The following is a 113,186-nucleotide window of genomic DNA, read 5'->3' as shown; positions in this document are numbered from 1 at the left end:
TCTTGCCTATGAGGGAGAAGGGGTCTGGACGGTGCAGGACGTGCCGGAACGCATGCGCCGTGGACGCTGGTCCCAGACCGTGTGGCAGGTCGACGATTCCCCGCGCTATGGCGGCTGGGGCGAGTGGACCGAGGAAGGCGGGATTCCGCGCTGGCGCTCCAACTGGACCCTGCGGCCGCTGGCCCGGCGCGATGCGGTGCGCGAACCCGTTTATGACCGCTATCTCTCGATAAATCGTCACTCGCCGACGCCGGGCGGCTGGATCCACTGGCAGGACAATATCAAACAGGGCCTTGTCGACGGCGAAACTGTACCCTTCGTCCAGGAATATGTGCTCAACACCTATAGCCGGACCGAGAATTACGATCCCGCGCCGGGTGACAGCTATTGGGCAAATACAGCGCGTTACTGGGCGGCGGTGCGCGCGGCCTGGGCGGAGGTGATCGCAGCGAATGGCGGTATCACGCTGACCGAGGAACCCAATATGGGCAACACGATAGCCAGCACCATCTATACGCTGGCCCAGGATATCGATGCGGGAACCCGCGACGAGGCCGCTGCCATAGCCGAAGCCGAGGCAGCCATCCGCGCCAGCCACGGCGGCACTGAATAGGATTTTCCACGGATTGCGCCGCCCCATGCGACCGGCGGCGCAAGGCTGGCTTCCCCTTCCCAGCTCTCCCAAAGAGCGTGCCCGGGAAACTCGGCCAGCCAACTGGGGCGCTTCGCGGTCGTGGTCCTGCGGAGCGTCCCTTTTTCGTTCGGCGCGCGGCACTGGTCATGCTGCGCGATATCTGCCAGCTTTCGGGAATGGGAAAGACGGCCCTTCTCTACGCGCTGCTTCTGGCCGGCGCCGCCACGCTGCTCGGATGGATCGAATACCATCATCTGGTGCGGACCATCTCGACCGAATTCTATATCCTCGTGATTGCCATGGGATTTGCCGGGCTTGGGCTATGGGTCGGGCACCGGCTGACCGCCCGGTCGCGCGGTCCGTTCGAGATCAACCATGCGGCGATCACTGCGCTTGGTCTAACGGCGCGCGAATGCGAAGTGCTGGAACAGCTTGCCGGTGGGCATTCCAACAAGGAGATCGCCCGCGCCCTCGATATCTCGCCCAATACGGTGAAAACCCATGTCGCGCGGCTTTATGACAAGCTCGAAGTGCAGCGGCGGACCCAGGCTATCGATAAAGCCCGCCGCCTTTCGCTGATCCGCTAGAAAGCGTCATAAAGACGGGCGATTTGGCGAAAATCACCCTTTCGGGCGATAGGATGGAGCGTGCTTGCGGCGTAGATCCGGTGCATCGCGACACAGGAAAGAGGATATCATGACAAAATTTGCTCTGATCTACGGAACATTGTCCGGGCTGGTCGTCATCAGTTCGATGCTGCTGGGCATCGTCTTCGGGGACACGCTCGGCTTTCTCACAAATCAATGGGTCGGGTATCTCATCATGCTCGTCGCCTTCACGCTCATCTTCATGGGCATCAAGCGCTATCGCGATGTCGAGCGGGGCGGCGTGATCGGCTTTGGCCGCGCCTTCCTGCTGGGTCTTTGCATCTCGGTGGTTGCCGGCATCGCCTATGTCCTTGTCTGGGAAGCCTATCTGGCCAGCAGTGGTGACGCCTTCATCAACGGCTATATCGCCTCTTCGATAGACGCGTATCGCGAATCCGGGATGAGCGGCGCGGCTCTGGAGCGCGAGATCGCCACGCTGGAAGACCTGCGGGAAAGCTACGGCAATCCCCTGTTCCGCATGCCGATGACCTTTCTCGAGATATTCCCGGTTGGCCTGATCGTATCGCTGATTTCGGCGGCTATCCTGCGGAAATCGGAAGTGCTTCCGGCTCAGGCCTAGTGGATCAGGGCGTGGCGGCCCGCTCGGCCCGCTGCGCCTCGACCATCGCGGCGACGCTTTCAAGGAGCGCCGGCGCGTCATAGACAATGCCGTCCTTGATCGTCCAACGGACGCCGCCGATGCGTTCCAGCTGGTTGGTTTCGCGATTTAGGCGCAGATGGCCGGTGCCGTACAGTATCTTCAGATTCTCCAGCGGATTTGCCGGCACGATGACGAGATCGGCGAGCATGCCGGGGCGGACGATACCGAAGGGCGGCTCCTCGCCCCGCGGCGCATAGATTTCACGCGCGCCGTTGATGGTCGCCGCCTGGATCACCTCGAGCGGGGTCAGCCCCGCCTCCTGCAGCATCTCCAGCTCGCCGATATAGGCGAAGCCCCAAGTCTGATAGATATAGCCGGGATCCGAGCCCGCCGTCACACGTCCGCCGCGGTCCAGATAATCGCGGGTCAGCCGCATCCACAGATGGTAGAAATTGCGCCAGGCCACTTCATCGCCGGTCGACCAGTCATGATAATAGGAGCCGTGATTGGTCAGGCTCGGCTGGTAGAAATCCCACAGGGAAGGCAGGGTATAGCGATCATGCCATTCGGCTGTCCGCGCGCGCATCACATCGCGTGAGGCGGAATAGATGTTGAAGGTCGGGCTCATCGTGACATCATTTTCAAGCAGCGTATCGAGATAGGCGTCCCATGCCTCGCTGCCCGGCTCAACGCTTTGTTCGGCAAGCCGCGCAATCTCGGAGAAGCGCGATTGCTCGTCGAGATAATTATAGTCGCTGGGATAGCGGACAACCGCGCCCTCGCGCAGCAGCGATTCGAAATGGCCGTAAAAATGCGTGAGCCCCGCAAGCCCCAGTTCCACCGCGCGCCGCGCATTCACCTCGGCCACGCCGCGCTGCCCGAGATGGGCGACCGTGCCCAGACCCTGCGCTTCGGCTTCGTCGAGCGCGGCCTCGAGCACAGCGGGCGGCACCTGGTTAAAGAATTTGACGCCGTCATAGCCTCGGCCCGCAGCCCAGCGGACCCAGGCGCGCGCCTGGGTGGGGTTGTCGACCGCACCGCCAGACCATTCGTCGCCGAACACCGCATAGGCGAAGATGCGCGGGGCGACGATTCCGTTCGCCCGGCTGCGCGCACGGTCGCTGATCGCCATATTGTTGGGGCCCGAATAGATCGGCACGCCGCGCACCGTGGTTACGCCATGGGCGAGCCATAACCGGTAACCATAGGAGGCGTTGGGCGCCTTGCGGGGATCGCCATTATGACCATGCACATCGACAAAGCCGGGCATCACATACATGCCGTCCGCTTCGATCACATGGTCGACCGACCGGGGCGAGCGCGCCCGGGCATCGCCGCGATAGATCGCTTCGATCCGGTTGCCCGCGACGAGGATATCCACCGGCCCTTCGGGCGGCGCGCCGCTGCCGTCGATCAGGGTTGCGCCGCGGATCAGCATGCGGCCGAACGGGCCGATACCTTCGCTGGCCGTCCGGTCCGGCACGCGTTCCATGCGCGGCGCGTCCTGTGCCTGGCTGCCCGCGGGCAGGGCAAGGGCCGCCAGCGCCAGCGCCGCGATGCCGCAAATCGATGAAATCAGCCGTGCCATGAAGCGCCCCCTTTTTGTGTCATCATGCCTTAGCGCGCACCGGGCCGCCTTTCCAAGCGGTGCGGGGGCGATGCGACTGTGTGCGGCATTGTTGCAACAGCTGTTCCTGAACACCGGTGTGCAGCAATATTCACCAGTTGTTCAACGCTGTCATTCTATGCCACCGAATATGGCAATGGGTATCCGTCTTGTTTTTGCGCTCGGAGTCGCGGCAATGTTGGCCGCGCCGGTGTCTGCGCCCGCGCAGCAGCGCAGCGAGCAGGATATGGTCTTCGAGAACCGCCAGCAGGGCCGGGTGATGCCGCTCCGGTCCATCGAACGGCGCGTCGTCACGCAGATGCGCGGCTATGACTATCTGGGCAACCCTATTTATTTTGAGAGCAGTAACACCTATCGCATGACGTTCATGCGGGACGGGCAGGTCATTCGCGTCGAAGTGGATGCCAGGTCGGGCCGCATTAGGAACCGTAGCGACAGGTAAAAACCCTATGCGTGTACTGATTGTCGAAGACGAACCGACGCTGGGCAGGCAGCTCCGCGCGACGCTGGAAGGCGCCGGCTATGCCGTCGATCTGGCCACCGATGGCGAGGACGGGCATTTCCTGGGCTCCACGGAAAGCTACGATGTGATCGTGCTCGATCTCGGTCTGCCCGAGATTGATGGCCTCACCGTGCTGGATCGCTGGCGCAAGGAAGACATCACGATCCCGGTGCTTGTGCTGACGGCGCGGGACAGCTGGTCCGACAAGGTGGCCGGGCTCGATGCCGGGGCCGACGATTATCTCGCCAAGCCGTTCCAGACGGAAGAGCTTATCGCACGCCTGCGCGCCCTGATCCGCCGCGCCTCGGGTAATGCCTCGAGCGAACTTATCGCCGGCGATGTCCGCCTCGACACGCGCTCGGGCAAGGTCACGCTGGATGGCGAACCGGTGAAGCTCACCGCGCAGGAATATAAGCTGCTCAGCTATCTCATGCATCACAAGGGCAAGGTGGTGAGCCGGACTGAGCTGATCGAGCATATTTACGACCAGGATTTCGATCGGGATTCGAACACGATCGAAGTCTTCGTTACGCGGATTCGCAAAAAGCTCGGCGCAGAAGTCATCACGACGATCCGCGGGCTGGGTTACAGCCTCGAAGATCCGAGCGAACGGCGCACGGAGTAAGGAGTATTCGTCAGACTCAACCTGGCGGTTGAGCGCCGCACCAGCCCTCTCCCCCACCCGACCTCCCACTCAGTATATTCTATGGGAGGTCGGGTGGGGGAGAGGGCTGGTGCGGCGACATTGCGCAAGCAGTGTTCTGACGATCGAATTTCCGGGCCGCGATTTGGAGGACTGAAGAGCCTTTGGACCAACCGACCGAACCCCTGACGGAGCCCGAATCCGGCCTGGCCGCCGCGCGCCGCGGCGGATCGCTGACCCGGCGCATGATCGGGGTCGCTTCGATCTGGATCGTCGTGCTGCTCGCGGTTGGCGGGTTCGCGCTTGACCGGGTCCTGACCCAGGCCTTTACCCGCAATTTCGACGAGCGACTGGAATATGTGCTCTCCGCGATGATCGTTTCGGCCGAACTCGATCAGGACGGTGAGATCCGCTTTGTCCGCCAGCCCGCCGACCAGCGTTTCCTGGAGCCTTATTCGGGCTTTTACTGGCAGGTGTCGGGCGGCGGCCGCGAGGCGTTCCGCTCGCGTTCGCTCTGGGACCGGGCCCTGCCGATGGGGGCTGCGCATCAGGACACCGATATTCACAGCTATAATGACGAGAGCTTCCCCGATGAGCCGCTGCGGATTCTGGAACGCGATGCGATGCTGCCCGAGGCCGATGTACCGTTCCGCTTTCAGGTGGCCTCGTCGCGTGCGGTGCTCGACGAACAGATTGCCGAGCTCAGGCGGACGCTGGTCCGCTCCTTCGCGCTGCTCGGGCTTGGCCTGATTGCGCTGGCCGCCCTGCAGGCAACCTTCGGGCTCCGGCCGCTCCGCCGCGTGCGCGAGGCGATCACCGATGTCCGCACCGGCCGCCAGGCCCGGGTCGACGAAACCCTGCCGCGCGAGATCGAACCGCTGGTCGCCGAACTCAACAACCTGCTCGATCACAATGAACGCCAGGCTGAGGAGGCCCGCCGCCATGCCGGCAATCTCGCCCATGCGCTCAAGACGCCGCTCACCGTGATCCAGAATGAGGCGGAAGTGGGCAGCCCCGATCTGCCCGCAACGGTGATCGACCAGGCCCGGATCATGCGGCGCCAGGTCGACCACCACCTTGCCCGCGCCCGCGCCGTGGGGCGGCGCGGCGCGGGACAATCGCGCACCTATGTGTGGTCTGCGCTGCAGTCAGTCGAGCGCGCGGTGCGCCACCTGCATGGCAGCGTGACAATCGATATTGCCGGGACGCAGGACGCCGTGGTCGGCGTCGAACGGCAGGATCTCGACGAGCTGCTCGGCAATCTGATCGAGAATGCGGCCAAATATGGCGGCGGGCGGGTGTTCGTCACGGTCGAGAAGCGTGAACCGGGATCGGGAGAGGGGCCGGACTTTGTCGATATCCTGATCGAGGATGACGGGCCGGGCATTCCCGAAGCCGAACGTGCGGACATATTCGGCCGCGGTGCGCGGCTCGATACCAACAAGCCTGGCACCGGCCTTGGCCTGGCGATTGTCCGCGATGTCGCCGAAATTTACGGCGGCGCGGTCAGGCTGGAAGAAAGCGAAGATCTGGGCGGACTGCTCGTCCGGCTGAGCCTGCCCGCGGCGGCCTCTTCAGACCTGGCCTGAACCGGACCGCCGGTTTCGCTCAGGGCAGCGGCCGGGGCTCGCCCGCCAGAACCACGCCCCAGATGCCGATTTCACCCCAGTTTTCGCCCGGCGTTTCGAGCGGATTGGCATTGAGGACCGTGAAATCGGCGCGCTTGCCGATCGTGATCGAGCCGATTTCCCCCTCCAACCCCAGCGCATAGGCTGCGTCGATGGTGATCGCCTCCAGCGCCTCGACAGCCGAAAGCCGTTCGTCAGGCGTCAGCGCGCCGCCTTCCCGCGTCGCGCGCGTCATGTGGATGCTCGCCGCGCGCAGGGGCAGCGGCGGGGCGAGCGGCGCATCCGAATGCAGCGTCACCGGAACGCCGGCGTCGGATAGCGAGTTCAGGGGCAGGATCCAGTCTCCCCGCGGATCGCCGAGCGGCGCCTGATACGCTTCGCCGAGATAGTAAACATAATGGCTGGCCGCCGAAATCGCCGCATTGAGCGTTGCGGCGCGCGCTGCCTGTTCCGGCGAGAACAGCCCGGCATGTTCGAACACGAAGCGGCGGTCTGTATCATCGGCGCGCAGCGCGGCGAGGGCATCGAGTGTTGCTTCCTGCGCAGCATCGCCATTGGAATGGATGCGTACGCCGAAACCGGCATCCCAATAGGGGCGGATCGTGTCGACCAGCGCATCCGGCTCAATCACCCACAATCCCTGGCTGCCCTCCGACTGACCGGCCAGATAGCCGGGTTCGGAAATGCGCATGGTCTGCGAATAGAAAGCCGCATCGGTGAAGAATTTGACCTGGGGCAGCACCGGAGCGGGGGTAGGCAAAACGCCCGACACCATGTCGCGCACGGCCTGCACCCGGTTTTCGCCGAAGCGGCGTTCGAGCGCGCGATATTCGGGAACCAGATAGACGCGATAGCCCGAATGCTCGGGCGATACCCAGTTGCTGGCGATATTGGCATCTTCCAGCGGATAGCTGAAAATTCCGTATCCGAGGTCGGCGACGGTGGTGACGCCGCCCTGTCGCAGCAGGCCGGAGAAATTCTCCAGGCCGCTCTCCAGAACGTCGGGCGCCATGATCAGCGGCGCAACGCTCTGCAGGAGCACGGCCAGCGCATCCTCGAACACCCGGCCCATCGGCAGGCCGTCTTCGCCCAGCGGTACGCCCTCGAACCGGTCGTGCAGCGAGGCATCGATACCGGCCCAGTCCAGGGCCGGCGTATTGAGATAGAAATCATGGCTTGAATAATGCCAGACAAGCAGCGGCCTGTCGGTCGTCACGGCGTCGAGATCGTGCCGGTCCAGATCGCCATGAACCAGATCGTGAAAGCCATAGACTATCAGCGGCTCGCCCGGCGGCGCATCGGCCTCGATCGCGCGGAGTCGCTCGAAAAAGGCTTCGCGGGTGGCGAGGCCCTCGATCATTCCGTCTGGGCCGGCCATGGCCCAGGGCGGCGTCAGCGGCATCGCATATTGGATGGAAGAGAGCGCCATATGGATATGCGGATCGATAAAGCCGGGAGCGATCACCCGGTCGGCAAAGCGGCTGTCCACCGTTGCAGCGGGCAACGCGCCGATGAGCTCGTCCAGCGCGCCCACTGCGCTGATCATGCCCTGATGCACGGCAACCGCACCGGCGGTTGGCCGGCTCTCGTCCATGGTGACGACGGTTGCCGGATAGATGATCGTGTCCGCGCCGGTAGCAACCTGCCGGTCCTGGGCGGCCGCGAGGGATGGCCAGCCGGCTAGGGCCAGGGCGATCAGCAGGGAAAGGAACCGGTTCATGACAGTCTCCTTCAGGCAGCTAAAGCGGTGAAGGCGCTTCGAAATCCTCATCGCGGATTGCGCGGTGATGGGAAACGACCTCGTCGATGATGATACGCAGGAACCGCTCCAGAAAGTCCGCACTGAGGCCGGTTTCCGAGGCCAGCGCATGCAGCCGCTCCACCTGCCGGCGTTCGCGGTCCGGGTCGACGGGCGCGACGGCATTCTGCGCCTTCCAGCGGCCGACATCGGTTGTAATCTTGAATCGCTTGGCGAGCAGCGCCACCATCTGTCCGTCGATTTCGTCTATCTGGTCGCGCCAATGCGCAAGGGGGTCGTCGGTCATGCCATGGCTCCTGCTCAGGCGAGCCTTGTCGCGAGGCCGGCCGCAGGATGCAACCCGAAAGGCCGGGCGGCGATAGGATCGGCTCATCCGCCATACAGGCTGTGGGACTTATGTTCCTCATTTGTTCTAAATGAGACTGCAATGATAGATGACCGGACACTGCAACGGGCGCTGGCCGCCAGGGGCCATTATGCCGGGCTGATAGACGGACGCTATGGCGACCTTTCTCGCCGCGCTACGCGCCTTGCCCTGATCGGGGACGGTCTCGCCATCGCCGACTGGATCGACCCCCGGTGCAGGATTGCCCTTGAACAGAGCCTTATGGCCGAGGCCGGTATCGAAACCGGAGCGATAGATGGCCTGACGGGTCCGCAAACCCGGATCGCGCTCGAACAATGGCAGAACCGGTTACGCGGCCTGACCCCTCGCGCCGCCGAGGTCGCGCACCAGCCCGCCATCTTCCCCCGGCAACGGGACGCAGGCGCCTTTTACGGTGAGCCCGGGCAAAGCCAAACCATGCTCGAACTGCCCTTCCCGATGCGGCTGGCCTGGGACAGGGATGCGGTTATCCGGCGTTTTTCGATCCATGAGAAAGCGCATGACAGCGCCGCACGCGCCTTTGCGCAAATCCGGGATTTTTACGGGGAAGCCGCGCTTCGAAATCTTGGCCTCGATCTGTTCGGTGGCAGTCTGAATGTTCGGAACATGCGCGGCGGCAAGGCGCTCTCTATGCACAGCTGGGGCATCGCGATTGACTTCGACCCCGCACACAATGCTCTGCGCTGGGGGCGGGACCGGGCGCGGATGGCCGGGCCGGATTATGCGGCCTTTCTCGATATCTGGGAAGCGCAAGGCTGGATCAGTCTTGGTCGTGAGCGCAATTATGACTGGATGCATGTGCAGGCAGCCCGGCTGTAAACGTGCCCTTGCCCTAAACGTAAACCAGTGTAGCAAGGGGGTATGTCTCACGAACCCAACACCAGTCCCGCCATCCCCGCCGCCACGCTCGTGCTGGTGCGCGACCAGCCAGCCGGAGCGCCGGAGCTGCTGATGGTCGAGCGGGCGGCGAAGATGGCCTTTGCCGGCGGGGCGATGGTGTTCCCCGGCGGGCGGATCGATCCGGGCGACCATGCACTGGCGGAAAATGATGCGATTGTGCGCGCCCGCCCGGACGACGCCCTGCAGACCGCGGCGCGCATCGCCGCGATTCGCGAGACGCTGGAAGAAACCGGCGTGGCCGTAGCCTTCGATCCACTGCCCGATCATGGCGCAACCATGCAGCTGCGCGAGGCCCTGCACGAGGAAGCCGATTTCGGCGCGATGCTGGCGAGCGGCGGCTGGCAGCTTGACCTTGACCTGCTGACCCCCTGGGCGCGCTGGAAACCGAATTTCAAAACGGAACGCACCTTCGACACCTGGTTCTTTGTCGCCCGGGCGCCGGAGCTCGCCAGGGATGTGCCCGATGGCGGTGAAAGCGTGTCGAGCCGCTGGGCAAGCGCTCAGCGCGTGATCGACGATGCCGAGGCGGGGAACTGCTCGATCATCTTCCCGACCCATCGCAATCTGGAGCGGCTGGCGATCTTCGAAAGCTATGAAGAAACGCGCATCCATGCCGAAGCGCATGAGGTGAAGCTGATTACGCCCTGGGTCGAGGAGCGCGATGGCGAACCCTGGCTGCGCATTCCCGACGATGCCGGCTATCCGGTTACAGGTGAGAAACTGTCGCAGATGACCCGCGGCTGATCCTGCCGCGCCTTCAGCGGATATTCAGCGGCGGACTGACAAGCGCGATCGTCAAAGCCGTTAAAAATGGGCTGCGCTGACTGTGTGCCGCCGACTCCGGAGAAAACCGATATGCCCAAGCCCAGCCTTTTCCTACCCCTCGCCCTGGCGGCGATGGCCGCCCCGGCCGCGGCGCAGGAACCGATGGACCTGCCGACGCCCCGCGGCACCTATCTCGTCTTTGCCGACGAAGCCGGGTCGGCCTTCGTATCCCATGAGCAATCGCTGGCCGAGAGGGGCAGCTGGCCGCTCAGCTTTTTCTATTTTCGGGATGGCGCGATGGTCGGCACGGCGCGGATCGCCGGCACCGCCGATTGTGCGCAGGGCGTCGTCCGGGGTCGGCTGACCCATGCGACAGGGCCGGACGGCAGCCTGATGGATATCCCCCAGACCGAAGACACGCCCCTGTTCGCCTTCGATCGCGCCGGCGGCGACGGCGACGAAGCACTAGTCGGCTTTGTTTGCGGTACGGGCCAGGAAAGGCTCATGCAGGCCGAAACGCCGATCCATGCCGATCCCGAAACCACGGCCCGCATCTATGCCGGGCTGCGCGGGTTGGGGATCGAGAACCGGCTCGCCCGGAGCCTGGCGATCCGCGATGCGCGCACGGCGGAGCCGCTGGTCGGAACGGCCGTGCCCGAAGCGCTGCGCGCGCAGGTGCGGAGTTTGCTGGACGGCGGGATCTAGGCGCCGGGCCTAAGCGGCCTTGAGCAGCGCCGGGGCGACCTTGCCGCCGGGATAGGCGACCAACAGCGCCCCGGAATAGGCGATCGTCGCCGCGTCGGACGCATACCAGACGCCGCCCGGGGCGGCGTCCTGGCCATCGATGGTGCCGCTGCCTTCCAGGGGAATCAGCCAACAGGGCCCGCTATCGGCATGGCCCAGTCGGCCCGCATGGTCGCCGCTCCACTGTTCGAGAACGAATTTGCGGCCCGCGGCCAGGATAGTCCGGCCGGGCGCAACCTCGCCGGGGGCATCGGGCGCATGCCAGGGCGTGCGCACCGCCACATCCGCGGCATCGTCGAGATGCAGGGTGCGCGGCCGGCCATAATCGTAGAGCCGGTAGGTAAGATCGATATTCTGCTGGACCTCGAGCAGCGTGACGCCCGCGCCGATCGCGTGGATCGTCCCGGCGGTCAGATAGAAGAAATCGCCCGGCGCGACCGGCTTCCAGTCGAGCAGCCGCTCTATCGATCCGTCGAGCGCCGCTGCGCGCAGCGCTGTGCTGTCAATCGTTTCGGTCAGGCCGATGCCGATCGTCGCCTCCGGTTCGGCGTCGAGGATCAGCCAGCATTCCTCCTTGCCGCGCGCATGGCCGCGGGCCCGGGCCTGGTCGTCGTCCGGATGGACCTGCACGGACAGCCTGGCGCTGGTGAACAGATATTTGACGAGCAGTTCGGGAGCGGCGCCATCGGGCGCTTCGAACCAGATCTCGCCGACCGGTTCGGCGCCTGCGGGAACATCGTCAAAGCCGAGGCCAAGCCGGTGCCGGCCCCAGACTTTCTCGATCGTGCGGGTGGTCAGCCTGACCGCGGTCATCCGCTCAGCTGCCGACGGCGCCTTCTTCGATTACCGTCAACTCGCCGCCGCTTCTGCTGAAAGTGTTATATTCGATCACATCGTTCAGCCGGTCGTCGCTGCGCGAAAGCGCCTCGGCCCGGTCGTTGCCGAAGCCGATGCCGATCAGGTGGCGCAGGCGTCCGTTCAGTTCGAGGCCGCCGGCGACGATAACATAATGGCCTGGGCCGTTATGGGTGTGGCAGACGATCCGGCCGTCGGCGTTGTTGCGGCTTCGCAATTCATTGCGCGCGGCTTCGCGGAGCGGTCCGGTATCGGCCATGCTGGCTTCAGACCGGGCGACCGCATAGTCGGTGAAACTGCGCACGCCGTCACGATCTTCAACCTCGGTGATGCAGGCTGCGATGGTACCGGCATAGGCTGGCATGGCTGTAACGAGGAGCAGGGCTGCTGCGCCGCGTGTTATTATGGATTTCATGGCTATACTCCCAATTGGCCGTCTGACCGATGGAGCCGGTATAGTCGAAAAAATACGAAACCGGAAGCGTGTGCTGGGGCCTAATTCGGCAGGGCGTTTTCGGGGACTTTTTCCACCCAGTCGGGGAAGAAGGCCGGAGCTCGGTTTGACCATCCTGCCGCCGTCGCCGCCGCCTCGCTGATCGATTGCAACAAGGTTCGCCGCCGTTCGGGGTGGATATGCGGGAGCGCGGCTGCGGCACAGAAGGAGCCGGGGAGCCAGGGCCGGACATAGGGCCCGAGCAGCCTTTCATAGAGGAAACGATAGGCCGCGAAGCTTGGCAGGCGGTCCTGTCCGAGATCGAAAGCAGAGACGGTAATCAGCGGCCCCATAAAGGGTTCGACGCTGTCGAGGCCGCTATCGTCGGGAATAATATCGCGAATGTCGTCGAGCCGGCGATAGACGCCGCGCTGGGCCTTGATGCTGGCGGCCTCGACCATATCACGCGACCAGCGCCGGATCGCGTCCCGCCGGTCCAGCCCGACATCGAGTGAACGGCGAACATAACGCTGGGTTGCGGCTTCGAAAGTGGCAAATTCCTGCATCTCGGCCAGCGCGACGGAGCCGGTATGGGGTGAATTTGCCTTGGTCATCGAACCCTCCGGTTCGTCATTGATCCATAGGGCCATTATGGGACGCGACAGGTTGACGAAGCGTTAACCACAAGGCGCTCTTGCACCTTTGAATCAGTATTATTGCCACTCGACAAGGTTTTTGCGCAATTTTATGTGGATTGACGCAATATTGTTGCACGAAAACATCGAGCGGGAGTGTCGGGGGAGAGACCGCCCGGTGCTGCCGTCAGCCCTTCTTTCTCCCCTCGTCTTTCTCGTCATAGCCTGACGAGGGCATGGGTTGCGCATGCCCCGGCTGGGTGTTGGCGGGCGGGTCGGAAGCCGGGAAGCTTTCCTTCAGCCCCTCTTCCAGTTCCTCCTCCTCGCGGTCTTTGCCGGGGGTGTCTGATAGTGCGGTCATGGGAACTCCTTTCTACCCTATGCAATGCGGGAACCCCCTGTTTCGTTCCCATCCAGCCGGGGAATGGGCTTTCGACGAACGTATCGACCAAGCGCAATGGCTGTTCGACTGGGAACGCCCAGCCGCGAGACGGATCGGAATCGACGCGTTACAAGGCCCCCATGGACGCCAAACCATTCGAATCAACACGCAGTACCCTGATCGGGCACCGGCTCGGCCTGGTGTCGATTACCGGTCTGTGGGGGTTTTACTTCGCGGTCGTAACGATCCGCGCGGCGATTCTCGGCTATCCGGGCCAGTCCGATATGCTGATCTACCGGGTTGTCGTTACCGCGCTCGCGATCGGTCTGACCTTCCTGCTCTATCTCTTCCTCGAGCGCTTCGCCGACCGGCCCCTGCGCTGGCGCATTCCGATTGCCTTTGCCGCCGCCCTGCCGATCGCCGCGGCCATCGGCGCCTTCAATCTCTATATTTTCGAGATTTCCGACCCGCTCCAGCTGTTTGCCGGAGAGGAATGGAAAGAGGAGCGGGAGCTGTTCGCGGAATTCCGTGCGCTCGATCCCTATGCCATGTGGCGCGGCTTTGCCGAGCAGGTCATGTCGCGCTATTTCGTCGTGATCGCCTGGACGCTGCTTTACATGGCGCTCGGCTATGCGCAGATCGTGCGCCAGGCGGAGCGCCGCGCCGCGATCTTCGCGCAGGAAGCCCAGACGGCCCAGCTCCGGGCGCTGCGTTACCAGGTCAATCCGCATTTCCTGTTCAACACGCTCAATGTTCTCTCGTCGCTCGTCATGCGAGACCGGCGCGACGAGGCCGAACAGATGATTCTCAACCTTTCCACTTTCTACCGCACCAGCCTGACCGCCGAACCGGCGGACGATGTTTCGCTCGAAGAGGAAATCCGGCTCCAGCGGCTCTATCTCGATATCGAGGCGGTGCGTTTCCCCGAACGGCTGATCGTCGATATCGAAGTGCCCAAGTCGCTCAACGGCTGCTGCGTGCCGGCGCTGATTCTCCAGCCGGTTGTCGAGAATGCGATCAAATATGGTGTGTCGCGGGTCCGCCGCCCGGTGAAGGTGGCGATCCATGCGCGCGAAGAGAATGGCAAGCTGATCATCACGGTCGCCGACGATGGCGATCCGCTGCCGGACGATGCACCGCACGGCACCGGCGTTGGCCTCAACAATGTCTATGAACGGCTCGATGCGCGCTATGGCGAAGACAGCAATGTCACCTGGGGCCCCAGCCCGGGCGGCGGCTTTCTCGTCACTCTTGAATTGCCGATAAACCGCGAAAGCTGTTAAAGCCGAGACGGGGGACTTCCAGACCATGACCGAACCAAAACCGCTCCGTACACTGCTTGTCGATGATGAGCCGCTCGCGATCGAGCGCATGCAGATATTGTGCGCACGCACCGAGGGCATCGATCTGATCGGCACCGCGCAGGACGGGGAGGCCGCCCTGCGGATGGTGGAAGCGTTGCAGCCGGAGTTGCTGCTCCTCGATATCGCCATGCCCGGCATGGACGGGATGGAGGTTGCCCGTGCACTCGACGGGGTCGATCTTGCGCCGGCTATCATCTTCGTCACCGCGTTCGACAAGTTCGCGGTCGAGGCGTTCGACGTCGCGGCCGTCGATTATCTGCTGAAGCCGGTTGCGCCGGAGCGCCTGGAAAAGGCGCTGGTCCGCGTGACCGAGCAGCTGCGCGATGCTCCCGAGACCGAGGCCGAGCCTTCCCCCTGGACCGAAGAATTCTGGGTGCCGCACCGCTCCGAAGTCATCCGCCTCGCCGCCGACGATATCGACCGGGTCGAGGCCGAGCGCGATTATATGCGGCTCCATATCGGTGAGCGCAGCTATCTGCTGCACCAGACGATCAGCCATCTCGAAGAGCGGCTCGACCCCGAACGCTTCATCCGCGTCCACCGCTCCTCGATCCTGAACCGCGACCGGATCGCCAAGCTCCGTCACGATGGATCGGGCGGCTGGTATGCCGAAATGACCGATGGCGCCGAAGTGCGGATCGGCCGGACATACCTCAAAAAGGTCAAGCAGATCGCCGGGAAGTAGTGGGATTTTTCAGGCACGACCTGTCGGTTAAACGCCGCACCGGGTTTAGTGTGTCAGAACGTTGCTAGCGCAACGTCGCCGCACCAGCCCGCTCCCCCACCGGGCCTGCCATAGAATATACTGAGTGGGGAGCGGGCCGGCGCCGCGCCTGAGGTGAAGCCGAAGGTCTGACAAGAATATCACGGCGCTCGACGGACCGGTTGAGTCCGACAGGAAAACAATTCCCCAACCCAAAAACCAAAACACCCCCGGGAGAGGGGATCCCGGGGGTGTTCTGTTCAGGCCCTGAAGGGGCTGGTCAGGGCCGTATCGGTTAGCGCGAGGCGCCAACCGTAACCGATGGCGGGCGGGCTACGCCGTTCAGCTGGGCCAGGGCGTCGGCGGTGGCCCCCGCCTGGCAGCTGCGCACCTCATAGGCACCGGCAATGTCGCGCACGTCGACTGTGCCGCAGACCTGTTTCGCCGCCCGGTCGATCCGGTCGGTCATCAGGCCATATCCCGCTACCGTACGCAGATTATAGGCTGCGGTGTCGATGGTGACGGTTTCCGCTGTTGCCATACCGGCAAGGGCAGGGGAGGTGGTGACATGGGTCATCGTACCCGCCATGGCGACCGCTGCGACTGCAAAAGCTACTTTCTTCATAACGAAAACTCCTGAACCTCGGCCCTCCGGGACAATCCCGGCGGGTCCGGTCGACGGTCGGTTGCCGGGTGGTCCCGATCTCGCCGTCGATCATGGATATAGGGGAGCCGGGCCGCGGGGTCGCGCGCGGATCGACGATCAGGCATGGCTTTGCGTCAAATCGACAAACGTCGGAATTGTGTCGATCAAGGATTCCGCTCGCCGCAGGGTTGGCTCGGTTCGGAGGTGTACGAGGCGTTTGGTGGCGGCTGGCATTCTGTTCGTCAGAATTTTCTTCGCAGGAAATCGCCGCACCGGATTTTCTTGTCAGAACGTTGCTAGCGCAACGTCGCGGCACCGGCCCTCTCCCCCACCCGGCCTCCCATAGAATACACTGAGTGGGAGGCCGGGTGGGGGAGAGGGCCGGTGCCGCGCTCGGCCGCCAGGCCGGGTCTGACAGACAAAGCGCCAAACCAAACCCCAATCAGTCAGTCTTGCGCACTCACCTCCCGCGCAAAAGCCTCGATATCGTTCAGCGATGCCACCGAGCTGCGGGTCCAGCGGGACAGCGCCGTCATGATCCGGATATGGCCGATCCCGTCATAGACGACATGGCGAACCTCGACCCCGGCGGCTTCGAGCCGATCAGTCAGCCGCGTACTCTGCCGGGGTTTGACGGTCGTGTCTTCGCTGCCATGGAGGAGCAGGGCGGGCGGATCGTCGGCGCTTGCGAAGTTGATCGGCTGGGTCGTGTCGAGATCGACCGTATTGCCGAACGCCCCGCGCGTGGCCGGCGTGTCGAGCGGCAGGAAATCATAAGGCCCGGCCATGCCGACCCAGCCGGCAACCGCCGCCCGGTCTGCGCCGAGCCAGCGTTCGTCCATTGCGAGCAGCGCCGCGATGTGTGCGCCCGCGCTATGGCCGACCAGGATGATGCGGTCGGGATCGCCGCCGCGTTCCGCGATATGCGTGCGAACCCAGCCCAGCGCCGCCGCGCCGTCGGAGACGAAGTCCGGGAAATGGACGGTCGGGGAAAGCCGGTAATTGGGGACGACGGTGACAAAGCCTCGCGCGGAAAAGGCGCGTCCGGCAAACTCGTAGCCTGCCTTGTCGCCCGCGCGCCAGCCGCCGCCATGGATGAAAACGATCACCGGCAGCGCCGCGTCGCTGCTCAGGCCGGTCGGCGCATAGATATCGAGCCGCTGGCGATAGGCGTTGCCGAAGGCGATATCCCGCCCGATCCGTTCGGAGCCGGCATCCTTGGGCACGAGGCGGTTGAACAGGAACAGCTTGTCGGCGGAATAGACATATATGCCGAGCCCGATGATCGTCAGCACAAGGGCGATAAGGATATAGCGGATCATGATCCCGGAACTACGGATGGCGGCCCGAAAAGTCGATATCGAAAGGCCGGGCAGGCCGGGAGCGGGAGCGGGCGGGTGCGGCGACGTTGCGTAAGCAATGTTCTGACAAATTAATCCAACCGCTCCACGGTTACCGCCTGTTCGCGCAGAACGCCGCGGCCGAAGATCGTCATGAAGGCGATATCGGTGGCGTCGCGCCCGGCGATGATCGGCACCAGGCCTTCCACCGGCGCCATGCGCGTCGCATCGATCATGTGCCAGCCGCCATCGAGCCAGACTTCGGTCACGGCATGGAAATCCTGTGGCTCCAGCGCCCAGGCATAGGCGGAAACCATGCGCGCCGGGATGCCGGCCGCGCGCGCGAAGCTGATCAGGAGATGCGCATAGTCGCGACAGATCCCCTTGCGGGAAAGGAAGGTGTCGGCCGCGCTGGTGCCCGCATCGCTCGATCCGGGCACATAGGAGAGCTGCGTATGGATCCAGTCCGCCATGGCAAGGATCCTGGCGCCGTCCGTCAGTGCGCTGAATGTATCGGCAACGAAGCGCGTAAACTGGTCCGACTGGCAATAGCGGCTCGGCCACAGGAAAGGCACGGCATCGCCGGGCAGCGCATGATGCGGTGTGGCGGGGAGCCCGGCAATATCCACCGATGGGCGTTCGACCTCCACGGTTGCGCGATACTCGGCCCGGAAGGGGCCGGTCGCGCGCGCCCAGCTGCGCTGTCCGATTCCGGCCGCGACAGGCGCCGGGCGCAGTGTGGTGGAGGCGGTTATGCCGCCATCGATCACGTGCTGCGAGGCCGCGTCGGCGGCCGCCTCGATCTGCAGCAGGATATCGGCTTCGTCTTCTATAAGATAATCGAGCAGGGCGTGGATCGAGAGACGCATGGACGGGAACCAACTCAGCCGGAGGGAATCGCATACGGCGCGGCGCAGGCGCTGCATACCGCGCAACAGGTGGAGGCGACATATATCATGTGCAAGTTGTTTGCGACTGCCGGCCGGCATATTTCCCGCCGATCCGCCCGATCCGCCGCTGTTTCCGCGACAGGCTGTGCGCGCGGCATGGCAGGCTGACAGATACGCATTGAACTGAAGCACCATGTGAGTTATTGGTATAATACAGTGAGTCAGTGAGAGGCGGGCGCGACGTGCCGGGAAATATTGGAACAGAGACGCGTAACAGACTGTCACAAACCTGCTGTTTGTCTGTCCTGAAGCAATATTCGCCGAACGACAGATGTCGTTTGTCTAATAGGTTGCTGCCCCTGATGGGGGACCGAGTACAGAGCACGGCAACGTATGATCACGATGCGGGATCAGGGAGTAGGTCCGAGTGGCTTTTTTGGAAGTAGCGCGAACCGGCGGCATAACCGCCTGGAAGGCCAGCAACAGCTATGCTGAAGCGGAACGTGCTGTCGCGCGCTATCTCGCCGCCCTCTCGCTGTCCGAAAAACCCGTGCTCGATCGTATGCGCGATCCCTCATGGAGCCGCCGCAAGCTCAATGGCGGTGGCGACAAGCTCCATTTCGCGGGAAATGCGGTTTCCATCGAAAGCGCGGCGGAGCCGCTCGATTGGGCTGGCGGCGTCTGGCTGACCAGCCTGCAGATTTTCCGCGACGGGCTGGCCGTGGCCCGGCTTGACGACTGGGCGAAGGAGAAGGCCGCGCTCCTGCTGCTGTTCTTCGTCGATGGCCAATGGCGCATCGCCAGCGAGATATCGGTGACCGCCGAACATGGCGACAATGAAGCGGCAATGCAGTTCAAGACCGCGGAGCCCGACGTCCTCGCGACCCTGGAGCGTTTTTACGATGCGGTCGAGCGGTGCGAACGGCAAGAGCTACACGCGATTGCGGACGAGAACTGGTCGGCAAAGCGGCACGGCTGCGAACGGGGGCTGGTCGCGGAAGACATGGCCAGCTTCATCGCGCGTATCGATACCGCGCCGCCGCATCTGCATCGCGAGAACTGCCATGTCGCGGATGTCCAGATCCTGCACAACCGTCTCGCCTGCGTCCGTATCGATACGCCGCGGCTCGCCCAGACTGCGGTTTTTCTCCTGTGTCGCCGCGGGCAGGACTGGGTCATCGCCGAAAAGGTATCGGCATCGGGCGCGGCAGTTGAGTCGGTGCCGCACCGCCTGGCGATGTGAAGCGGCGGGCGGCTAGCCGGCTAGCCGGTGATGCTGTCGGGCGCTTTTCACGCGATACATGGCCCCGTCGGCACGGGCGACGGCCGCGTCCATATCCTCGTCCAGTCGCCAATGGGAAAGACCGAAGGATGCGGATACGGCAATGCCCTCGATCCCCAGCCGCCAGCTGACGGCCCTGATCCCGGCGGTCAGCGACTGGATGACACTTTCCGCGCTCGCCCGGTCGGGGGCGGCCATGGCGATCAGAAATTCCTCGCCGCCCCAGCGCGCGCAGACGGCGTCCGGACCGCAGGTGTCCATCATCACTTCCGAGGTAAGTTCCAGCACGACATCGCCGATCGCATGGCCGAAATTGTCGTTGATTGCCTTGAACCGGTCGAGATCCGCCAGCAGCAGATAGACGTTGCGATCCTGACCGGTCGCGAGAAGCAGGTCTCCGGCATATTTTTCGAAGGCGCGGCGATTGAGCAGGCCGGTCAGGCTGTCCTCTTCGGCCATCCGCTCGGCCGTCGAAAGCGCTTCGGAAAGCCGGGCATTGGTTTCTCCCAGCGTTTCGGCCAGCTGCTGGTTCTCGATCCTGACGCGCAGCCAGCCGCGCACCAGTTCGCCATGGCGGGCGCCATAAACGGCAATGGCCAGGACGAACCCGATGCTGCCGATGAGCGGTAACAGGCCGAGCGACTGGATAGCCAGGATCATCGGCGCCAGGGCGGAAACGGCAAAACCCCCGATAGCGCAGAGCATGCTCCGCCGTTCGATGGCGATCGCCAGCACCAGAAGCGACATGGAGACGAGCGCTGTAAGGATGATGATAAGAGTGGGCATGCCGGTGAAAAAGGCGCCGCCGATCGGCCAGAGCACGAGGCCCCAGCTCAGGCCGTTGATGATCATGGCGCGCTCGAACCGTTTCAGCGCAGCGCCATGGGGCTTGTCCGCTTCGATCAGCGCGAGGATGTCGACGCAGATGGTATAGGTATGAGCCATGCAGAGAAGCCGCAGGGCGAGCACCGGCCCGAGCCAGGCTCCATGATCGCGAAACAGGGCGGCCAGCGCAATTGCAACGACCCCGAAAAGTCCGGCGCCCAGCGCCGATTTTTCCTGCTCGGCCATATGCCGCACAGCGGAGATGCGCAGCGCGTCGTCCAGTGTCGTCCGGCTTGAAATTCCGGCCGCCATAAGGCGCTCAATGGCATTGGTCCCTGTATTCATTCTGCGATCGGCCTGTTCTGGTCGCCGCCCCGGGCCAAATGATAGCTGCCGAGGGTTAACAGCGGGATAAGGCGGGCCGCGCCGCCGCCCGGGTTCCTGAACCGAGGGCCGCAGCTGACGATTTTTAGCTCGCCCGATCCTTGGGCAATGGCCCGCGTATCGCTATGTCGGGGCGCAGGTGAGAGCGATTCTTGCTCTCAAAGAACAAATGTGGAACATAGCCTCCATGAGTCTGACGAAAAATGCAAAGCATCGGTTTTCCGGATGCTGACCAAAATAAGCGTCCGAGGGGCGCGCGAGCATAATCTCAAGGGCGTGGATATCGATCTGCCGCGCGACAGGCTGATCGTGATCACCGGCCTGTCGGGCAGCGGCAAATCGAGCCTCGCTTTCGATACCATCTATGCGGAAGGCCAGCGGCGCTATGTGGAGTCGCTTTCTGCCTATGCACGGCAGTTTCTCGAGATGATGCAGAAGCCCGATGTCGAGCATATCGAAGGGCTCTCGCCGGCCATCTCGATCGAGCAGAAGACGACGTCGCGCAACCCGCGCTCCACCGTCGCGACCGTCACCGAGATCTACGATTATATGCGGCTATTATGGGCGCGGGCAGGCATTCCCTACAGCCCGGCGACCGGGGAGCCGATTGCCGCGCAGACGGTCAGCCAGATGGTCGACCGGGTGATGCTGCTTCCGGAGGGCACGCGCTTCTATCTGCTCGCGCCCGTCGTGCGCGGCCGGAAGGGCGAATATCGCAAGGAGCTGGCCGAGTGGCAGAAGGCCGGTTTTACGCGGGTCCGTGTTGATGGCGAATTTTACGATATCGAGGACGCCCCGGCGCTCGACAAGAAGTTCAAGCATGACATCGAAGTGGTCGTCGACCGGCTGGTCGTCCGCGCGGACATGGAAACGCGGCTGGCCGACAGTTTCGAGACCGCGATCCGGCTGGCCGACGGGCTGGCCTATGTGGACATGGCGGACGGCGTGGTGCCGGGGCGTGAGGATGACGAGGATGGCGGCGGCAAGCTGAAGGGCGCTGGCCTGCCCGACAACCGCATCGTGTTCAGCGAGAAATTCGCCTGCCCGGTTTCCGGCTTCACGATCGAGGAAATCGCGCCCCGGCTCTTCTCCTTCAACGCGCCGCAAGGGGCGTGCCCGGCCTGCGACGGGCTCGGCGAAAAGCTGGAGTTCGATCTCGAGCTGGTCGTCCCCAATGAGGCGCTGTCCCTGAAGAAGGGCGCGGTCGTGCCCTGGGCCAAGTCCAACCCGCCTTCGCCCTATTATCTGCAGGTGCTGGCCAGCGTCGCCCGGCATTTCGAGTTCGATCTCGATACGCCGTGGAACGAACTGAGCGAGCATCACCGGGACGTGGTCCTCAACGGTACACAGGGCCTGCCGATCACGCTCTCCTTCAAGGATGGCCGCAAATCCTATGATGTGAAAAAGCCGTTCGAGGGCGTTATCGGCAATCTCAACCGCCGCATGATGCAGACCGAAAGCGCGTGGATGCGCGAAGAGCTCGGCAAGTTCCAGACGGCGGCTCCGTGCGAAGTGTGCGGCGGTGCGCGGCTCAAGCCTGAGGCGCTGGCGGTGAAGATCGGCGGCGAGGATATCTCCATGTCCGCCCGCCGCCCCGTCGGGCAAGCGCTCGCCTGGTTCGAGGCGCTGCCCGCAAAGCTCAATGCCCAGCAGTCCCAGATCGCCACACCGATCCTCAAGGAGATTGTCGAGCGGCTGGGGTTCCTCAACAATGTCGGCCTCGACTACCTCAATCTTGATCGCTCATCCGGCACCCTCTCGGGCGGCGAGAGCCAGCGCATCCGGCTCGCCAGCCAGATCGGTTCCGGCCTGTCCGGCGTGCTCTACGTCCTGGACGAGCCCAGCATCGGTCTGCACCAGCGCGATAATGACCGGCTCCTCGCCACGCTCAAGCGCCTCCGCGATCTCGGCAACACCGTTATCGTGGTCGAGCATGATGAGGATGCGATCCGCCATGCCGACCATGTGGTGGATATGGGCCCCGGCGCGGGCGTCCATGGCGGCGAGGTCGTGGCGCAGGGCACGCTCAAGCAGATCCTGAAAGCCAAGAAATCGCTGACCGCAGACTATCTGAACGGCAAGCGCGAAATCGCCGTCCCCGAAACCCGCCGCAAAGGCACGGGCAAAAAGCTGACGGTGAAAGGCGCCATCGCCAACAATCTGCAGAATATCTCCGCCTCGATTCCGCTCGGCACCTTCACCTGCGTCACGGGGCTGTCGGGGTCGGGCAAATCCACCTTCACGATAGACACGCTCTATGCCTCCGCCGCGCGCTCGCTCAACGGCGCGCGCATGGTCGCGGGCAAGCATGATAAGATCGTGGGCCTCGAATATCTCGACAAGGTGATCGACATCGATCAGTCGCCCATCGGCCGCACGCCCCGCTCCAACCCCGCAACGTACACGGGCGCGTTCACCGCGATCCGCGATTGGTTCGCCGGCCTCCCCGAAGCCCAGGCGCGCGGCTACAAACCCGGGCGTTTCAGTTTCAACGTCAAAGGCGGGCGGTGCGAAGCGTGTCAGGGAGACGGCGTGCTCAAGATCGAGATGCACTTCCTCCCCGATGTATATGTCACCTGCGATGTCTGCCACGGCGCGCGCTATAACCGCGAAACGCTGGAGGTGAAGTTCAAGGGCAAGAGCATCGCCGATGTCCTCGATATGACGGTCGAGGACGCGCATGTCTTCTTCAAGGCCGTCCCGCCGATCCGGGACCGTATGGCGATGCTGGAACGCGTCGGCCTTGGCTATGTCAAAGTCGGCCAGCAGGCGACGACCCTGTCCGGCGGCGAGGCCCAGCGCGTCAAACTCTCCAAGGAACTGTCCAAACGCGCCACCGGGAACACCTTGTATATCCTCGACGAGCCGACCACCGGGCTGCATTTCGAGGATGTCCGCAAACTGCTCGAAGTGCTCCACGCGCTGGTCGAGCAGGGCAATACCGTGGTTGTGATCGAGCATAATCTGGATGTGATCAAAACGGCCGACTGGATCCTGGACCTCGGCCCCGAAGGCGGCGACAAGGGCGGCGAGATTGTTGCGCAGGGCACGCCGGAAGATGTGGCCAAGACCAAGGGCAGTTTTACCGGCGAATATCTCAAAGCGATGCTGTCGGGCTGACGTGCTGGACAGGCAAATCCGCATATTTCAGAATATTATTCGCTATCAGCGAATTTTCCTTGACTTTTAGCGAATCGACTGCCATATAGGTTGCGACGCTGGAAGAACGCAACATGCCGCTCAACCTCGGGGGGAGAAATCCCCTGTGGGATCCTCGTGATCCTCATACTTATCGGCAGAAGTAGGGGCTCCCTTCTCGGGAACGTCCCGCGACACCGATAAGGGCGCCCGGTGCGGCCGGGCGCGAAGGTTCTGGGGGGATGTTTCCTTCTTTGTTGTGCTCCTAACCGTTTGTGCGGCGCTGCAGCAATCCTGCTGTAGTGAACACAAGGAGCATTTTTATGTTTCACGACACTTCTAGCGTTAAGAAGGAACGAGCCTTAGGGCCGCCATCCAAAAAGCCTCTTCGGAGGCTGCTGTTTGGTCCAAGGGTGCTTAAAGCCGTATTCTGGTTGGTAGCCATAGGTTATCGGCTGTATCGGCTGGGCGCGAAGCTCTTGGAAATCCTGGGCTAATCCCCCTTTTATCTTTCCTAAGAGGAAGGAGATTGCGAATGTATGGAAGAGCTTTGAAACTGATTAGGCAATATCATCGCCTTAGCCAGATCGAGCTGGCGGACCAGCTTGATGTCTCTCCATCTTATTTGAATGAAATTGAAAGGGAGAAGAAAGAGCCGAGTCTAGACGTGCTTAAGCGATATGCGCGTCGATTTGACATTCCTCTTTCGTCTCTAGTGTTATTTGCGGAACGCTCCGATCAAAGCGCCAAGGAAGGTGCTCGGTCATTTATTGCGGACAAAGCGTTGCGAATGCTTGAATGGATTGCAGAGGAGCCAGGAAGTGAAAACGGCGAAAAAACACAGACCGCTTATACCTCTTGACCGATGCCATCTTTACCGGATTGGCTCTCCAAAAGTATTAGCCAAACGGATCGGATGGAAATTAGACACACTCGAAGACCTATCAATGAATGCCAAATATCGAGTGTTCCGGTTAAAACGATCAGGGAGACAGGTCGAAGAACCGCCGCCCCCGCTTCAAAGCCTACATCGTCAGATTCACGGATACTTATCGCGGATAGAAACCCCGAACTATCTGCATTCAAATAGGAAGGGGCGGTCGTACATTTCAAATGCGAAGCCACATGTCGGCGCGCTGGCGATGATCAAGATCGACGTGAAAAAGTTTTTTCCGTCGGTTGAACAGCATAAAGTCATGCACTTTTTCAGGGACGACTTGAAATGCGCCGCGGATGTTGCAGGTTTACTCGCGGCATTGCTCTGCAAAGATGGGAAACTACCAACTGGAAGCTCGTCCAGCCCAATCATATCTTACTATGCGTACAAAGCGATGTTTGACGATATTCAATCGTTTGCAGCGAAAAATCACCTAGTCATGACATGCTATGTCGATGATATCACCCTGTCCGGTGCGAACGCTACGCTGCGTCAATTGCATGAGGTCCGAAAGATCATCATGAGGCATGGACTACGTGCTCACAAGGCCAAGTGGTTTATGGGTCTAGGAGCTAAGCCCGTAACAGGTGTTATGGTGACCAAAAATGGTATTGAGCTTCCTCATTCGCGTTGGAAAGCAATCAAGGCAGATTTGAAGGCAATCAAGCAGTGCGCGAACCGCGAAGAGAAGTTAGAGATATATCCGAAGCTCGTCTCGAGACTCTATGAAGCGTCGCAAATCGATCCGGGTTGTAGAAAGTTGGCTGATATCCATCATCGTCTCTGGAAAGAGGCCTTGGCTGGCGATGTGCAACTTGCTGCCTAGACAAGAAAAACAGCTGGCCGCATTCCGTAAGGGTCGTAATCCCCAAATCCTATTTCCTTGAAATGTAGGAGATCATCTGACTTATCCTGTTAGATGACCCATTCAGAAAACCCGCAAAGCCCTGAAACCTCTCCCAACCGCGCTCACCCTGAGCTTGTCGAGCCGCAGGCGGCCGAAGGTCAACGGTTTGGTACTTCGCCTCCACCCACATTTCGACAGGCTCAATGTGAGCGCGGGGATGGGCCTGTGCACCCCCAATCCCTCCCCGCGCCCGCTGCCACCGATCTTCAGCGCTGGACGCCGCCCCGGATGCGGCTCGCCCTATAAGTCATGCCCCCGGCATGACGCATAACGCGCGCTTCCTCTCGCGGCTTGCGGACACCGGCAATGTGCTGGGCGTGTGCCGGGAGATGGGGCTGTCGCGGCAGTCGGTCTATGCCTTGCGCGCGCGCAATGCGGCTTTTGCGCGGGCGTGGCAGGGGGCGATGCTGCAGCACCGGGATGCGCCAAAGAAAGGTGGGGGTCGATCTGTGCCTGGAGCGGGCGACGCCAATGAACTTTAGGCGGCGTGACCGAGGAGATTGTCGTCGATGGCCAGCTGGCCGAGCGGATCAAGCCTGACGGGGTGATGCTGCGCCATATGCTCGCCCGGGCGGACCGGCGCTGCGACGATGATCGGCTCGCCGCCCGGCCTGTTCAGCAATCCGAACGGCATTTCGAGGCGCTGCTCGATTGCATTGGTCCTGATGCGGAGTGCGCGGAGGCGGAGGCGCCCGGCCGCGCCGGCCTCACCGAGCAGCTGTTCGAGGATGATGACGAGGGCGGTGAGGCGGATGGCGGGGACAAGGATCGGGAAGGGAAGGGGGAAGAGGACCCCTGACCCCCTCCCGTCAGATAGTGTCAACCAGCGTCAACTTGATGCGTTTGGTGCCGCGCCTGCCGTCTTCGTCTCGACCGATTCAGTCCACCATCGGGTGAACAGGACGCGGACCAGCCAGAAGAGCATCATCGCCGCGACGATCATCTCCGGCGCAGAAAGCCAGGCCGAGCCCTGGAGGGATTCGGGAAAGGCGGATGCGCCCGGGCCGGTGAACAGGGATCCGACGGCGAAATAGAGCGCGAGACACATGCGCCACAAATGGCGCGCGATGCGCTGCGCCCCGGAAATGCCGCGGCGGACGATCAGCAGGGCGTCCCCGGCAGCGGCGAGCAGGGCCAGCCCGCCGAAGAAGAAGTAAGGCCCGGCGGAAAAGCCGTCGACAAGGCCGGTCTCGCTGTTCGTGGCCTCGAAGCCGTAGAAGAAGCCGCCTGCGCCGATCGCGAGCGCGACGAGGAAAGCGGCGATATCGAAGGGGCCGGACACGCCTTCCGGACGCCGGACGGTCATCCAGCTCGTCGCCACCAGATATCCGGTGAAGAGACCGGCCAGCACCGTGATCATCATCGGTGCGACCCAGGCGAGATATGTGCCCGCCGCCGCCATGGCGAGCATCGATCCGAAGAAAAGATTGCCTGCGCCCCGGTGCACGGTCGAACCCTTGGCGGAGAAGAGCGCCACCGCGCCCGCCGCCACTGCGACCCCGCCGCTCGCGATATGGAGGAGGAGGATCAGGGATTGCATCATGGGTTCTTGCTGTTTTCCGCTGTCGGGGACTGGATCGTGGGCGAGCATAGCGAGCTTTATCGAGTGTGTCACTATAGTAATACAGTATGTCTGGCGTGGTGATCGCATGCCGCATCGGGGAAGCGCCGCCCCGGGCCTGCCATTAACCCTCTCATTCACAAGCATTGCACTTATCCACAGGCGCTCGTATATAGGCGGCACTGCCGATGTCGCACGTAGCGACGGACTAAGGCGTCCAGCGCCCTCTTTTCCCTCAATACTCAAGCAAGCAGACGCAGGCTGCACCCGGTGTTCGGGCGTGGCTCACTCCCCCGGTTTTTCGGGGACCCAGATAAGGGAATAAGATTATGCCTATTGGCAAAGTAAAATTTTTCAACGAGCAAAAAGGCTATGGCTTCATCGAGCCGGAAGAAGGCGGCAATGACGCTTTCGTGCACATGACCGCTGTCCAGGCTGCCGGCATGTCGACGCTGAAGGAAAACCAGCGCGTATCCTATGAGCTCGAAGAGAGCCGCAACGGCAAGATGGCCGCAACGAATCTCGAAGAAGCCTAAGCTTCTCGCGACACATGTTGGAAAGGGCGGTGGAGCTTCGGTTCCGCCGCCCTTTTTTGTGGATTTGGTCTGTCAGACTCAACCTGGCGGTGCAGCGCCTGAGGCAAAGCCGAAGGTCTGACAAACAAACTCCCGCGCCGCTCAACCCGCCGCTCCAGTCTGACAAAAGACTCCCCAACAGCCCCCAAAACCCCTCCCGCACGATTTCCCTTTCCCCGACTCCGCGCTCGGCGCTATAATCGCGGCTGATATCCGGGCGGCGGCACGGGGCGGTCGCCCTTATAGTCTGGGAGAGTGTCATGAAAATCACGCCATCGATCCTGCTGGGCGCAATCGCCGCAGCCGGGCTCAGCGCGCCTGCACTGGCGCAGGAATCCTATTCCGCCGACCTGACGGGCGCCGCCGAAGTGCCCGGGCCGGGAGATCCGGACGGGGCGGGCATCGCCACGCTGGACTGGGACAGCGAAGACGAGCAGCTCTGTTATGCGCTTTCCATCGACGATATCGATCCGGCCACGGCCGCCCATGTCCATCGCGGGGCGGCGGGCGAGGCCGGGCCACCGGTCATCACACTGGACACGCCGGGCGCGGATGGCGGCAGCGACGGCTGTGTCGAAATCTCATCCTCCCTGCGCCGCGAGTTGCGGGACAATCCGGGCGGTTTCTACGTCAATGTCCATAATGAGCCGCATCCGGCGGGCGCGGTGCGCGGCCAGCTCGAACGCTAGCGGGCGGACCGGGCCTGTGCGGAAGCAGTAACAGGCGCGCGCCGATCGGGAAGGGTTTTTGTGGATTTCGGGGCTCCCGGGGCTTTTCAGGATCTCGGGAGCGGAAATGAAAATGGGGGCTGGTCCGAAGATCAGCCCCCACTGCGCCGGGCGCCGGGGTCGGATGTTCCGAAGACCATCCTTTCCGCGCTCTGGCACGGAGACAGTTCCAATATCCGAAAATATCTTTCCTGCCTTTCAGTGTTTCTCCGAATGAACCGCTGTGTCTTCGCTTGCACGATGACGGTGCCGAAAATTCTTCCAAACACTTCGCTTTCCCTTCCTTCCCGCTTTGCTTGCGCGCCGCGCTCATTCCGGTTCTGCGGTCTCCGGTTCCTGCTTCGGTCGTTGCCTTCCGTCGCTTTTCCCTTCGACGCAAACAAAGTCTCACGGGGCTGCGAGTCGCACCAAGCGAAAAGCGACATGGAATAACGAGGATATCGGGGATAACTCGGCAAGCCGTTCATTCTATGGGAGAAATCGTCACGCCCATTTTCATGCTGCACCCATTGTGCGCAGCATAAACGGCGTTCTGCTTACGGCTTCGCGGGCGTCCACCCCTCGGGCGCCAGGGTGAATCCGGCAAATTCAAAGCCGGGAACGACGATGCAGCTCACCAGCACATAGCCTGCAGCATCGCTGGCCGGTTCGGCGGCCTGCCAGTGACCGGTCGGGACGACCGCCTGGGGTGCCTGCCCGGCTCCGATATCGCCGCCCATGAGGATGGTGCGCTCCGGGCCCGTGTCTGTTTCGGCAAGGCTGAGGGCGAGCGGATCGCCGCCATGCCAGAGCCAGATTTCGGCGGCGTCCACTTTGTGCCAGTGGGAGCGCTCGCCGGCCGCAAGCAGGAAATGGATTGCCGTGCCGCCGGCCCGTTCGCCGTCCCCGGCCTCTGCTCGCCATGTTTCCTTATACCAGCCGCCCTCCGGATGGGGGTGGAGCGCAAGGGTGTCGCAGATCTGCCGGGCCCTGTCGTTCATGGGCGCTTCGTTCATGGGCGCTTCGTCCTTCGTTCAGCACGCGGTCATCTTGGCCGGTCCATGCCTCTTACCGGGTCGCGCCGCCATGCCAAGGGAGCATAGCGAATGCGCGTGTTGCTATCGGTAATCTGTGCCGGCCTGATTGTGGCCAGCGGTCCGGCGCTGGCGGATACGGCCGCGAAGGGGGGCGACAATGCCGCTCCGGCCCGTCTTGCTCCTGCTAATAACCCGCAGATAGATTTTCCCGGCTTTATCGGGATTGCTGCAACCGTCCAGAGCTTGCGCGCCGAGCGCCTGATCGATCTGGCGACGTTCCAGAGGATGGCGGCCGAGCCCGATACGCTGCTTCTCGACGCGCGGTCCGCCGAAGCTTTTGCGCAGGGCCATATCGAAGGCGCGGTCAATCTGCCGCTGCCCGATTTCACCGCCCAGAGCCTCGCAGCGGTCATCGGGCCCGAGGCGGACCGGCCGATCCTGATCTATTGCAACAACAATTTCGTGAACAATGTGGCGCCGGTCGTCCGCAAGATGGTCACGCTGGCGCTCAACATCCAGACGATGATCAACCTGCACGGCTATGGCTATCCCAATGTCTATGAGCTGGGCGAGGCGGTCGATTTCACTGAGCCGGAGGTGCGCTGGGTGGCGCGCTCCAGCGGGATCGGCGCCTGATGTCAGGGCGAATCCTTTCCAGCCGCCGATCCTTTTTGAGCCGCGTCGGTGCGACGACGACCATCGGCCTGCTGGCCTGTTCCCGGCCCGCGCGGGCCATGCAGCACAGCGACAATGATCGCGGGCAATATGCCGATCCGCCGGGCAGGCCCGGCCGCGATTATGGCCGGACCGGCATTACCGACAGCGATGGCGGCGAATTTGCCGATGCCGCCGGGCATGGGCGGGGGGCACAGTCCCGGTCCGGCGTTACCGACAGTGATGGTGGCCGGCTTGCGGACCCGGCGGGCAATGGGCGCGGTGAACGCGGCCATTCCGGGTTCAGCGACAGCGATTCGGGGCGGTGCGCGGATCCGGCCGGCTATGGCCGGGGCGGGACGCGATCCCGCTGCCCGGACACGGGTATACCCTAGTGCCGGCGTCGAAACCGCCAGGGTCGCAAACCAAGGAGAAAGGCCAGAAAATGCGAACGATTATCAATAAAAGAATGTTTTTTGACACGCTCACGCAGGATGGTTACAGCCCTGTACAGGGCACGCGTAATTTTATGTGGGGGAGAGTTTCATGAGTAAAAAGCTCGATCGCAGATCTTTTTTGAGGCGCGTCGGCGCCGCAGCCGGCGTAGGCGCATTGGGAGTAGTGGCGGGAAGCCCGGCCCGGGCGTTCCAGATCACCGATAGCGACACCGGCCGCAATGCCGATCCCATCGGCGGCGGGCGCGGCGGCGTTACCGACAGCGATACGGGCCGCAATGCCGACCCGGTTGGTCGTGGACGCGGCCGGCGTACCGGTATCACGGACAGCGACAGCGGCAGCAATGCCGATCCGGCCGGTCGCGGCCGGGGTAGCCGACGTACCGGCATCACGGACAGCGACAGCGGGCGTAATGCCGATCCAGCCGGTAACGGCCGGGGCGGTCGGCGCAGCGGCATCACGGACAGTGACAGCGGCCGCAATGCCGATCCAGCCGGCAACGGCCGGGGCAGCCGGCGTAGCGGCATTACCGACAGCGACAGCGGCAGCTATGCCGATCCGGCTGGCAATGGCCGGGGCAGCCGTAGCGGTTGCACCGATTCCGATGGTGGTCGCAATGCCGATCCGGGTGGCCGTGGCCGCCGTTGCGGTCGCAGCGGGCTGACCGACAGCGACAGCGGCAGCATGGCCGATCCGGGCGGCAATGGCCGCGGCGGACGCCGTAATTATCGCACCGGCATCACCGATGCTGACAGCGGCTCGAACGCTGATCGCGGCGGCTATGGCCGCGGTACGGACCGCTAGAAACTTCTCCGGGAATCGGATCGGCATGAATCGATCGGAATCCCGGCTGAAGAATTGACCAATCGAGTTTAGTAAGAGGGGAAGAGTAATGAATAAGAAATTGGATCGCCGTTCCTTTATGCGCCGCGTCGGCGCAACCGCCAGTGTTGGCGCGTTGAGCGTAATCACAGGGGTCAGCGCTGCGCGGGCCCAGGTCACCGACAGCGATACCGGCGCCAGTGCCGATCCCGTCGGCGGCGGAACTGACAACGATACGGGCGCCAATTCGGACAATGTTGGAGCCGGCCGTGGCAGCAGCGATCGCGCTGGAAACGGACGCAGCTGCAGCGATAACGACTCCGGTGGCCGTTCGGATCCGGGCGGACGCGGAAGAGCCTGCAGCGACAGCGACTAGACGATATCCCGGCATCGGTTATGGGCATGAGCCCCGCCGATGCCGGGTAATCGCTGCGAAAACCGCAAAATTCCGGGTTATGGGACAAGGCGTCGTTCACGGACTGTGAATGCCGCTGCCTTTGTTTGAAAGGCCCAAATATATAGTTTCATCAAGGGGAACTCCTAATGTCATCCAAATTCAATCGCCGTTCGTTTCTTAGCCGGGTTGGCGCAACCGCCAGTCTTGGCGCCATGGCCGTGGTCACGGGAGCCTGCGACCGGCTTGGCCTGGGCGGAGACGATGATGAGGATGCCGTGGGAACCGATCCCGGCGACGAAGTGGCGCCAGAGGGCAATGGCGAAGGCGGCGACGAATCCGCTGGTGGCGACGATGCCAAGCCTGACGATGGCGGCGAGGCCGGAAGCGAAGGCGGCGGCGAGGGCAGTGCCCGGCCAGAAGGTCGCGCTGCCGGCAATAACCGCAACTCGCAAAGCGGCCTGACCGATAGCGACAGCGGCGCGAGCGCCGATCCGGCCGGCAATGGCCGGGGCGGCCCGAGCAACAGCCGCGGCGGTATTACCGACAGCGATGGCGGCGCGAATGCCGATCCCGTCGGTCGCGGACGTGGCGGCAATCGCAGTGGCGGCATTACCGATAGCGATACCGGCCCGAGCGCCGATCCCGTTGGCCAGGGCCGCGGCGGCAGCGGTAGCGGCGGTGTAACGGACAGCGATACGGGCGCGAGCGCCGATCCTGTTGGCCAGGGTCGCGGAACGCGCACCGGCATTACCGACAGCGATACCGGCGCCAGCGCCGATCCGATCAATGGTGGACGCGGCGGTGGTCGTGGCGGCGTTACCGACAGCGATACCGGCCCGAGTGCGGACCCCGTTGGCCAGGGCCGCGGCAACTAGCACGGGGAACCGGTTGAACAGCCCGGCTGTATGGCGGGGCGAATTGGAGAGGGTGCTCGAAAGGAGCGCCGAGTGGGAGTAACAATTATGTCCAAGAAACTTGATCGCCGTTCATTCCTGCGCCGGATGGGTGCAACCGCCAGTATCGGCGCGCTGGGAATCGTAACGGGTACGGGGGCGGCGCGTGCCCAGATCACCGATAGCGATGGCGGTGCCAACGCCGATCCGGGCGGCCAGGGCCGCGGCGGACGCCGCAGTTCGGTAACCGGCATTACGGATTCCGACGGTGGGGCTACGGCCGACCGCGCCAATTACGGCCGCGGCACGCCAGGCGGTGCCGGCAGCGGCACCGGCTGTTCCGACAGCGATGGCGGCGCCAATGCCGATCCGGCAAACACAGCGCCCTGCCCGGACTATTGATCGGCCAGGATCCGCTTCGGACTTTCAAAAAGCGCCGGGTATTTTCGTACCCGGCGTTTTTTGTTCCAGATCAATTCTTTTTGACCGATCACATTGTTTAGTGACAGCATCTGATGGATGGCGGGCCGCCCATCCGCGATTGCGGAGGATGAAATATGCATAAATATGATCCGACTCTTGACCTTCCGGCGGAATCGAGCGCCGCACTGGCGCGCGTGCTCGATCCGATCGATCCGAGCGCCTTTTTCACCGATACGTTCGAGGAACGATTCCACCTGATCACGCGCGACGAGGCGGATCGCTATACCGATCTCCTTACGGTCGACGTCATCGATGCCTTTATCGCCAACAATCTGCTCTTCAACGGCCAGATCGACGCAACCCGCGCCGATCCGCGGATCACCCGCGACGCCTTCACACTCGACAATAACGAGATCGATCGCAGCGCCCTGCTGCGCCTGTATCAGGACAAGGCGACGATCATCGCGCCCCATCTCCACAGCTATCACAAGCCGCTCGGCGATTTCGTCCGTGCGCTGGAGCCGGTGTTCAGCGCCTCGGTGCAGACCAACTGTTATCTCACGCCGCCCGGCGCCACGGGATTCCGCACCCATTACGACAATCATGACGTTTTCATTCTCCAGGTGTCCGGCTCCAAGAGCTGGCGGCTGTATGACGAACCGGTCGGCAAGCCGTTCCGCGGCGAGGGTTTCGAGCCCGATGTCCATGATGTGGGCGAGCCGACCGAGGAATTCGTCCTGCATGCCGGCGATTCGGTCTATATTCCGCGCGGCATGATGCATGATGCCCAGGCGCATGAGGGTGCGGCCTCGCTCCACATCACGCTGGGCCTTGTTTCCAAAACCTGGGCCGATGTCGTGCTGGAAGCGGTGTCCAAAGCCGCGCTGGAAACGCCCGGTCTCAGGCGAGCCCTGCCGCCGGGCTATGCCAATCGCCAGTTCGACCGCGCACCGGCGCGCGAACAGTTCCGCGAATTTGTCGCCGAGCTGGTGGAAAAGGCCGAGCTCGACGAGCCGCTGGACATCATGGCCGAGGACTATGTGAAATCGCGGACGCCCGAAATGGCCGGCATCATCCGCTATGCCTCTGCACCGATTGCCGAAGACCAGCGCTATCTGGCCAATGAAAACGGCCTGTACCGTATCATCGACGATGAAGAGAGCGGCGAATTTGCGGTGGTCACGCGCGGCGGGTCGAGCGAATTTGTCGGGGCGAAGCGCAAAGCATTCGAGCGCGCGATGAACGGCGAGCCTTTTGCCCGTGCCGATCTGCCGGAAATCGAAGAGGAAGATGCGATCGATCTGATCCGCCGGCTGTTGTCGCGCGGTCTGGTCCGGCCTGCTTAGGGGACCGGTTCATCGGGCCCGAACCGTCCCTTATCCCGCCATCATCGTCAGGCCGCGTACCAGATAGGCCAGCCCGATGAGGCTGACGATCCAGCGCGTCCAGCCGAGAAAGCTCGTATCGGTCATCCGGTCGAGAATGGCCTTGCCCAGCCGGGTGCCGGCAAGGGTCAGCGGGATCGCCAGCAGGATCGCCGGCCACGGCATCTGCGTGCCGGTCGCGGCGACTATCAGCGGTGCACCATAGACCAGAATCTTGGCGAGATGGGCGAACACCTGGGTAAGGGCCTTGGTCGCGACGATCTGGTGCCGGGTCAGCACCGTGCGGACAAAGAAGATGTCGAGCAGCGGCCCGGCCACCCCGGCCAGCAGGTTCGTACCCGTAACCAGCAGGCCGGATGCAAAGGCATGGCCCGGCTTTTGTGCGTCGAGCGCGAACCGCTTCTTGGGCAGCAGAACGGACAGGCCGACCAGCCCGAGCGCTATGAGCACGAACGGGCGGGGCGGCACAAAGGCGATGGCGCTGAAAGCGATGGCGGCGACAAGGGATGCCAGCGCATACCAACCGATAATCGACCAGACGATGTCGCTTCGATTGAGGAAAGCCCGCCAGCCATTGGAAACGATCTGGATGATCCCGTGGGTCACGAATGCCGCGTTTATGGGAAGGAGGAACGCCAGCGCGCCCATCAGCACCAGCCCGCCGGCCATGCCGAAAATTCCCGAAAGCAGCGCCGTGAAAAAGGCAATGGCCGGTAACAGGATACTCAGGGCGGACAGCATGATGTGCTGGTAGCCGGGTTGCGGGTATTTGGGAAATGGGGGCCGGATGCGCACCCCGGCTCCTTCGCGCCGCCGCCGGCCGCGCGCCCGGTTACACCGGTTCGGCCGCCAGATCGTCCTCGGCGAAAAGCCGGCCCTTTTCTGTAATCAGGATGCACCCCAAAGCGAGCGAGCCGCAGACCAGAAAGCCCAGGGTAAGCGGCAATGTGCTGCCGTCGTACATCTGGCCGATACCGCCGCCGACAATCGCGCCGAAAAAGACACCGACCGCCCCCTGCACGGAACTGGCCGTGCCGGCGATTGCGCCCATTTCCTCCATCGCCATCGCGCTGAAGTTCGCGCCGCACAGGCCGAACGCGCCCATGTTCAGCGACAGCAGGCCGAGAAACAGCCAGAGCGAGCTGCTCCCAGACCAGGCGGTGAGCGCCGCGATCGCCGCCAGCGCGATGAAGACGATCAGTGCGCTATGGGAAACGAGCCGGGTGCCAAGCCGGAGGACAATCCGCGAATTGAGCAGCGAAGCGGCCGACATCGCACCAGCGATCATCGCAAAGGCCGGCACCAGCATGTTCGGCCGCTGGAATGTGTCGAACATGATCTGCTGGATCGAATTGATAAAGCCGAACAATGCCCCGGACAGCAGGGCGGATGCCGCCATATAGCCGAGCGACTTGCGCTCGGTCAGCGTGTGCCGCCACCCGTGCCAGACGCGTGAGGCGGTCAGTGGCATCCGGTCTTCCGGTTTGAGCGTTTCGGGCAGCCGCCAGCCGATCCAGAGCCCGACGCTGATTCCGATCAGGGCGAACATCCCGAAGATCCAGCGCCAGGAAGCGAAGGCGAGGATGATCTCGCCGAACAGGGGCGCGAGCACCGGGACGGCCATGAACACGGTCATCGCGAAGGACATGACCTGCGCCATCTTGCGCCCGACATAGAGATCGCGGACGATCGACACGGCAAGAACCCGGGTCGCGGCAACGGCAATACCCTGGGCGAAACGCGCGGCGAGCAGCAGTTCGAAGGATTGCGCATAGGCGGCCAGGATGCTCGATCCTGCATAAAGGCCAAGTCCGCCGATCAGCAGCAGCCGGCGACCAAACCGGTCCGACAGGGGACCGTGGACGATCTGCGCCAGGCCGAACCCGATCAGCAGTGCGCCGATCACCAGCTGCCGGTCATTGTCGGAGGAAACGTCCAGCGCCTCGCCGATTGCAGGCAATGCGGGCAGCATCGCATCGATGGCGAGCGCCGTCATCGCCATGAGCGATGCGACCATGGCGACAAATTCGGCAAAGCCCGGTGCCTTGCGGGCCGGGGTGTCTGATGCGCGGTTCGCCATGCGGGGGGCATGCTTCATTTTGCAGTGCAACGAAACCCAGAAAATCGGTGCCGGCCGATAGCATTGCTTGACCCGGTCAGGCGCGGGCGCGATGAATACCGGTCATGGATAACATGCCGCTCGATATCGCGATTACCATCCAGCTGGCCCTGGCGCCGGCTTTCCTGCTGGTCGGGATCGGCCAGTTCCTGGTTCTCGCGGCGGGGCGGCTCGGCCGGGTGGTCGACCGGGCCCGGATACTCGCCGATATCCTGCCCGTGGAGCCGGGCCCCGAGCATGACGGCTGTGTCAGGGAGTTGCGCCTGCTCGATCGCCGGATGAATGTGATCAGCCTGTCGATCCTCTTCGGCACGATGGCAATGATCGCCGTTTGTCTCGTCGTCGCCGGGCTGTTTGCCGCGCGGCATCTGGACATGCCGTTGACCGGGGTCACGACCGTCACCTTTGTCGGCGCGATGGGCCTTCTCATCCTCGGCCTCGTCACTTTCCTCTATGAAATCCGCCTGGCCAACAAGGCCATCCATGTACGTTCGGATATCGTCGGCGGGCCGCGTAAATGACGCCGGACGTCGAAAAACGGCTGTTGCAGGGTGCGACGGCCATAGCGTGCCTCGTGCCGCTCTCCATGGGTGCGGCCAGCATCGTCATCGGGCCGTCAGTCCTTTCGGGTATCGATGATCCACCGATCCGCGATCTCGATAGCCATTTCCGCTATCTGTCGGGCATCTTCTTCATGCTCGGTATTGCCTTTGCGAGCTGCGTGCCGGGGATCGAGACGAAGACGGCCCGTTTCCGGTTGCTCGGCGCGATGGTCGTGATGGGCGGCCTCGCGCGTCTTTGGTCGGCCGCCGAATATGGCCTGCCTTCGGAAGGTCATCGTTTCGGGTTTGCGATGGAGCTTGGCGTCGTGCCGCTGCTGATGCTGTGGCAGGCGCGGGTGGCCCGGCGCTTTGCCCGGCCCGCCGGCAGCGCATGAGCGATCCCTGGCTGGCCAGCGCGCTCGCGCTGTGGGTGGCGCTGGTGTTCGCGCTGGAAAGGCTGGCCGCCGCCGAAACGCCGCCGCCGGACAATTATCGCCGGATTGCGCGCAATATCGGTCTCGGCCTCATCGCGCTAACCGCCGCGCCATTGCTGCTCACACTGACAGGGCGTTTGGCATCGGGCGTGGAGCCGCTTGTCCCGCTGGCGGGCCTCGGCCTGCCTGCCGCGCTGCTCGTCCAGTTGCTGATCCTCGATATCTGGACCTATGGCATGCACCGGGCCTATCACGAGCTGCCCTTTCTCTGGCGCTTTCATGCGCCCCATCATCTCGACGACCATCTCGACGCAAGCTCGGCCTTTCGCTTCCATATCGGCGAGATACTGATTTCCGCGGCGATGCGCCTGATCCCGGCCTTTCTTTTCGGCATCGACGCGGCGACGCTGCTGCTGTTCGAGGCGATCCTCACCGCCAACGCGGTTTTCCACCATTCGAACATCCGGTTGCCTGCGCGGTTGGAACGCTGGCTGTCGCTCCTGATTGTCACTCCGTCCATCCACTGGATGCACCATCACAAGAAACGGACCGACACGGACAGCAATTATACGGCGATCCTCTCGATCTGGGATCGGGTCTTCGGCTCGCGCAATCCGGAGCCCCGGCGGATCGGCATGGCGATCGGCGTCGAGGGCGAGCATGACCTAAGCTTCGGCAAGCTGCTGGCCTATCCCTTTGTGCGCTAGATTGCGATTTCCCGTCAGGGAAGTCTGACAAACACCCTTTTCACAAACCGATTGACCTGCCCCCCCGATCTGCGGCATTTCCGCGCCAGCTCTTTTGAAGGATCTTTCAATGTCCGCGCGTATCTATCAACGGATGAAAAACGCCATGCAGTCCGGCCGCCACCGGGTGGGCCAATGGACGCTGGAGTTCGAGCCGAGCGACGCGCAGCGCGCCGACCCGCTGATGGGCTGGGCCGGATCGTCGGACACCAGCCGCCAGGTCCGGCTGACCTTCCCGACGCTCGAGGCCGCCACGGCCTATGCGGAAAAGCAGGGCATCGATTACCATGTCGTGTCGGGACCCGAACGAAAACTGAAGATTCAGGCCTACGCCGACAATTTCCGGTAAGGACGGATGCCTAGGGCGTCGGGTGCGAATATTCCATTTCGTAGAACAGGTGCCATGTAGCCGCGCCATCGGTCGTATAGAGGACATCGAATTTGACGATTTCCTCCGAAAAATCCCAGCGCAACTGGAAATGCATGTGCCGGCCGTCGTCTAGCGGGAAATAGGTGTCGCTGCGCAGATTGGTCGCGATCAGCACCGTGTCGGACGTGAACCGGCCTTCATAGATATCCATGATTCCGAAATCGTCGTCATGCACGGCAATGCGATAAACGTCCCGGTTTGCGTCGTAGCTGAACATTGTCTCAAGCGTAATGAGGTCGCCCGGTGCCTGCTCGAACCGCAAAGTTTCCCGAAGACCATGGCCGTTGAGGGTGAACACACCGTGCGACTGGGTGGCGGGCATGGCCACCGGGCCATCCGGCCTATGCTGTACGACCGATACCTGGGCCGTGCCCGTGAGCGGTGCCAGCCGCTGCATGGCGGTTTGCACTTCTTCGGATTGCGCGGATGCGACTCCGGCCGATGCGATCGTTATGGTTATGACGATGAGTTTGAAGATAGTCCGCATGTCTCGTGTCCCCTGTCCCCTGCCAAATCCGGCAAGCCCGGTGATAGGATTCCCGCAGCAGGCCGCTATCGGCGATCTGCCAATGGCGGGCCGGTATCGGCTAAGCGCGGATGGCCATCGGCGAACTGCAGATATCGCGGCCCGGAATCCGGGCCCAAACGCCCTCCGATCGATTCCGGTTTTTGCCAGCCGGGGAGTCAGGCCCTAAGCGCCGTGCTCCGCTTGTGCAGCAACTGCGCGCTTCGCGCTCATCCGTCCAAGCACATAGAGCAGGCTGCCGACGACCAGGATCGCCGCGAGGGTCAGGAAGGCCCGGCTATCGGCCTGATTGGCCACCCACAGGCAGCTGATCATGGCCAGGCCCGCCATCAGCGTTTCGAAGGAAAAGGGCCTGTTGCCGCTGGCTTTGGCCTCCCGCCAGTGGATAACCGGCAGTGCGGCGATGCAGATCAGATAGGTGACGAGGCGTGACAGCGTTCCGGCAACGGCGAGAAAAACGAAACTGCCCGTCAGCCCGACAAGCATGGCGATCCCGCCCAGGAACAGAATTGAAAAATCGGGTGTCAGGAACCGGTTGGACACGCGCATGAAGATCGGCGGCAGCATGCCCTCTTCGGCCATGCCGAATGTCATCCGCGGCAGGGCGACGAAACCGCCCAGCGTGTTGGCGCCGATGGAGAAGGCGGCCGCGACGACGATGGCGATCGCGCCAACCTGCCCCATCACCGCTTCGGCCGCGATCGCAAGCGGCATGGTATCGCTGCTTCCGGCCGGGTCGATGGCGATATAGGCCCAGATGATCAGCATGTAGAATATCGTCACGAACGCCAATATGCCGATAAGAGCGGTCGGGATATCGCGCTTGGGCGCGCGCATTTCGCCCGCCGGCATGGAGACATTCTCAAATCCGATAAAGGCGTAGAAGGTCAGCAGGACGACCGTTTCGAAAGCGGTAAATTCGGGCAGGGCAAAGCCGATGGCGGGGCTGCCCATCGCAACGCCCGCGACGACAAAGCCCGCCAGTGGCAACAGCTTGACCAGCGTCATCGAGCCCAGAACACCCATCGCCTTGGTCATGCCGAACAGGTTGATCAGCGTGAAAGCCAGGATGAAGAGCGCAACCGCCAGCGGCCGGGCGACGGGGCCTTCGAGCACCGGCCAAAGCGCGGCGAGATAGGAAATCACGACATGGGCGTTGGCCGCCATCGCCGCGAGCGCGGAGGCATAGCGCATCCACCCGGCCTGAAAGCCGATAAAGGGCCCGAACGCCGCTTCGCCATAGAGCATCGGCCCGCCGCTATGATCGAAGCGTCGGCCAAGCGATGCGAAGACGAAAATCAGCGGGAAGAAGAGGACCCCGCCGAGCAGGATCATCCAGGGGGCAAAATTGCCGACCGCCGCATACAGGATTGCGGGCAGCGCGAAAATGCCCGCACCGACCATCCCGTTGAGCGGCAACAATGCGGTCCCGAACAGCCCGACCGTGCGCGGCGGCTTGATAGCCTGATCCATTATGTTCCCCCGATGGGAGACTGCATGGAATGCGGGGTTATGGCAAGCAAGCGGGCGCTGGTCGGCGCAACGGCGCGCGGCTATGCGCCCAGCATCCCCGCGCCGAGCAGCAGCAATATGCGCACATCGATCACGCAGTCTTCGGCGCGTTTCGCCTCCACAAAGCTTGCGATATCGTTGAGCGCCACACGGTGTACGGTGATGTTTTCGTCTGCCGTGCCGCCGCCCTCGCCGACTTTTTCGAGCGCGCTCGCCCGGAGCATCGTGAAGGTTTCGCTGGTCATGCCGGGCGAAGAGCAGAAGCGGCCGAGATTTTCGATCCTGCCCGCACGGTAGCCGGTTTCCTCTTCCAATTCGCGGCTCGCCGCCGTCTCCACCGCCTCGCCCGCCGTTTCGTCACCGACCAGCCCGGCGGGCAGCTCGAGACAATTGGCCTTGAGCGGCACCCGATACTGTTCGACGAGGATGATGTGGTCGCCGGCCGGATCGCTGTCGATGGCAAGGAGAACCGCGGCGCCGATCCCGCGCACGCGGCTCACATATTCCCACCGGCCTTCCTGATGGATCGCCAGATATTTGCCGGACCAATGGGTCTCTCTGGATTCAGTCAATGCGGGTTCGCGATCATTCGTCCATGTGCATTTCGGTCGCGGTAATGCCGTTGAGCATCCCGTTTTCGAAATTGCCATTGTCGAATGCCGTCGTAATCGCGTTGGCCGCGCCATCGCCTTCCCGCTGATTGATATTTTCGCCGACCACGGCAACTTCCTGATCGTCCACTGCGATGTAGATCAACGCATCCGCGTCGGTTCCGGCGCGCGCCGTTTCGGCCGCGGCATCGCTGTCTTCGCCGTTGGTTGACCCTGTAATGAGGATATGGATATCGGGGCCGCCCTCGGCATGTTTGGAGGCGAGACGGTCATTGACGTTCGCGGCGGCGGCCTCGCCAATCTCTTGCGTAAACTCACCCGTCTCATCGGTCAGATAGGCGCCATGGGGGCCCTCGTCTGCGCTGCTATCGGCTGCTTCGGTACCCTCGGCATCTGCCGCGCCCCCGTTCGCGCTGCATCCGGCCAGAGCCATGCCGAGCCCTGCGGCCCAGACCATTGCTGAAATTGTTTTTGTCATGCTGTTTCTTACCCCCTGTTTCGATTTGCTGAAAAGCGCCCCGAAACAGGGTTATAGCCGTTCTGCCGCCGTTATACTAGCTTCCCAGCCGGGCGATGATGGCATCGACGGCACCGTTGAAACCATCGGTAACGTCACCGGCATCGAACCGGGCGGCCATCGCCGCCTCTGTCGCATCGGTGAATTCCGCGTCGAGCGCCGCTGTGGTGCCGGATGCCGGAACAATCCCGATACGCTCATCGGCGGCTGCGATCAGGATCAGCGCGCCATCGTCGCCGATACCGTTGGATTCGATCATCTCGGCGGCCTTTTCTTCGATATCCTGATCGTCGGTGGTCAGGATGACGGCGATCCGGATTTCATGGCCGCTCTCTTCATGGAAAGCGGCAAGTCGCGCGTTCAGCGTCTCGCCGAATCCGTCTTCGAGCAACCCGATATCCTTCACATAGTCTATCGGCTCGGCCAGCTCGGCGACTTCCGCCGCGCTCTGGTCCGCCGTAGCTCCGGCATCTGCCTCGCCGGCTTCACCACTGCTGCATGCAGCAAGCGCAAGTGCAGCGCTCGCCGCGATGCCAAGGCCCAGTTTACGCATTGCGCAGATCCCCCCTAGTTGCCGAGCCGCGCGATCAGCGCATCGGCTCCGGAGTTCAGTCCCTCGGCCAGCTCGTCTTCCTCGAAGTGCGCGATCATCGCGACCTCGGCATCGGTGGTAAAGGCCTCGTCCAACCCTTCACCGACAATCGCCAACGCTTGGTCCGCTCCGGCCACATAGATGAGCGCATCGGCGCCGCGTTCGGCGCGCATTTCCTCGGCGACTTCCTCGATATCGCGGCCGTCGGTGCTCATCGCGGCGATGATATGGATGTCCCGTCCGCTATCGCCGTGAAAGCCGGCCAGCTTCTCATTCAGGCTAGCGATCAGCGCGGCATCGATAAGGCCGCCGGTAGCATCCTCCGCATAACCCGAAGTATCATGCTCCACAGCGGCGGCCTCTTCCCCGCTCTCGTCAACCGCTTCTTCCGTCGCCATATCGTCGCTGTCCGCCGTCGCCGCTTCGCCGCTGCACGCCGTCAGGGTCAGGGCCAGGCCGATCGCGCCTGCCGGAATGCTATGGATCAGTTTCATTGCGATGCTCCCGTTAAGCCAGAGCCAAATAGGCTCAAAAATGGGCCATCGCATATTTTCCGGATGCGAAACAGGCCGGTCGTGAAAGGGGCGGGCAACGCCGTCTCGCTTGGCGCATTCGCGGGGCTGTGTCATAGCGCGAAACAGGCAACGAAGAGGGGAAGCATCCATATGTTCGGTGAATTCAGGGATTTTGTCGCGCGCGGCAATGTAATCGATCTCGCGGTCGCGGTGATCATCGGCGGCGCCTTCGCAACGATTACTACATCGTTGACCGAAGACATCATCATGCCGGTTGTCGGCTGGATCTTCGGCGGTGCCGATCTGACCACTCTCTTCATCCGGCTTGGCGACATACCGGCGGACTATGCCGGATCGCCGGAGGATTATGCGGCGCTGAAGGAAGCGGGCGTGGCGATGATCGGCCTCGGCGCGTTCATCACCGTGCTTATCAATTTCGTGATCCTTGCCTTTGTCATCTTCCTGATGGTGCGCCAGGCCAACAAGATGATGGCCAAGAAGGAGGCCGAAGAGGCGGTTGAGGATAGCGGCCCCAGCGAAATCGACCTGCTGACCGAGATCCGGGACTCGCTGAAAAAGGGATAGGCTGAGGCGATACGGGCCGTTGCGAAGAGTGGCGGCGTCTGGGTTCGTTCGCCTTTCTTTCGGGCATCTGTGTTTTTTTTGGAACCTTTCACCGTTCCCATTCATTGGATTGGTGGAACGCGGCCCCGTAAGCGCCGCTGTAAACAGGAACAGTTAAAAATGAAAAAGATGGTTTTCACCACGATCGCCGCCTCCGCCGCTCTTGCGCTTGGTGCCTGCCAGAGCCCCGAAGCCGATGCGGTAGAGGATCAGGCCGAAGCCGAAGCAGAGGCGCTGGACGAACTGGCCGATGAGGCTCCGACCGAAGCGCAGGAAGAGGCGCTGGAGCAGCAGGCTGACATTGTCGAAGAGCAGGGCGAAGAAGCCGCCAATGCGATGGACGATGACGGAGAAATCGCGCCGAGCGAAACCGGTATCGGCGACACGCAATAACGGTCTGAGACGACCAGCGAGAATGCCTCCCATGGCATTGACGGCGTTGCGGGGTTTCCCGCAGCGCCGTTTTCGTTCGGGACCTGTGTCATCTCCGCCCGCGCCCCCACCCGGTCTCCCACTCAGTGTATTTTATGGGAGACCGGGTGGGGGTGCGGGCCGGTGCGGCGCCTGAGGCGAAGCCGAAGGTCTGACAGTCTGGCAGACCGAATGCCGGCAAACAAAATCGCCTTTCCAGGCCTGCATCTGCCCTCTTTTCGCCCACTCACTTCCCATTAACGCGGGAAGCCCTATATTGGGGCTGCCGGACTTGTTTCGGCTATGGCGATAAACGGTGTCGTGCAATAGACACAGCGGACCCGGGGGCAGTACCCGGCGGCTCCACCAAAAAGAGCGGATTTCAGCCGATTTCCGCCCTTCCCGATGGGGCCGAACCAGGATCGACGTGTGTTGAAAGACGTTACTTTTCGCCCGGCCTGAATGCGCCGTGAAACCGTTCACAACTCATAAGAGCAAACGATAACGACGCTCTTGCTATTGCTGCGTAACCCAAAGCTTCACGGCTTAAGTTACTAGGTAAATAACGGGGCTGGACCACGCCCGGCAACAGAAGTGGAAACCAGCGGTTCGGGGAGCACCGGGCAACAGAAGCTCCCCACTTTCATTTATCGTCAGACCTTCGGCTTCGCCTCAGGCGCCGCACCGGCCCGCACCCCCTCCCGGCCGCCCACGAGTGTACCCTGAATGGGCGGCCGGGAGGGGGCGCGGGCGGAGATGACACAGGCTCCGGCCGTGCGAAGCGTCGATGGATGGCATCGTAGGGCGGTGCGGCGACGTTGCGTGAGCAACGTTCTGACGACAAACCGCTCCCCCACCGGCCCCATTCTTCGGGCGCGGCGCGGTTTGCGGCATTCACGGCTGGCGGAATGTCCGGCGATATTCGGTCGGGCCGGTTCCGATCCGCCGGAGAAAGGCCCGGCGCATGATATCGGGGTTTGAAAACCCGCATTGCGTCGCAACGCGCTGCAAGGGGGTGTCGCTGTCTTCGAGCAGCCGCCGCGCCGCATCGACGCGTGTGCGCTCCACGAAATCGCCTGGCGTCTGCCCGGTTTCGCTCAGGAAAATCCGGGTGAAGTTGCGCACACTCATGCCGCAATGCGCGGCCAGCGCCTTGAGGGAAAGCTCAGCCGAAACATCCTGCAGGATCCAGTGCTGGACGGACCGTATCCGGCTTTCCTCGGCGATCTGCGCCGCGAGATGGGCGCTGAACTGGGACTGGCCGCCGGGCCGGCGCAGGAAGACGACGAGGCGCCGCGCCACTTTCAGAGCCAGGTCCCGGCCATGGTCGATCTCGACAAGCTTGAGCGCCAGATCGATTCCCGCCGTCACGCCGGCCGATGTGCAGAGCGGCCCGTCCTGCACGTAAATGGCGTCGTCGGAAATTTGCGCTTTCGGGTAAAGCCGCGCCAGCTCCGGTGCGTGCTGCCAATGGGTGGTGACCCGGCGATTGTCGAGCAGGCCCGCCGCGCCGAGGAAGAAGGCGCCCGTACACACGGAACCGAAGCGCCTCATATCGGGCGTCCGGCTGCGCAGCCATGAGAGGAAGCCCGTCATTTCGCCGGCCTGGCGATAATCGGGCGTCCCCGCCACCAGCAGCGTATCGATGGGAAAATCGGCGTCGCGGAATGTCAGGTCCGTCTGGATCGTCATGCCGCTCGCCCGGATGCGCCGGGTGGCCGTCGCCGATATCAGCCGCACGTCATAGGAAGCCGCCGGGGCGATGTGACGGCTGGCCTCGACGAAAACGTCGAGCGGCCCGGATATATCGAGCGACTGGGCGTTCGGCGGGATCGCGATGCCGATGATCATGGTCTTTTCCCGTCCCTTCCTGCCCCGCCTGGCCGGCCCGGCCATCCGGCGGCCCGATCGGACGCGTCTTTGGCCATAATCGACGGAAAACGATCATTGTGGCCAAAAGAGCGCGACCATATGCTTGGCCCGATACCGCGTCAAATGGAGATCGATATGTGCAACGAGACGAACGCCATCGCCGATATCGGCGGCGTGACAATCCCCGACAGCGCGCTCGGCCGGGCGGCCACCGAGTTCGTCCGGGACGTGTCGACGCCGCTGCTGTTCCACCATTCGAGCCGGGTCTATTATTTCGGCGCGATCGCCGGGCGGCAGCGCAACCTGCGCTACGATCCCGAGCTGCTCTATGTCGGCGCGATGTTCCACGATATCGGGCTGCTGGAGAGCCACAGCAGCCCGGACGAGCGCTTCGAGGTCGACGGCGCGAACGCGGCGCGCGATTTCCTTGCCGGTTACGGCATAACGCAACAGGATATCGACACGGTCTGGGCGGCGATCGCGCTGCACACCACGCCGGGCATTCCCGGGCATATGCACCCGGTGATCGCGCTGGTTACGGCGGGTGTAGAGATGGACGTGCTCGGCCTGACCTATGATCGCTATCCGGACGATATCCGCGAGGCCGTCGTCGCCGCGCATCCGCGCCCGGCCGATTTCAAGACCGGCATTATCGACGCCTTTTACGACGGGATCAGGCATAAGCCCGAAACCACGTTCGGCAATGTGAAGGGCGATGTCATCGCCATGAAAGATCCCGCGTTCCGGCCGGGCAATTTCTGTTCGGTGATCCTCGGCTCCCGCTGGGACTAGGCTTGCCGCACCCGCCCGCTCCCAACGTTGCCCCGGCAACGTCGCCGCACCGGCCCTCCCCCGCCCGGTCGCCCGTCACGCCTGTCCTGCAGGGCGACCGGGACGGGCCGGTGCGGTGTAACGGCCCGGCTAGCCGTTGCACTCCCGGCAATCCGGGTCCTTGCAGATGCGCCGGTGCATCGCGGCGAGCCGCCTCTTCAGCTCTTCGAACGCCGCCTCCGCGCCTTCCCGGCTGCTCGTGTCGGCAAAGCGCGCTGTCGACGCCGCCTCGTCCGCGCGCTTGAGCAGCGTCACGAGGATCGCGTCCGAATAGCGTTTCCTGTACACCGCCACCTTGCCGCCCGAAACGACCGGCTCCCACACCCCCTCCACCGCCCGCTCGAACGCTGCCGCCTCCAGCACCGGCAGTGCCTTGGTCAGTGCCTGCTCCCAGGCGTCCGCAAACCCCGCATCGCGCCCCCGATGGCGATAGGCGCTGGTCGAGGAGATATGCGCAATCCCGCACGCATCCCGCACACAGCCCGTCCGCGCCAGCGCATGGAGGAATTTTCGTTTGCGCGCTTCCGTCCACCCGTCATGGCGGGTGCGGTACGGTGGCGGATCGGGATCGGCCATGACAAGGGCTCCTCACACAGGGAATGGAGCCGATCTATTTATACGATTTGGGGGTCTGTAGGACAGGAAATAGGATTTACTGTGCGGCCTCGGGGCAGAAAGGCTCGGATGCTATCAGCGCGCCGCACTCGTCAGCATCATCGGGGCAATTGTCCATCATGGCCATGGCGTCATCGGCTGCGGCCTCCATATCCGCCACCGCTGCCGCAATTTGTTCTTCCAGCGTCATCTCAGACTGTTCCTGCTTGTATGCGGCTTCCATTGCATTGATCGCCGCTTGCCCTTCGGGACAGGCGATGGCCCAGGCCTTGTCTTCGGCATCCATCTCCGCCTCCCAATCGAGCGGATCAATCGCGCCCTCATGAGGGGGCTGATGCACTGCCTGTTCATCGCCGGGCGGAGTTACCATGATCGTCGTTGCCGGAGCGACGGATGCGCTCAGGAGCAATGGAGGAACAATCAGGGCGAGCAATCTCATGGGCTGTGTATAGCAGCAAAGTCCGGCCCGCCAAAATGGCTTTTAGCAGCACAATGGAAGGGGTCAGTTGGTGCACTGTCACCGTAGTAACATCCACTCTCCACTCACCCTGAGCGGGTGATGGGAGCGGAGGGGACCAGCGAGAGTATCTCCCGATACTCGTCCCAGGTCAGTTCCTCACGAGCATATTTGCGTCCGCACATGGTGGGGTTTTAGCGCAGGGGAGGGGGAGTGAGTAGTGGCGAAGGTGGGGTCGGGAAGGTTGGGGGGAATGGAGCATCACAATTGAGGATCAATGGCATGGACTTAACGATCATATTTGGAATCACTTCATATTAACGTTTCCTCGATTTTCGTAGCCTCTACTTGCAGTGTTTCAATCGAACATTCGCGGATTTTCATCAGACTTCTGCCTAAAAAATTCCGGCCTCTTCCGTTACATTCCCCCCAAAAAGTGTCGTCCCAAGTATTTCCCTCGATAAGGTACTTGTCTCCAGTAGATTTTAACAATCGATAGAACTTTTCCTTGGAGAACTTTTGAATCAATAGGGCGATCATGATGTACACTTTCACTTCGTCCCAATCATCGCGAACGTGAACTACTTGCCTGAGGTATTTTGCTACCTTTTTTGAGCCCCCGGCGGAAAGCTGCTGGCTGCTGAATAGATGTGGGAGTTCCTTTCTGCCAATCCTTTCTCCACCTGGCGAGAGCTTCCGATTGATGGCTTCAATATGCCGATCGCTCACCTTTTCCCATGTGCTGGAAGGAAATTTCATCGCTTGATAGCCATGTTCGACCGAATTGAATCGCTCGCCTTGATAGCTCACGTTTACCGGCGCGAAGTTAGAAAGCGGAGTTTTTTGAAACTTTCTAATTATTCCATCTTCTGGCAAACGATCTAGTACATCTTCTGTAGACTCTCTAATTAAGTCTAAGTATACATTGCCAATTATTGTTCTCGGAAAATTTTTAGTTTCCGATAAGTACCGTCTTTTTGTACATAACTCCATCTTTCTACGTTCAAGAATTTCTTTCAAATCAGTTTTCGGCTTGAGCACGCGAGACACGGGGAGGATGTTCACGGCATGGTCATAAAGTGACTTATGAGCTATATTTGGACGTGATGAACTCAACAAATCTATTTCGCTGCGAATTATGTCAGCTTCAGCTATAGAAATATGAATTTCCTTTGGAGAGCATTGATCAACTATATCTCGTATTTTATCAATAGTATTTCCTGTCGACGAATTGTCATCTACTATTAGAACGTTCTTTTCACGAATGTCTCTGCTGTTATGGATTATCCAACGATTAAATGCAGATTTCATATCTTCTTTGCGGTCAAACTCGTTCTTCGATGAATGAAAAGACACCGGAAATAATTTGATATCGCATGAATTCGAGTTGAAAATCTGCTGACCAAAAGCATGAGCAAAGCAGAGTTCTGTTGATCCAGATGGCATACCGATAATCAAATCAATTTCTCGCGAACCAGCGTTCGCAAATTGAGCCACGGCAGCAGCGATAACTATCGGATGGGTGGCTTCTGGCCTTGTAATATGGCGAGACGAGAATACTCCTTCTCGATAACGATCCAAAATTACAGACTGCATCTTATCAAAAGGCTTTTGATTCTTAATAAGGTCTTGAAAAGAAAATTTCACACGCAATTCATCTTGAATTAGAATTCCGTAATATAGATTAACTGCAGCTTGAGTATAATATATAGCATTTCTTCTAGCAGATTGATAACTTATGATAGTATGTTTATACTGTCCAACTTTCTCATCTTGTAAGAAGCTATTAAGCATAGTTACAGCTGCATTTTTTATATAATCTGCAATTGCCAACTGGAAAAGTGGATGCCGTGTTTCATCTAGGGCATTTAGCCCCTCTTCCAAATCTTCGCGATAGGTTTTTAATTTTGTTCTGATTTCGAATGTTGGGTTGGCGGATATAAGGTATCGCCCTCCCCTCAGGTGAACGGTTTTCTCGAAAAATACTGCCCTCCGAGACCTCTTGAAATAAGCCGGTGCGAATCGATCAAACACATCATGCGACAGCACAATGCTGCCGTCGGTAGAAAATATTTGAGGTTTAAGTAGTCGAGTTTGACTGTAGCTGAGCCTTCTCGGACCTCGTTTCCGAAGTTCAGCTATCCGGTTTCTAAGTTCCGATGCAATTTGATGGAATTGAAGGTGCTGACTTGAATCGTGGAGTTCAGTTTTCGGCAAGCTAAATTTTTTTGGAATCATGGTGTTCCGCCGTAAAACCGTCGTGCCAGTCATTGACGGACAACTTTGTCATCATGGTGCAGTGCCGGTCAATAGGTCAGTGGGCTGCAATCGAGGACCTTAGGCATGAAGCATGCGCGTAAATGGACAATGGATGAAGAGAATTGAAGTAAACGTTGCCATACTAGAAATTGCGGGTTCCAGCCTTCCCCAAATCCCCGTCCTGCGCTAATCACCCTCCCGACTCATTCACCGCCTTACCGCCGGTCGCTGCGCCCTGCGCAGTCCCCCTTCCGGCGTCGGGCACAAGAACCACGAAAAGGGCATTCCATTGACGCAGACAGGCCAAGACACGCTTTCCACCCGTTCCTCCCTCACGGTCGAGGGGCGCACCGTGCATTATTATTCGCTGGCCAAGGCCGCCGAGAAATTGGGAGACGTGTCGCGGCTGCCTTTCTCGATGAAAGTGCTGCTCGAGAATCTGCTGCGTTTCGAGGACGGGAACACCGTGACCACGGACGATGTGCAGGCCTGTGCGGACTGGCTGAAGGAGCGCAAAATTTCGCGCGAGATCCAGTACCGCCCGGCGCGCGTGCTGATGCAGGACTTTACCGGCGTTCCCGCCGTGGTCGATCTTGCCGCTATGCGCGACGCGATGACAAATCTGGGCGGCGAGGCGGAGCGGATCAATCCGCAGGTGCCCGTGCATCTCGTGATCGATCACAGCGTTATGGTCGACGAGTTCGGCACGCCCCAGGCGTTCGAGCATAATGTCGAGCTCGAATATCAGCGCAATATGGAGCGCTACGAGTTCCTGAAATGGGGCGCGGGCGCGTTCGACAATTTCAAGGTCGTGCCGCCGGGCACGGGCATCTGCCATCAGGTGAATCTGGAAAATCTGGCCAAGGGTGTGTGGTCTTCCGAGGACGCGAATGGCGATCTGGTCGCCTATCCCGATACGCTGGTCGGCACGGACAGCCACACGACGATGGTCAACGGGCTGGGCGTGCTCGGCTGGGGCGTGGGCGGGATCGAGGCCGAGGCCGCGATGCTGGGGCAGCCAGTGTCTATGCTGATCCCCGAAGTGGTCGGCTTTAACCTGACCGGCGCGATGGCCGAGGGTGTGACGGCGACGGACCTTGTGCTGACGGTTGTGCAGATGCTGCGCGAAAAGGGCGTGGTCGGGCGCTTTGTCGAGTTTTACGGCGAAGGGCTGAAGGCGCTGACCTTGGCCGATCGCGCGACGATCGCAAACATGGCGCCGGAATATGGCGCGACCTGCGGCTTCTTCCCGATCGACGAGAAAACCACCGAATATATGCGCCTGACGGGCCGCGACGAGTGGCAGATCGCGATGACGGAAGCCTATTGCCGCGAACAGGGGCTGTGGCATTCGGTCGAGGATGAAGATCCGGTCTTCACCGACACGCTGGAGCTGGACATGGGCGCGGTCGTGCCGAGCCTGGCCGGGCCGAAGCGGCCGCAGGACAAGGTGATCCTTCCCGAGGTGGACGAGCTGTTCAACGGCGAGATGCAGAGTGTCTATGGCCGCGATGCGAAGCGCGTGCCTGTCGATGGCCTCAACCATGATATCGGCGATGGCGATGTCGTGATTGCCGCGATTACGAGCTGCACCAACACGTCCAATCCCGCCGTGATGGCGGCGGCCGGGCTGGTCGCGCGCAAGGCCCGCGAAAAGGGGCTGAGCGTCAAGCCATGGGTGAAGACGAGCCTCGCGCCGGGATCGCAGGTGGTGACCGACTATCTCGACAAGGCTGGCCTTTCCGACGATCTGGACGCGATGGGCTTCGATCTGGTCGGCTATGGCTGCACGACCTGTATCGGCAATTCCGGTCCGCTGGCCGCGCCGATCTCGAAGGCCGTGAATGGCGAGGATCTGGTGGTGGCCTCCGTGCTGTCCGGCAACCGCAATTTCGAGGGCCGGGTGTCGCAGGATGTGCGGGCGAACTTCCTCGCCTCGCCGCCGCTCGTCGTCGCCTATGCGCTGAAGGGCACGGTGACCGAGGATATCACGGCCACGCCGCTGGGCCAGGATATGGACGGGAAGGATGTGTTCCTTGCCGATGTCTGGCCGTCCAACGCCGAAGTCGCCGATACGATTGCGGCGCATGTGAACCGCGATATGTTCGAAAGCCGGTACGCCAATGTCTTCGATGGGGACGAAATGTGGCGGGCCATCGATGTCGAGCCGAGCGCGACCTATACGTGGCGCTCCGGATCGACCTATGTGCAGAATCCGCCCTATTTCGAGGGCATGACGATGGAGCCGGAGGCGATCGAGGATATCGTCGACGCGCGTCCGCTGGCGCTGTTCGGCCAGTCCATCACAACCGACCATATCAGCCCCGCAGGCGCCATCAAGGAAGACTCGCCTGCCGGGAAATACCTTACAGATCATCAGGTTAACCGCAAAGACTTCAATTCTTACGGTAGTCGCCGCGGCAATCACGAGGTCATGATGCGCGGCACCTTCGCCAACATCCGCATCAAGAACCAGATGCTCGAAAATGTCGAAGGCGGCTTCACCAAATATATCCCGACCGGCGAAATGATGCCGATCTACGACGCGGCCATGCGCTACAAGGCGGACGGCACGCCGCTCGTCGTCATCGCCGGCAAGGAATATGGCACCGGCTCGTCCCGCGACTGGGCCGCGAAGGGCACAAATTTGCTGGGCGTGAAGGCGGTTATCGTCGAGAGTTTCGAGCGGATCCACCGCTCCAACCTGGTCGGCATGGGTGTGCTCCCACTGCAGTTTGCGGAAGGCACGACGCGCGAAACCCTGGGGCTGGACGGTAGCGAGACGTTCACTATCAAGCGTGTTGCGAGCCTCGATCCGCGCCAGACGGTCGAGGTCGAAATGACCCGGGCGAACGGCGATACGGCGACGTTCGAAACGCTGTGCCGCATCGATACCGCGAACGAGATGGAGTATTTCCGCCACGGCGGCATCCTCCATTATGTGCTGCGCAACCTGGCAGCCTGACGGCACGCGCAATCAAATGAAAAGGGCGGGGAAGCCGATACGCTTCCCTGCCCTTTTTTTTATTTCCGGACGGTTCGTCATTCCCCGTCCGCGGCGATCAGTAGCCCGAACAGGATGGGGTGAGATTGGCCGGCCCCAGGTCGCAATACCAGACATCGGTGGCGCCGATGGCATGGTCGACCAGCGTCCAGAAGCCGCCTTCAAGGCGCAGCACGGCCGTAGTTGTAAGGCCGTCCATCTCGCTGAAATAAGGGAAGTAGCGATGGCCGTCGATCGGCGCGCCGCCGGGTCTTTGCGGGGTTGCCGAAACGAACGCCCAGCCGCGCACGACGCGGATATCATGGACGACGAATTCTATCTCGGGTCCAATTTCCGCCTGCACGGCCGGGCGCAGCGCGTCGAGGATCGCCCGGCGCTGGGCCGAACCGCGCACGGGGGCCGCGGTCGCGCTGATCCCGGTGCCTGGTCCCGCGGCAGTGGTCGGCACGGATTGGACAAATGCTGTCGCGGCAATGGCAGCGGTCAGGGCGATGCGAACGGTTCGGTCTTTCATTGCAGCGGGCTCCTTGCCGGCGGACCGGCCTGGCCGGTTTATTGACGGTCCATGTTTAGCTTCGCCGGTACCGGGCTGAATTGACCCGGGTCAAGCGGCCACCCGGCCAACATTGCCATCGCCTGTTACGACGCGAGTTTCAAATGCGTGTCTATGGCTTCGGGCGCTTCTGCATTCTGGCTGTTAAGGCCGTTGAAAAGCGTGTTGATGACAATCCGCAGATTGTCGAGCGTCGCACTGCCTTCATATTGCGGGATCAGCTTGGGATCGCAAAAGGGCGCCACCATCAGATTGACGGGGGCCATCAGGCTGTCGATCGTCATGCCGGGAAATTCGCCATCGGTAATCGCTTCGGCGAGGATGGTGGCCATATAATGATCGGCAAGATCGACATGGCTCATAACCACGTCATGATGCTCATCGCCCAGCATCATGCAGGTCATGAAATAGTCGCGATCTTCCTCGTAGCGGGCGCGTTTGATCGCGAAGCGCCGGGCGAAGAACTGATAGAGTTTTTCACGCGGGGGCAAATCGCCGGCAACAACTTCTTCCATGATATCGTCCAGTTCACGGAACCACCGTTCGGCAAAAGCTTCGAACAGGGCTTCCTTGCTGGGAAAGAAGCGATAGACGTTGGATTGCGACATGCCGCAGGCATTGGCGATATCGGTAACGCTCGGCGAAACCGGGCCGCGTTCGCGGATCAGCTGCTCGGCGGCTTCGAGCAGTTTCTCGGCGGTTGCTTCATGATCGGTCTGGGGGCGTGCCATAGTCTGTCTCCCTGATGCTACTGTATCGCATTTGTATAACAGTTTTATGATAATCAATAGCTAATATCAATTATTATTTCCGGGCCGGTCCGAATTGTCGCTGGTCGCTGGCGCGCCTATAACGCCCCTTTCGGTCGAAAGGCGCGCAAATCATGGACAATGGTGAACAGGGCGAAGCCGTCAATCGCGATCCGATCAGCGGCTCGATAGCGCTTGTCCGGCGCTGGTGGCGGATGGTTTGCCGCGAAATCGATCAGGTGGCGGTGATCGAAAAGGTGCGCGGCGAATCCGGATGGACGCCGCGCTATGCGTTCATGACCTGCATGTCGGCGGGCATCGCGATCCTCGGCATGCTCCTGTCATCGCCTGCCGTCGTGATCGGCGCGATGCTGCTTTCGCCGCTGATGGGGCCGATTCTGGGCATCGGATTCGCGCTGGCCATCGCGGACTATCGCTGGCTCCGGGAAGCGGGCAAGGCGCTGGCCCTGGGCACGATTATTGCGATTCTCTTCTGTGCGTTCATCGTCGCCATGTCGCCATTGCAGACGATAACCACGGAGATTGCGGCGCGCACCCGGCCCAATCTTTTCGACCTCGGCGTCGCGCTGTTTTCGGCGCTGGCCGGCGCCTATGCGATGATCCGGGGGCGCGATGGCACGATTGTCGGCGTGGCCATCGCCACCGCCCTGATGCCGCCGCTCGCGGCCATCGGTTTCGGATTGGCGACGTTTAATTGGGCAGTGTTCGGCGGCGCCTTCTTCCTGTTTTTCACCAACCTCACGACTATCGCGCTGACCGCTGCCGTGATGGCCCGCACCTATGGCTTCAGCACCTATCTTTCCAGCAAACAGACGGTCGCCCAATCGGTGGTGATCATAGGCGTGTTCATAGCGCTTGCGATCCCGCTGGGTTTTTCGCTGCGGCAGATTGCCTGGGAAGCCAATGCCACCCGGCAGGCGCAGGCGATGGTCAATGATCAGTTTGGGGACGCCGCCCGTATTTCCCAGCTCGATTTCGATTTCAGCACGGATCCCATAACGCTCAGCGCTTCGGTGCTGACGCCGGAAATCGTGGGCGGGGCGCGGGAGCGCGCGCAGCGTACGCTGGAACGCGAGCTCGGCCGGTCGGTTGTCGTCGATCTCAGGCAATATCAGGTCGATACGGAAAATACGACCGATCGGGCCGAGCTGGCGCTGGCGCGCATGCGCGAACAGGCGGCGGCGACAGAGGAAGAGATAGAGAATCTGACGGACCGACTGGCGCTGATTGCGGGCGTCGATGCCGAAGAGGTGATCGTCGACCGCAATGCGCGGCGCGCCATCGTCCGGGTCCGCGCCCTGCCCGGGGCCGAACTCGAAACCTATTATGCGCTGGAGCAGCGCGCCAATGCCCGGGCCGAGGATTGGGATGTGCAGGTCATCCCGCCCGCCAAGGCGCTGCCGGAAATATCCTTTTCCGATGGCGAGCCCGATGCGGCCGGGCGGCGCGGTGTAGCACTTGCCAACTGGGCAGCGGAGCGGATCGCCACCCCGGTTGGCGTGACCGGTGCGGACGGCCAGGCCGATGCGGTGATGACGTTGATGGATGAAGCCGGGGTCGATGCGGTGCGTGTACAAGGCGATGCGCCTGCAAACCGCGTGCGGCTACAATGGATGGCGCCGGGCAGCAGTCTCGACGAATAGCGGGCGTCCGTCAGCCTATGGCGTAACGGGTTCGTCCGTCCCCGGTTGATCCATATTGCCCGCGGTGGGCCGCTCAGGGCCAAGCTTCACAGATACGCAAACGCCTCGCCACCGGGCAGGGTCGTGATTGATTTCCGCCAGACTCGTGCGAATCGCCGTTTCCGCATTGCATTCGCTTGCGATGCTGGTCAGCGCCATTTCGCTTAGTGGAGGAACTTCGCCTTCAAACAGCCAGGTTGCGTCGCTCGGCGAGCCGGTGCGTTCAGCATGGCCGTACAGCACTCTCAGCGCGTCGAGTGCGGCGATATGATAGATGCTGCCATGATGTTCGCTGTCCTGCCGCGCGACATAGGTCCAGCGCAGCGTTGCCGGCGCCTCGCTCTCCAGCGCGGCGAGTAGGGTTTCGAGCCCGGACTGCATTGTCCCGCCCTCATTGGCCATGGTCAGATAGAGGCGACGATTGCCCGCCTGGTGGCCTTCTTGGCTCATCAGCGCAGCCGCGTCGGTCACCAGCGACGCCTGATCCCACCACAGGCTGGGGCTGATCGCGATATAGCTGGTGAATAGATCGGGCGCGCGCAGCAATGTCTCGACGACGAACAACCCGGCCAGTGATTCCCCGATCAGCGCCGCCTCGTCCGACACCCGATAATTGGCCGCGATGCGCGGGATCACTTCATCGCGGATGAAACGCCGGAAATCGGCTGCGCCGCCATTGGGTTCCATATAGTCGGGATAGCGCGGATCGCTTGCCGGGCTTGTCAGTTCGAGCAGCCGGCTCTCGGTTTCGATACCGACCACGATCATCTCGTCGAAAGTGCGGCTGATCGCACCATGCTGGGCGAGGCCGGAAATATGGTGGAAATCCTGCTCGGCGCCGCCATCGATCACATAGAGCACCGGATAGAGCCGTTCGGGATTTTCGGCATAGCTGGCCGGCAGCCAGACGTTGATCGTCCGTTCCGCGTCCAGCACTTCGGACCGGAAGCTGTAGCTCGTGCCGATGGTGATCGGCGTCATTGTGCCCAGTGGTTGGGCATCCTGCGCCTGGGCGGGGATGGCGAGAAACAGGAGCGACAGCAGGGCCGCGAAGCGGTTGATCATGTGCGGGTTATCCTATTGCGGTGGAGAGCCAGTCTGGGAGGTCGAGGCCCGTCAGATCATCGACCCGGCGATGTTCGACCGAAATTCCGAGATCGGGATAGACGATGCGTTGACGCTTCTCATCGGCCCGGTCCAGTGGCACGACGACGAGGCGGCGGTTCACCTTGTTGCGATAATGCATGCGGGCGGTGTTTTCCTGCCCGACATAGCATCCCTTTTCGAAGTCGACGCCGTTCAGCTTCTCGGCATTGCATTCGAGCCAGAGCGTCCTGTCGCTGCCCAATTCGGCGACGCCTTCGGTTACGCCCAGTGACAGGCGGTGCGCCCGCCAGCCCGATACAGGGCCATCTGCCGGGGCCAGCCAGCGATGGCCGAGCGCAGCAAGGCGGGGGTCTGCGGGCCGGTCGGTCGCATCCAGCGACCAGTGAACGGCCAGTGCGTCATCGCGCGCAATGGTGATCGGTCGGCGCAGACGATACAATGTCAAGCGCCTGATCAGGTCGTTCACCATGCCCGCTTCGCAATCGACAAGAATATCCTCGCCATCCGCCCAGAGGATAAAATCGAACAGCGCCTTGCCCTGGGCGGTGAGCAGCGCCGACCATTGCGGCGCGTCCAGCTGGACAGCGTCCATATTCTGCGTGACCAGTCCCTGCAGGAATGCACGAACATCCTCCCCGGAAAGACGAATGATCGCGCGGTCGGCAAGGGTGGATGCAGGCATGGGCTTCAATTAGGGATTGGCTCGTGCAAAGGGAAGCCGCATGACCGATATTCTCACGATCCGCCGGCCCGACGACTGGCATGTCCATCTGCGCGACGGCGCGATGCTGGAAGCCGTGGCGCCTTATACGGCGCGCCAGTTCGCCCGGGCCATCGTGATGCCCAACCTCGCCAGCCCCGTGACGACGGTAGAGGCCGCCCGGGCCTATCGCGAACGGATCCTCGCGGCGCTTCCCGAGGGGCATGATTTCACGCCGCTGATGACGGCCTATCTGACCGATACGATCGATCCCTTGGAACTCGCAGCCGGCCATGCCGAGGGCATATTGACCGCCGCCAAGCTCTATCCGGCCGGCGCGACCACCAATTCCGACAGCGGCGTGACGGATATCAGGAATATCCATGGCGCGCTGGAACAGATGGAAGCGATCGGTATGCCGCTTCTCATCCATGGCGAAGTGACCGATCCCGAGATCGATATCTTCGACCGGGAGGCGGTGTTTATCGAACGTACGCTCGAGCCGCTGGTCAGGCGGTTTCCGGCGCTCAAAATCGTTCTCGAGCATATCACGACGGCCGATGCCGTGCAGTTTGTCGAGAGCGCCGGGCCCACTGTTGCAGCGACGATCACCCCGCATCATTGCGTTATCAACCGCAATGCGATTTTCGATCGGGGCATCCGCCCGCACGCCTATTGCCTGCCCATTGCCAAGCGCGAGAAGCACCGGCTTGCAGTCCGGGCCGCCGCGGTATCCGGATCGGCCAAATTCTTTCTCGGCACGGATACAGCGCCCCATGCGCGCGGCGACAAGGAATCGGCCTGCGGATGCGCAGGCATCTTCAACGCGCCCTTTGCGCTGGAAAGCTATGCGGCGGTGTTCGATGCGGAAGATGCGCTGGACAGGCTTGAGGCTTTTGCTTCGGAAAACGGCCCGCGTTTTTACGGCCTGCCGCTGAACGAGGGGACGATCACCCTGCGCCGCATATCGACAGCGGTGCCTGAGCAGTTGACGGCAGGCGGAACGCAGCTCGTTCCTTTCCAGGCGGGCGAGACGCTGGGCTGGACGTTCGGGCCGTAAACCCGATCAGGCGGCAAGCCGTGCCCGCGTCCTGTTTGCATGTGCGGTGCGGATCGAATCGAAGGTAAACAGCGCCAGCCCTGCCCAGATCAACGCAAAGCAGAGGAGCTGGCCGCTGTTCAACGGCTCATTGAAGACGAACGCGCCAATCAGAAAGACCATTGAGGGCGCGACATACTGGATGAAACCGAGCGTCGTCAGCGTCAGTCGCTTGGCGGCTGCGGCGAACAGCATTAGCGGGACGGATGTCACGGCGGCTGAGAAAATGAGCAACATGTCCGTTTCCAGACTCGCACCGAACATCAGCCCACCAGCCATCCCCAGCCAGATCAGATAGGCGACGCACACCGGGCTGAGCAGCAACGTTTCGACCGCCAGCCCCTCTATCGCGCCGGCATCTGTGACTTTCCGGATATAGCCGTACAGCGCGAAGGAGACAGCCAGTGAGACGCTGATCCATAAAGTGTCGAGCGCGCTGACTGCCAGTATCGCTACGCCGATGGCGGCAAGGATAATTGCGGCAAGGGTTGCGGGCCTCAGCTTCTCTTTCAGCAAAACCGTGCCAAGGACGACGTTGAGCAAGGGGTTGAGGAAATAGCCGAGGCTAGCGGCAAGGATATGCTCATGAGTGACAGCCCAGATATAGACCAGCCAGTTGCCGCCGATCAGCGTCGCCGATGCAGTCAGGGCGAGCAGGGTGCGCCGGTTGCGGAAGATTATGCCGAGATTCCGCACCTTCCCAAGCACCAGCAGCAGAGCCAGCAGCAGGCCGACGGACCAGGTGATCCGGTGCGCCACTGTCTCGACCGCCCCGACATGGTCGAGCAGCTTGAAATAGAGCGGAACCAATCCCCAGACGAGATACACGCCGATGCCAAAGCCATATCCGGCCGTCGTGTTCTGCTGATCGTCCATGGCGGTGCGCTAGTCGGTTAGCGCCATCCGTGCCACACGAAAATTGTTGTTGAAGCAGAAGGCATATTTGTTTGTCGGACCCGACCTGTCGGACGGATGCAGACTGGAGCCGCGCCTGAGGCTGAGGTTAAGGCGAAAGTCTGACAGACACTTCCCGGCGCGGCGATTTCCTGCTCGGGGAATTCCGGCGAGCTAAAAGGGCAGCCAGCGCCGGTTGCGGCTGAAATTCATATAGCCGATATTGGCTCCGAGCCTCAGGCCCGCGCCAAGCCGGATGGGGATCAGCACCTTGTCGCCCGAGCGCAGGTAACTCGCGGTCAGTCCTCCCACCAGATAGGCATTGCCCGATACGGCGGGAAAGCGGCGGAACAACTCTTCGGTGTCGTACAGATTATACACCAGGACAAAGGTCGACGCGCCGTTCGCGCCGGCATCGAAGCCGATAGAGGGGCCGGTCCAGTAAACCGGTTGCTCCCCCTCGACGGCGTGGAACAGCGTACCCGATCCGTAACGCAGACCGAAAATAAACGCGCCGCCAGCCTCGCGGCCGACGATATAGCCATTGGGTTCGCCCTGTTCGGAAAGGATATCCTGGATCATCCGGGCCAGCCCTTGGGCACCGTCCCCGAAAAGGCCGTCGGCGGCGGCGATCAGATCGTCCTGCTGATAGGTTGTGCGCCGTTCTTCTTCGCCCGGAACCGTCGGTTCGGCGGGCGTAGCGGAATCGCCCGCATTGCCGTCAGGCGCTGCGCCATCCTCATAGCCGGGCGTATCGGGAATATAGTTGGGATCGCTGTAAACGGTCGTATCGTCTTCGGCCGTAACATCGGGATCGAAGTCGGGGCCGTCGTTGAACGTCGCGCTATTGTCGGTCGTCGTGCCGCCGCTCTGATATGCGCTGTCGTCGAGCGCTGCATCCGGATCGACAGTATCGACCTGACCCGGGGCCGGCGACAGTGCCATCCCGGCAAGGCCGAGGGCCGCGACAATGGAAATCAGCGGTTTCTTGATCATCACGTATACCCCGGTACAGCTTAGCCTTACAGTTTTACGCCGCCGTCGGACTCCCGCGCAATCAAGGGCGGGACGAACGGAGTCGGTTGCGCGCCGAAATGAGTCCATTTCCCGGTTTCCCGCTGTCCGAACCGATGGTATCGGGCAGTGCGACTAGTTGTTGATCGCGCTGGCCCGCATGGCTATACGCGCCGTTCGGCTGAGTCAGGACACGTGGGTGAGTGGCTGAAACCACCGGTTTGCTAAACCGGCATACGGAGATTATCCGTATCGAGGGTTCGAATCCCTCCGTGTCCGCCAGCCGCCGGACTTTCGCAATGAACTGGTCCGGCCTTTGGCGTTTTTCTGAGAAATGGATTGCCAGCCTTGCCCGGGACCACCGGCAACGATGTCGATAGACTGTTTTGGGCCAGGGGATAACGCTGTTTCTTCTTCTTTCGTCCCCATGAGCAAGTCCGCGAACAAAGTTCTTCCGGGGTTCCCCCTGGATGCCCTGCCGGATTTCATCGCTGAGCAACGGTAAACGAAAGGAAGGAATGTTAAAGCTTTCGCGGTTTGCTGTTAGCCGCCTGAAAAGCTTTGCAATTCAGTTATTTGCTAATTCCGCATCGAGATTCGTCAAATCGGAATTTGAAATCTGGGTGGATGTTGGCTCTCCACCGATCCAATAAGAAGCAATGGGAGGGGGCCTTCAGATGAGATCGAACCTGTGCTCGAAAGATCGGTCAACAAGGTGAGCGGGCGAGTGACGCGCTGGAGCATCCCGTTTTTTGCTTTAATCCTGTCATGCCTGGCTTCGCCGATGGTCGCCGCGTCGACTGTGACCAGTCCGCATGCGGAGGCGGCGGAACTGCGGCCGATGACCGCAGTCGATTTGGTCGAAATGCAAAGATTGGCAGCTCCATTGCTATCCAGCGACGGACAAATTCTCTCCTACCGCCTCTCTGAAGCGGACTGGCAGGAAAATGAAATTCGGCGAACGGTCGCGCTGCGCAACCTGACGACGGGGGAGGCGATCGATCTTTCCGGCCTCGCTATCGCCGATCTTCTCGAGCGGCAGATTCACTGGCAACCGAACCATTCGGCATTCCTCGCAATTGGCGAACGCGATGCGGACGGAGAAGAAGAGGAGACTGGCGAAAGCGAGATTGAGCATGATCAGGCCTATCTTATCGATCCCGCAACGGGATCGATCGAGCGACTGACCAACCATCACGACGACATAGGCGATCCGATCTGGGCGCGAGATGGCCTGTCCTTCTACTTCCGCAGCGACGCGGAGCCCGAGCCCCATACCGACTGGATAATAGAGCCATTCGACACAGCCCGTCCCGATGCGCTTTACCGCCAGGCACTCGGCACCGACCAAGCGACGCCCCTGGTCGACGACGGAGGATATCTCTCCGGCTACGCGCTTTCGCGCGATGGCAGCCATATTCTCTATCGAAGGAGAGAGAGTGGCGGGTCGGACGACGCGGCGCTCAACGAGCTCTGGCTGCTGACGATCGAAACCGGCGCGACAACCCGCCTGACCGCCAATGACTATGGTGAATCTCGCGCGCAGCTGTCGCCCGATAATCGCCGGTTTGCCTTTATCGCCACCGTCAATGCAGACGGCGCGCCCTATTATGAGGACAACCTGTTTGTCCAGCAGGTCGGAGAACCGCAGCCGCACCTGCTTTTCCCGGATGTGCCGGTCGAGGTGCTGGACTTTGCCTGGACGCGTGCCGGGGATGCGCTTTGGGTGCTGGGCAATATCGGGTTGCGCACCGAACTGTTTCGCTATGATTTCGAACGGCGGCAGCTGGAGCGGATCACGCGCGGCGACCAGGCGATAGACGACTGGCGTTATGATCCGGAACTCGACCGGCACATCGCAATTGTCCGGACGCAGGAAAATCCGGGCGAAATATACGAGATAAACGTGGCGGACGGTGCGTTGCGGGCTTTGACCGATCACTATGCCGACTGGCCGCAGCGCTTTCGCCTGCCGCGACAGGAAGCGGTTCGCTGGCGCGGTGGTGACGGGCAGGAAATCGAAGGGTTGCTCGCCTATCCCGTCGGATATGAACCAGGCGAACGCTTCCCGCTTGTCACTATCACCCATGGCGGTCCGCGTTCCTCATCCCAGTTCGGCAGCTGGAACGTTTCCCGCTACGTCCCCGTGCTTGCAGGGCAGGGTTATGGAGTCCTATTGCCGAACCATCGCGGCGGCACCGGTTATGGCGATGCGTTCATGCGTGACATGGTCGGCAATTATTTCCGCAACGCGCATCTCGATGTCCTGGCCGGGATCGATGCGCTGATCGCCCGCGATCTTGCCGATCCCGATCAACTGATAAAGATGGGCTGGAGCGCCGGCGGGCATATGACGAGCAAGCTCATCACCGTTACCGACCGTTTCGCAGCTGCGTCTTCCGGCGCGGGCGTGGCCGATTGGGTATCGCTCTATGGAGAGAGCGACAGACGGCGCGGTCGTACGCCCTGGTTCGGTGGCACGCCATGGGAAGAGAATGCGCCCTATCAGTCGTTCCGAGAACAGTCGCCGCTTGCCGATGCGTGGAATGTGCGCACGCCGACACTGTTTTTTTCCGGCGGCGATGACGAGCGTGTGCCGCCAACACAATCGATACTGATGCACCGGGCGGTGCGCGCGGCCGGTGCGCCGACCGAACTCTATATTGCCGATGGCGAGCCGCATAATTACCGCGAGCCGCGAAACCAGCTGTTCAAGATCAATCGCGAACTGGAATGGTATGCGCTCCATCTCGGTCGTCCCGCTTATGATCCGGTACTGCCTATATTGCCGGAAGCGGAAGATGCGGTGGACGAAGAGGAAGAAGAAGCGCAGGAATCGGAAGAAGGGGCCGCGCCAGAAGAACCGGAGCCGGCCGATACTCAGCTTGAGGAGGCAGGAGCCAGATGATCGAAACGCCTCTGATAACCAACGATGCGGTAATTCTCGGCCTGCTGGCCCTCGTACTCGCTTTTGTCGGCTATACACGGCAGCTGGGCGGAGGTTGGACGCGCTTCTACACCTTTGTGCCCGTTGTCCTCGTTTGTTATCTGGTCCCCTCGCTGATGGTGACTTTCGGCCTGATCGGCGTCGAGAATTCGAGTCTCTGGCCGATCGTTCGGGACTATCTGCTGCCGGCGGCGCTGATCCTGTTGACCCTGAGCATCGACCTTAAGGGTATCATCGGTCTCGGCCCGAAGGCCCTGATCATGTTTTTTACAGCCACAATCGGCATCGTCATCGGCGGGCCGATAGCCTTGTGGCTCGTCGCCCAGTTCGATCCTTCGGTGCTCGGTTCGGGCGACCAGGCGGCATGGCGGGGCCTGGCCACGCTTGCCGGAAGCTGGATCGGCGGCGGAGCCAACCAGACGGCGATGCTCGAAATCTACCAGTTCAACCCGGAGAATTATGGTGCATTGGTGGCGGTCGACATCATCGTCGCCAATCTGTGGATGGCTTTTCTGTTATATGGTGCGGGTGCTCCGGAGCGGATCGACGGCTGGCTGAAAGCCGATACCAGCGCGATTGACCGGCTGCGCGATCGCATGGCCGACTATAGTGCCTCGGTCGAACGCACTCCATCGGCCAACGACCTGATGCTGCTCGTTGGATTTACTTTTGCGGGTGTCGGTTTCGCCCATTTGCTGGGTGGCTGGTTGGGCGGTTTGTTCAGCGAGATGTATGGAGGAGAAGAAGGCGTATTGGCGTCCAGCTTCTTCTGGATTGTGGTCATCGCCACCTCAATCGGACTGGGGGCGAGCTTCACCAAAGCGCGGGACCTTGAGGGGATTGGCGCTTCGAAAGTTGGAACGGTTTTCATCTTCGTGCTCGTGACAGTGATTGGGACGAAGATGAACATTCTCAACCTTCGCGATGCGCCTTCCTTCATGCTGATCGGCCTCATCTGGATGCTCATACATACGGTTCTGCTGATCATTGTCGCCAAGGCCGTCCGCGCGCCCTTCTTCTTCCTCGCCGTGGGCAGCAAGGCCAATGTCGGCGGCGCCGCTTCCGCGCCGGTTGTCGCGGCGGCCTTCCATCCCGCTCTCGCGCCGGTCGGCGTTCTCCTTGCCGTTCTGGGCTATGCGCTGGGAACCTATGGAGCGATCCTCACCGCTGAGTTGATGAGAATGGTCACATCGTGACGCGACCGGTCAGACGGATCTACGGAATTTGCGATTCCGCGTCTTTCTTTGTGCCGGACAGTGAACCGCCCACATTCGCCCGGCGGCTGGCGGCGCTCGCCTGTAAAGAGGAACCGATCGTCTGCTATGTCGGCGCGGCCCGCGGCGACAATCTTGAGAGGATCGCGGCGTTCCGGAATTTGATGGCGCGCGTCGGCGCAAAACCGGTTGTTTTGGAGCTTTACGATCCGCCGTCAGACAAAGCCGATGAGTTTTTCGAAGGTGTCGATATCGTCTTTGTTGACGGTGGTTCAACCCGGAATTTGTTGGCGCTGTTCAGGGAATGGGGCGTGGGCGATGCGCTTCGCGCGGCCTATGCCTCTGGTGTCGTCGTCGCGGGTGCGAGTGCGGGCCTCAACATCCTGTTCGAATGGAGTATCACAGACTCGATCAAGACACAGATTGAGCCGATCCCGGGGCTGGCCGTTCTGAAAGGCTGCATTTGCGTCCATTTCGATGTGAGCAGTGCCCGCGTACAAGCCTTCTGGAATTTTACCGGCGATCACCGGATGGCCTTTCCGGCTTATACGCTGGACGAAGGCACGGCCATTGAGTTCCAGAATGAACGGCTTAAGAATTTCGACTCGATCAGGGAACAGGCGGGCATACGCAAAGTATCGCTGTCCGGCGGTGAGATCGATTATTGCGCGATGCCGGTGCGCTTTCTGGGTCAGGCGGGAGCATCCGGCAGCGCTTGCTGACAATGTGGATACTGACATTTGCCGAGACCGTCAGGCCTTGGTCAGTGCTTTCCAGATTTCTCCGACCAGCGGGCTGCTGTTGCTCACCGATCGGTAAGCCCTGATTGTCAGCAATGTCGAGAAATCATCCGAAACCAGTTGCAGTCCCTGATCGGACGGATCTCCGGGAACGACGGTTTCGGGAAGCCATGCAACGCCGAAACCGCTTTGAGCAGCGGACAACATGCTTTCGACGAGCGACGCGCGGTACACGGTGCGCAGGCGTTTTCTGAAAGGCGCCTTGCGTAGAAGCTGTTCGAACACGCGCGACATGAAGGAAGTCCCCGAATATTCGATATAGGGTATTCCGGTTTTTGCCGTGTCGTTCAGGTCGATAAGCTCTGCCGTGTTGCTTTGGTAAGGCCGGATTCGGTGTTCGGCGATTTCGATGCTGGGAAATTGGGCAGGGTCGACGTCGAACGATATGGACGGATGGTCGTAGCAGATGAAGAAATCGCAGGTGCCGATGCTGAGTGCTGTCAGATATTCTTCGACCGTCCGGGTTTCAGCGATAATCGATGCAGAAAAGGGGCGGATCTCCTGCCGCAATTCGCTGATCAAGTCGGGGATGAATTTCAACGCCAGGGTATGCAGGCAGGAGATGGTGATGCTGTTGTCGCCCATTCTCGAATATTTGTTGGCGAAGGCACGGGCTTCGTATGACTGATCGACTATCTGCCGCGCAGTCTTGATGAACTCTTCTCCGGCCATGGTCAGCTTGATCGGATGCGCCGAGCGATCGAAGAGGCTCGCGCCAATCCAGAGCTCCAGAGACTGAACGCGACGGCTTAGTGCCGACTGGGTCACGAACCGGTTTTCAGCCGCTTGTCCGAAGTGTCCCTTCTCGGCAACGCAGATGAAATCTTCCAACCACTTCAACTCCAAAAAACGTCTCCTTATCAACGCTTTGCAATTTTCGCATTGCGACATTCCGATTATGAATTTGCCGTCAATTCAGCAACCGTTTCATTTGGCAAGCAACAGGAGAGATTCCCGACGGAGCGCCGCAAAGCAATCCTGAGGGGAGGATAGCTCAATGATCGAACTAAACAACATACTTAATCGTTCGTCCTTTTCGGCGATGTTTTCGGGGGTCTAAAAGATGCAAAAATGTAAGAATATTTTCCTGACCGGCGTATCTGCTGGTGCAGTCCTTCTTATGCAGGGGCAGGCATTTGCGCAAAGTGATGGCGCGGCTTTAAGCGACGCGCAGAACGACGCACCGTCGAGCCAGACCGCAAGCAGAGGCAATCGCGGGGCGGCCATCGTTGTCACCGGTTCGCGCATCGAGCGCGGCGCCGAGGATTCGGCTGTACCCCTCCAGGTTTTCGGAACAGAAGATTTCGACGATATCGGCTCGACCGATCTGGCCGAAGCAATTACCCAGTTGCCCGGCGTTGGCGACGGCGTGTCGGTTCAGAGCAGTAACAACCTCATCCAAACCAGCGGCCTTTCGTCGATCAGCCTCCGGCGGTTGGGCGACGATCGGACGCTTGTCCTGATCAATGGCCGACGTGCGGTATCGAATTCGGGCAATTCCGATCGGGTCAGCCTTTCTACATTGCCGGTCGGTTTTGTCAGTCGCACGGAAGTGACCACCGGCGGCGCCTCGGCGATTTACGGATCGGATGCGATCGCGGGTGTGGCAAACTTCATCCTCAACGACTCCTTCGAGGGCTATGAAATCGACGCGCGCTATTCCATGCCCGAGGCGAGCGGCGGCGAAGAATATCGCATCAATGGCCGTGTCGGCCTACGCTTTGCCGATGATCGCGGCTATTTCATGACTGCTGTGAGTTATCGTAACGAGAATGCGGTGTTTGCCGACAATACGCGTCCGCTCTCGGTGCTGGCGGTGGAGTTCGATGATCCGGCAACGGGATCCAACGACACATTTGCCGATGAAATCAACACGCCGGGCTGTGACCCCAACAATGAAGATCGATTCTGCCTTGTCGGATCGCGGAGCGGTTCGACTCCCGGTGGCGTGTTCGAAGGCGGCGATGCCTGGTTCCGCGATGGGCAATGGTTCAACGATAAGTCGCTGCAGCCGGCGGACCGGACGGGTAATCAGGATTTCTTTGCCGATTTTGACGGGTTCAACTTCCGGCCCGGCCGCACGCTCCACGGTTCGCGCGAGATCCTGAATATCGGTGTGCATGGCAGCTATGAATTCTCGCCCTCTGTCGAACTCTCTGTCGTTGGACTGTTTTCGCGCGTGGATTCGGAAACCCGCGGCGGGTTCGAAACGCTGAACGACGATGATTCATTCGGCAATCTTGACGCATTCGAGATTGGCAATATGGCGAGCGATCATCCGTTCATCCCTCCTGAGGTCGAAGAAACGAGAAGCGGTTCGGTCTCTTTTGACCGCCGCTTGGTCGAACTCGGTGAGCAGGCCCGTATCAACAGGCGTGACACCATCCGGATCATGGCAGATCTCGATGGCACGTTGACTGATGATATCGATTGGACTCTGTTCGGCACCTTCGGAAGGTTCGAACAGAATCAGCGCAATCCGAATGAGGTCAACTTTCTCGCCGCCCAGTTCGCGCTCGACATCGAGCCGAACGGTGCTGGCGGTTTCCAATGCGCCGATGCGGGGGCCAGGGCAGCAGGATGTGTCCCGCTGAACATCTTTGGCGAAGGTTCGATCTCGGATGCTGCCGCTGACTATATCCGGTACAATGGCCGTGGTAGCCAGACGCGCCACCAATATACGGCCGGTGGCTATATTCGCGGCAATCTGTTTCAGCTGGGCGATGGCGACGTGAAGTTCGCCGCTGGCGTCGAATATCGTCGCGAAGAGCAGTCGACGACCGGCGATCCGGATGGCGATCCCGTGGGCGGCGTCGATGGCGACCCCACGACCGACGACTTCAACATTACCTCGCTGGCGACATTCCCGAGCGTCGAGGCGAGTTTCGACGTGATTGAAGCCTTTGCCGAAATCGACATCCCGATCATCGCCGACGAACTGTTCCTGCAGGCCGCGGCGCGGATCTCGGAATACAGCACTGTCGGCACGATCTTCAGCTACAATGTCGGCGCGGTCTGGCAGCCGACGGACGCGCTGCGCTTCCGAGCCCAATATTCCCGGTCTCAACGGGCGCCGAATCTGACCGAGATTTTCTCGCCGCCCCGGCCGGATGCGGACGATCTCAGGGACCCGTGCGACGGCCTCTTCCCGGACGGGTCTGGGCTGTCTGCACCGGACAGCGTCGGCGGCGAAACGGTCAGTCTCGGAACGGTTGCGGCAAACTGTCTTTCGGAGCCCGGCATTCAGGCCTTCTTCGCCAATCCCGATAATGCGGGTGAGCCGTTCGAATTCGATGGCAGCACCCAGGGGCCCAATTCGGGCAATCCCAATGTGCAGGAAGAAACGGCCGATACATACACCTTTGGTGTAGTGTTTGCGCCGCCCTTCGCGCCCGGGTTGACGCTGATCGCGGACTATTACCGGATCGAGATTAGCGACGCGATCACATCGGTCAGTACGCAGAACACCGTCGATCTTTGCTATGCAGCCGACGATTTCCCAAACAACAAATTCTGCGATGTCATTTCACGCAATCCGTTCAATGGCGATGTGGTCGAGGTCATAAATTTCCAGGAGAATCTGGAAGAGGAGTTGGTGGAAGGCATCGACTTCACACTCAACTATGATGGGATAGAATTTGGGATTATCCCGGGCGAGTTCGACATCAATTTCCGCTACTCCCGCTATTTCAAACAGCAGACGACCTTCATTGGACTGGGCGGAACGGTGATCACGAACAGCCCGCTCGGAGAGATCGGCAACGGTCGCGATGAGTGGCGGCTCGGCGTCGGTTACCGCAATGGCGGTTTCCGCTTGGCGTATACGGTTACCTACGAAGGTGGCGGTGTCGACGACCTTGTCAATGATCCGTTCCCGTCAAACGATCGTTACTTCCGTGTCGGCGGACAGGATTTTCACCGGATTTCGGCCCGATACACTTTCGGTCCGGATGACAATTACCGGATATCGGCGGGCGTCAACAACATCTTCAACAATTACGGGCCGCTGGTCCCGAGTGGTACGGACAACGGAAGTTCGCTGAATATCGTATCGTCGTTGAACGATGCGATCGGACGTGAATATTATGTCGGTTTCCGGGCGCGCTTCTAGAAGCCCGAAGCGCGTACGGTTCCGATGATCGCTATCGTGGAGGCCCCGCTACCCGGGAAAGAAGCCGCATAAGACCTATCGGGCGGGATCTGGGAGCCTTCAGCGGTCACCCGGCAATATCGAACACACACGTCGTTCGCGGGAAGATGGGAGAGCAGGTCGAACCGCTCGCCTCATCTTCCCGCGAACGACGAGCCTTTTTTTCGCGGTGCCGCTCCCGGTCTTGTGGGCCGGGCAGCTATGCGGCGGACACTCCCAACCAGAACAAGCGCTTGGGTACGACGTTCGGCTATTGCAATAGCGGCAATCAGACGCGCTCCGGCACCGACGCCTTTGACTATGAGCCGGCGGCTCTGGCCACTCAATCCAGCAACTCTTGGATCGCGGCGAGCAGAGCCGGATCGTCGGGTGGCGTGTCGGGGCCGAAGCGGGCTGCTATCTGGCCGTCGCGCGAGACGAGGAACTTCTCGAAATTCCACAGGATCTCGGGTTCGTCCCAGATCGGAATATCTTTGCTCGCCAGCCGCTCGCGCATAGCGTTGCCGTTGGGGCTTGCCGCTTCGGACTGCGCGGCGGTGAGCGCGGCGTAGAGCGGGTGGCGGTCCTCGCCGGCAACGCTGATCTTTGCAAACATCGGAAAGCTCACATCGTAGGTCAGCGAACAGAATTCCGCGATTTCCTCCTCGGTGCCGGGTTCCTGCGCCAGGAAGTTGTTGGCGGGGAAACCGAGTATCACGAGGCCCTTATCCCTGTTCGCGCGGTAGAGCGCCTCAAGGCCCTCATATTGCGGGGTGAGGCCGCATTTCGAGGCCGTGTTGACGATCAGCAGGACCGAACCCGCATAGTCGGCCAAACGGGCGTCCTTGCCGTCTATGGTCTTGAGCGGGATAGATTGGATAGCGCTTGTCATGATCGGATTTCCTGAAGGATGTTCGGTTGGGGGATCAGTATCGTATGCCCTTGGCGGCCAGTCTCTCGTGGAGCGCAGGGTCGACCGCTGCCTCATGCGCCTCGCGCAGCTGGATGATCGAGGCGAGCGGCGCTTCGGCATAGTGAATGGCGCGCCAGCCCTCCGCTTTCTTGCGCAGCACCATGGTGATCCGCACCGGCCCGCCAAACGGCCTCGGGTACAGGCGGTTGCCGGGAATGTAGGTGCTCCAGTTGGCGTGGAAGAAAGCGATGGCGACATCGGTGCTGGCGTGGGTGACGCTCAGATCGCGCCAGGTCAGCAGCCGTTCCGATTGGGAGCGGTCGACGCCCCAATAAGCGAGTATCGCGTCCCAGCCATGATGCGGCGCGCATTCCTCGGCCAGATAGACCGGATTGTCTTCGCTCTCGTCCCACAGGGCGCGCATGGCGGGAACGTCATAAGCATTCCAGGCTTCGAAATAGGCGTCGAGATAGGCGGAAATCCGGTCGTGCAGGACGCTCATTCGGCATCGCCCATGCCAAGTTTGGTGAGCGACAGCGGTTTGCGCGGAATGCTGACCGTTTTTTGGTGCATGTAGAAAGCTTCGGCCGCCTGGCCGCCTTCCGCGCCGACGCCGGATTCGCGAAAGCCGCCGAACGGCGCGCGCAGTTCGCGCATCATCGGCGTGTTGCACCAGATCGTGCCGGCCGAGATTTTCTCCTGCGCTTCCATGACGGTGGCGATATTCTGCGACCAGACATAGCCGACCAGGCCGAAGCGCGACCGGTTGGCGATGGCATAGGCTTCTTCGACGGTATCGAACACCATCACCGAAGCGAATGGCCCGAAGATTTCATCCTGACACAGGCGGTCTTCATTGGACTCGACCAGAGCGATGGTCGGATCGAAATAGAAGCCCCGGTCGAAGCCGTCCGCCCGTTTGCCGCCGGTCAGCAATTTGGCCCCGTCCTTGTCCGTTTCCGGGACGAAGCTCATGACATGCTCATAATGGCGCCTGGAGGCGAGCGGGCCGACTTCCGTCGCTGCGTCGCGCGGTGAACCCACCCTGATCGCTCGGGCGCGCTCGACAAAGGCGTCGAGGAAACGGCCGGCGATGCTGCGCTGGACGAGGATCCGCGATCCGGCCAGGCATTGCTGGCCGTTATTGGTGAAAATGCCGATCAGCGCGCCATCCAGCGCCTGTTCGAAATCCGCATCCTCGAAAATGATATTGGCGGACTTGCCGCCGAGCTCCATGATCGAGGGCTTCAGATTCTCGCCGGCCGTGGCCATGATCCGGCGGCCGGTTTCGGTGCCGCCGGTAAAGGACACGCAGTCGATATCGGGGTGGCGCACCAGCCGGTCGCCGGTGGTCGCGCCATTGCCGTTCAGCAGGTTGACGACGCCCTGGGGCAGGCCCGCCGACTGGATGACCTCGACAAGCCTGGACAGGGCGAGCGGGGCCTGTTCGGCGGGCTTGAGTACGCAGCTGTTGCCAAAGGCGATGGCCGAGGCGACTTTCATCGAGCCCAGCGTGATCGGCGAGTTCCAGGGCGAAATCAGCGCTGCGACGCCGACCGGTTCGCGCCGGACATAGGTCAGGTAATTCGGGTCCTGCTCGTAGAGCTCGGCGGTCATCTGGCCGATATAGTCGGCGAAGAAGCGAAAATTGTTCGCCGCGCGGCCGACCTGGCGATCGCGCACCTGGCTATAGGGTATGCCGGTGTTCGCGCATTCGAGATCGGCGATTTCGTCGGCGGCGGCTTCGACCGCGTCGGCGCAGTCCCGCAGGACCTGCTGGCGCCCGGCAACGCTCATGTCGCGCCATTCGCCGCGTTCGAAGGCGGCGCGGGCCGAAGCGACCGTGCGGTCGACCAGGGCGTCCCCGGCGTCGGGGATCTCGGCGAGAACCTCTTCGGTTGCGGGATCGACAACGGGGACCGGATCGCCGGTGCCGTCAATCGATTCTCCGTCGATAATGGCGCTGTGTATGCGGGTCATCTGGCAGGGGCTCCTTTGATTGGTGCGAGGGCCTCGGCGAGGCGGGATCGCCAGCCGGTGGGCGCCGGCAGGCCGACAAGGTCGCTGAGCCGGTTCGCGAGGCAAAGATTGGAAGAAAGAAGGGCCGGCCCGCTATCGGCGGCGTCGGCGATCAGCGCGAGAGAAGGCATGCCGGTGCCGCTCAAGAGGACCGCATCGATTTCGAGCCGGCCGAGCGCTTCGGCGGCTGGCCGGGCGTCTTCGCTGCCCAGCGTGTAGATGCTGCGCGTATCGCCGCTGCCCGTGTCGATCCGGCGGACCTCGACCAGATCGAAGCCTGCGCCTGTCCAATAGGCGCGGGCCGCTTCGGACAGGGCCGGCGGATAGGGAGAGGCCAGGGCGATCCGCTTCGCGCCGAGCTGCGCCAGCTGCCAGCGGATGGCGGCGGTTGCGGTCACGACCGGATAGCCGAGACGCTCTTCGATGCGCTCGACGATGCGCACTTCCGCATTCGCATCGATCAGGTAGGAAGAGCCGGTACAGCCGAAACCGTAGGCATCGGGGCGCAGCGTATCATATTGATCGAGGCTCGCCTCCAGCCCCTCGAGATAGTCGCGCAGCCGCTGCATGGGATCGTCCGACGAGCTGGTCAGCCGGTTGACGGCCAGTGCGCAGCCGGGCGGCAGGATGATCCGCAGTTCCGCCTCGACCGTCGGATTGGCCTGGGGCGTGCCGATGCCGATCATCGCGGTCCGCCCATAATCGTAGCGCCGGCCGCTCATGCGATTTCTGCCGCTTTGCGGAGTCCGGCGATCATCGAACTGCGCAGCAGATGTTCGCGGGCGGCGTCCGGGTCTCCGGCGGTACGCTGCAACGCCGCCAGCGATTCGCGGCGCCTGGCCGGGTCGCGTTCCTGCATGCGGGCGCGGTTGCGATCGGCCTGGTTGAGGATCTCCTGTTCGGCGATCGGCCGCCGCCGCCGCGTATAGCGGTCGAGCACGTCCATGGACGCCCCGTTCAGCACCTCCTCCAGCGTTGCGACCAGTTCGAACGCGTCATGGATGCCGCCATTCATCCCCATGCCGCCCGATGGCGAATTGAGATGGGCGGCGTCGCCGGCCAGCATCACCCGGCCGGAACGGTAATCGTCGACGATCCGCATATGGATCCGGTAAGGCCGGATTTCGTCGACCTGGTGATTGCCCGCGATGGGAACGATCTCCTGCAGCTTGCGCTCGATGCTGGCCGGTTCCAGGGCGTCCTCGATACTCTCCTCGCCATCGGGATAGAGGCTGCAGCGCCACAATCCGGGCAGATGCAGGAGACTGAAGGTGCCGCCCTCTTTCCAGACATAATTGACGTTGGACAGGCCCTCCAGATGCTCGTCGAAAGGAAAGCGCGTGGTCGCGAGAATGGTCGTTTCGGGATAGGTCTTGCCCTCGAAAGGAAATCCGAGCGCGGAACGGACCGCGCTGCGCGCGCCATCGGCGGCAATCAGGAACCCGGCTTCGTCGGCGGCAGCCACACCTTCCGTATCGCGCAGATCCAGGCGGACCCCGTCTGCGTCCTGGGTAACGCCTTCCACCTTCATGCCCATGCGGATGTCCGCGCCCTTGTCGCGCAGCATGGCCAGCATGATCCGGCAGAGCTTGGATTGTTCGCATTGCAGCCGATAGGGGTGGGCGGTCGAATCGGCGATCACGCCGAGATCGAACACGGCCCGTTCCCCGCTGGGGTGCATGCGGATCTGCCAGGTCGGGCTGACCAGCCCCTGGGCGACCAGGGGCGCCGCGACGCCGAGCGTGTCGAGCATGTCGAGCGTCGGCGGATGGAATGTCGAGGCGCGCAGGTCGTCGAGCAGTTCGGGTTCCGCTTCATAGAGGGTGAAAGGAATTTTCCGTGCCTGCAACAACAGGGCCGCCGTCAGCCCCACAGGCCCTGCCCCTACGATGATTACCGGTTTTGTCTGCGTCATTCTCGTCCGAACCCTTGCGATCTGATTTGTATTAGATATAAGACTATTCAACCCGCGTAATTGCAAGCTGCGCAATTGGCAAGGCAGCATCGGCAATCGTGCGACAATGTATTTTCGGGTTAGGCGAGGGAATCTATGGCCAGTACAGCAGACAGGCTTTCCGAACGCAGGAATTCGGTCATTCCCGACATCGAGGCGCTGCCCGAATCGACGCTCGACGAGCGGGGGCGGCAGCGTTTCTGCAGTGCGCTGCGCCGTTTCGCGATCCAGGACATGCCGGAAATGCTCCACAAGGATTTCGACCACCGGGTCGCGCCGGCGCGCCAGTCCGAAGGGGTGCCGCTGGATGACGCGCTGGCGATCGAGGATGCGATGGAGGGTGAGGCTTCCTACCGGTTTTACAGCACGCTGCGCTACAACGCCCAGGAAATGTGTTTCCAGTCGGTACAGGAGCCGATCGAGCGGGCGCTGCCCGAAATGATCGATCTGGCCCGGGCGGCGCAGGAGCGCAATCCGGCCGGAGGCTCGTTACGGCTCGATCCGGCGCTGCCCGTTCCCGACTATGTTTCCCAGCTAGACGTGCATCTGACGCCAGGCTGTTTTCACAAGGAATGGGTTGCCGACGATGTTGCCCAGGGGGCTGTTGTGGCGCTCGGTGCGCGCGTCTTTTCGGCCAGTATGAGCCATCGCAGCTGGGGCGGCGTCGCCAAGGTGATCAGCCGCTGGCTCAAGCATGAACGCCACGAATTCGCCCCGACCCGGATGCTCGACATCGGCACCTCGTCGGGCAAAAACCTGATGCCCTATGTGCAGGCCTTTCCCGGTGTGGAGGCGCATGGCGTGGATGTTGGCGCGCCGCTGCTGCGCTACGGCCATGCGGTGGCCGAGCATGAGGGCATTCCCCTCCATCTCAGCCAGCAGAATGCCGAGGCCCTGGATTTCCCGGACGGGCATTTCGATCTTATCGTCTCAAGCTTCTTCTTTCACGAGATTACGGTCGATGCGACCCGCAAGGTGCTCGCGGAATGCCGCCGCCTGCTGCGGCCGGGCGGGATCATGGTCCATCAGGAGCTGCCCGCGACCTGCCTCGTCGATGCCTGGGAAGATTTCTTCTGGAACTGGGACACCGAACATAACAACGAGCCGAACTATACCGATTTCCGGGCGCAGGATCCCGCCGTCCTTCTGGAGGAGGCGGGCTTCGAGCCGGAACGCAATTTTGCCCATCTGCTGCCCGACCTCGGCGCCTATCCCGACCGGGCCGAAGCGTTCGGCTGGAACGAGCCCGGCCGTCCGCGCCATGGCAAGGGCGCCTGGTATGTGTTCGGCAGCAGCCTCCCGTCCTAGGGCGATCGACGACTCTCAACGAAAACGCGCGTAAGCGCCCTTGGTAAGGAATGCCTTGTGAACATTGACCGGAACAGTGGCTGGTATCGCTGGTATGTAGTTATCCTGCTTCTCCTCGTCTTCATCCTTTCCTATTTCGACAGGTTCATCCTCTCGCTCGTCGTTGAGCCGATCAAGGAATCGATGGGGCTGAGCGATTTTCAGATCGGTCTGCTGCTCGGCCCGGCATTCTCGATATTCCATGTCGCCGTCAGTATCCCGCTCGGGCTGCTGGCAGACAAATGGAGCCGGAAATGGCTGCTCATCGCCGGGCTGGTCATCTGGTGCACGATGACGACCATGAGCGGTTTCGCCATGTCGTTCCTGCCGCTGCTGATTTTCCGTCTCGGCCTTGGTCTTGGCGAGGCTGTCGTCAGCCCGTGCTCGGTGTCGATTATCAGCGACTATTTCAAGCGCGGCGACCGCGCCCGCGCGATCAGCCTCTATATGGCCGGGCCCTATCTCGGCGCCGGTCTGGCGTTTCTCGCCGGCGGCATGCTCGTGTCCGCACTGCACGATGTCGGCCATGTCGAGTTTCTCGGCCGCTCGTTTGAGCCCTGGCAGATGACATTCCTGCTGGTCGGCGCACCGGGCATGCTGTTCGCGTTGCTGCTGATGACCGTCAAAGAGCCGCCCAAGACAGATACGATCAGCGAAACGCCGGAAAGCGGATCGAAGATCAGCGCGGTGCGCTACATGCTGGACCGGTGGCGGGGTTTCGGCGTCTTGTTTGCCGGTTCGACATGCAATTTTGCGATGGCGACGCTGACCTTCTGGAATGTGCCGCTATTCTCACGCGTGTGGGGATGGGACGTGATGACGATCGGTGCCGTCACCGGGTTGTTCTACTTCACCGCCGGACCGATCGGCACAGCGCTTGCGCTATGGTCGAGCAAGCGGCTCGGCCGGGATGGCGATATGGGCGGGATGTACACGCTCATCCTGGGCCTGTGCATTACGGTACCGATGAGCGCGCTCTACCCGATCATGCCGACGGCCCAGCTTGCCGTCGTGGCCATGTTCATCGCCTTTATCGGCAAATCCGCGGCAACCGCCGGCGGCCCTGCTGCGCTGCAGATGATTACACCGGGCGAGATGCGCAGCCGTTCGGTTGCCATCTTCAACACAGTAATTACTCTGGTCGGTCCGCTGCTCGGGCCGCCATTGATCGGTGCGGCTACCGACTGGTCGGGCGATCCGCGGTCGATCGGCGTTGTCCTGTGCGGTTTCGTCCTCTTCGTCGGCATACCGACGATTCTGGTGATGATTTTTGGCCTCAAACATTATCGCAAACTCGCCAAGGATATGACGGTCATGACGACCGCGATGGACGATCGGGACGCCGCCGCGGCAGCGCTTGGTCCCAAAGGAGCGGCCGCCTGATAAAAAGTTATGGGTACAATACAATTGAGGCTGTTTTCGCACATGGCCATGCCCAGGAATCCAGTGACCCGAAGGTGATGCAATGACGCTACCCATCATGACGGCGCTGCCAGGCGAGCGCCGCGGCTATGTCGACGGCCTTGACGGCCAGCTCCATTATCGCAGCTACGGGGAGGGCCCGCCGGTGCTGCTGGTTCACCAGGCACCCTGGTCCTCGCTCCAGTTCCGGCATGTGCTGCCACGGATCGCCGATGCCGGTTTCCGCGCTATTGCCGTCGACCTGCCCGCGCACGGCATGTCCGATCCACCGAAGACGCCGGGCATCGAATGCTATGCCGATAACCTCGCAAAGCTGCTGGGGGCTTTCGGCTCCGGGCCGGCGGTCGTGCTCGGCCATCGCGGCGGCGGCCTTGTGGCAGGCCGGCTGGCCGCAGAGCATCCGGAGCTCGTCTGCGGGCTGATCCTCGACAATGCGCCCTTCTACACCGAAGCGGAGCGGGCCGCGCGGATCGGGAAATTCCCGGACAATCAGACGATCGCGCCCGATGGGAGCCACATTACCGACCGCTGGGCCTGGGTGCGGGAAAAGGGCGATCCCGACTGGAGCGACGAGACCGTCCATATCGCGGTTATCACCTATTTCCTTCACGGGCCCTGGAAGGAACATGGGCACGGAATAATCCCGTTCTACGATTTCCGGGCGGACGTGCCGCGCATCGCCTGCCCGACGCTTGTCATAGCAAGCCGGACAGATCCGATCTTTCCCTGGGGCGGGCAGATTGCCGAGGCGAGGCCCGACTGGGCCTATGCCGAATTCGCCGGGGGACCCGGCATGGTGTTCGACCGGCCTGACGAGTGGTGCGACCCAGTGTTGTCTCACATAGGACAATTTACCGAATTTGATTCGGAAATCTCGTAGGCCGGTGTCACATAATTACCCGCAGAGTTGCTAGATCGGCAATTTAAATATCTGTAAAAGAAGAGAAACATGGGATTTTTTCATGGAATGGTGAAAACCATTGGACTATGCATCAAATTGATATAAAGATAAGACAAATAGATTACAGGGTTGGGCCGGTCGGGCGACGTTCGCCCTGTCGGGCTAGAACGAAAATCACGCAATGCAGAAATCGTGGAGGGCTGCAAAGATGACATATAATACCATGGGGCGCGCTATTCTGGTGGGTGCAACACTTCTTTCGTCGACATCCGTGCTGGCGCAAACCGCCGCCGCTGAAGCTGGGGCGTCGAACGCGCCGCCGCCGATCATCGTAACGGCGCAGCGCCGTGAGCAGTCATTGCAGGATGTGCCGCTGGCCGTCTCCGCGTTCGGGTCGACCGAACTGGAAACCATGCAGGTAAGCAATACACTGGACCTGGTGAATTACGTTCCAAACCTTATCGGCCATCACAACACCGCCGTTGGCACCGCCAACGCCTATTCGATGCGCGGCCTTTCCAACACGGAATCGATCTCGACCTTCGATCCACCGGTCGGCACCTATATCGATGACATCTATGTTTCTCGTCAGGGCGCCAACAACTTCTCGCTCTTCGACGTCGAGCGGGTTGAGGTTCTGCGTGGGCCGCAGGGCACTTTGTTCGGGCGCAACACAACGGGTGGCGCGATCAACGTGATCATGGCGCGTCCCCAAGACGAATTCGGCGGCTATGCCGAAATCGGTTACGGCCGTTTCAACCGGGTCCAGCTTCGCGGCTCCGTGGATGTGCCGCTGATCGCGGATTCCCTGCTCACCAAAGTGTCGGGCTATTATATCGAATCCGATGGTTATGTGCGCAACCAGATCACCGGCGAGCGTCTGAATGGCGAGGAGAATTGGGGTCTTCGCGGCGCTGTCCGTGCCCGGCTTTCCGATTCCGTGCTGTGGGACGTGTCGGCCGACTATATCCATAACTCCAATGCGAACCTGCCGCATTTCTATGATCCGACGACAGATCAGCGGATCACCTTTACCCGGATCAGCACGGAAAATCCGCTTGGTCCGGGTCTCGTATCTTCGCGTCTTGCCGATAACGCAGCCGGCAACCTGGCCGAAAGCTATTCGGTCAGTTCGAACATCGAAGTCGAAATCGGCAGCGACGCGACGCTGAATGTCATCACCGGCTATCGCCATCTCTATCAGGAGTTCCTGACCGAAAGCCTTGCCGGCGCGACCGGGGTTGTGATTGACGGCGTGAACCTCGTTTCGGCCCGGCCGGGAACCGGTATTCCGCTTGCGAGCGACAGCTGGCACGGCCAGTTCAGCCAGGAGATCAAATTCAGCGGCAGTGCTTTTGACGGCGTGCTCGATTATGTCGCTGGAGTCTATTACATCAACGAAACCAACGAGACCGACTTCGCGAATCTGGTTGCGATCATCAACGGCCCGACATTCCGGAACGGCGACCGTGTCATGTCCAACGACACCGAAGCCTATGCCGGCTATATCCAGGGCGATCTGCACGCAACGCCCGAACTGACGCTTACGGCGGGCATTCGCTATACGGACGAGCGCAAGACGATCGAGTTCTCGCCCAACGCGAATCCGCTGCCACCGACGTCGCGGGCGGTTCCCTTCGACACGCAGGATCTTATCGATCTGGGTATTCCGACCGAGCAGCGTTCGCGCGTATGGACGCCGCGTTTTGCGATCCAGTATCAGGCGGCCGACGATGTGATGCTGTTCGCCTCGGCAACGCGAGGCTTCAAGTCGGGCGGCTGGAATGCGCGGGCCTATTCGCCCGACAATGCCGCTGCCTTCACCCGAGAAACGATTTGGTCGTTCGAGGGCGGTGTCCGCTCCGAATGGTTCGACCGTCGTCTGACCGTGAACCTGACCGGCTTCTACTTCACCGACTATGATCAGCAGCTGCCGGGTGGCGGTCTCAACCCGCTCACCGGTTCGATCACCTACCTGACCCGCAATGTCGCCGATATGGAGAATTATGGCATCGAGGCCGAAATCTCTACGACGCCGGTCACCGGGCTGAACCTATTCTGGTCGTTCGGTCTCCAGGATGCGAGCTATAAGAATATAAACAGCGTCACCCAGGCCCAGCAGGCGGATTGCCTTGCCGGCGACGTGACCGCCTGCAATGTCAGCGTCGTCACCCCGAACGGGGGAATCGCGGAGCCGACACGTGCGCCATCCTTCACCTCGACTGTAGGCGGCAGCTATAATTGGGAGCTCGGCAACGGTTTCTCGCTCCAGCCTTCGGTGAACTGGAATTATATCAGCTCGACCTGGGTCTCGACGTCGAACGATCCGCGCGGCTTTCAGCCAGGCCATAGCGTCGTGAACGCCGGCCTTACGCTGCGTTCGGAAGCGGGCTGGTCGCTTGGCCTCGAATGCAACAACTGCTTCGACGATCTCTATATGACTTCGTTCCTGATCTACCCGTATCTGAGCGAGCCGGGTCGTTGGATGGCGCGGTTGCGTTACGACTTCTGATATTGTGCTATACCGGGAAGCGGGCGGTTCTCATGCTGCCCGCTTCCCACTTTCTCGGGCAAGAGGTTCCATGACTGACGGTGCCGGTGAGACTCCGAATACAGACGTAAAGCTGCCACGGTCGAGCAAGGGCGCGCGATCGCGCTTTTTCGACGATCCCGCTATCGACCAGATGATGACCTTCTTTCTCGAGCTGATGGCCGAGACGAATGCGCTCCGCGAGCGCGTCGATACGATCGAACGGCTGCTCGACGAAAAGGGGAGCATAAGCCGGGACGAGATCGAAGCCTATCGCCCCGACGCCGATGGCGAGGCCGAACGTTCGGCCTGGAGCCAGGCGTTCCTCAAGCGGGTGATGCGGTTTCACGAACCCGATTGAGCGTGACCGCTTATCCCAATCTCTTCTCGCCTCTGACGGTTGGTCGCCGGGCGCTCCGCAACCGGATTGTCCATGCCTCGACATCGACCCATTATGCCGATCGCGGTCATGTTACCGACCGGCTGATCGCCTATTATGCGAACCGGGCGAGAGGCGGAGCGGCGATGCTGGTAAGCGAGCCTATGGCCATGCTCGGCTGGCAGAAACTGCCCACCCGTCCGCATGTCCTGTCCGGGATCAATCGCGATAGACTGCCTCGCTGGGCCGAGGCTGTGGCCGGTGAAGGTTGCCTGATGCTCGGCCAGGTGCAGGACAATGGTCGCGGATTTCGCGCCGGGCACCGCAATCTTGAGGCGCGCGGGGCGTCGGCCCTCCCCGACGACCTTAGCTGGACCGTGCCGCGAGTACTGGATACCGGCGATATCCACCGGATGATTGACGAGTTTATCGCTTCGTGCGGGATGCTGGCGGACGCCGGTTTCGCAGGCGTCGAGATATCGGCCGGGCATGGCCATCTCTTCCATCAGTTTCTTTCTGCCCGTTCCAATCGCCGCGAGGACGAATTTGGCGGCGACCTAGCCGGCCGTGCGCGGCTACTGGTGCTGCTGATGCAGGGTATCCGCGCGCGTTGTGGTTCCGATTTCCTGATCGGCGCGAAACTGCCTGCCGAGGATTTTTCCCAAAACGGTGTCGGGCTTGATGAGGCCGAGGCGATCACTGCGCTGCTGCGCCGTGATGGCGAGATGGACTATCTCACTTATTGCTGGGGCAGCCATTCGGAATCGCTCTACACCCATCTTCCGGACAATCATGGGCCGCGCACGCCTTATGTAGAGACTATCCATCGTCTTGGCCGCGCGGCTGCGCCCGATGTGCCGCTCGGTGCGCTGGGCCTTATCACCGATCCCAACGAGGGCGAACGGATCGTCCGTGACGGGCTTGCCGATCTCGTCATGCTCGCCCGGCCGCTGGTCACCGATCCGGCCTGGCCGATCAAGGCGGAACAGGGGCGCGAGGCGGAGATTCGCTACTGCGTTTCCTGCAACACCTGCTGGCACATGATCACATCGGGCCGCGGATTGCTCTGCGACAACAATCCCCGTGTGGGCGAAACCGACGAGGCGGACTGGACACCCGCCCCCGCTCCCGAGCCCAAACGCGTTGCGGTGATAGGGGCCGGTATAGCCGGGATGGAAGCAGGTTGGGTCGCAGCGGCACGCGGCCATACGGTCTGTATTTTCGGAACCTCGGAAGAGCCCGGCGGTAAGACGCGTCTCCACGCCAGTCTGCCGGGGGGCGAGGGGCTCAGCAGCATCTATGACTATCAGCAACTCGCCGCTGGCCGCCACGGCGCGGAAATACGGCTCGGCCATCGGGCAACGCTCGAGGACATCCTCGCCTTCGAACCCGATATCGCCATATTGGCGACCGGTTCGAGACCGGCCTGGCCATCCTGCCTGCCGGAGGAATGGCGCGACGAGGGCCTAGTGCCCGATCTGCGCGAAGCTGCGGGGCTGTTTCTCGAACATCGCGGGCGCACGCCCGGTACGGTCGTCATTTATGACGAGGACAACACCGCCTTCGTCTATGATGCCGCCGAAATGCTGATGGAGCGGTTCGACCGGGTGGCGATCCTCACGCCCCGCGAAAGGCTGGCAAGCGATGAAGCGCTGGTGGTTCGTCAGGGCGTCTATCACCGGCTCTATTGCAAGGGCGCGACCATCCTGACTTCGGTGCGTCCGCTGGCGACCTCCCGGCTGGAAGAGGCCGAAATCGCCTATGAAAATGTCTATAGTGGCGAGACCGGCGTGATCGGCGATGTCGCTTTCCTGACCTATGCAACGGCGCGGATTCCCGATGACGCGCTGACCGCCCCGCTCCGCGATGCCGGTGTTGCGCTGCACAGTATCGGCGATGCCCGGGCTCCCCGTATCCCGCTGAGCGCGACGCGCGAGGGCTATCGCATCGCCATGGAAATCTGACGAAAGGAAAATGGGCATGTATCCCGATCTGCAAGGAAAAGTTGCCGTCGTAACCGGCGCTGGGCGCCGCAAGGGCCTGGGCGAAGCCATCGCCCGCAAGCTGGCCACCGATGGGGTGAAACTTGTTATTCACGATCTTGGGGAGGCCAAGGGGGAGCTTGCTCCGGCGCACGGCGTCGGCGCGTCGGAAGAAATGGTCGAAGTTGCCGAAGGGCTGCGCGCAATCAACCCCGATGTCAGCACCTTCCAGGCCGACATGCGCGAAGAGGCGCAGGTCGAAGCGCTTATCGCCCATGCCGTGAAAACCTATGGCAAACTCGATATCCTCGTCAACAATGCCGGTGTCGGCTATCTGTTCGGCCCGCTTGTCGATGCGACCCAGGACATGTGGGATACGGTGCTCAACGTGAATCTGCGCGGCGCGTTCTTCGCCATGAAGCATGCGATCCGCCAGATGCAGACGCAGGAGATCGAGCAGGACTGGGGCCGGGGCCGGATCGTTTCGATCGGCAGCCGCGGTTCAAAATCGGGTTCGGCGCTGACCTCTTCCTACATCGCGTCCAAGCACGGTCTTGTCGGCCTGACGCGTTCGGCGGCCATCGAATATGGCGGCGAACAGATCACGGTGAACGCGGTGTGCCCCAATCATGTGACCACGGGCCTCGGCTCCTGGCAGAATGACTATATGGCCAAGAAACGCGGCCAGACCGTTGAGGAATATCTGGCGGCGATGCGCGGCCGTATCCCGCTCGGCCGCGTCGGCGAGGTCGAGGATACCGCAAATGCCTGCGCCTTTCTGTGTTCGGGGCAGGCCCGCTATATTACCGGCGAGGCGATGAATGTTTCGGGCGGCGAGGAAATGCACTGAGCGTGACCGGGCCTGCGTCCCGTTGGCCGGGACCATTGCAAATACCTCTGTTCCGGGCGATCTGGGCGACAACGGTTCTTTCGCAGCTGGGCAGTTTCATCCAGATTGTCGCGACGAGCTGGACCATGACCGCGCTCAGCGCCTCGGCAGCCATGGTGGCGCTGGTCCAGACGGCGGCGAACCTGCCGGTCATGCTGTTTGCGGTGGCGGCGGGCGCGCTGGCTGACATGTTCGACAGACGCCTGGTGATGCTGGTCGCCCAGCTGCTGATGCTGGTCCTTTCCATCGGGCTTGCGCTGTGCGCTTTTCTCGATCTCCTGACCCCGGCGCTGCTTTTGGGCTTCACCTTCCTGATCGGCTGCGGCACGGCCCTGCATGCCCCGGCCTGGCAGGCCTCGGTCGGCGAAATCGTGCCGCGCCGGCAGATCCCTTCCGCCGTGGCCACCAATGTTTTCGGCAACAATATCGCCCGCAGCATCGGGCCGGCCATTGGCGGCGCGATCGTGTCGGTGGCCGGCGCGAGCTTCGCCTTTGCGCTCAACGCTTTGTCCTATGGCGGCGTGATTGCGGTTTTGCTGCGATGGAAGGGTTCGCGCGGGCCAAGCGGGCCGCGTCCCGATTTCGTCCGCACCCTGGGCGCAGGCTTCGGCTATGCCTTCGCCCAGGCGCCCGTGCGCAACCTTGTGTTGCGCACCCTGGCCTTCGGTTTCGGGGCCGCGGCCATCTGGGCCCTTATGCCGCTGGTGGCGATACGGCTGGAGGGCGGCGCGCAGCTTCTCGGCCTGCTCTTCGCCTGTTTCGGTGTCGGGGCGATGGTCGGGGCGATGGCCAGCATCGCCATCCGCGAGCGTTTCGGCACCGACGCGCTGATCGGCCTCGCCGTGATCTCGGTGGCCGCGCCGCTGTTCCTGCTCGGGCTGACCCGATCGATTCCGGTGGCGATATTCGCCCATTTCATTGCCGGGGCGGGGTGGGTGGCGGCGCTTTCAACCTTCAACATCTCGGTGCAGCTTGCGGTGGCCAGCAGCCATGTCGGGCGTGTGCTGGCCATCTATCAGACCACGGCATTTGGCGGCGTAGCCCTTGGCAGTGCGGCATGGGGCGTGTTGGCGAACCATGTCGGCATGCCACTGGCTTTTGTTGCAGCCGGTGGATTTCTCACTCTCAGCGGACTGGTCGGTGCACTGTTCGCGCTTCCGGTGCCCGCCGCGGATCAGGAGGGATGATCCCGGCCCAGCGCCGCAAGTCCCGCCTGGCCGACCTGTTCGTCCTGCTCAGGCGTTCCGCCCGACACGCCGATGGCGCCGATACATCTTCCTTCTGCCATTATCGGCAAGCCGCCGGCCATTGGCAGATAGTCGGTCAGGCGGAGCAGCGCCGGATCGGTGGCGACGCGATCGGCCAGAACCCGGCTCGGCGCGCGCAGCAAAGCGGCGGTCCGGGCCTTTTCGGCGGCGACCTTCGCCGTCATCAAGCCGGCGCCGTCCATCCGTTCCAGGCAGAGGGGAAATCCGCCCTCGTCGACGACAGCGATGCTCATTGCCGGGCCGTCTGCATTGGCGGCTGCAAGCGCCGCATCCAGCGCTGTGCGGGCAAGAGCGGAGTTCAAAGTCGGTTTATGCGGGATCATGTGGGTTTCCTTCTTGGGTTAATAGCGGCAAAGATTCGCAATGAACACGCGGCGGTACGATTCTTGTCGTTCGGCGTGCGTCTCGACAGGGGAGGATCGAACCAGTGACCGGAAAGACCGATAGCAGTGGCGCGGTAGACCGCATGCAGGCTGTCCCGCTGTACCACCAGATATTCCTGCAACTGCGCGAAGAGATTACGAGCGGGGAGCGGGCCTTCGGATCGCGGCTGCCGACCGAACAGGAACTGTCCAAACAGTTCGCCGTCTCGCGCATCACGGCACGGCGCGCGCTTGACGAACTGGCTGAGAATCAGCTTGTCGAACGCAAGCGCCGGGTGGGCACGCATGTCATCTTCCGGTCGCCAGCGCGTCCGATCCAGGGCAATATCGAACAGGCGCTTGAATCGCTGCTCAATTTCGGTCGGGCGACGCAGGTCAAGCTGCTCGAGGTCGATACGGTCCCTGCCCATCCCCCGATCGACGAAGCGCTCGATCTGCCCACCGATACTCCTGTGCTGCGAGTCGTTCGCGATCGCTGGCTGGATGGCGCGCCGCTTGGCCATTTCGTCAGCTACATCCCGTCCGATCTCGGCGAGGCAATGACGCGGGCCAAACTCAAAACGACGCCGATGCTGACCTTGCTTGAGGATGCGGGTGCGCAGATCGGCGCGGCGCACCAGACGATTTCCGCGACGCTTGCGGACGCCACCGTGTCGGCGAGCCTCCAGATTGACATCGGATCGCCGATCCTCAGGGTCAGCCGGACCGTGCTCGACGTCAACGAACGGCCGGTCCAGCATATTCTGGCCCAGTTCCGCCCCGACCGGTATCAGATTCGTCTCGATCTCAATTCCCCCCGCGGCATGGAGCCGCAGATTATCTGATGGAAATTCCGGCTCCGTGTTAAATGATATAGAAATATAACAAATAACCCGCTATGGCGATAGTGCCATTGCGAGGAATTGGGTGAATGAACGACTGGACCAGCAATACGCAACCGGAATTGCTGCATATCCGGACGATGACGGCGAGCGTTCCGAACATAGCCGCTGCCGAAGCCTGTTATGCCGATCTCCTGGGGTATCGCGTGGTGGAAAGCGGCCGGATCGATACGGCGCTGGCCCGGCGTTGGGGTGCGCCTGCTGCTGCTGGCGCTGCTTTTTGCACCCTGATTCCCGAGAATGAAGACGATGTCTTCATGCGGCTTGTCGAGGCGCCGATCGTGCCCGAATATCGGCCGCTGACCAGTTTCGGCTGGACGGCCTTCGAATTCATCGTCGATGATGTCTACCGGCTGGCGGACCGCCTGTCCGCCTCACCATTCCGGCATCTTGCCGGGCCGAGCCCGCTTCAGTTCATGCCCTCCATCGTGGCCATGCAGGTTGCCGGTCCGGGCGGGGAATGCCTGTATTTCACCATGGAAAGCGGGGATCGGAACGAGTCGATCCTGCCGCGGCCATCGGGCTTTGTCGGTCGGCCCTTTATCGTGGTGGTCGCCGGGAACGACTTCGATCCGATGCTGCGCTGGTATGTCGATCATTTCCGCCTACGGGAAAGGCCGGTCCGCCAAAGCAGGGTGCCGGTCTTGCAGCGCGCCCAGAATCTTGCCACCGATCACACCGTTTCGCTCAGCGCTATCGGTATGGCGCAGCACGGCAATCTGATCGAGCTCGACGAATATCCGACCGGCGAGGGCCTGATTGCCGGCCCGCGGCCCCGGCTCGACGGCCATCTGCCGCCGGGCAATGCGATCGTCAGTTTCGATGTGTCCAGCCTGGCGCCCTATACCGCGCTCGCCCACGGCCCGGCGGCGCAATCGGACGGGGTATGTTACGGCGGCCGGCCCTCGCTTGTCCTGACCGGACCGGCCGGCGAACTGATAGAGTTGATCGAAACCGATTAAAATGTATTATAGATAGGACAATATCGCCGCGATATCGACAAGGCCTTCGGGCGTGACAAGGAGTTTGAGATGAAAGTTCGCGATGTTCAGCACGCCGTTCTGCCCAGGGCGACCGCCGACGAGCACAGCCGCCAGAACGCCGTGGTTTCACTGCGCCGCCTGCTCAACAGCAAGGTTCGCTCCCGCAATGTCGGGATCTTCGAGAGTGAAGCCGCGCCGGCTTTTGCCGAGCGCCATGGCCGTCAGCCCCAGTCGCCCGAGGAGGTGCGCCAGGCCTTTCTGATGTCGCCTGGCTATCGCATGTGGAGCGCCGCGAACCGGTCCGCCCAGGAGATGATCTGGGTGTCGGTGGGCGAACCGACCTATCGCGATCTCGACCGGATGGAGCAGGCGACGAAAGAACTGATCGAAGCGGAGGACAAGCGGGGCAGCCTGTCGCTCGATCCTTCCTACGATCCCTCGCCGGAGGTCGCCAATGTCGATATCCATCTGCAGCCCGGCGGCTATGCGATGAACCGCAGCGAATATGATATCGTGCCCGGCGCCCTGTACGAATGCGGGGGCAATGTTTTCTCCTTCGGCCAGGGCATTGGCCGCGGCGACAGCAAGGCCGGCGTTATCCTGCGCCTGCTGGAGGAGGAGTTTGACGGGTTCAAGCCGGCGAAGATGCTCGATATCGGCTGTTCGGCGGGTGCCGCCTCTGCCGCCTATGCCGCCGAATGGCCCGAGGTTGACATTCATGCGGTCGATCTTGGCGCAGCGATGCTGCGCTACGCCCATGCCCGGGCGGAATCGCTCGGCGTTGCCGTACATTTCCACCAGATGGACGCTTCGGATATGCGTTTCGAGGACGAAAGCTTCGACCTCGTCGTCTCGCACAATCTGATGCACGAAATCGGCGAGGAAAAGCGGCGCGCGATGATCCGCGAATCGTTCCGCCTCGTCCGCCCCGGCGGTGTGGTCATCCATCAGGATGTGGCGATCCGCAACCAGCCGACGCTCGTTCATGAGGTCGAGCGGGATTGGGACACCCATTTCAACGGCGAGGTCCATTGGAACACCTATGCAACCGCCGATCTGAAGGCCGACATGATCGCCGCGGGCTTCCCGGAAGACACGGTCGTCGAGCATGATCTTACAGCGCTGCAGGGGATGGCGAATAATCGCTGGTATGCGATCAGCGGAAGGAAACCGGCCCAATGACGAACCAGGCACAGGCCATAGCCGCGCTGGTCGAAACAGCGCGCGGCAACCGTCCCCAGAGCCTCGAAAACCGCGAGGTGGAGGAAACGCTCAATATCGCGCTGGCGCTGCTCGTCGAGCTGTCGGTCGCCAATGACAAGATCGACAGGCTCGAAAGGCTGGTTGCGAAATTGCGCGGCGAGGATGTCGAGGCGCTGCGTGAAATCCGCTATGACGGCGCGGTTGCCGATCAGCGTCAGGAGACGACCGACGCCCTGCTGATGCGTGTGCTGCGCATTCTTATCGATCCCCGGGCCCAGGCGGAAAGCTAGCCGGATCTCTGCCGGTCAGCCGGACTGGTTCAGCCGGATTGGCTCCGCCAGCTGTCGACAAGCTCGCCCGCGCCCGCGAACCAGCAATGCTTCGAGCCGGCCAGCCTGTCGAGCAGCTGTTCGAAGGCCGCCATGCGATAGGGAAGGCCGGTGATATAGGGCGTGATTGTGAACGGCAGCACGCGTCCGCCGAACCGGCCAGCTTCGGCCACCAGCCAGTCAAAGGCATCGCCGATCTGCTGCGCGGCGCTCTCCATGGAATGCTGTTGCACGGCGATCATCTGCCGGTCCGAAAGCTCATGGTTGAAGGGGATGCTGACGATCGTGCCGGCTTCGGTCGTCGCGAGATAGGGCAGGTCGTCATTCACCCAGTCGCACATATAGTCGAACCCCTCTTCGACCAGCAGGCGCGGGGTGTTCCAGCTTTGCGAACGGGCGATCGACTGCCAGCCGCGCGGCGCTTCGCCCAGGGCCTCGGCCAGCGTATCGCGCGCTTGCACGATAAGGGCGCGTTCGTCCGCTTCGGAAATTCCGGTCGCGATGGTGCCGTTCATGTCGGTGGAATGGGCGATGATCTCATGGCCCTCGGCCCGGATATCGGCGATGATCGAGGGATAGCGTTCGGCAATGGCCGAATTGACCGCTATCGTCGTCCGCACACTAGCCTTCGCAAAGGCATCGAGCAGGCGGTAAAAGCCGACCCGCGTGCCATATTCGCGCGCCGTGTAATGGCGATAGTCGGGATAGGGCGTAACCATATGGCCGGGCGCCGGGAAGGGTGCGTCTTCGGGCGTGATCGGAAACCATTCGAGATTGACCAGCAGCGTGACTGCAACCGCCTTCGCGCCGGGCCAGGCAATCGGTTTGCGCGAGGGCATGGAGGAAGGCGTGTAGAGATCGTGATCCATCCCGGCGCGGCGCTTGGGATAGTCGAGATAGGCGGGATCGAGGCTCATGCTTGCGGCTCCGCATAGCGGGCAGCATCGGCTGCCGCCTGGTCATAATAGTCATTGGCGAGGAAATGGTCGGCAATGTCGCCCGACCGGGTGATCCAGGCGCGTCCGTCCGCGGCGATATGTTTCAGCACCTCCTCGAACGGCCCGATGCGGTGCGGCTGGCCGATCAGATAGCTGTGAAGCGGAATGCACATGACCGTGCCGGACCGCTCGCCCTCGGCCGCCAGCCGCTCATATTGGCGGATCAGCGTGTCGGCATATTCGCGCGGCGACATGTTGTAGACGAAAAAGCCGTAATGGTCGTTCACCTCGATGCTGTAGGGCATGGAGATCAGCCGGCCTTGTTTGACATGAACGGGGCCGGGCTGGTCGTCATGATAGAGATCGCAGGTATAGCTCATCCCATATTCGGCGATCAGGTCCAGCGTGCGCGGCGTATGGGTCAGTGCCGGGGCGAGCCAGCCCTTGATCGTCTGGCCGGTGGCGTCGCGGACCGTGCGGATCGAATCCTCGATGATCGCGCGTTCCTGCGCCTCGTCCATCCCGTAGCTGTATCGCGTGTTGTATATGCCGTGGCTGAAAAACTCCCAGTCCAGCCCGTTGGCATGGGCCACGACATCGGGATGATGCTGGCACAGCGCGACCGAGAGCGAGACCGAACCCTTGAACCCGTGTTTCTCCATCACCTCGGCCATCCGCCAGTGGCCGATGCGGTTGGCATAGTCGCGATGGCCATAAGGCACGATGTCCGGATGCGGCTTCGGCCAGCTTTTGCGCTGGGGATTGGCCGGCGGGTCTATTTCGTAATATTCGAGATTCGGCGATACCCAGACGGCGACCGACTTGCCGTCCGGCCATTCGATCTTCGCGCGGTCGCGCCAGGGGCGGAAATCATAAAGCCCCGGATCCTTTTCTCCTTCGCGCATCAGCGGGCTTCCAGCCAGTCGATCACCGCCTGCACCGGTTCGACATCCGCATATTTGAGCTGCAGGTCGGTCAGGTTGGCGAAGTGATAGCTTTCATGCTTGTCGGCGCAGGTCTCGATCGGAACGATTGTGCGATACCCATGGCTGAGGCTGTCGACCGCGGTCGCCCGCACGCAGCCCGAGGTCGATCCGCCGGTCACGACGACTGTATCGACCTTGTGCCAGGTCAGATAGCTGGCGAGCGGCGTTTCGAAAAAGGCGCTCGGCATCCGCTTGGTATAGACAAGATCATTCTCGGCGATCGCGCAGCGCGAGTCGAGGGCATGGCGTTCGCTGCCATATTTGATGTTCTGCAGCGAATCCTCGGTGTCGGTTCGCGTGCCCCAGATTCCTGCATCCCCCGCATCGGCTTTATAGGCGACATGCGACCATATGACCGGCATTCCCCTCTCGCGGGCAAGGCGGGAGATAGTGTTGATATGGTCGATCTGCTGCGGGTCTGTCTCGTAAGACGTTTTGAACATGTCGAGCCGGGTATAGGCCTGCTGGACGTCGACATTGACGATGGCGAGCTTCTCGCCGAACCCGAATTTCTTGCGCGCCGGATTGGCCATAACCTCGTTGAACAGCTGGCGTGCCGTCTTGTCCTCGCAGATCATCCTGGTGCCGGTCGTCATGTTACAGTCTCCAAATTTGCCCGGTCCGTTTCACCGCGAAATCCGAGCGGCAGCCCGGCATCCGGCGTAAAACCGTAAAGTTCTTCATCCGGCAGCGCACCCCTGACAATGTCCCGCACCGCAATCAGCTTGTCGAGATCGATTCCGGTCTTGAGACCCATCGCCTGGAGCATGAACACAAGGTCCTCGGTCACGATATTTCCGCTGGCACCGGGCGCGAAGGGGCAGCCGCCGATCCCGCCGAGCGAGCTGTCCACCGTATCGAGCCCTGCCTCCAGCGCGGCAAGCACATTGGCGAGGCCAAGGCCGCGGGTATTATGGAGGTGGATGCCGGTAACCGCATCGTCGCCGACGGCGCCGCGCACCGCCTTCACCATGTCCCGCACCGCCTTCGGGTCCGCATAGCCGGTGGTGTCCGACAGGCCGACTTCGTCGCAGCCCGCCGCCATCAGCCGTTCGGCAAGGTCGAGAATCTGCGTCTCGGGGATGCTGCCCTCGATCGTACATCCGAAAACGGTAGAAAGGCTGCCTTCGAAATGGGGGCGGCTGCCCTCCGGCAGGGCCGCGATCGCCGCGGCGATACCGGCGGCGTCCTCGATCACCTGGTCATGGGTGCGGCGCAGATTGGCCAGGCTGTGCGATTCGGATACGGACAGCGGCAGGGTGATCTTGTCCGCGCCTGCCGCGATCGCATCGTCCGCGCCGCGCCGATTCGGCACCAGAACGGCAACGGTAAGGCCGGGAATCGTCTTGGCGAAGGCGACGATCTCGGCGGTGTCGGCAAGCTGGGGGAGCAGTTTCGCCGGTACGAAGCTGCCGACTTCGATTTCCCGCACGCCCGCTGCCGATTCGGCTGCGATCCATGATTTTTTGGCGGCTGTCGGCATGATGGCCGAAATGCTCTGTAAACCGTCCCTTGGGCCAACTTCGCTGACAAGAATATCTTCTGACATCAAACCTCTGCTTGCTTTATTGTCCTATGTCTATATCAAATCAGATCATGATGTCGAGAGACAGTGTCGAGAGGCGCAAACGGACGCACAAGGTTTGAAGAGCAGGGATATAATGAAGACATTGCCGCTGGAAGGGCTGAAAGTGATTGAGTTCACCCATATGGTGATGGGGCCGTCCATCGGCCTCATTCTGGGTGACCTGGGGGCCGACGTTATCAAGGTGGAGCCGGAAGGCGGCGATCATACGCGCCGCCTGCTGGGATCGGGGGCCGGCTATTTCCCGATGTTCAATCGCAACAAGCGCAGCGTCTGTCTCGACCTCAAGAGCGAAAAGGGTAAGGCCGAGGCGCGCCGGCTGATCGACGAAGCCGATGTGATGGTCGAGAATTTCCGCCCCGGCGCGCTGGCCAAGCTCGGGCTCGGGCCCGAAAATTTCACCGAGAGCAATCCCCGGCTCATCTATTGCAGCGCCAAGGGGTTTCTCACCGGGCCCTATGAGGATCGCACGGCACTTGACGAGGTCGCGCAGATGATGGGCGGACTGGCCTATATGACGGGGCCGCCCGGGCGCCCGCTGCGGGCCGGCGCTTCGGTGATCGATGTCACCGGCGGCATGTTCGGCGTCATCGGCATTCTGGCCGCGCTGGAACGCCGGCACAATACCGGCAAGGGAGGCGAGGTAAAATGCTCGCTGTTCGAGACGACGGCCTTTCTCGTCGGCCAGCATATCGCGCAGAAGGCCGTTACCGGCACGTCAGCGCCGCCCATGCCCGCGCGCGTTTCCGCCTGGGCCGTCTATGATGTTTTCGAAACGGCCAATGCCGACGAACAGCTTTTCGTCGGTGTTGTCAGCGATCCCCAGTGGAAGTTGTTCTGCGAAGTGATGGAGCTCGACGAATTTGCCGCCGATCCGGCGCTGGCCCTCAACAATGAGCGGGTGCGCCAGCGCGATCGCATCCTGCCCGTGATCCGCGATCTTTTCGCCGGGATGACGCGCGACGAGATTGTCGGCAAGCTGGAATCCATCGGTCTGCCCTTCGCGCCGATCATGCGGCCCGACGATCTGCTCGAAGACCAGCATCTGCTGGCGGGCGGCGGTTTCGTCGATGTGACGCTTGACGACGGCACGGAGGCTAAACTTCCCGCGCTGCCTGTCGAGGTCGATGGCGAGAGAATGGGTCTGCGCCAGGATTTGCCGCGCGCGGACAAAAGCAATAGCGTCAATTTTGCTTAGGTGAGGTCGTCTTGGGACGAACGATATTCGATAAGATCTGGGACGGCCATGCGATTGGCGGGCCCTCCGATGACGCGGATCTTCTGCTCATCGACCGCATCCTGCTCCACGAACGGACGGGCGGCGTCGCGCTCAAAAGCCTGAGCGCGCGCGACATTCCCGTCAGCGCGCCCGATCATGTGTTCGCGGTGATGGATCATATCGTCGACACCTTTCCGGGGCGCACCAGCAAGACATTGATGCCGACGGGTACGGAATTCATCGAAACGACGCGCGCCGGCGCCCAGGCGGCCGGCATCCGCCTGTTCGACCTGGACAGCCCCGATCAGGGTATCGTCCATGTCATGTCGCCCGAACTCGGCATCGTGCTGCCGGGAACGACGCTGATCTGCCCGGACAGCCATACCTGTTCGCAGGGCGCGCTGGGCGCGCTCGCCTGGGGCATCGGATCGACCGAGGCCGAACATGCGCTCGCAACCTCGACCCTTAAAGTCCAACGGCCAAGGCGCATGCGCATTACGATTTCCGGCAGGCTTGGGCCGGGTGTGACCGCAAAGGACCTCGCTCTCGCGCTGCTCGGCCGGTTTGGCGTTGGGGGCGGTGCCGGTCATATCGTCGAATATGCGGGCAGTGCGGTCGAAGCGCTCGATATCGAGCAACGGTTGACGCTCTGCAACATGGCTACCGAATTCGCCGCATTCAGCGCGATTATCGCTCCCGATACGGCGACGATCGACTATCTGAAGGGGCGCCGTTTTGTGCCGGCTGGCGGCGATTGGAACAGGGCTGTGGAAGACTGGCTCGCGCTGAGTAGCGATCCCGATGCCGAATTCGATACGGAGCTGTCCTTCGATGCGAGCGGCGTTGCGCCGATGGTGACCTGGGGCACGACGCCGCAGCAAGTGGTGGCAATCGACGGCGCCGTGCCTGCTGCGGACGACGCCGGGCAGACCGGGGCCGAGAGCCGCGAGCGCGCGCTGCGCTATATGGGGCTGGAGCCCGGCACGCCGCTCGAATCGCTGGCGATCGACGCCGCCTTTATCGGCTCCTGCACCAACAGCCGGATCGGCGATCTGCGCCGGGCGGCGGAGATACTCGACGGTCGCAAGGTAGCGCCGGGCGTGAAGGCGATCTGCGTGCCCGGATCGAGCACCGTCAAGCGCCGGGCAGAGGAGGAGGGGTTGCACCGCATATTCCAACGGGCAGGTTTCGAATGGCGCGAATCGGGATGCTCCATGTGTTTCTTCGCGGGCGGGGAGAGCTTCGGCCCTCAGGACCGGGTCGTGTCCTCCACCAACCGGAATTTCGAAAGCCGCCAGGGGCCGGGCACACGCACCCATCTTGCTTCCCCGGAGACCGTCGCCGCCTCGGCCCTGGCCGGGCATATCGCCGATCCGCGGAAATTGGCGGCCTGAGATGGAGCCATTCACCACCCTCACCGCCGTTGCCGTCCCGCTGATGCGCGACAATATCGATACCGATGCGATCATCCCCTCGCGCGAGATCCGCAGCGTTTCGAAAAAGGGCCTGGCCGATGGCCTGTTCGCCGGTTGGCGCTATCTGGCGATCGGCGGGCGGGATCCCGACCCCGGTTTCATTCTCAACGATGCGGCGTTGAAAAACGCCCGAATCCTCGTCGCCGGGGAGAATTTCGGCTGCGGATCGAGCCGCGAGCATGCGGTCTGGGCGCTCGCCGAGTACGGATTTCGGGCAATCGTCACCCCGTCCTTCAACCCGATTTTCCGCAACAATTGCCTCGCCAATGGGGTGTTGCCGGTCATTCTCGACCGGGCGGTGGTCGAGCCGATCGCCCGGGGGCTCGGCGCGGCGCCGGGCTCGTTCCTCACCGTCGATCTCGAAGAGCAGGAGCTGCGCGATGAAGTCGGCGGTCGGTGGCGATTCGATATCGATACCGAAGAAAAACAGGCCCTGCTTTCCGGTCTAGATCCGATCGCCCGGACGCTGCAGCAATCGTCTGCCATTGCCTCATTTCGGGACCGCGACGCTCAGGCGCGGCCATGGGCCTATTCCTCCATAGGCAGGAGCTGAGCCCCGGCTTTTCGCTCGACGGCCGTAAAGTGAGCTGGATCGACGCGGTTTGGCACTGCGGGGGCGGGCGCATATCGCGCCGCCATTTTCTCTTGCCGTCGGATTGATCATGGCCGGCGTAATCCGGTTGCTTTGTCGGGCACGCTTGATAGGGCGTTTCCAGCTATGGTCCGGCCTTGCTGCAGGACTGGAAAAACGGATGGGATAGGATGAAAATTTTCATACTGGGCGGTGATGGCTTCTGTGGTTGGCCAACCAGTCTGCATCTTTCGCGTCGAGGGTATGATGTGACGATCATCGACAATCTTTCGCGGCGGAAGATCGATATCGAGCTTGGCGTGGAGTCTCTGACGCCCATTGCGCCGATCGATCAGCGGCTGGCAGCCTGGAAAGAGGTAAGCGGCAAGGACATCGCCTTTCACGATTTCGATGTTTCGGAAAATTATCACCGGCTGCTCAGCCTGATCGAAGCAGAAAGCCCCGATGTGGTTGTCCATTTCGCCGAACAGCGGGCTGCGCCTTATTCGATGAAATCGAGCTACCACAAGCGCTACACGGTCGATAACAATCTCAACGCGACCAATAATCTCCTGGCCGCGATCGTCGAGGCAAAGAGCGATGCGCATGTCGTCCATCTCGGGACGATGGGGGTTTATGGCTATGGCACGGCGGGCATGAAGATTCCCGAAGGCTATCTGACCGTCCAGATCCCGACCGAGACCGATACGGTCGAGCAGGAAATTCTCTATCCCGTGAATCCGGGGTCGATCTATCATCTGACCAAGACGCAGGATCAACTTTTCTTCGCCTATTACAACAAGAATGACGGGGTGCGCGTAACGGATCTGCACCAGGGTATTGTCTGGGGAACGCAGACCGAAGAGACGAAGATGGATGAGCGGCTCATCAACCGGTTCGATTATGACGGCGACTATGGCACGGTTCTCAACCGGTTCGTCATGCAGGCGGCGCTCGACTATCCGATGACCGTGCATGGCACTGGCGGACAGACGCGGGCCTTTATCCATATCCAGGATACGTGCCGGTGCATCGAGCTTGCAATCGCCAACCCTCCGCAAAAGGGGGAGCGCGTCAATATCCTGAACCAGATGACCGAAACGCACCGGGTGCGCGATCTGGCCCAGATGATTGCCGACAAGACCGGGAGCAGGTTCGAACTGGTCGACAATCCGCGCAATGAAGCCGATGAAAACGACCTGCATGTCACAAATGACCGGTTCCTGGGGCTTGGCCTTGAGCCAATCACGCTCGATGACGGCCTTCTCGACGAGATCAGGGAAATCGCGCAGAAATATGCGGACCGCTGCGACCGCACGAAAATTCCCTGCCGCTCGAACTGGAGCTAGGCGCCGCCAATCGGCGCCGTCGCCCCGGCCCGCGTTCCGAAATCCGCTGACGACGGCCTGGCGATAAGGGGGGTAGCGCCGGTTGCGCTGCTCAGGCGGCGACTGCGCTGGGCGCTCCGCACTGTTCGCCAAATCCGTCGAATGTGCATGTGGAGGCGAACACCTCCTTGGCGACGGACGAGACCGTTTTCTCGTACATCTGATCGACAAAGTCGCTGTGCTGGAGCAGTTTCGGCAGCGCCAGCGCCGCCTCGAGCCTGGTCAGGTAGCGTTCCGGGATCCCATGAAGAATGACGATCTTCAGATCATGGTGCCGGCCGGCATGGGCCACGGCGTCTTCCAGCCCCTTGCGCAACGGCTTGGCAATCCTGTTTTCACAGGCTGCGCCGACCCATGGGTCGGTATGCCCGTCTCTCAGCTGCAGGAAGAGCAGGTGGCGATAGGCGTCGCTGCCGATGAGATCGGCGCAATGTCGGACATAATTCTGGATCGTGCGATTTACGGAAGGAAGTGCGGTAGGCGCCTCTGCGATTCGCTGAGATACCGCGTCGATCAGATGGTTCACGCATGCGCGGTAAATATCTTCCTGGCCATCGAATGCATAGTAGACCTGCCAATAGCTGATGCCGAGCGCCTCGGCGATATCGTCGATACTGACGGCGCTCCAGGGGCGGGCGATATAGAGCGGCAATACGCGGGTGGCGATGTCTTCGCGCCAGTCCTGCCAGTCAATGGCTTTGCGGGCTGACGGGGCTTCGCTGCGGGCCATATAATCACCTCTTCTTCCTGCAACACAATATATATCGTTTCGTAATAAATACTGTGTATCGAAATAGGGATGATCGTTCAATATGCCATAGAAATCGACAAAACGCCGATTTTATGTCCATTCTACAGGTGTTGTGAGATTGCCACATATCCTCATGAACTACGAAACGGGTGAAAAAAGCATTGAGCGATGCAGGGCGGCGCGCCATAAGCCCGTCGCATGGCCAAGGGCGAGATCGGTATTTCTCGTCAACCAGAAACAGGAATTGCGGCGTTCATCAGTGCAGGCCGCAGAGATTTTTGAAGGGGTTAGATTTCGATGACTAAACAAACAAACGGCAAGCCGTTTTCCGTGCGTGCGCAAACCATGCGCGCCATGCTGCTTGGAACGGCGGCTTCGGCCTTTGTGGCCACGCCGGCTTTCGCGCAGGACAATGATGAACTCGCGGCCACCACGGCGAATCAGCCGTCCATCGTTGTTACGGGGACGCGCATCACGAATCCGAACCTCGACCAGTCGAGCCCGATCCAGGTCGTTGGCGCTGACGAGATCGATTATCGCCAGGCGACCAACGCCGAGGAACTGATCGGCGAACTGCCGGGCATCGCGCCGGGCACCAACAGCTCGGTCAACAACGGGTCTAACGGCACGTCGACGCTGAATCTTCGGAACATTGCCAATACGGGCGGTGCCACGCGCAGTCTCGTCCTTCTGGACGGTACGCGCCTCGTGCCCTCGACGATTTTCAGCCAGACCGATCTGAATATCATCCCGGTTGCTCTGGTTGAGCGCGTTGAAGTCATCACGGGCGGCGCTTCGTCGGTCTATGGTGCCGACGCCATTTCCGGTGTTGCCAACTTCGTTCTGCGCCGGGACTTTGAAGGTCTCGAAGCTGCTGTCACCTTCGGTATCAACGAGCGCGGCGATGGTGAACGTATTCGCGGCGATGTCACAATTGGTGCCAATTTCGACGACGGTCGCGGTAACGCATCGTTGAGCATCGGATACCAGGAAGTCGACGATGTCTTGCAGTCCAATCGCGTGCTGTCCCAGCAGGGTTTGTTCGGCACCACGGTTATCGGCTCAGGCACGACCGTCCCGACGCGCTTTAATGGTAACCAGATCGATCCGACTGGCACGACGCTCGTTCCGACATACAACACGTTCAACTTCGCGCCGTTCAACTATTTCCAGACGCCGCTCGAACGCTACAACATATTCGGTTCGGCCAATTATGAAGTGACGCCGGGTATCGAAATCTACACCCGTGCCATGTTCACGAACAGCACGGTCAGCCTGCAGCTCGCACCGTCCGGCCTGTTCGGCGATCCGTTCGCGCTGCCGCTCAACAACCCGTTCCTGACCGACACACAAGTCCAGCAGATTTGTGCCAGCTTCGCTGTGCCAATCGATCCGGCAACCTGTACGGCAGCCCGGAACGCGGCCGATCCGAACGATCCCAACTTCCTTGCACCGGATGTCATCATCAACCGCCGTCTGGTTGAGCAGGGCCCGCGTCAGACCGACCTGGTTACCAACCAGTTCCAGCTCTGGGCCGGTGTGCGCGGCGATATCAGCGATACCGTCGGTTACGACGTCTATGCGACTTATGGCGAATCGCAGCGCACGACCACGCGTCGTAACTGGGGCCTGAAATCGCGTATCGAGCAGGCGCTCAACGCAACGAGCACGACGACCTGCTTCGATGCATCGAACGGCTGTTTCCCGATCAACCTGCAGGGTGGCGGACCGGGCGGCACGAACATCGATCCGCGTTCGGTTGCCTTCTTCAACCAGCCTTCCGGCTTCACGGACTCGACCTCGCTGTCGGTGGTCAACGCTTCGCTCAACGGTACGTTTGGTGAGACGGGCTTCTTCACCCAGACCCCGATCGGCTTCGCTGTCGGTGTCGAGTATCGCGAATATAATGCCAGCCGCGTTGCTGACGTTTCCGCCGGTACGCAGGACGAAGTTCTCGGTACGGGTGCTCCGGCTCCGACCTTCAACGGCGGCTATGACGTCATCGAAGGCTTTGCCGAGCTGATCGTTCCGATCCTCGAAGATGTTCCGGGCTTCTACAGTCTCCAGGCCGAAGGCGGTATCCGCGTGTCGGATTACTCCAACACCGGCACGTCGGTCACCTGGAAAGCGGGTGGTAGCTGGGAACCGTTCGAAGGCTTCCGCTTCCGCGGCATCTATTCGGTATCGGTTCGTTCGCCCAACATCGGGGAGCTGTTCGCGCCTGTTACCACGGGCCTGACGCCGCTTGCGGTCGATCCTTGTGCCGGCGCCAACCCGGTCGGCAATGCAACGCTGACCGCGATCTGTATCGCCCAAGGTGCGCCTGCTGCAACGATCGGCCTGATCCCGCAGCCTTCCGCCGCGCAGATCAACGCAACGGCTGGTGGCAACACCAATCTCGATGTTGAAGAAGCCGAATCGATCACTCTTGGTCTTGTGGCGACACCGCCGCAGGTTCCGGGCCTTGTTATGTCGATCGATTATTTCAATATCAAAGTTACTGGTGCCATCACAAACCCAACGCCAGGCGACATTCTTACGCCTTGTTTCGGTGCCAACGGAGACGGCAACGGTTCGGATCCGGCACAATGTGCCAATGTTGGTCGTAACCCGATTAACGGTTCAATGAATGGTGGCGGTGAGACCCTAGGTCTGATCCTGCAGCTTTCGAACCTGGGCGCGATCGAAACCAGCGGCGTTGACTTCCGGGTCGCCTATCGGTTCCCGCTGAGTTTTGGTTCATTGAACTTCGACCTCAATGGCACCTGGACGGACGAACTGCTGTTCCAGGCAACGCCATCTGCAATCAATCGTGAGTGCGTTGGCTTGTACAGCAACAACTGCGAGCCGATCACGCCGGAATGGGCGTTCAACCTGCGCACCACGGTCAGCATCGACGATCTTGTCGATATCTCGCTGCTGTGGCGCTGGATCGACGGCGTGGAATATGAATTCCGCGGCCGCGGCGATGGCTTCACGGACGAGCAGGAAGCTATTGACGCTGCGAGCTATTTCGACCTGACGGTCCGCTCCAATGTCAGCGAGAATTTCGACATCACGCTTGGCATCCAGAACCTTCTCGATCGAAGTTTCCCGAACGTAAGCTCGTTCATCGGCTCAAGCTCATACAACTCGGGCAACACCTATCCGACGACCTACGATACGCTTGGACGTCGTTACTCGGTTACCGGCAGAGTCCGGTTCTAGTTAGAACGTTTGGTCACGTTCTAGTCGATGGCGGGGGTGGTTTTGGAAGTCCCACCCCCGCCATTTTTATTGGTTCGCGGAAGAGCTTTTGACCAGATCGAACAGGACGCGATCGAGCCAGTCCATCCGCGCGCGCAGGATGCTTACCGCATTGTCATGGGCGAAGGACTGAAAAGGCTCGTCGGATTTCCGGTGATAGGCGTCCAGCTCCGCCTGTTTTTTCTCCAGTTCCGCCTTCGCTTCCAAAACCCAGTCCAGCCGTTCCTGATGGGTCAGCAGGCCGAACGACAGAACTTTCGTTCCGAGCGTATCGTGCGGAATCAGCTGTAGCGGCTTGAATTCCTGGAGCCACGCCTTGAGCGCGATCTCGCCCTTGGCCGTAGTCCGCCAGACTTCGGTTCCGCGCGCATCGTCTTCGACCTGATGGCCTTCGATCAGGCCGTCCTTCGAAAACCGGCTGATCATGGGATAAACTTGGCCCATGCTCTTGTTGACGCTGGCAACGGGCGAATCCTGATAGAATTTCGCGACTTTATAGGCCGTAATCGGCTGAAGCCGATGGACGAGGGACAGAAGAGAGCCTTCGTGATCGGTAAGTGTCTGCGGCGTCTCTTGTGCAGTCATCTCGGTTTGTATTCGACCCCTGTCCGAACTCATCGCAATGCCTGATAGGGCGGACTGTCACATCGCGCAATTTTGCACAAGTTTGGAGAAACATTCGAATAGTAATATTTCAGATTTGGTATCAAGGTAATTCCTTGAAAATAAACGTGTATTCAGGTCGCGAAACCTTTAGTTCCGGATAAGGAAATTGAATCGCGATCGATTTGGCCGGTCCTCCGGATCGGTCGCACAGACGTCGGCGACGTTGTCCGGGCGGGAACAGTGAGGGGAGGCAAAGGCCGGTTTTTAATGCCGCGGCTGCAGCCCGTCCATATTCATGGCCCAGCCGGTATGGGCGAAAATCGGGAGAGGCAGGCCTAGGTCGCGCTCCAATAGATATCGACAGGTATCTCCACCTCGGCCAGTACGCGGCCGATCGGCACGCTCGACAAGGGGCCGTCTTCGATCGCCTTTTCGAGCAGGTCGCGTTTTTTCTGCCCGGCAAGGGTGACGATCATCGTGTGGGCGCTGAGCAATGCGCTCCGGGTCAGCGTGACGCGATCGAACGGCGCGCTTTCCGGTGCCGGATCGGGCGAGACGCCGACGGCGCGGCGGCTTTTGGGCGCGTTGATCGCATCGTCCATCTGGCCCGGGAAGATTGAAGCCGTCGATCCGTCCTCGCCCATGCCGATCCAGACGAGATCGACGGGCCAGCTGAACCCGGCAAGCCGCGCATCGGCGCTCATCCCGGCTTCTTTTGTGCTCCAGTTTTGCGCATGATCGATCAGCGGCTCTACCGTTGCGCCGACTGCGCCCAGGATCCGTTTCAACATCTCGTAATTGCTGTGTTCGCTATTTTCCGGGACAATCCGTTCGTTGGTCGGGAAAACCCGGACCTTCGACCAGTCGAAATCGCGCTTGGCGAGGGTTTCCAATATCGGGGTCGGTGTCCGTCCGCCGGGAAGGGCCAGTTCGGCCTTGCCATTGGTTTCGATCGCCCGTTCGATGATGAACCCGATATCGCCGGCCACTTCGCTGGCTAGCGTCTTGTTATCCTCGAATTCCCACCATTCCGCTTCAATCATCTGCTCGGAGCTCCGCTCATTTCTGTCTGTTCCCTCTCATAAACGCTGCACCGGCGAAGGCCAGTGCCGGGCGAGATTTGCAACCGCCGAAAAGATACTCAATACTCTTTTACCGCCAAAACAATGATTTTGAGTCGCGGTAACCGGGCCGGGCGCAACACAGTCATCGATAGGGGAACGAATAATGAAACGACATTCCATAATTAATTTTGCGACAGTTGCGATGTCCGGCGCTTTGCTCGCCGCGTGCGGCGGTACAGCGCCCGACGAACCCGTCGAAGAACCCGCTGTGGAAGTCGAACCGCTTGCCGATGCCTGTCCGGACCGGGTGCAGGACATGCGAGGTTCCACCGACGCCTTCACCTGCTCATGTTCTACCGAGACCGCAGAGGCGGGCACCGTCTGGGGTGCGGGGCCCTATTCGGACGATTCAGCGGTTTGCCGCGCGGCCATGCATGCCGGCCTGGTTGGCGATGAACCGGCAAATGTCACGATCAATTTCATGGACGGGCGCGATTCCTACACCGCTTCCGAAGCCAATGGAGTGGAAACCCGCCAGTGGGGCAGCTGGGGCGGCAGTTTCGCCTTTGAAGGCGCAGAGCTCGGCGAACCGGAAGGCGAAGAGACGGCCGCACTGGAAGCCTGTCCCGGCAATGCCCGGCAGCTCCGCGGAACCGAAGAGGCGGTGCAGTGCAGCTGTACGGCGCAGGCGACGGAGGACGGCACGGTGTGGGGCAGCGGAACCTATACCGATGACTCCGGGGTTTGCCGCGCTGCACTGCATGCCGGGATTGTCACCGGCGATGGCGGCGATGTGACCTTCACTATCGTCGACGGGCAGGAAAGCTATTCGGGTTCGGAAGCCAATGGCGTCGAATCCCGCGACTATGGCGCCTGGTCCGGCAGCTTCGAATTCGAAGACGATAAGGGCTGAGCCAGCCCAAAGGCCAAAGGACGGCGGTTTAGAAGAACCGCCGTCCGTCCCTGATGACAGCGGTTGCCGCGTTGCGCCCGGGTCGGCCGGTGACGCCGCCGCCCGGATGCGCACCCGAGCCGCACAGATAGAGGCCCGGCACCGGCATCCGGTGATCGGCTATCCCCAGCATCGGCCGCATGGCCCAAAGCTGGTCCAGCGACATGCGGCCATGGAAAATATCGCCGCCGATCAGACCGAACCGTCGTTCGAGATCGAGCGGCGAAAGGGCCAGTTTTCCGACGACGCTCGCGCGGAAACCGGGCGCATGCGCCTCTACGCAATCGAGGATCGTCTCGATCGCGGCATCGCGGTGCACGTCCCAGTCCAGCGCCGGATCGAACTGCTGGCAAAAGAGGCTGGCGACATGCGCGCCTTCGGGCGCGAGGCTGTCGTCCAGCGTCGAGGGGATGAGCATTTCGACGATCGGCTGTTTCGACCAGCCGTGCGCGCGCGCATCCTGGAAGGCCCGGTCCATATAGTCGAGGCTGGGCGCCATGATGATACCGCTCGACAGGTGCGGGCTGGATTCGGGCAGGCAGGTAAAGCGGGGCAGCTCGGAAAGCGCGACATTCATCCGGAATGTGCCCGACCCCGAAACATGGTGTTCCATCCGCTTGCGAAAGGCCGGATCGAGGGCATCGGGATCGACCATTTCGAGCAGCAGCCGCTTGGGGTGGACATTGCCGATAACGAGATCGGCGGCGATACGTTCACCTGCTGCGGTTTCCACGCCCTCAACTTTTCCCTTTGCAACCAATACCCTGCCGACCGGCACATCCGTCCGGATGGTCACGCCTTCCCGGCGGCACGCCGCGGCCATGGCCTGGGTGATCGCACCCATCCCGCCGATGGCATGGCCCCATGTTCCGGGCTTGCCGTTCACCTCGTTGAACACATGGTGAAGGAGGACATAGGCCGATCCCGGCGTGTCGGGGCTGTGATACGCGCCGACTACGCTGTCGAAACCGAAGACCGCTTTCACCGGATCGCTCTCGAAGAACCCGTCCAGAAATTCGCGCGCCGACCGGGTGAACAGGTCGACTGCATCGCGCTGTGCCTCGAGCGGCAGTTTGAGAGCCGCCCGCGCCTGGCCGATCGCACGGAACAGATCGTCCAGCCCGCCGCTGGCGTTGGGCGGGATGGTTTTCGTCAGATAGCGTAGCAGGCTTGCCGCCGCGTTGAGCCTGCGCTCATATTCAGGCAGCATGGCGGCGTCGGCCCGTGAGAACTTCGCGACCTGTTCGGCGCTCTGGCCACCGCCCATTACCAGATAGTTCCGATCGTCGAGCGGCAGGAAATTGGCCACCGGACGGTCGACGATGGTCAGCCCATGCTCGGCAAGCCGCATTTCTTTGGCAATGCCGGGGTCGAGTAGTCCGACAGTGTAGCTGGCGGTCGAATTGCGAAAGCCGGGATGGAATTCTTCGGTGACGGCCGCGCCGCCGACAATGTCGCGGGTCTCCAGTATCTCGACGCGATAGCCGGCCCGCGCCAGATACCAGGCGCAGACCAGGCCGTTATGTCCAGCGCCGATAATGAGTGCCGAGCGTTTTGCCATGGAATGGCCATAGGCTGCGGAAGGCGGGCTGTCAGCTGTTGCCATCTCCGGTCATTGGGTTGAATATGGGGCCAGACAAATGGGGTCGCGACCAATTGTTCCGTGCGCCGCGCTGACGGCGCATTGGTGGAAGGAGCCATCATGCCGCGTATTGCCATCCCGTTCCTGCTGTCGCTTTTTGCGTTGTTCTCGGTGCCCGTCGCGACCCCCGGTGAGGCCATGCTGCAGCGTGTGAATGATTGCCCTGGAAACGCCGTCCAGTATCGCGGTCGCAATGGCGCAGTGACCTGTCATTGCAGCGCGCGGGCATCGCGCAGCGGGACTGTCTGGGGCACGGAGATATTTACTGACGATTCGCGGATATGCCGGGCCGCCGTGCATGACGGCCGCATTTCCGAGCGCGGCGGCAATGTTCGCGTCGTTTTCCTCGGCGGACGCAGTTCGTATCAGGGATCGCGGCGAAATGGGGTGCGCTCGCAAAATTACGGCCGTTGGCAGGGTAGCTTTCGGTTCGCCGGCGGCGATTATGGCGGGCAGCCGGGCGGTGGCGGGTATATTGAAAATTGCCCGTCAAACGCCACGCAGTGGCGCGGAAGGCGCGGCCGACAGCAATGTCAGTGCGATGCCGGCGCAACGAGGAGCGGCCGAGTTTGGGGCACCCGCATTTACACGGACGATTCGCATATATGCCGCGCGGCTGTTCATGACGGCGTGATTGGAAATCGCGGCGGAGTGGTGACTCTCGATATGCGGCGGGGCCAATCCTCTTATGAGGGAAGCCGTCGCAACGGGGTTCGGTCAAGCGATTATGGCCGCTGGCAGGGAAGCTATATCTTCGTAGATCGTGGGGAGAATCCGGGCGATGGGGGGTATGTTCCGCCCAATGTTCCCTATCCGCCTTTGCCACCACAATCGGATGGCCGGATCGAAAACTGCCCGGGTTATGGCCTGGGCCTGAGGGCTGTTCGCGGCAGTTTGCAGTGCCGCTGTACGCGGACCGGCGTCAGCGCGGGGCAGGTTTATGGGACGAATGTCTATAGTGAACGCTCGGCGATTTGCCATGCTGCCCGCCATGCCGGCGCGGTTGGAAGCCGGGGCGGCATCGTAACCGTCATTCCCGATGGAAGGCAGAGCCGGTTTCGCGGTTCCAGTCGCAACGGCGTCGCGACGCTGGATGCGCCCGGCGCAAATTACAGTTTCCGTTTCGGCCGTTAACCGCGGTCCGGCAGGAAGGGTGCCGCGATTTCCGGCGTAACGCGCGATGGCCGGCCGCTTGCCCGGCCGATCATCGCCCATGTCGTTTTGGCGCGGATGCAGGGCTTTCCGTCTTTGCCGGTGAATTCCATATAGCGGTTGAAGCGCGCGCCCATGGGCGGCTCTTCGATCCATGTCGTGCCGGTCACTGTATCGCCTTCCAGCGCCGGGCGCAGATAGTCGATCTCATGCCGGATCACGACCCAGATATAGGCCGCGACATGTTCAGGGGCGGCAACCGCCGTCCAATGGGCGACGGCGAGATCCTGAATCCACTGGACCCAGACCGCATTGTTCACATGGCCGAGCTCGTCGATATGCTCGGGCCGGGCGGTGACGGTGTGGGAAAAACTCATCCTAAATTCCGTTTGCCCTGAGGTTGTCGAAGGGCTGTTCTTCACTCTCGGCTGCACAAAAGAAAGAGCAGGGCTTCGACAGGCTCAGCCCGAACGGTTCTTTTTTTACTGCTCCACATCCAGCTGCGTCAGCATGAAGGCCATGGCCTGGGCTTCCTCGCGCAGGGCCTGGAACCGGCCTGACTGCCCCTGATGGCCCGCGCCCATATTGGTACGCAGCACAGTCAGATTGTCATCGGTACGCAGATGGCGCAGCCGCGCCGTCCATTTGGCCGGTTCCCAATAGGTCACACGCGGATCGTTCAGGCCGGCGGTAATCATCATCGGCGGATAATCCTGCGCATTGACATTGTCATAGGGCGAATAGCTCTGGATGAGGCGAAAAGCGTCCGGATCGGTGATCGGGTTGCCCCATTCGGGCCATTCGCCCGGCGTTAGCGGCAGCGATGTGTCGAGCATCGTGTTGAGGACATCGACAAAGGGCACTTCGGCGACGATCGCACCGAACAGCTCCGGCGCCTGATTGGCGATCACGCCAACCAGTTCACCGCCCGCTGATCCGCCCGAGGCGACGATCCGGCCCGCGCTGGTATAGCCACGCGCGATAAGTCCGCGTGCAACATCCTCGAAATCGTTGAAGGTGTTGGTGCGCTGTTCGAGCTTGCCGTCGAGATACCATTGATAGCCCAGGTCGTCGCCGCCGCGGACATGGGCGATGGCGAAGATGAAGCCGCGATTGGTGAGGCTGAGCTGGCGCGTCGAAAATGTCGGCGGAATCGCATAGCCATAGGCGCCATAGGCATAGAGGTGGACGGGCGTGTCGGGGCCGATTTCGGTATCGGCACGATGGACCAGGCTGACCGGAACCATCGTGCCGTCGCGCGCCTCGATCTCAAGCCTTTCCGTTACATATTGGCTGGCGTCGTAACCGGAGGGAATCTGCTGGACCTTGAGCGTCGTCAACGCGCCGGTCTCAAGATTATAGCTATAGTCGGTGTCCGGCGTGACCATCGACTCGTAATCGATGCGGATCGTGTCTGTATCGAATTCGGCGACCGGACCAAGGCTGGCGGCATAGCTGGCTTCGGGGAACGCGATCCGGGTTGGCTCGCCTTCGCCATAGCGGCGGATTTCGACCTGATCGAGTCCGCGCTCGCGGCCCTCGACTGTGTAGAAGTCCTGAAACGCGGTGAGGCCGGTGATGTAGAAATCGTCCGAGCCCGCGATCAGCTCGGTCCAGTCGCCGGGATTTTCGACCGGCGCCGTGACCACGCGAAAATTCACATGGCCGTCATTGGTATGGATATAGAGCGTGCCGCCCCGCTCCTCGACATCGTAGAGCCGGTTGGCGACGCGCGGCGCGACCAGGACCGGCTCGGCGGCAAGGTCGGCGAGCGGCACCAGTCGGACTTCGCTGGAAACATTGTCCCCGGCTCCAATCGTCAGGAAGCGGCGCGACTGGGTCTGGTCGATGCCGATTTCCATGCCTTCTTCGGTTTCGCGGTACAGTTCGATATCGGCGCTTGCTTCGGTACCGAGGCGGTGCAGCATCGCAACCTTGCTGCGCCAGTTATCGTCGACCGGCGTATAGACGACAGCGCTGGAATCGGCGGCCCATACGATATCGCCGAGCGTACCGGGAATCGCGTCGGCAAAGACCTCCCCGGTTTCCAGGTTCAGGAAGCGTAATATGTAACGTTCCGCGCCATCGGTATCGGTCGAATAGGCGAGCAGCCGACCATCGGGGCTGATCGCGATCGTGCCAAGGCTGAACTGCTCATGACCCTCGGCCAGCGCATTTTCGTCGAGCAGCAATTGATCTTCGCCAGTGCTGCCGATCGGGCGGCGATACCATTTGCGATACTCCTGGCCCTCGTCATAGGCATACCAATATTCGAACGCGCCATCGGGAATAGGAACACTGGAATCATTTTCCGGCAAACGCCCGCGCATTTCGGCGTAGAGCGTGTCGATAAGGGGTTGGTGTGGCGCCATAACCGCTTCGAAAAAAGCGTTTTCTTCGTTGATATAGGCGAGGATATCCGCATCGTCGATTTCAGGGTAGCTCTGGTCCTTCAGCCAGAAATACGGATCTTCGACAGTAATGCCGTGCATCGTGAAGCTGTGCGGTCGCCGGTCGGCGACGGGCGGTGCGGGCAAGGCGGAAGCGGCGGTTTCGGACACGGACGGGCTTTCTTCTTGGGCAGGAGCGGGACTGGCGAGCGCGAGCAGGCTGGCGGCGGCGATCAATCGGCTGGAAGTCATGGCATTTAACCTTTCAAGCGGTGGCGCACGGTCGCGCGCTTGGGTATGAGAACCGCTAGTAACGATCAAAAAGGCCAATTGCCATGTCCAGCTATGAAGACCGTCTGAAAGCCCTGCGCGAAGAGCTTGCCTCACGAAGGCTCGCCGGTTTCGTGATCCCGCTGACCGACGAACATATGAGCGAATATGTCGGCGAATATGCACAGCGGCTGTCCTGGCTGACTGGCTTTCAGGGATCGGCGGGCGCGGCGGCTGTGCTCTCGGAAGAAGCGGCGATCTTCACAGATGGGCGCTACACCATCCAGGTGCGCGAACAGGTCGATGGCAAGCATTGGGAATATGTCGGCGTTCCCGCGACGAGCATCGCCGAGTGGCTGGCCGAGCATACCGACAATGGCGCGCGGATCGGCTATGATCCGTGGCTTCACACGCGCCAATGGGTGAAGTCGGCGGAAAAGGCTCTGGCCGAAAAAGGTGCCGAACTGGTGGCCGTCGATACCAATCCTATCGACGCCGTCTGGCCGGACAAGCCGCTGCCGTCCGATGCCAAGCTGATCGTTCATGATGACAGCTATGCCGGCAAGTCTTCCGCACAGAAGCGCCAGGAAATGGCCGATGAAATGGCCGATGCAAATATCGACGCTGCCGTACTAGCGGCACTCGATTCGATCGCCTGGACGCTGAATGTCCGCGGTGCCGATGTCGATCACACACCGGTCGCGCTCGCCTATGCGATCGTCCACAAGGATGCGACGGCGGATCTTTATGTCGATCCCGACAAGATGAACGACGATGTATTGCGCCATCTCGGCAATGGCGTGCGCGTGCATGAGCGCAGCGCTTTCAGGGGCTCGCTGGCTGGTCTCAAGGGCAAGAAAGTCATTGCCGATCCCGAACGCGCAGTGTCGGCGATTTTCCAGGCGCTCGACGACGCCGGGGCGACGATCATGCCGCAAACCGAACCGGCGGTCCTTCCCAAGGCGATCAAGAATGCGGCCGAGCTTCAGGGTTCCCGGGATTCGCATGAACGCGATGGCGCGGCTCTGGTGCGTTTCCTCCACTGGCTGTCTCTCGAAGCACCGAAAGGCGGCGTGACGGAAATGTCGGCGGCAAAGCGGCTTCAGGAATTTCGCTCGGAAAACGCACTGCTCCGCGACCTCTCTTTCGATACGATTTCAGGGGCCGGGCCGCATGCCGCGCTTCCCCATTACCGGGTGACGGAAGAATCCAGCATCCCGCTAGAGATGGACCAGATTTATCTAGTAGATTCCGGCGGCCAGTATCCGGACGGCACGACCGATGTTACGCGCACGATCATCGTCGGCACGCCGACCGACGAGATGCGGGACCGGTTCACCCGCGTGCTCAAGGGCCATATCGCCCTCGCAACGGCAATATTCCCGCAGGGGACGCGCGGCAGCCAGCTCGACAGCTTCGCGCGCATGCATCTGTGGCAGGCGGGCCTCGATTACGGCCATGGCACGGGCCATGGCGTTGGTGCCTATCTCGGCGTGCACGAGGGGCCGCAGCGGATCAGCGCGGCCAATTATCCGGGCAGTGGCTGGGATGAGCCACTCCATGCCGGGATGATCCTTTCCAACGAGCCGGGATATTACAAGGCCGGCGAATATGGCATCCGGATCGAGAATCTGGTTGCGATTGAGGAACGCGAGATCGAAGGTGGCGAGGCCACCATGCTCGGCTTTGAGACGCTGACCTTCGCACCGATCGATCATAAGCTGATCGATACGAGCCTGCTGACCCAGGCCGAACGCGACTGGGTGGATGGTTATCATGCCGATGTGATTGCCAGGATCGGTCCGCAGCTCGACGATGCGACCGCGGCCTGGCTGGGCGAAGTCTGCGCGCCGCTCGATTGATCGCCGGGGCGGCGAAGCAGCGATTGGCGGCAACCGTGCAGCAGGCGATATCGTGATCTGTCTGCGGGAGCCCAGCAATATCGGCGATGACGGTTCAGGCTTTCTCCGGGCCTTTTTCCTGCTCGCGCGCCTGCCCCTTGCGACGGCGCAAATTCTTGCGCAGCTCTTCGGCCAGCCTTTTCGCGCGTTCGTCTTTGTCGGTCATGGCCTGACAGTGACAATATACGGTCTGCCTGCCAAGGCTAAGCTTGACAAAATGGCCTGCACACCGCCATAGGCACGCCCGCATTCCGGCAAATGGTACGCTGCTGTAGCTCAGTGGTAGAGCGCACCCTTGGTAAGGGTGAGGTCGAGAGTTCAATTCTCTCTAGCAGCACCATTTTCCTCCTCCAGTGACATGGTTTATACAGTTAACAATCCGTTTACCTGTGATGGCTAGGGTTGGACTCGATTAGATGAAAGGTTCGCAAGAGACCGCAATCTATCGCCGTTGAGTTTTAGCGAGCCGGAATGGCCAGGTGGGTTGAATGTATCATTCCTCGGAGGACATGCTGACTAACCTCCAACTTGTTGACGCTACCTTCGAGAATGCGGCTATCGGCATTGCGCATGTTGGCCTCGACGGCTCCTGGCTCCGCGTCAATAAGCGGCTGCTGGAAACCCTGGGCTACGAACATGATGAGCTTTTGGGCCTCACATTTCAGGATATCACCCATCCCGACGATCTGAAATCGGACCTGGATCAGCTCAAGGCGCTGATTGCAGGCAAAATTCTGTACTACCAGATGGAAAAACGCTATATTCGCAAGGATGGCGAACTGATCTGGGGCAATCTTACGGTCGGCCTGCAGCGGGACATTAACGGCGAACCCGATTTCTGCATTTCGCTGGTTGAGGATATCAGCAAGCGCAAGGCGGACGAAGAACATCTCAAAACGCTGATCAATGAACTCAATCACCGGGTGAAGAACACGCTCGCCACCGTTCAGGCGGTTGCCCATATGTCCTTTCGCAAGGACGAGCCGATCGCCGATGCGCGCGGGGATTTCACTGGCCGGCTCCAGGCTCTTTCAAGCGCGCACGACATTCTGACCGATGAAAAATGGACAGGCGCCAATTTTCGTGAGGTCGTGCAGCGCGCGCTGCGGCCCTTCGATCTTGAACGCGCACGCCGGGTTACGCTCAAAGGGGACCGGGTTCGGCTCGGGGCGCGACAGGCGTTGACGCTGGCTATGGCGATCAACGAGCTGACCACCAATGCGATCAAATATGGTGCGCTCTCGAACGACGCGGGCACGGTATCGCTGCACTGGACGAAGGTCAGGCGGGACGGCGATACATTTCTGCAATTCGAATGGGCCGAGCAGGGCGGGCCGGCCTGCATCGCTCCGGAGCGTTCGGGTTTCGGATCGACCCTGCTGACACGGATATTGCCCGGCGACTTCCAGGGCGAAACAAAGCTGGACTATCGGGAAACAGGATTGAATTATACGCTCCTGGCTCCACTGGAGGGTGCCGGTGACCAGTAAATCGACCGGGGGGACGATGAACGAGAAGATGCCCGAGAAAATTCTCATCGTGGAGGATGAGCATATGCTCGCCTTCATGCTCGAGGATATGATCCAGTCGCTGTGCAACTGCGATGTGAGCCATGCGTCCACACTGGCCGATGCGAGAGGCCTGGTGGATTCGCAGGATTTCGATTTTGCCTTTC

Annotated in this window: 111 protein-coding genes, 2 tRNA genes and 1 other RNA gene (2 of these 114 cut by a window edge); 66 read left to right on the top strand and 48 right to left on the bottom strand. The window is 61.5% G+C overall.

The genetic code is table 11. From position 1 onward, the window contains the following. The 3 genes from DFR46_RS09430 to DFR46_RS09420 form a co-directional block, all read left to right on the top strand. On the top strand, positions 1–613 hold the 3' portion of the coding sequence (locus DFR46_RS09430) for a DUF6607 family protein (protein WP_342769833.1). 380 nt of this gene lie to the left of the window's left edge; the window shows 613 of its 993 coding nt (coding positions 381–993); the start codon falls outside the window, past its left edge; its stop codon occupies positions 611–613. A gap of 77 nt (positions 614–690) precedes the next feature. After that, positions 691–1,221, top strand: a complete 531-nt coding sequence (locus DFR46_RS15000) for a response regulator transcription factor (protein WP_281270028.1) — start codon at positions 691–693, stop codon at positions 1,219–1,221. Between the two features lie 109 nt (positions 1,222–1,330). Next, positions 1,331–1,861: a DUF4199 domain-containing protein gene (locus DFR46_RS09420; RefSeq protein WP_116236217.1), complete on the top strand. Its 531-nt coding sequence runs from the start codon at positions 1,331–1,333 to the stop codon at positions 1,859–1,861. A 4-nt stretch (positions 1,862–1,865) separates the two neighbouring features. Here the strand turns inward: DFR46_RS09420 and DFR46_RS09415 are convergent, their stop codons facing one another. Continuing rightward, entirely contained in the window at positions 1,866–3,470 is a 1,605-nt protein-coding gene (locus DFR46_RS09415; protein WP_116236216.1) for an amidohydrolase family protein, read from the bottom strand. Here DFR46_RS09415 and DFR46_RS14940 point away from each other — a divergent pair. From DFR46_RS14940 to DFR46_RS09400, 3 genes are all read left to right on the top strand, one after another. Continuing rightward, positions 3,469–3,951 (top strand): hypothetical protein, encoded by a 483-nt coding sequence (locus DFR46_RS14940; protein ID WP_245953784.1) that lies wholly within the window; start codon positions 3,469–3,471, stop codon positions 3,949–3,951. The genes DFR46_RS09415 and DFR46_RS14940 overlap by 2 nt on opposite strands. Before the next feature lie 7 nt (positions 3,952–3,958). Next, positions 3,959–4,636: a response regulator gene (locus tag DFR46_RS09405; RefSeq protein WP_116236214.1), complete on the top strand. Its 678-nt coding sequence runs from the start codon at positions 3,959–3,961 to the stop codon at positions 4,634–4,636. 263 nt (positions 4,637–4,899) lie between these two features. Then, entirely contained in the window at positions 4,900–6,243 is a 1,344-nt protein-coding gene (locus tag DFR46_RS09400) for a sensor histidine kinase (RefSeq protein WP_116237254.1), read from the top strand. A gap of 19 nt (positions 6,244–6,262) precedes the next feature. Here the strand turns inward: DFR46_RS09400 and DFR46_RS09395 are convergent, their stop codons facing one another. Then, the gene (locus DFR46_RS09395; RefSeq protein ID WP_162843454.1) at positions 6,263–8,002 is read right to left on the bottom strand and encodes an amidohydrolase; all 1,740 of its coding nucleotides are present in this window, start codon (positions 8,000–8,002) and stop codon (positions 6,263–6,265) included. A gap of 19 nt (positions 8,003–8,021) precedes the next feature. Continuing rightward, positions 8,022–8,327, bottom strand: a complete 306-nt coding sequence (locus tag DFR46_RS09390; RefSeq protein WP_116237253.1) for a chorismate mutase — start codon at positions 8,325–8,327, stop codon at positions 8,022–8,024. A 141-nt stretch (positions 8,328–8,468) separates the two neighbouring features. Here DFR46_RS09390 and DFR46_RS09385 point away from each other — a divergent pair, with 141 nt between their 5' ends. The 3 genes from DFR46_RS09385 to DFR46_RS09375 all read left to right on the top strand — a co-directional run bounded on the left by DFR46_RS09385 (position 8,469) and on the right by DFR46_RS09375 (position 10,796). Continuing rightward, the gene (locus DFR46_RS09385; RefSeq protein ID WP_211306411.1) at positions 8,469–9,245 is read left to right on the top strand and encodes a M15 family metallopeptidase; all 777 of its coding nucleotides are present in this window, start codon (positions 8,469–8,471) and stop codon (positions 9,243–9,245) included. 42 nt (positions 9,246–9,287) lie between these two features. Next, positions 9,288–10,070, top strand: coding sequence for an NUDIX hydrolase (locus DFR46_RS09380; protein WP_116236212.1), 783 nt, complete (start codon positions 9,288–9,290; stop codon positions 10,068–10,070). A gap of 111 nt (positions 10,071–10,181) precedes the next feature. Beyond that, positions 10,182–10,796, top strand: a complete 615-nt coding sequence (locus DFR46_RS09375) for a hypothetical protein (protein WP_147297658.1) — start codon at positions 10,182–10,184, stop codon at positions 10,794–10,796. A 9-nt stretch (positions 10,797–10,805) separates the two neighbouring features. Here DFR46_RS09375 and DFR46_RS09370 read toward each other — a convergent pair whose 3' ends face one another. The 4 genes from DFR46_RS09370 to DFR46_RS14830 all read right to left on the bottom strand — a co-directional run bounded on the left by DFR46_RS09370 (position 10,806) and on the right by DFR46_RS14830 (position 13,119). Further along, positions 10,806–11,648, bottom strand: a complete 843-nt coding sequence (locus DFR46_RS09370) for a class I mannose-6-phosphate isomerase (RefSeq protein ID WP_116236210.1) — start codon at positions 11,646–11,648, stop codon at positions 10,806–10,808. 4 nt (positions 11,649–11,652) lie between these two features. Further along, positions 11,653–12,105 carry a hypothetical protein gene (locus DFR46_RS09365; protein WP_116236209.1) on the bottom strand — a complete coding sequence of 151 codons (453 nt, stop codon included), beginning with the start codon at positions 12,103–12,105 and terminating at the stop codon, positions 11,653–11,655. 80 nt (positions 12,106–12,185) lie between these two features. Beyond that, positions 12,186–12,737, bottom strand: a complete 552-nt coding sequence (locus DFR46_RS09360; RefSeq protein WP_116237251.1) for a hypothetical protein — start codon at positions 12,735–12,737, stop codon at positions 12,186–12,188. Between the two features lie 208 nt (positions 12,738–12,945). After that, entirely contained in the window at positions 12,946–13,119 is a 174-nt protein-coding gene (locus DFR46_RS14830; RefSeq protein ID WP_162843453.1) for a hypothetical protein, read from the bottom strand. A gap of 161 nt (positions 13,120–13,280) precedes the next feature. Between DFR46_RS14830 and DFR46_RS09355 the strand changes: the two genes are divergently transcribed. Together DFR46_RS09355 and DFR46_RS09350 are read left to right on the top strand one after the other, a co-directional pair. Then, positions 13,281–14,423 (top strand): sensor histidine kinase, encoded by a 1,143-nt coding sequence (locus tag DFR46_RS09355; protein ID WP_116236208.1) that lies wholly within the window; start codon positions 13,281–13,283, stop codon positions 14,421–14,423. Between the two features lie 25 nt (positions 14,424–14,448). Then, entirely contained in the window at positions 14,449–15,189 is a 741-nt protein-coding gene (locus DFR46_RS09350) for a LytR/AlgR family response regulator transcription factor (protein ID WP_116236207.1), read from the top strand. Positions 15,190–15,502: 313 nt separating this feature from the next. On the opposite strand, the gene DFR46_RS09345 is transcribed toward DFR46_RS09350, so the two are convergent. From DFR46_RS09345 to DFR46_RS09335, 3 genes are all read right to left on the bottom strand, one after another. Then, positions 15,503–15,832, bottom strand: coding sequence for a UrcA family protein (locus tag DFR46_RS09345; protein ID WP_116236206.1), 330 nt, complete (start codon positions 15,830–15,832; stop codon positions 15,503–15,505). A 467-nt stretch (positions 15,833–16,299) separates the two neighbouring features. Then, a complete protein-coding gene (locus DFR46_RS09340) occupies positions 16,300–17,175 on the bottom strand; it encodes an alpha/beta hydrolase (protein WP_116236205.1) in 876 nt (291 codons plus the stop codon). Between the two features lie 110 nt (positions 17,176–17,285). After that, positions 17,286–18,062 carry a transglutaminase-like domain-containing protein gene (locus tag DFR46_RS09335; RefSeq protein ID WP_116237250.1) on the bottom strand — a complete coding sequence of 259 codons (777 nt, stop codon included), beginning with the start codon at positions 18,060–18,062 and terminating at the stop codon, positions 17,286–17,288. A gap of 448 nt (positions 18,063–18,510) precedes the next feature. On the opposite strand from DFR46_RS09335, the gene DFR46_RS09330 reads away from it, so the two are divergent. Further along, positions 18,511–19,326: a hypothetical protein gene (locus DFR46_RS09330; RefSeq protein ID WP_116236204.1), complete on the top strand. Its 816-nt coding sequence runs from the start codon at positions 18,511–18,513 to the stop codon at positions 19,324–19,326. Between the two features lie 12 nt (positions 19,327–19,338). Here the strand turns inward: DFR46_RS09330 and DFR46_RS09325 are convergent, their stop codons facing one another. Next, on the bottom strand, positions 19,339–20,535 hold the full coding sequence (locus DFR46_RS09325; RefSeq protein WP_116236203.1) for a GGDEF domain-containing protein: 1,197 nt from the start codon (positions 20,533–20,535) through the stop codon (positions 19,339–19,341). Positions 20,536–20,799: 264 nt separating this feature from the next. On the opposite strand from DFR46_RS09325, the gene uvrA reads away from it, so the two are divergent. The 5 genes from uvrA to DFR46_RS09300 all read left to right on the top strand — a co-directional run bounded on the left by uvrA (position 20,800) and on the right by DFR46_RS09300 (position 26,355). Next, positions 20,800–23,694 carry an excinuclease ABC subunit UvrA gene (uvrA, locus tag DFR46_RS09320; protein WP_116236202.1) on the top strand — a complete coding sequence of 965 codons (2,895 nt, stop codon included), beginning with the start codon at positions 20,800–20,802 and terminating at the stop codon, positions 23,692–23,694. Between the two features lie 553 nt (positions 23,695–24,247). Then, positions 24,248–24,574 carry a helix-turn-helix domain-containing protein gene (locus DFR46_RS09315; protein WP_116236201.1) on the top strand — a complete coding sequence of 109 codons (327 nt, stop codon included), beginning with the start codon at positions 24,248–24,250 and terminating at the stop codon, positions 24,572–24,574. Positions 24,575–24,659: 85 nt separating this feature from the next. Beyond that, complete coding sequence (locus DFR46_RS09310) at positions 24,660–25,475, top strand: reverse transcriptase family protein (RefSeq protein ID WP_116236200.1); 816 nt, start codon at positions 24,660–24,662, stop codon at positions 25,473–25,475. Between the two features lie 341 nt (positions 25,476–25,816). Beyond that, entirely contained in the window at positions 25,817–26,038 is a 222-nt protein-coding gene (locus tag DFR46_RS09305) for a hypothetical protein (protein ID WP_116236199.1), read from the top strand. A gap of 5 nt (positions 26,039–26,043) precedes the next feature. Further along, entirely contained in the window at positions 26,044–26,355 is a 312-nt protein-coding gene (locus tag DFR46_RS09300) for a hypothetical protein (RefSeq protein WP_116236198.1), read from the top strand. Between the two features lie 30 nt (positions 26,356–26,385). Here the strand turns inward: DFR46_RS09300 and DFR46_RS09295 are convergent, their stop codons facing one another. Next, positions 26,386–27,099: a hypothetical protein gene (locus DFR46_RS09295; RefSeq protein WP_116236197.1), complete on the bottom strand. Its 714-nt coding sequence runs from the start codon at positions 27,097–27,099 to the stop codon at positions 26,386–26,388. A 347-nt stretch (positions 27,100–27,446) separates the two neighbouring features. On the opposite strand from DFR46_RS09295, the gene DFR46_RS09290 reads away from it, so the two are divergent. Beyond that, on the top strand, positions 27,447–27,653 hold the full coding sequence (locus tag DFR46_RS09290; protein ID WP_116236196.1) for a cold-shock protein: 207 nt from the start codon (positions 27,447–27,449) through the stop codon (positions 27,651–27,653). 299 nt (positions 27,654–27,952) lie between these two features. Beyond that, positions 27,953–28,381: a CHRD domain-containing protein gene (locus DFR46_RS09285; protein WP_116236195.1), complete on the top strand. Its 429-nt coding sequence runs from the start codon at positions 27,953–27,955 to the stop codon at positions 28,379–28,381. Between the two features lie 575 nt (positions 28,382–28,956). On the opposite strand, the gene DFR46_RS09275 is transcribed toward DFR46_RS09285, so the two are convergent. After that, the gene (locus DFR46_RS09275; protein ID WP_245953782.1) at positions 28,957–29,415 is read right to left on the bottom strand and encodes a cupin domain-containing protein; all 459 of its coding nucleotides are present in this window, start codon (positions 29,413–29,415) and stop codon (positions 28,957–28,959) included. A 90-nt stretch (positions 29,416–29,505) separates the two neighbouring features. Here DFR46_RS09275 and DFR46_RS09270 point away from each other — a divergent pair, with 90 nt between their 5' ends. The 7 genes from DFR46_RS09270 (at position 29,506) to DFR46_RS09240 (ending at position 34,427) form a co-directional block, all read left to right on the top strand. Further along, positions 29,506–30,072, top strand: coding sequence for a rhodanese-like domain-containing protein (locus DFR46_RS09270; RefSeq protein WP_116236193.1), 567 nt, complete (start codon positions 29,506–29,508; stop codon positions 30,070–30,072). Continuing rightward, positions 30,072–30,485 carry a hypothetical protein gene (locus DFR46_RS09265; RefSeq protein WP_147297656.1) on the top strand — a complete coding sequence of 138 codons (414 nt, stop codon included), beginning with the start codon at positions 30,072–30,074 and terminating at the stop codon, positions 30,483–30,485. The genes DFR46_RS09270 and DFR46_RS09265 overlap by 1 nt, the downstream gene beginning before the upstream one ends. 151 nt (positions 30,486–30,636) lie before the next feature. Next, positions 30,637–31,350, top strand: coding sequence for a twin-arginine translocation signal domain-containing protein (locus DFR46_RS09260; RefSeq protein ID WP_116236191.1), 714 nt, complete (start codon positions 30,637–30,639; stop codon positions 31,348–31,350). Between the two features lie 88 nt (positions 31,351–31,438). Continuing rightward, the gene (locus DFR46_RS09255) at positions 31,439–31,744 is read left to right on the top strand and encodes a hypothetical protein (RefSeq protein ID WP_116236190.1); all 306 of its coding nucleotides are present in this window, start codon (positions 31,439–31,441) and stop codon (positions 31,742–31,744) included. Between the two features lie 167 nt (positions 31,745–31,911). After that, complete coding sequence (locus DFR46_RS09250; RefSeq protein WP_211306410.1) at positions 31,912–32,640, top strand: hypothetical protein; 729 nt, start codon at positions 31,912–31,914, stop codon at positions 32,638–32,640. Between the two features lie 87 nt (positions 32,641–32,727). Continuing rightward, a complete protein-coding gene (locus DFR46_RS09245) occupies positions 32,728–33,060 on the top strand; it encodes a hypothetical protein (protein ID WP_116236189.1) in 333 nt (110 codons plus the stop codon). 155 nt (positions 33,061–33,215) lie between these two features. Further along, positions 33,216–34,427 carry a cupin domain-containing protein gene (locus tag DFR46_RS09240; protein ID WP_116236188.1) on the top strand — a complete coding sequence of 404 codons (1,212 nt, stop codon included), beginning with the start codon at positions 33,216–33,218 and terminating at the stop codon, positions 34,425–34,427. Positions 34,428–34,457: 30 nt separating this feature from the next. Here DFR46_RS09240 and DFR46_RS09235 read toward each other — a convergent pair whose 3' ends face one another. Both DFR46_RS09235 and DFR46_RS09230 read right to left on the bottom strand, forming a co-directional pair. After that, positions 34,458–35,261 (bottom strand): sulfite exporter TauE/SafE family protein, encoded by an 804-nt coding sequence (locus DFR46_RS09235; protein ID WP_245953780.1) that lies wholly within the window; start codon positions 35,259–35,261, stop codon positions 34,458–34,460. 37 nt (positions 35,262–35,298) lie between these two features. Continuing rightward, a complete protein-coding gene (locus DFR46_RS09230) occupies positions 35,299–36,546 on the bottom strand; it encodes a multidrug effflux MFS transporter (RefSeq protein WP_116236186.1) in 1,248 nt (415 codons plus the stop codon). A gap of 104 nt (positions 36,547–36,650) precedes the next feature. Here DFR46_RS09230 and DFR46_RS09225 point away from each other — a divergent pair, with 104 nt between their 5' ends. From DFR46_RS09225 to DFR46_RS09210, 4 genes are all read left to right on the top strand, one after another. Then, positions 36,651–37,106 carry a DUF2721 domain-containing protein gene (locus DFR46_RS09225; RefSeq protein WP_116236185.1) on the top strand — a complete coding sequence of 152 codons (456 nt, stop codon included), beginning with the start codon at positions 36,651–36,653 and terminating at the stop codon, positions 37,104–37,106. Continuing rightward, a complete protein-coding gene (locus DFR46_RS09220; RefSeq protein WP_116236184.1) occupies positions 37,103–37,522 on the top strand; it encodes a DUF4345 domain-containing protein in 420 nt (139 codons plus the stop codon). The genes DFR46_RS09225 and DFR46_RS09220 overlap by 4 nt, the downstream gene beginning before the upstream one ends. Next, entirely contained in the window at positions 37,519–38,268 is a 750-nt protein-coding gene (locus DFR46_RS09215; protein WP_116236183.1) for a sterol desaturase family protein, read from the top strand. The genes DFR46_RS09220 and DFR46_RS09215 overlap by 4 nt, the downstream gene beginning before the upstream one ends. 109 nt (positions 38,269–38,377) lie before the next feature. Beyond that, positions 38,378–38,656: an ETC complex I subunit gene (locus DFR46_RS09210; protein WP_116236182.1), complete on the top strand. Its 279-nt coding sequence runs from the start codon at positions 38,378–38,380 to the stop codon at positions 38,654–38,656. 10 nt (positions 38,657–38,666) lie between these two features. Here DFR46_RS09210 and DFR46_RS09205 read toward each other — a convergent pair whose 3' ends face one another. The 6 genes from DFR46_RS09205 to DFR46_RS09180 form a co-directional block, all read right to left on the bottom strand. Next, on the bottom strand, positions 38,667–39,224 hold the full coding sequence (locus tag DFR46_RS09205; protein WP_116236181.1) for a hypothetical protein: 558 nt from the start codon (positions 39,222–39,224) through the stop codon (positions 38,667–38,669). Positions 39,225–39,428: 204 nt separating this feature from the next. After that, on the bottom strand, positions 39,429–40,736 hold the full coding sequence (locus DFR46_RS09200; protein WP_116236180.1) for an APC family permease: 1,308 nt from the start codon (positions 40,734–40,736) through the stop codon (positions 39,429–39,431). Between the two features lie 80 nt (positions 40,737–40,816). Next, positions 40,817–41,347: an NUDIX hydrolase gene (locus tag DFR46_RS09195; protein WP_245953778.1), complete on the bottom strand. Its 531-nt coding sequence runs from the start codon at positions 41,345–41,347 to the stop codon at positions 40,817–40,819. Between the two features lie 13 nt (positions 41,348–41,360). Further along, the gene (locus DFR46_RS09190) at positions 41,361–41,864 is read right to left on the bottom strand and encodes a TPM domain-containing protein (protein ID WP_116236178.1); all 504 of its coding nucleotides are present in this window, start codon (positions 41,862–41,864) and stop codon (positions 41,361–41,363) included. A 76-nt stretch (positions 41,865–41,940) separates the two neighbouring features. After that, entirely contained in the window at positions 41,941–42,456 is a 516-nt protein-coding gene (locus DFR46_RS09185; RefSeq protein WP_116236177.1) for a TPM domain-containing protein, read from the bottom strand. A gap of 14 nt (positions 42,457–42,470) precedes the next feature. Next, positions 42,471–42,989 (bottom strand): TPM domain-containing protein, encoded by a 519-nt coding sequence (locus DFR46_RS09180; RefSeq protein WP_162843451.1) that lies wholly within the window; start codon positions 42,987–42,989, stop codon positions 42,471–42,473. A gap of 171 nt (positions 42,990–43,160) precedes the next feature. Here DFR46_RS09180 and mscL point away from each other — a divergent pair, with 171 nt between their 5' ends. The 3 genes from mscL (at position 43,161) to ssrA (ending at position 44,648) form a co-directional block, all read left to right on the top strand. After that, on the top strand, positions 43,161–43,595 hold the full coding sequence (gene mscL / locus DFR46_RS09175; protein ID WP_211306409.1) for a large conductance mechanosensitive channel protein MscL: 435 nt from the start codon (positions 43,161–43,163) through the stop codon (positions 43,593–43,595). 159 nt (positions 43,596–43,754) lie between these two features. Further along, positions 43,755–44,027: a hypothetical protein gene (locus DFR46_RS09170; RefSeq protein ID WP_116236176.1), complete on the top strand. Its 273-nt coding sequence runs from the start codon at positions 43,755–43,757 to the stop codon at positions 44,025–44,027. Between the two features lie 265 nt (positions 44,028–44,292). Beyond that, positions 44,293–44,648: a transfer-messenger RNA gene (gene ssrA, locus DFR46_RS09165) on the top strand. A 291-nt stretch (positions 44,649–44,939) separates the two neighbouring features. Here ssrA and DFR46_RS09160 read toward each other — a convergent pair. Further along, complete coding sequence (locus tag DFR46_RS09160) at positions 44,940–45,896, bottom strand: GlxA family transcriptional regulator (RefSeq protein WP_116236175.1); 957 nt, start codon at positions 45,894–45,896, stop codon at positions 44,940–44,942. A gap of 156 nt (positions 45,897–46,052) precedes the next feature. Here DFR46_RS09160 and DFR46_RS09155 point away from each other — a divergent pair, with 156 nt between their 5' ends. Next, complete coding sequence (locus DFR46_RS09155) at positions 46,053–46,709, top strand: HD domain-containing protein (RefSeq protein WP_116237246.1); 657 nt, start codon at positions 46,053–46,055, stop codon at positions 46,707–46,709. 129 nt (positions 46,710–46,838) lie between these two features. Here DFR46_RS09155 and DFR46_RS09150 read toward each other — a convergent pair whose 3' ends face one another. From DFR46_RS09150 to DFR46_RS09140, 3 genes are all read right to left on the bottom strand, one after another. Then, on the bottom strand, positions 46,839–47,324 hold the full coding sequence (locus tag DFR46_RS09150) for a hypothetical protein (protein ID WP_116236174.1): 486 nt from the start codon (positions 47,322–47,324) through the stop codon (positions 46,839–46,841). A 76-nt stretch (positions 47,325–47,400) separates the two neighbouring features. After that, the gene (locus tag DFR46_RS09145; protein ID WP_116236173.1) at positions 47,401–47,802 is read right to left on the bottom strand and encodes a hypothetical protein; all 402 of its coding nucleotides are present in this window, start codon (positions 47,800–47,802) and stop codon (positions 47,401–47,403) included. Between the two features lie 330 nt (positions 47,803–48,132). After that, on the bottom strand, positions 48,133–50,091 hold the full coding sequence (locus DFR46_RS09140; protein WP_116236172.1) for an NADAR domain-containing protein: 1,959 nt from the start codon (positions 50,089–50,091) through the stop codon (positions 48,133–48,135). Between the two features lie 277 nt (positions 50,092–50,368). Here DFR46_RS09140 and acnA point away from each other — a divergent pair, with 277 nt between their 5' ends. Further along, positions 50,369–53,044, top strand: a complete 2,676-nt coding sequence (acnA, locus tag DFR46_RS09135) for an aconitate hydratase AcnA (RefSeq protein ID WP_116236171.1) — start codon at positions 50,369–50,371, stop codon at positions 53,042–53,044. Positions 53,045–53,141: 97 nt separating this feature from the next. On the opposite strand, the gene DFR46_RS09130 is transcribed toward acnA, so the two are convergent. Together DFR46_RS09130 and DFR46_RS09125 are read right to left on the bottom strand one after the other, a co-directional pair. Then, a complete protein-coding gene (locus DFR46_RS09130; RefSeq protein ID WP_116236170.1) occupies positions 53,142–53,597 on the bottom strand; it encodes a hypothetical protein in 456 nt (151 codons plus the stop codon). Positions 53,598–53,722: 125 nt separating this feature from the next. Beyond that, positions 53,723–54,367 (bottom strand): TetR/AcrR family transcriptional regulator, encoded by a 645-nt coding sequence (locus DFR46_RS09125; protein ID WP_116236169.1) that lies wholly within the window; start codon positions 54,365–54,367, stop codon positions 53,723–53,725. Positions 54,368–54,519: 152 nt separating this feature from the next. On the opposite strand from DFR46_RS09125, the gene DFR46_RS09120 reads away from it, so the two are divergent. Next, complete coding sequence (locus DFR46_RS09120) at positions 54,520–56,049, top strand: DUF389 domain-containing protein (RefSeq protein WP_116236168.1); 1,530 nt, start codon at positions 54,520–54,522, stop codon at positions 56,047–56,049. A 15-nt stretch (positions 56,050–56,064) separates the two neighbouring features. On the opposite strand, the gene DFR46_RS09115 is transcribed toward DFR46_RS09120, so the two are convergent. Together DFR46_RS09115 and ygfZ are read right to left on the bottom strand one after the other, a co-directional pair. Further along, entirely contained in the window at positions 56,065–57,153 is a 1,089-nt protein-coding gene (locus tag DFR46_RS09115; protein ID WP_211306408.1) for an alpha/beta hydrolase, read from the bottom strand. Positions 57,154–57,160: 7 nt separating this feature from the next. Beyond that, a complete protein-coding gene (gene ygfZ, locus DFR46_RS09110) occupies positions 57,161–57,877 on the bottom strand; it encodes a CAF17-like 4Fe-4S cluster assembly/insertion protein YgfZ (protein ID WP_116236167.1) in 717 nt (238 codons plus the stop codon). 40 nt (positions 57,878–57,917) lie between these two features. Between ygfZ and pyrC the strand changes: the two genes are divergently transcribed. After that, positions 57,918–58,955 (top strand): dihydroorotase, encoded by a 1,038-nt coding sequence (gene pyrC / locus DFR46_RS09105; RefSeq protein ID WP_116236166.1) that lies wholly within the window; start codon positions 57,918–57,920, stop codon positions 58,953–58,955. A 6-nt stretch (positions 58,956–58,961) separates the two neighbouring features. Here the strand turns inward: pyrC and rarD are convergent, their stop codons facing one another. Beyond that, positions 58,962–59,870 carry an EamA family transporter RarD gene (gene rarD / locus DFR46_RS09100; RefSeq protein ID WP_245953776.1) on the bottom strand — a complete coding sequence of 303 codons (909 nt, stop codon included), beginning with the start codon at positions 59,868–59,870 and terminating at the stop codon, positions 58,962–58,964. Positions 59,871–60,062: 192 nt separating this feature from the next. Then, on the bottom strand, positions 60,063–60,884 hold the full coding sequence (locus tag DFR46_RS09095; RefSeq protein ID WP_116236165.1) for a DUF1134 domain-containing protein: 822 nt from the start codon (positions 60,882–60,884) through the stop codon (positions 60,063–60,065). 207 nt (positions 60,885–61,091) lie between these two features. On the opposite strand from DFR46_RS09095, the gene DFR46_RS09090 reads away from it, so the two are divergent. The 4 genes from DFR46_RS09090 to DFR46_RS09075 all read left to right on the top strand — a co-directional run bounded on the left by DFR46_RS09090 (position 61,092) and on the right by DFR46_RS09075 (position 65,785). After that, positions 61,092–61,184, top strand: a tRNA-Ser gene (locus tag DFR46_RS09090). A gap of 559 nt (positions 61,185–61,743) precedes the next feature. Beyond that, positions 61,744–63,810: a S9 family peptidase gene (locus DFR46_RS09085; RefSeq protein ID WP_211306407.1), complete on the top strand. Its 2,067-nt coding sequence runs from the start codon at positions 61,744–61,746 to the stop codon at positions 63,808–63,810. Then, on the top strand, positions 63,807–65,045 hold the full coding sequence (locus tag DFR46_RS09080) for a DUF819 family protein (protein WP_162843449.1): 1,239 nt from the start codon (positions 63,807–63,809) through the stop codon (positions 65,043–65,045). Before DFR46_RS09085 ends, DFR46_RS09080 begins: the two co-directional genes overlap by 4 nt. Further along, positions 65,042–65,785 (top strand): Type 1 glutamine amidotransferase-like domain-containing protein, encoded by a 744-nt coding sequence (locus tag DFR46_RS09075; protein WP_162843448.1) that lies wholly within the window; start codon positions 65,042–65,044, stop codon positions 65,783–65,785. The genes DFR46_RS09080 and DFR46_RS09075 overlap by 4 nt, the downstream gene beginning before the upstream one ends. A gap of 30 nt (positions 65,786–65,815) precedes the next feature. Here the strand turns inward: DFR46_RS09075 and DFR46_RS09070 are convergent, their stop codons facing one another. Further along, positions 65,816–66,709: a LysR family transcriptional regulator gene (locus DFR46_RS09070; protein ID WP_162843447.1), complete on the bottom strand. Its 894-nt coding sequence runs from the start codon at positions 66,707–66,709 to the stop codon at positions 65,816–65,818. A 217-nt stretch (positions 66,710–66,926) separates the two neighbouring features. Here DFR46_RS09070 and DFR46_RS09065 point away from each other — a divergent pair, with 217 nt between their 5' ends. Continuing rightward, positions 66,927–69,974 carry a TonB-dependent receptor plug domain-containing protein gene (locus DFR46_RS09065; protein WP_116236161.1) on the top strand — a complete coding sequence of 1,016 codons (3,048 nt, stop codon included), beginning with the start codon at positions 66,927–66,929 and terminating at the stop codon, positions 69,972–69,974. Between the two features lie 361 nt (positions 69,975–70,335). Here the strand turns inward: DFR46_RS09065 and DFR46_RS09060 are convergent, their stop codons facing one another. Genes DFR46_RS09060 through DFR46_RS09040 form a run of 5 tightly spaced genes read right to left on the bottom strand, consistent with a single transcriptional unit; the run spans position 70,336 to position 74,839 of the window. After that, positions 70,336–70,884, bottom strand: coding sequence for a glutathione peroxidase (locus DFR46_RS09060; RefSeq protein WP_116236160.1), 549 nt, complete (start codon positions 70,882–70,884; stop codon positions 70,336–70,338). Positions 70,885–70,918: 34 nt separating this feature from the next. Then, on the bottom strand, positions 70,919–71,407 hold the full coding sequence (locus DFR46_RS09055) for a nuclear transport factor 2 family protein (RefSeq protein ID WP_116236159.1): 489 nt from the start codon (positions 71,405–71,407) through the stop codon (positions 70,919–70,921). Next, positions 71,404–72,885, bottom strand: coding sequence for an aldehyde dehydrogenase (locus DFR46_RS09050; protein WP_116236158.1), 1,482 nt, complete (start codon positions 72,883–72,885; stop codon positions 71,404–71,406). The genes DFR46_RS09055 and DFR46_RS09050 overlap by 4 nt, the downstream gene beginning before the upstream one ends. Beyond that, positions 72,882–73,646, bottom strand: a complete 765-nt coding sequence (locus DFR46_RS09045; RefSeq protein WP_116236157.1) for a maleate cis-trans isomerase family protein — start codon at positions 73,644–73,646, stop codon at positions 72,882–72,884. Before DFR46_RS09045 ends, DFR46_RS09050 begins: the two co-directional genes overlap by 4 nt. Beyond that, positions 73,643–74,839, bottom strand: coding sequence for an FAD-dependent oxidoreductase (locus DFR46_RS09040; RefSeq protein ID WP_116236156.1), 1,197 nt, complete (start codon positions 74,837–74,839; stop codon positions 73,643–73,645). Before DFR46_RS09040 ends, DFR46_RS09045 begins: the two co-directional genes overlap by 4 nt. Before the next feature lie 135 nt (positions 74,840–74,974). Between DFR46_RS09040 and DFR46_RS09035 the strand changes: the two genes are divergently transcribed. The 8 genes from DFR46_RS09035 to DFR46_RS09005 all read left to right on the top strand — a co-directional run bounded on the left by DFR46_RS09035 (position 74,975) and on the right by DFR46_RS09005 (position 85,515). Continuing rightward, positions 74,975–76,186 carry a class I SAM-dependent methyltransferase gene (locus DFR46_RS09035; protein ID WP_116236155.1) on the top strand — a complete coding sequence of 404 codons (1,212 nt, stop codon included), beginning with the start codon at positions 74,975–74,977 and terminating at the stop codon, positions 76,184–76,186. A gap of 57 nt (positions 76,187–76,243) precedes the next feature. After that, on the top strand, positions 76,244–77,608 hold the full coding sequence (locus tag DFR46_RS09030) for an MFS transporter (RefSeq protein ID WP_116236154.1): 1,365 nt from the start codon (positions 76,244–76,246) through the stop codon (positions 77,606–77,608). Between the two features lie 82 nt (positions 77,609–77,690). Continuing rightward, positions 77,691–78,527: an alpha/beta fold hydrolase gene (locus DFR46_RS09025; protein ID WP_116236153.1), complete on the top strand. Its 837-nt coding sequence runs from the start codon at positions 77,691–77,693 to the stop codon at positions 78,525–78,527. Between the two features lie 229 nt (positions 78,528–78,756). After that, positions 78,757–81,060 carry a TonB-dependent receptor gene (locus DFR46_RS09020; RefSeq protein WP_162843446.1) on the top strand — a complete coding sequence of 768 codons (2,304 nt, stop codon included), beginning with the start codon at positions 78,757–78,759 and terminating at the stop codon, positions 81,058–81,060. 70 nt (positions 81,061–81,130) lie between these two features. After that, entirely contained in the window at positions 81,131–81,439 is a 309-nt protein-coding gene (locus tag DFR46_RS14820; RefSeq protein WP_162843445.1) for a hypothetical protein, read from the top strand. A 2-nt stretch (positions 81,440–81,441) separates the two neighbouring features. Next, positions 81,442–83,421 carry an oxidoreductase gene (locus DFR46_RS09015; protein ID WP_162843444.1) on the top strand — a complete coding sequence of 660 codons (1,980 nt, stop codon included), beginning with the start codon at positions 81,442–81,444 and terminating at the stop codon, positions 83,419–83,421. A 16-nt stretch (positions 83,422–83,437) separates the two neighbouring features. Further along, on the top strand, positions 83,438–84,289 hold the full coding sequence (locus DFR46_RS09010; protein ID WP_211306406.1) for an SDR family NAD(P)-dependent oxidoreductase: 852 nt from the start codon (positions 83,438–83,440) through the stop codon (positions 84,287–84,289). Positions 84,290–84,324: 35 nt separating this feature from the next. After that, entirely contained in the window at positions 84,325–85,515 is a 1,191-nt protein-coding gene (locus tag DFR46_RS09005) for an MFS transporter (protein WP_162843443.1), read from the top strand. On the opposite strand, the gene DFR46_RS09000 is transcribed toward DFR46_RS09005, so the two are convergent. Then, on the bottom strand, positions 85,503–85,919 hold the full coding sequence (locus DFR46_RS09000; protein WP_116236148.1) for a GlcG/HbpS family heme-binding protein: 417 nt from the start codon (positions 85,917–85,919) through the stop codon (positions 85,503–85,505). The two genes, DFR46_RS09005 and DFR46_RS09000, sit on opposite strands and share 13 nt — an antisense overlap. 104 nt (positions 85,920–86,023) lie before the next feature. Between DFR46_RS09000 and DFR46_RS08995 the strand changes: the two genes are divergently transcribed. The 4 genes from DFR46_RS08995 to DFR46_RS08980 all read left to right on the top strand — a co-directional run bounded on the left by DFR46_RS08995 (position 86,024) and on the right by DFR46_RS08980 (position 89,336). Beyond that, positions 86,024–86,803: a GntR family transcriptional regulator gene (locus tag DFR46_RS08995; protein WP_245953774.1), complete on the top strand. Its 780-nt coding sequence runs from the start codon at positions 86,024–86,026 to the stop codon at positions 86,801–86,803. A gap of 86 nt (positions 86,804–86,889) precedes the next feature. Then, entirely contained in the window at positions 86,890–87,822 is a 933-nt protein-coding gene (locus DFR46_RS08990; RefSeq protein ID WP_116236146.1) for a hypothetical protein, read from the top strand. A 69-nt stretch (positions 87,823–87,891) separates the two neighbouring features. After that, entirely contained in the window at positions 87,892–89,025 is a 1,134-nt protein-coding gene (locus tag DFR46_RS08985; RefSeq protein WP_116236145.1) for a class I SAM-dependent methyltransferase, read from the top strand. Further along, positions 89,022–89,336 carry a hypothetical protein gene (locus DFR46_RS08980; protein ID WP_116236144.1) on the top strand — a complete coding sequence of 105 codons (315 nt, stop codon included), beginning with the start codon at positions 89,022–89,024 and terminating at the stop codon, positions 89,334–89,336. The genes DFR46_RS08985 and DFR46_RS08980 overlap by 4 nt, the downstream gene beginning before the upstream one ends. A 29-nt stretch (positions 89,337–89,365) precedes the next feature. Here the strand turns inward: DFR46_RS08980 and DFR46_RS08975 are convergent, their stop codons facing one another. From DFR46_RS08975 to DFR46_RS08960, 4 genes are read right to left on the bottom strand one after another with little or no spacing between them, the layout of a single operon-like run. Continuing rightward, positions 89,366–90,292, bottom strand: coding sequence for a polysaccharide deacetylase family protein (locus tag DFR46_RS08975; RefSeq protein ID WP_116236143.1), 927 nt, complete (start codon positions 90,290–90,292; stop codon positions 89,366–89,368). Further along, on the bottom strand, positions 90,289–91,218 hold the full coding sequence (locus DFR46_RS08970; RefSeq protein WP_116236142.1) for a polysaccharide deacetylase family protein: 930 nt from the start codon (positions 91,216–91,218) through the stop codon (positions 90,289–90,291). Before DFR46_RS08970 ends, DFR46_RS08975 begins: the two co-directional genes overlap by 4 nt. Further along, positions 91,218–91,895 carry an isochorismatase family protein gene (locus DFR46_RS08965; protein ID WP_116236141.1) on the bottom strand — a complete coding sequence of 226 codons (678 nt, stop codon included), beginning with the start codon at positions 91,893–91,895 and terminating at the stop codon, positions 91,218–91,220. The genes DFR46_RS08970 and DFR46_RS08965 overlap by 1 nt, the downstream gene beginning before the upstream one ends. Beyond that, the gene (locus tag DFR46_RS08960; protein ID WP_211306405.1) at positions 91,892–92,848 is read right to left on the bottom strand and encodes a hydroxymethylglutaryl-CoA lyase; all 957 of its coding nucleotides are present in this window, start codon (positions 92,846–92,848) and stop codon (positions 91,892–91,894) included. Before DFR46_RS08960 ends, DFR46_RS08965 begins: the two co-directional genes overlap by 4 nt. Before the next feature lie 112 nt (positions 92,849–92,960). Between DFR46_RS08960 and DFR46_RS08955 the strand changes: the two genes are divergently transcribed. The 4 genes from DFR46_RS08955 (at position 92,961) to DFR46_RS08940 (ending at position 97,498) form a co-directional block, all read left to right on the top strand. After that, a complete protein-coding gene (locus DFR46_RS08955) occupies positions 92,961–94,082 on the top strand; it encodes a CaiB/BaiF CoA transferase family protein (protein ID WP_116236139.1) in 1,122 nt (373 codons plus the stop codon). 11 nt (positions 94,083–94,093) lie between these two features. After that, positions 94,094–95,497 (top strand): 3-isopropylmalate dehydratase large subunit, encoded by a 1,404-nt coding sequence (locus DFR46_RS08950; protein ID WP_116236138.1) that lies wholly within the window; start codon positions 94,094–94,096, stop codon positions 95,495–95,497. A gap of 1 nt (position 95,498) precedes the next feature. Further along, the gene (gene leuD, locus DFR46_RS08945; protein ID WP_116236137.1) at positions 95,499–96,131 is read left to right on the top strand and encodes a 3-isopropylmalate dehydratase small subunit; all 633 of its coding nucleotides are present in this window, start codon (positions 95,499–95,501) and stop codon (positions 96,129–96,131) included. Between the two features lie 209 nt (positions 96,132–96,340). Continuing rightward, positions 96,341–97,498 (top strand): NAD-dependent epimerase/dehydratase family protein, encoded by a 1,158-nt coding sequence (locus tag DFR46_RS08940; protein WP_116236136.1) that lies wholly within the window; start codon positions 96,341–96,343, stop codon positions 97,496–97,498. A gap of 91 nt (positions 97,499–97,589) precedes the next feature. Here DFR46_RS08940 and DFR46_RS08935 read toward each other — a convergent pair whose 3' ends face one another. Continuing rightward, complete coding sequence (locus tag DFR46_RS08935) at positions 97,590–98,267, bottom strand: TetR/AcrR family transcriptional regulator (RefSeq protein ID WP_116236135.1); 678 nt, start codon at positions 98,265–98,267, stop codon at positions 97,590–97,592. Between the two features lie 318 nt (positions 98,268–98,585). On the opposite strand from DFR46_RS08935, the gene DFR46_RS08930 reads away from it, so the two are divergent. Beyond that, complete coding sequence (locus DFR46_RS08930) at positions 98,586–101,495, top strand: TonB-dependent receptor domain-containing protein (protein WP_245953772.1); 2,910 nt, start codon at positions 98,586–98,588, stop codon at positions 101,493–101,495. Positions 101,496–101,561: 66 nt separating this feature from the next. Here DFR46_RS08930 and DFR46_RS08925 read toward each other — a convergent pair whose 3' ends face one another. Both DFR46_RS08925 and pgl read right to left on the bottom strand, forming a co-directional pair. Continuing rightward, positions 101,562–102,119, bottom strand: coding sequence for a PadR family transcriptional regulator (locus DFR46_RS08925; RefSeq protein WP_162843442.1), 558 nt, complete (start codon positions 102,117–102,119; stop codon positions 101,562–101,564). Between the two features lie 356 nt (positions 102,120–102,475). Then, the gene (pgl, locus tag DFR46_RS08920) at positions 102,476–103,183 is read right to left on the bottom strand and encodes a 6-phosphogluconolactonase (protein WP_116236132.1); all 708 of its coding nucleotides are present in this window, start codon (positions 103,181–103,183) and stop codon (positions 102,476–102,478) included. Between the two features lie 184 nt (positions 103,184–103,367). On the opposite strand from pgl, the gene DFR46_RS08915 reads away from it, so the two are divergent. Then, positions 103,368–104,117 carry an LCCL domain-containing protein gene (locus DFR46_RS08915; RefSeq protein ID WP_116236131.1) on the top strand — a complete coding sequence of 250 codons (750 nt, stop codon included), beginning with the start codon at positions 103,368–103,370 and terminating at the stop codon, positions 104,115–104,117. A gap of 28 nt (positions 104,118–104,145) precedes the next feature. Here DFR46_RS08915 and DFR46_RS08910 read toward each other — a convergent pair whose 3' ends face one another. Continuing rightward, entirely contained in the window at positions 104,146–105,762 is a 1,617-nt protein-coding gene (locus DFR46_RS08910) for a phytoene desaturase family protein (RefSeq protein WP_245953770.1), read from the bottom strand. A 96-nt stretch (positions 105,763–105,858) separates the two neighbouring features. On the opposite strand from DFR46_RS08910, the gene DFR46_RS08905 reads away from it, so the two are divergent. Further along, positions 105,859–106,932, top strand: a complete 1,074-nt coding sequence (locus DFR46_RS08905; protein WP_116236129.1) for an LCCL domain-containing protein — start codon at positions 105,859–105,861, stop codon at positions 106,930–106,932. On the opposite strand, the gene DFR46_RS08900 is transcribed toward DFR46_RS08905, so the two are convergent. Both DFR46_RS08900 and DFR46_RS08895 read right to left on the bottom strand, forming a co-directional pair. Next, positions 106,929–107,327 (bottom strand): acyl-CoA thioesterase, encoded by a 399-nt coding sequence (locus DFR46_RS08900; RefSeq protein WP_116236128.1) that lies wholly within the window; start codon positions 107,325–107,327, stop codon positions 106,929–106,931. The two genes, DFR46_RS08905 and DFR46_RS08900, sit on opposite strands and share 4 nt — an antisense overlap. 105 nt (positions 107,328–107,432) lie before the next feature. Next, positions 107,433–109,592: a S9 family peptidase gene (locus tag DFR46_RS08895; RefSeq protein WP_116236127.1), complete on the bottom strand. Its 2,160-nt coding sequence runs from the start codon at positions 109,590–109,592 to the stop codon at positions 107,433–107,435. 83 nt (positions 109,593–109,675) lie between these two features. On the opposite strand from DFR46_RS08895, the gene DFR46_RS08890 reads away from it, so the two are divergent. The 5 genes from DFR46_RS08890 to DFR46_RS08875 all read left to right on the top strand — a co-directional run. Continuing rightward, positions 109,676–111,472: an aminopeptidase P family protein gene (locus DFR46_RS08890; protein ID WP_116236126.1), complete on the top strand. Its 1,797-nt coding sequence runs from the start codon at positions 109,676–109,678 to the stop codon at positions 111,470–111,472. Continuing rightward, positions 111,426–111,749 (top strand): hypothetical protein, encoded by a 324-nt coding sequence (locus tag DFR46_RS14890; RefSeq protein WP_211306404.1) that lies wholly within the window; start codon positions 111,426–111,428, stop codon positions 111,747–111,749. The genes DFR46_RS08890 and DFR46_RS14890 overlap by 47 nt, the downstream gene beginning before the upstream one ends. Before the next feature lie 27 nt (positions 111,750–111,776). Then, positions 111,777–111,851, top strand: a tRNA-Thr gene (locus tag DFR46_RS08885). Positions 111,852–112,020: 169 nt separating this feature from the next. Next, positions 112,021–113,001, top strand: coding sequence for a sensor histidine kinase (locus tag DFR46_RS08880; protein ID WP_211306403.1), 981 nt, complete (start codon positions 112,021–112,023; stop codon positions 112,999–113,001). Beyond that, positions 112,991–113,186 carry the start of a response regulator gene (locus DFR46_RS08875; RefSeq protein ID WP_147297655.1) on the top strand. 221 nt of this gene lie beyond the right edge of the window, so only the first 196 of its 417 coding nucleotides appear in the window; it begins with the start codon at positions 112,991–112,993; its stop codon lies beyond the right edge, outside the window. The genes DFR46_RS08880 and DFR46_RS08875 overlap by 11 nt, the downstream gene beginning before the upstream one ends.

The sequence above is a fragment of the Parasphingopyxis lamellibrachiae genome (assembly GCF_003385775.1).
Taxonomy (GTDB): domain Bacteria; phylum Pseudomonadota; class Alphaproteobacteria; order Sphingomonadales; family Sphingomonadaceae; genus Parasphingopyxis; species Parasphingopyxis lamellibrachiae.
Note: the sequence above shows the minus strand (reverse complement) of the source record. Positions and strands in the feature narration are given on the sequence as shown.

Coding starts and splice junctions, on each gene's coding strand:
- DFR46_RS09050 (WP_116236158.1), bottom strand. CDS start 72,885: ATGACCCGCATACACAGCGCCATTATCGACGGAGAATCGATTGACGGC.
- DFR46_RS09420 (WP_116236217.1), top strand. CDS start 1,331: ATGACAAAATTTGCTCTGATCTACGGAACATTGTCCGGGCTGGTCGTC.
- DFR46_RS09115 (WP_211306408.1), bottom strand. CDS start 57,153: ATGATCAACCGCTTCGCGGCCCTGCTGTCGCTCCTGTTTCTCGCCATC.
- DFR46_RS09400 (WP_116237254.1), top strand. CDS start 4,900: ATGATCGGGGTCGCTTCGATCTGGATCGTCGTGCTGCTCGCGGTTGGC.
- DFR46_RS14820 (WP_162843445.1), top strand. CDS start 81,131: ATGACTGACGGTGCCGGTGAGACTCCGAATACAGACGTAAAGCTGCCA.
- DFR46_RS09125 (WP_116236169.1), bottom strand. CDS start 54,367: ATGGCACGCCCCCAGACCGATCATGAAGCAACCGCCGAGAAACTGCTC.
- DFR46_RS09160 (WP_116236175.1), bottom strand. CDS start 45,896: ATGATCATCGGCATCGCGATCCCGCCGAACGCCCAGTCGCTCGATATA.
- DFR46_RS09230 (WP_116236186.1), bottom strand. CDS start 36,546: ATGGCGAACCGCGCATCAGACACCCCGGCCCGCAAGGCACCGGGCTTT.
- DFR46_RS09025 (WP_116236153.1), top strand. CDS start 77,691: ATGACGCTACCCATCATGACGGCGCTGCCAGGCGAGCGCCGCGGCTAT.
- DFR46_RS09010 (WP_211306406.1), top strand. CDS start 83,438: ATGTATCCCGATCTGCAAGGAAAAGTTGCCGTCGTAACCGGCGCTGGG.
- DFR46_RS09415 (WP_116236216.1), bottom strand. CDS start 3,470: ATGGCACGGCTGATTTCATCGATTTGCGGCATCGCGGCGCTGGCGCTG.
- DFR46_RS09350 (WP_116236207.1), top strand. CDS start 14,449: ATGACCGAACCAAAACCGCTCCGTACACTGCTTGTCGATGATGAGCCG.
- leuD (WP_116236137.1), top strand. CDS start 95,499: ATGGAGCCATTCACCACCCTCACCGCCGTTGCCGTCCCGCTGATGCGC.
- DFR46_RS09275 (WP_245953782.1), bottom strand. CDS start 29,415: ATGAACGAAGCGCCCATGAACGACAGGGCCCGGCAGATCTGCGACACC.
- DFR46_RS09150 (WP_116236174.1), bottom strand. CDS start 47,324: ATGGCCGATCCCGATCCGCCACCGTACCGCACCCGCCATGACGGGTGG.
- DFR46_RS09245 (WP_116236189.1), top strand. CDS start 32,728: ATGTCCAAGAAACTTGATCGCCGTTCATTCCTGCGCCGGATGGGTGCA.
- DFR46_RS09180 (WP_162843451.1), bottom strand. CDS start 42,989: ATGAAACTGATCCATAGCATTCCGGCAGGCGCGATCGGCCTGGCCCTG.
- DFR46_RS09395 (WP_162843454.1), bottom strand. CDS start 8,002: ATGAACCGGTTCCTTTCCCTGCTGATCGCCCTGGCCCTAGCCGGCTGG.
- DFR46_RS09120 (WP_116236168.1), top strand. CDS start 54,520: ATGGACAATGGTGAACAGGGCGAAGCCGTCAATCGCGATCCGATCAGC.
- DFR46_RS09310 (WP_116236200.1), top strand. CDS start 24,660: ATGAATGCCAAATATCGAGTGTTCCGGTTAAAACGATCAGGGAGACAG.
- DFR46_RS09360 (WP_116237251.1), bottom strand. CDS start 12,737: ATGACCAAGGCAAATTCACCCCATACCGGCTCCGTCGCGCTGGCCGAG.
- DFR46_RS09270 (WP_116236193.1), top strand. CDS start 29,506: ATGCGCGTGTTGCTATCGGTAATCTGTGCCGGCCTGATTGTGGCCAGC.
- DFR46_RS14940 (WP_245953784.1), top strand. CDS start 3,469: ATGAAGCGCCCCCTTTTTGTGTCATCATGCCTTAGCGCGCACCGGGCC.
- DFR46_RS09155 (WP_116237246.1), top strand. CDS start 46,053: ATGTGCAACGAGACGAACGCCATCGCCGATATCGGCGGCGTGACAATC.
- DFR46_RS09215 (WP_116236183.1), top strand. CDS start 37,519: ATGAGCGATCCCTGGCTGGCCAGCGCGCTCGCGCTGTGGGTGGCGCTG.
- DFR46_RS09095 (WP_116236165.1), bottom strand. CDS start 60,884: ATGATCAAGAAACCGCTGATTTCCATTGTCGCGGCCCTCGGCCTTGCC.
- DFR46_RS09045 (WP_116236157.1), bottom strand. CDS start 73,646: ATGAGCGGCCGGCGCTACGATTATGGGCGGACCGCGATGATCGGCATC.
- DFR46_RS08880 (WP_211306403.1), top strand. CDS start 112,021: ATGCTGACTAACCTCCAACTTGTTGACGCTACCTTCGAGAATGCGGCT.
- DFR46_RS09365 (WP_116236209.1), bottom strand. CDS start 12,105: ATGAAATCCATAATAACACGCGGCGCAGCAGCCCTGCTCCTCGTTACA.
- DFR46_RS09170 (WP_116236176.1), top strand. CDS start 43,755: ATGAAAAAGATGGTTTTCACCACGATCGCCGCCTCCGCCGCTCTTGCG.
- DFR46_RS09285 (WP_116236195.1), top strand. CDS start 27,953: ATGAAAATCACGCCATCGATCCTGCTGGGCGCAATCGCCGCAGCCGGG.
- DFR46_RS08900 (WP_116236128.1), bottom strand. CDS start 107,327: ATGAGTTTTTCCCACACCGTCACCGCCCGGCCCGAGCATATCGACGAG.
- DFR46_RS09240 (WP_116236188.1), top strand. CDS start 33,216: ATGCATAAATATGATCCGACTCTTGACCTTCCGGCGGAATCGAGCGCC.
- DFR46_RS09290 (WP_116236196.1), top strand. CDS start 27,447: ATGCCTATTGGCAAAGTAAAATTTTTCAACGAGCAAAAAGGCTATGGC.
- DFR46_RS08960 (WP_211306405.1), bottom strand. CDS start 92,848: ATGTCAGAAGATATTCTTGTCAGCGAAGTTGGCCCAAGGGACGGTTTA.
- DFR46_RS08905 (WP_116236129.1), top strand. CDS start 105,859: ATGCCGCGTATTGCCATCCCGTTCCTGCTGTCGCTTTTTGCGTTGTTC.
- DFR46_RS09345 (WP_116236206.1), bottom strand. CDS start 15,832: ATGAAGAAAGTAGCTTTTGCAGTCGCAGCGGTCGCCATGGCGGGTACG.
- DFR46_RS08985 (WP_116236145.1), top strand. CDS start 87,892: ATGAAAGTTCGCGATGTTCAGCACGCCGTTCTGCCCAGGGCGACCGCC.
- DFR46_RS08890 (WP_116236126.1), top strand. CDS start 109,676: ATGTCCAGCTATGAAGACCGTCTGAAAGCCCTGCGCGAAGAGCTTGCC.
- DFR46_RS09020 (WP_162843446.1), top strand. CDS start 78,757: ATGACATATAATACCATGGGGCGCGCTATTCTGGTGGGTGCAACACTT.
- ygfZ (WP_116236167.1), bottom strand. CDS start 57,877: ATGCCTGCATCCACCCTTGCCGACCGCGCGATCATTCGTCTTTCCGGG.
- DFR46_RS08955 (WP_116236139.1), top strand. CDS start 92,961: ATGAAGACATTGCCGCTGGAAGGGCTGAAAGTGATTGAGTTCACCCAT.
- DFR46_RS09060 (WP_116236160.1), bottom strand. CDS start 70,884: ATGACAAGCGCTATCCAATCTATCCCGCTCAAGACCATAGACGGCAAG.
- DFR46_RS09055 (WP_116236159.1), bottom strand. CDS start 71,407: ATGAGCGTCCTGCACGACCGGATTTCCGCCTATCTCGACGCCTATTTC.
- DFR46_RS14830 (WP_162843453.1), bottom strand. CDS start 13,119: ATGACCGCACTATCAGACACCCCCGGCAAAGACCGCGAGGAGGAGGAA.
- DFR46_RS08965 (WP_116236141.1), bottom strand. CDS start 91,895: ATGACGACCGGCACCAGGATGATCTGCGAGGACAAGACGGCACGCCAG.
- DFR46_RS08940 (WP_116236136.1), top strand. CDS start 96,341: ATGAAAATTTTCATACTGGGCGGTGATGGCTTCTGTGGTTGGCCAACC.
- DFR46_RS08990 (WP_116236146.1), top strand. CDS start 86,890: ATGAACGACTGGACCAGCAATACGCAACCGGAATTGCTGCATATCCGG.
- DFR46_RS09305 (WP_116236199.1), top strand. CDS start 25,817: ATGACGCATAACGCGCGCTTCCTCTCGCGGCTTGCGGACACCGGCAAT.
- DFR46_RS09210 (WP_116236182.1), top strand. CDS start 38,378: ATGTCCGCGCGTATCTATCAACGGATGAAAAACGCCATGCAGTCCGGC.
- DFR46_RS09200 (WP_116236180.1), bottom strand. CDS start 40,736: ATGGATCAGGCTATCAAGCCGCCGCGCACGGTCGGGCTGTTCGGGACC.
- DFR46_RS09085 (WP_211306407.1), top strand. CDS start 61,744: ATGACCGCAGTCGATTTGGTCGAAATGCAAAGATTGGCAGCTCCATTG.
- DFR46_RS09065 (WP_116236161.1), top strand. CDS start 66,927: ATGCAAAAATGTAAGAATATTTTCCTGACCGGCGTATCTGCTGGTGCA.
- DFR46_RS09340 (WP_116236205.1), bottom strand. CDS start 17,175: ATGATCCGCTATATCCTTATCGCCCTTGTGCTGACGATCATCGGGCTC.
- DFR46_RS09140 (WP_116236172.1), bottom strand. CDS start 50,091: ATGACTGGCACGACGGTTTTACGGCGGAACACCATGATTCCAAAAAAA.
- pgl (WP_116236132.1), bottom strand. CDS start 103,183: ATGATTGAAGCGGAATGGTGGGAATTCGAGGATAACAAGACGCTAGCC.
- DFR46_RS09225 (WP_116236185.1), top strand. CDS start 36,651: ATGGATAACATGCCGCTCGATATCGCGATTACCATCCAGCTGGCCCTG.
- DFR46_RS09315 (WP_116236201.1), top strand. CDS start 24,248: ATGTATGGAAGAGCTTTGAAACTGATTAGGCAATATCATCGCCTTAGC.
- DFR46_RS09390 (WP_116237253.1), bottom strand. CDS start 8,327: ATGACCGACGACCCCCTTGCGCATTGGCGCGACCAGATAGACGAAATC.
- DFR46_RS08935 (WP_116236135.1), bottom strand. CDS start 98,267: ATGGCCCGCAGCGAAGCCCCGTCAGCCCGCAAAGCCATTGACTGGCAG.
- DFR46_RS08975 (WP_116236143.1), bottom strand. CDS start 90,292: ATGAGCCTCGATCCCGCCTATCTCGACTATCCCAAGCGCCGCGCCGGG.
- DFR46_RS08980 (WP_116236144.1), top strand. CDS start 89,022: ATGACGAACCAGGCACAGGCCATAGCCGCGCTGGTCGAAACAGCGCGC.
- DFR46_RS09145 (WP_116236173.1), bottom strand. CDS start 47,802: ATGAGATTGCTCGCCCTGATTGTTCCTCCATTGCTCCTGAGCGCATCC.
- DFR46_RS14890 (WP_211306404.1), top strand. CDS start 111,426: ATGCGACCGCGGCCTGGCTGGGCGAAGTCTGCGCGCCGCTCGATTGAT.
- DFR46_RS08915 (WP_116236131.1), top strand. CDS start 103,368: ATGAAACGACATTCCATAATTAATTTTGCGACAGTTGCGATGTCCGGC.
- DFR46_RS09385 (WP_211306411.1), top strand. CDS start 8,469: ATGATAGATGACCGGACACTGCAACGGGCGCTGGCCGCCAGGGGCCAT.
- DFR46_RS09295 (WP_116236197.1), bottom strand. CDS start 27,099: ATGATGCAATCCCTGATCCTCCTCCTCCATATCGCGAGCGGCGGGGTC.
- DFR46_RS09405 (WP_116236214.1), top strand. CDS start 3,959: ATGCGTGTACTGATTGTCGAAGACGAACCGACGCTGGGCAGGCAGCTC.
- DFR46_RS09080 (WP_162843449.1), top strand. CDS start 63,807: ATGATCGAAACGCCTCTGATAACCAACGATGCGGTAATTCTCGGCCTG.
- DFR46_RS09250 (WP_211306410.1), top strand. CDS start 31,912: ATGTCATCCAAATTCAATCGCCGTTCGTTTCTTAGCCGGGTTGGCGCA.
- DFR46_RS09335 (WP_116237250.1), bottom strand. CDS start 18,062: ATGCGTCTCTCGATCCACGCCCTGCTCGATTATCTTATAGAAGACGAA.
- DFR46_RS09265 (WP_147297656.1), top strand. CDS start 30,072: ATGTCAGGGCGAATCCTTTCCAGCCGCCGATCCTTTTTGAGCCGCGTC.
- DFR46_RS09205 (WP_116236181.1), bottom strand. CDS start 39,224: ATGCGGACTATCTTCAAACTCATCGTCATAACCATAACGATCGCATCG.
- DFR46_RS08925 (WP_162843442.1), bottom strand. CDS start 102,119: ATGACTGCACAAGAGACGCCGCAGACACTTACCGATCACGAAGGCTCT.
- DFR46_RS09355 (WP_116236208.1), top strand. CDS start 13,281: ATGGACGCCAAACCATTCGAATCAACACGCAGTACCCTGATCGGGCAC.
- DFR46_RS09255 (WP_116236190.1), top strand. CDS start 31,439: ATGAATAAGAAATTGGATCGCCGTTCCTTTATGCGCCGCGTCGGCGCA.
- DFR46_RS09325 (WP_116236203.1), bottom strand. CDS start 20,535: ATGAATACAGGGACCAATGCCATTGAGCGCCTTATGGCGGCCGGAATT.
- DFR46_RS09000 (WP_116236148.1), bottom strand. CDS start 85,919: ATGATCCCGCATAAACCGACTTTGAACTCCGCTCTTGCCCGCACAGCG.
- DFR46_RS09040 (WP_116236156.1), bottom strand. CDS start 74,839: ATGACGCAGACAAAACCGGTAATCATCGTAGGGGCAGGGCCTGTGGGG.
- mscL (WP_211306409.1), top strand. CDS start 43,161: ATGTTCGGTGAATTCAGGGATTTTGTCGCGCGCGGCAATGTAATCGAT.
- DFR46_RS09375 (WP_147297658.1), top strand. CDS start 10,182: ATGCCCAAGCCCAGCCTTTTCCTACCCCTCGCCCTGGCGGCGATGGCC.
- DFR46_RS08895 (WP_116236127.1), bottom strand. CDS start 109,592: ATGACTTCCAGCCGATTGATCGCCGCCGCCAGCCTGCTCGCGCTCGCC.
- DFR46_RS09185 (WP_116236177.1), bottom strand. CDS start 42,456: ATGCGTAAACTGGGCCTTGGCATCGCGGCGAGCGCTGCACTTGCGCTT.
- DFR46_RS09370 (WP_116236210.1), bottom strand. CDS start 11,648: ATGACCGCGGTCAGGCTGACCACCCGCACGATCGAGAAAGTCTGGGGC.
- DFR46_RS09190 (WP_116236178.1), bottom strand. CDS start 41,864: ATGACAAAAACAATTTCAGCAATGGTCTGGGCCGCAGGGCTCGGCATG.
- rarD (WP_245953776.1), bottom strand. CDS start 59,870: ATGGACGATCAGCAGAACACGACGGCCGGATATGGCTTTGGCATCGGC.
- DFR46_RS09035 (WP_116236155.1), top strand. CDS start 74,975: ATGGCCAGTACAGCAGACAGGCTTTCCGAACGCAGGAATTCGGTCATT.
- DFR46_RS08930 (WP_245953772.1), top strand. CDS start 98,586: ATGACTAAACAAACAAACGGCAAGCCGTTTTCCGTGCGTGCGCAAACC.
- pyrC (WP_116236166.1), top strand. CDS start 57,918: ATGACCGATATTCTCACGATCCGCCGGCCCGACGACTGGCATGTCCAT.
- uvrA (WP_116236202.1), top strand. CDS start 20,800: ATGCTGACCAAAATAAGCGTCCGAGGGGCGCGCGAGCATAATCTCAAG.
- DFR46_RS09260 (WP_116236191.1), top strand. CDS start 30,637: ATGAGTAAAAAGCTCGATCGCAGATCTTTTTTGAGGCGCGTCGGCGCC.
- DFR46_RS08910 (WP_245953770.1), bottom strand. CDS start 105,762: ATGGCAACAGCTGACAGCCCGCCTTCCGCAGCCTATGGCCATTCCATG.
- DFR46_RS09130 (WP_116236170.1), bottom strand. CDS start 53,597: ATGAAAGACCGAACCGTTCGCATCGCCCTGACCGCTGCCATTGCCGCG.
- DFR46_RS08970 (WP_116236142.1), bottom strand. CDS start 91,218: ATGCGCGAAGGAGAAAAGGATCCGGGGCTTTATGATTTCCGCCCCTGG.
- DFR46_RS09380 (WP_116236212.1), top strand. CDS start 9,288: ATGTCTCACGAACCCAACACCAGTCCCGCCATCCCCGCCGCCACGCTC.
- DFR46_RS09220 (WP_116236184.1), top strand. CDS start 37,103: ATGACGCCGGACGTCGAAAAACGGCTGTTGCAGGGTGCGACGGCCATA.